99 protein-coding genes, 3 pseudogenes, 2 riboswitches and 2 other annotated features are annotated in these 108,492 nt (G+C 41.0%); of the genes and pseudogenes, 69 read left to right on the top strand and 33 right to left on the bottom strand.

The annotated features are described in order from the left end of the window. The coding region (locus tag ACFW0C_RS08220) for a transposase (protein ID WP_378106770.1) at positions 1–550 on the bottom strand (550 nt) is incomplete at its 3' end. 74 nt (positions 551–624) lie between these two features. On the opposite strand from ACFW0C_RS08220, the gene ACFW0C_RS08215 reads away from it, so the two are divergent. Next, the gene (locus tag ACFW0C_RS08215; RefSeq protein WP_048729520.1) at positions 625–837 is read left to right on the top strand and encodes a hypothetical protein; all 213 of its coding nucleotides are present in this window, start codon (positions 625–627) and stop codon (positions 835–837) included. Positions 838–1,055: 218 nt separating this feature from the next. Here the strand turns inward: ACFW0C_RS08215 and ACFW0C_RS08210 are convergent, their stop codons facing one another. The 5 genes and pseudogenes from ACFW0C_RS08210 to ACFW0C_RS08190 form a co-directional block, all read right to left on the bottom strand. Next, on the bottom strand, positions 1,056–1,952 hold the full coding sequence (locus ACFW0C_RS08210; protein WP_270371669.1) for a macrolide 2'-phosphotransferase: 897 nt from the start codon (positions 1,950–1,952) through the stop codon (positions 1,056–1,058). An 85-nt stretch (positions 1,953–2,037) separates the two neighbouring features. Further along, the gene (gene abc-f / locus ACFW0C_RS08205) at positions 2,038–3,510 is read right to left on the bottom strand and encodes a ribosomal protection-like ABC-F family protein (protein WP_270371668.1); all 1,473 of its coding nucleotides are present in this window, start codon (positions 3,508–3,510) and stop codon (positions 2,038–2,040) included. Positions 3,511–3,904: 394 nt separating this feature from the next. Then, positions 3,905–4,099: a hypothetical protein gene (locus ACFW0C_RS08200; RefSeq protein WP_378106769.1), complete on the bottom strand. Its 195-nt coding sequence runs from the start codon at positions 4,097–4,099 to the stop codon at positions 3,905–3,907. Positions 4,100–4,119: 20 nt separating this feature from the next. Then, complete coding sequence (locus ACFW0C_RS08195; protein WP_149358355.1) at positions 4,120–4,743, bottom strand: HAD family hydrolase; 624 nt, start codon at positions 4,741–4,743, stop codon at positions 4,120–4,122. Positions 4,744–5,056: 313 nt separating this feature from the next. Next, positions 5,057–6,375 (bottom strand): annotated as a pseudogene (locus ACFW0C_RS08190) (IS1380 family transposase). A 252-nt stretch (positions 6,376–6,627) separates the two neighbouring features. Between ACFW0C_RS08190 and ACFW0C_RS08185 the strand changes: the two are divergent. From ACFW0C_RS08185 to ACFW0C_RS08145, 9 genes are all read left to right on the top strand, one after another. Beyond that, a complete protein-coding gene (locus ACFW0C_RS08185; RefSeq protein WP_378106768.1) occupies positions 6,628–7,011 on the top strand; it encodes a tautomerase family protein in 384 nt (127 codons plus the stop codon). A 99-nt stretch (positions 7,012–7,110) separates the two neighbouring features. Then, positions 7,111–7,650, top strand: a complete 540-nt coding sequence (locus tag ACFW0C_RS08180; RefSeq protein WP_378106767.1) for a methylated-DNA--[protein]-cysteine S-methyltransferase — start codon at positions 7,111–7,113, stop codon at positions 7,648–7,650. Positions 7,651–7,721: 71 nt separating this feature from the next. Further along, entirely contained in the window at positions 7,722–8,360 is a 639-nt protein-coding gene (locus ACFW0C_RS08175; RefSeq protein WP_378106766.1) for an endonuclease III domain-containing protein, read from the top strand. A 94-nt stretch (positions 8,361–8,454) separates the two neighbouring features. Next, positions 8,455–8,576: riboswitch (FMN riboswitch) on the top strand. Positions 8,577–8,695: 119 nt separating this feature from the next. After that, complete coding sequence (ribD, locus tag ACFW0C_RS08170; protein WP_378106765.1) at positions 8,696–9,790, top strand: bifunctional diaminohydroxyphosphoribosylaminopyrimidine deaminase/5-amino-6-(5-phosphoribosylamino)uracil reductase RibD; 1,095 nt, start codon at positions 8,696–8,698, stop codon at positions 9,788–9,790. Next, complete coding sequence (locus ACFW0C_RS08165) at positions 9,791–10,393, top strand: riboflavin synthase (protein WP_338192627.1); 603 nt, start codon at positions 9,791–9,793, stop codon at positions 10,391–10,393. Continuing rightward, complete coding sequence (locus ACFW0C_RS08160; RefSeq protein WP_378106764.1) at positions 10,394–11,590, top strand: bifunctional 3,4-dihydroxy-2-butanone-4-phosphate synthase/GTP cyclohydrolase II; 1,197 nt, start codon at positions 10,394–10,396, stop codon at positions 11,588–11,590. It abuts the gene before it with no gap. A gap of 18 nt (positions 11,591–11,608) precedes the next feature. Further along, positions 11,609–12,082, top strand: coding sequence for a 6,7-dimethyl-8-ribityllumazine synthase (gene ribE / locus ACFW0C_RS08155; RefSeq protein ID WP_270371560.1), 474 nt, complete (start codon positions 11,609–11,611; stop codon positions 12,080–12,082). A gap of 145 nt (positions 12,083–12,227) precedes the next feature. Beyond that, positions 12,228–13,607, top strand: a complete 1,380-nt coding sequence (locus ACFW0C_RS08150; protein ID WP_378106763.1) for a M24 family metallopeptidase — start codon at positions 12,228–12,230, stop codon at positions 13,605–13,607. A 138-nt stretch (positions 13,608–13,745) separates the two neighbouring features. Further along, positions 13,746–14,588, top strand: coding sequence for a glycosyltransferase family 8 protein (locus ACFW0C_RS08145; protein WP_378106762.1), 843 nt, complete (start codon positions 13,746–13,748; stop codon positions 14,586–14,588). Between the two features lie 159 nt (positions 14,589–14,747). Here ACFW0C_RS08145 and ACFW0C_RS08140 read toward each other — a convergent pair whose 3' ends face one another. After that, complete coding sequence (locus tag ACFW0C_RS08140; protein ID WP_378106761.1) at positions 14,748–18,701, bottom strand: FtsX-like permease family protein; 3,954 nt, start codon at positions 18,699–18,701, stop codon at positions 14,748–14,750. A 13-nt stretch (positions 18,702–18,714) separates the two neighbouring features. Continuing rightward, a complete protein-coding gene (locus tag ACFW0C_RS08135; RefSeq protein ID WP_059134325.1) occupies positions 18,715–19,416 on the bottom strand; it encodes an ABC transporter ATP-binding protein in 702 nt (233 codons plus the stop codon). A 180-nt stretch (positions 19,417–19,596) separates the two neighbouring features. Here ACFW0C_RS08135 and ACFW0C_RS08130 point away from each other — a divergent pair, with 180 nt between their 5' ends. Then, positions 19,597–20,181, top strand: coding sequence for a TetR/AcrR family transcriptional regulator (locus tag ACFW0C_RS08130; RefSeq protein WP_338192163.1), 585 nt, complete (start codon positions 19,597–19,599; stop codon positions 20,179–20,181). An 83-nt stretch (positions 20,182–20,264) separates the two neighbouring features. Here the strand turns inward: ACFW0C_RS08130 and ACFW0C_RS08125 are convergent, their stop codons facing one another. Then, positions 20,265–21,167, bottom strand: a complete 903-nt coding sequence (locus ACFW0C_RS08125; protein WP_378106760.1) for an ROK family protein — start codon at positions 21,165–21,167, stop codon at positions 20,265–20,267. A 15-nt stretch (positions 21,168–21,182) separates the two neighbouring features. Continuing rightward, positions 21,183–22,055, bottom strand: coding sequence for an alpha/beta hydrolase (locus ACFW0C_RS08120; protein WP_378106759.1), 873 nt, complete (start codon positions 22,053–22,055; stop codon positions 21,183–21,185). A 504-nt stretch (positions 22,056–22,559) separates the two neighbouring features. Between ACFW0C_RS08120 and ACFW0C_RS08115 the strand changes: the two genes are divergently transcribed. Further along, on the top strand, positions 22,560–23,999 hold the full coding sequence (locus ACFW0C_RS08115; protein WP_378106758.1) for a 6-phospho-beta-glucosidase: 1,440 nt from the start codon (positions 22,560–22,562) through the stop codon (positions 23,997–23,999). 85 nt (positions 24,000–24,084) lie between these two features. Here ACFW0C_RS08115 and ACFW0C_RS08110 read toward each other — a convergent pair whose 3' ends face one another. Further along, entirely contained in the window at positions 24,085–25,446 is a 1,362-nt protein-coding gene (locus ACFW0C_RS08110) for a DNA/RNA non-specific endonuclease (protein ID WP_378106757.1), read from the bottom strand. A 228-nt stretch (positions 25,447–25,674) separates the two neighbouring features. Between ACFW0C_RS08110 and ACFW0C_RS08105 the strand changes: the two genes are divergently transcribed. Further along, a complete protein-coding gene (locus ACFW0C_RS08105) occupies positions 25,675–26,028 on the top strand; it encodes a winged helix-turn-helix transcriptional regulator (protein WP_378106756.1) in 354 nt (117 codons plus the stop codon). 156 nt (positions 26,029–26,184) lie between these two features. Then, positions 26,185–26,754: an NADPH-dependent F420 reductase gene (locus ACFW0C_RS08100; RefSeq protein WP_378106755.1), complete on the top strand. Its 570-nt coding sequence runs from the start codon at positions 26,185–26,187 to the stop codon at positions 26,752–26,754. A 175-nt stretch (positions 26,755–26,929) separates the two neighbouring features. On the opposite strand, the gene ACFW0C_RS08095 is transcribed toward ACFW0C_RS08100, so the two are convergent. After that, complete coding sequence (locus ACFW0C_RS08095) at positions 26,930–27,217, bottom strand: YkvA family protein (RefSeq protein ID WP_227869132.1); 288 nt, start codon at positions 27,215–27,217, stop codon at positions 26,930–26,932. Between the two features lie 74 nt (positions 27,218–27,291). Continuing rightward, positions 27,292–27,789 carry a GNAT family N-acetyltransferase gene (locus tag ACFW0C_RS08090; protein WP_378106754.1) on the bottom strand — a complete coding sequence of 166 codons (498 nt, stop codon included), beginning with the start codon at positions 27,787–27,789 and terminating at the stop codon, positions 27,292–27,294. Positions 27,790–27,943: 154 nt separating this feature from the next. Beyond that, a riboswitch (TPP riboswitch) is annotated at positions 27,944–28,034 on the top strand. Between the two features lie 184 nt (positions 28,035–28,218). Between ACFW0C_RS08090 and ACFW0C_RS08085 the strand changes: the two genes are divergently transcribed. Genes ACFW0C_RS08085 through thiD form a run of 3 tightly spaced genes read left to right on the top strand, consistent with a single transcriptional unit; the run spans position 28,219 to position 30,509 of the window. After that, positions 28,219–29,058, top strand: a complete 840-nt coding sequence (locus tag ACFW0C_RS08085; protein WP_378106753.1) for a hydroxyethylthiazole kinase — start codon at positions 28,219–28,221, stop codon at positions 29,056–29,058. Beyond that, the gene (thiE, locus tag ACFW0C_RS08080) at positions 29,058–29,684 is read left to right on the top strand and encodes a thiamine phosphate synthase (protein ID WP_378106752.1); all 627 of its coding nucleotides are present in this window, start codon (positions 29,058–29,060) and stop codon (positions 29,682–29,684) included. Before ACFW0C_RS08085 ends, thiE begins: the two co-directional genes overlap by 1 nt. Further along, entirely contained in the window at positions 29,685–30,509 is an 825-nt protein-coding gene (gene thiD, locus ACFW0C_RS08075; protein ID WP_378106751.1) for a bifunctional hydroxymethylpyrimidine kinase/phosphomethylpyrimidine kinase, read from the top strand. 17 nt (positions 30,510–30,526) lie between these two features. Here the strand turns inward: thiD and ACFW0C_RS08070 are convergent. Further along, a pseudogene (locus ACFW0C_RS08070) lies at positions 30,527–30,688 on the bottom strand (type II toxin-antitoxin system RelE/ParE family toxin); the annotation flags it as partial. 315 nt (positions 30,689–31,003) lie between these two features. Here ACFW0C_RS08070 and ACFW0C_RS08065 point away from each other — a divergent pair. The 13 genes from ACFW0C_RS08065 to ACFW0C_RS08005 all read left to right on the top strand — a co-directional run bounded on the left by ACFW0C_RS08065 (position 31,004) and on the right by ACFW0C_RS08005 (position 47,517). Then, positions 31,004–32,290 carry a GntP family permease gene (locus ACFW0C_RS08065; protein ID WP_378106750.1) on the top strand — a complete coding sequence of 429 codons (1,287 nt, stop codon included), beginning with the start codon at positions 31,004–31,006 and terminating at the stop codon, positions 32,288–32,290. A gap of 23 nt (positions 32,291–32,313) precedes the next feature. After that, a complete protein-coding gene (locus ACFW0C_RS08060) occupies positions 32,314–33,450 on the top strand; it encodes a glycerate kinase (protein WP_378106748.1) in 1,137 nt (378 codons plus the stop codon). A gap of 32 nt (positions 33,451–33,482) precedes the next feature. Continuing rightward, entirely contained in the window at positions 33,483–34,526 is a 1,044-nt protein-coding gene (locus tag ACFW0C_RS08055) for a CdaR family transcriptional regulator (protein WP_378106746.1), read from the top strand. A 135-nt stretch (positions 34,527–34,661) separates the two neighbouring features. Further along, positions 34,662–35,759: an SLC13 family permease gene (locus tag ACFW0C_RS08050; protein WP_378106745.1), complete on the top strand. Its 1,098-nt coding sequence runs from the start codon at positions 34,662–34,664 to the stop codon at positions 35,757–35,759. Positions 35,760–36,097: 338 nt separating this feature from the next. After that, positions 36,098–37,276, top strand: a complete 1,179-nt coding sequence (locus ACFW0C_RS08045) for an ABC transporter substrate-binding protein (RefSeq protein ID WP_378106743.1) — start codon at positions 36,098–36,100, stop codon at positions 37,274–37,276. A gap of 256 nt (positions 37,277–37,532) precedes the next feature. Continuing rightward, entirely contained in the window at positions 37,533–38,690 is a 1,158-nt protein-coding gene (gene nagA, locus ACFW0C_RS08040; RefSeq protein WP_378106741.1) for an N-acetylglucosamine-6-phosphate deacetylase, read from the top strand. Between the two features lie 439 nt (positions 38,691–39,129). Beyond that, entirely contained in the window at positions 39,130–40,356 is a 1,227-nt protein-coding gene (locus ACFW0C_RS08035; RefSeq protein ID WP_378106739.1) for a M20 family metallopeptidase, read from the top strand. After that, a complete protein-coding gene (locus ACFW0C_RS08030; protein ID WP_378106737.1) occupies positions 40,328–41,614 on the top strand; it encodes a M20 family metallopeptidase in 1,287 nt (428 codons plus the stop codon). The genes ACFW0C_RS08035 and ACFW0C_RS08030 overlap by 29 nt, the downstream gene beginning before the upstream one ends. Beyond that, entirely contained in the window at positions 41,607–42,557 is a 951-nt protein-coding gene (locus ACFW0C_RS08025; protein WP_378106736.1) for an ABC transporter permease, read from the top strand. Before ACFW0C_RS08030 ends, ACFW0C_RS08025 begins: the two co-directional genes overlap by 8 nt. Before the next feature lie 201 nt (positions 42,558–42,758). Beyond that, positions 42,759–43,703 carry an ABC transporter permease gene (locus tag ACFW0C_RS08020; protein WP_378106734.1) on the top strand — a complete coding sequence of 315 codons (945 nt, stop codon included), beginning with the start codon at positions 42,759–42,761 and terminating at the stop codon, positions 43,701–43,703. A 21-nt stretch (positions 43,704–43,724) separates the two neighbouring features. After that, positions 43,725–45,353: an ABC transporter substrate-binding protein gene (locus ACFW0C_RS08015; RefSeq protein ID WP_378106732.1), complete on the top strand. Its 1,629-nt coding sequence runs from the start codon at positions 43,725–43,727 to the stop codon at positions 45,351–45,353. Between the two features lie 23 nt (positions 45,354–45,376). Then, positions 45,377–46,558, top strand: coding sequence for an ABC transporter ATP-binding protein (locus tag ACFW0C_RS08010; RefSeq protein ID WP_378106730.1), 1,182 nt, complete (start codon positions 45,377–45,379; stop codon positions 46,556–46,558). A gap of 11 nt (positions 46,559–46,569) precedes the next feature. Beyond that, complete coding sequence (locus ACFW0C_RS08005; RefSeq protein ID WP_378106728.1) at positions 46,570–47,517, top strand: ABC transporter ATP-binding protein; 948 nt, start codon at positions 46,570–46,572, stop codon at positions 47,515–47,517. A 76-nt stretch (positions 47,518–47,593) separates the two neighbouring features. Here the strand turns inward: ACFW0C_RS08005 and ACFW0C_RS08000 are convergent, their stop codons facing one another. Genes ACFW0C_RS08000 through ACFW0C_RS07985 form a run of 4 tightly spaced genes read right to left on the bottom strand, consistent with a single transcriptional unit; the run spans position 47,594 to position 50,675 of the window. Beyond that, entirely contained in the window at positions 47,594–48,787 is a 1,194-nt protein-coding gene (locus ACFW0C_RS08000; protein WP_378106726.1) for a hypothetical protein, read from the bottom strand. 16 nt (positions 48,788–48,803) lie between these two features. Continuing rightward, positions 48,804–49,619, bottom strand: coding sequence for a hypothetical protein (locus ACFW0C_RS07995; RefSeq protein WP_378106724.1), 816 nt, complete (start codon positions 49,617–49,619; stop codon positions 48,804–48,806). After that, a complete protein-coding gene (locus ACFW0C_RS07990; RefSeq protein ID WP_378106723.1) occupies positions 49,619–50,305 on the bottom strand; it encodes an ATP-binding cassette domain-containing protein in 687 nt (228 codons plus the stop codon). Before ACFW0C_RS07990 ends, ACFW0C_RS07995 begins: the two co-directional genes overlap by 1 nt. After that, positions 50,298–50,675 (bottom strand): GntR family transcriptional regulator, encoded by a 378-nt coding sequence (locus ACFW0C_RS07985; RefSeq protein ID WP_378106721.1) that lies wholly within the window; start codon positions 50,673–50,675, stop codon positions 50,298–50,300. The genes ACFW0C_RS07990 and ACFW0C_RS07985 overlap by 8 nt, the downstream gene beginning before the upstream one ends. A gap of 751 nt (positions 50,676–51,426) precedes the next feature. Here ACFW0C_RS07985 and ACFW0C_RS07980 point away from each other — a divergent pair. The 11 genes from ACFW0C_RS07980 to ACFW0C_RS07930 all read left to right on the top strand — a co-directional run bounded on the left by ACFW0C_RS07980 (position 51,427) and on the right by ACFW0C_RS07930 (position 61,372). After that, a complete protein-coding gene (locus tag ACFW0C_RS07980) occupies positions 51,427–52,233 on the top strand; it encodes an ATP phosphoribosyltransferase regulatory subunit (protein ID WP_378106719.1) in 807 nt (268 codons plus the stop codon). Continuing rightward, entirely contained in the window at positions 52,230–52,838 is a 609-nt protein-coding gene (gene hisG, locus ACFW0C_RS07975; protein WP_378106717.1) for an ATP phosphoribosyltransferase, read from the top strand. Before ACFW0C_RS07980 ends, hisG begins: the two co-directional genes overlap by 4 nt. After that, positions 52,839–54,089, top strand: coding sequence for a histidinol dehydrogenase (hisD, locus tag ACFW0C_RS07970; RefSeq protein ID WP_378106716.1), 1,251 nt, complete (start codon positions 52,839–52,841; stop codon positions 54,087–54,089). Positions 54,090–54,092: 3 nt separating this feature from the next. Continuing rightward, positions 54,093–55,133 carry a pyridoxal phosphate-dependent aminotransferase gene (locus ACFW0C_RS07965; RefSeq protein ID WP_378106714.1) on the top strand — a complete coding sequence of 347 codons (1,041 nt, stop codon included), beginning with the start codon at positions 54,093–54,095 and terminating at the stop codon, positions 55,131–55,133. Beyond that, the gene (hisB, locus tag ACFW0C_RS07960; protein ID WP_378106712.1) at positions 55,123–55,707 is read left to right on the top strand and encodes an imidazoleglycerol-phosphate dehydratase HisB; all 585 of its coding nucleotides are present in this window, start codon (positions 55,123–55,125) and stop codon (positions 55,705–55,707) included. The genes ACFW0C_RS07965 and hisB overlap by 11 nt, the downstream gene beginning before the upstream one ends. 99 nt (positions 55,708–55,806) lie before the next feature. Continuing rightward, positions 55,807–56,505 carry a HisA/HisF-related TIM barrel protein gene (locus tag ACFW0C_RS07955; protein WP_378106711.1) on the top strand — a complete coding sequence of 233 codons (699 nt, stop codon included), beginning with the start codon at positions 55,807–55,809 and terminating at the stop codon, positions 56,503–56,505. A gap of 4 nt (positions 56,506–56,509) precedes the next feature. Further along, positions 56,510–57,256, top strand: a complete 747-nt coding sequence (gene hisF / locus ACFW0C_RS07950) for an imidazole glycerol phosphate synthase subunit HisF (RefSeq protein ID WP_378106709.1) — start codon at positions 56,510–56,512, stop codon at positions 57,254–57,256. 3 nt (positions 57,257–57,259) lie between these two features. After that, the gene (hisIE, locus tag ACFW0C_RS07945; protein ID WP_378106707.1) at positions 57,260–57,898 is read left to right on the top strand and encodes a bifunctional phosphoribosyl-AMP cyclohydrolase/phosphoribosyl-ATP diphosphatase HisIE; all 639 of its coding nucleotides are present in this window, start codon (positions 57,260–57,262) and stop codon (positions 57,896–57,898) included. Between the two features lie 489 nt (positions 57,899–58,387). After that, positions 58,388–59,113, top strand: a complete 726-nt coding sequence (locus ACFW0C_RS07940) for an isocitrate lyase/phosphoenolpyruvate mutase family protein (protein ID WP_378106705.1) — start codon at positions 58,388–58,390, stop codon at positions 59,111–59,113. Positions 59,114–59,125: 12 nt separating this feature from the next. Next, positions 59,126–60,028 carry an oxaloacetate decarboxylase gene (locus ACFW0C_RS07935; RefSeq protein WP_378106703.1) on the top strand — a complete coding sequence of 301 codons (903 nt, stop codon included), beginning with the start codon at positions 59,126–59,128 and terminating at the stop codon, positions 60,026–60,028. Between the two features lie 39 nt (positions 60,029–60,067). Then, positions 60,068–61,372, top strand: coding sequence for an SLC13 family permease (locus ACFW0C_RS07930; RefSeq protein WP_378106702.1), 1,305 nt, complete (start codon positions 60,068–60,070; stop codon positions 61,370–61,372). 54 nt (positions 61,373–61,426) lie between these two features. Here the strand turns inward: ACFW0C_RS07930 and ACFW0C_RS07925 are convergent, their stop codons facing one another. Further along, entirely contained in the window at positions 61,427–62,149 is a 723-nt protein-coding gene (locus ACFW0C_RS07925) for a GntR family transcriptional regulator (RefSeq protein WP_378106700.1), read from the bottom strand. A 331-nt stretch (positions 62,150–62,480) separates the two neighbouring features. Here ACFW0C_RS07925 and ACFW0C_RS07920 point away from each other — a divergent pair, with 331 nt between their 5' ends. Beyond that, positions 62,481–62,945: a glutathione peroxidase gene (locus ACFW0C_RS07920; protein ID WP_378106699.1), complete on the top strand. Its 465-nt coding sequence runs from the start codon at positions 62,481–62,483 to the stop codon at positions 62,943–62,945. A 194-nt stretch (positions 62,946–63,139) separates the two neighbouring features. Here the strand turns inward: ACFW0C_RS07920 and ACFW0C_RS07915 are convergent, their stop codons facing one another. Beyond that, positions 63,140–64,675 carry a metal ABC transporter solute-binding protein, Zn/Mn family gene (locus ACFW0C_RS07915; RefSeq protein ID WP_378106697.1) on the bottom strand — a complete coding sequence of 512 codons (1,536 nt, stop codon included), beginning with the start codon at positions 64,673–64,675 and terminating at the stop codon, positions 63,140–63,142. A gap of 284 nt (positions 64,676–64,959) precedes the next feature. Here ACFW0C_RS07915 and ACFW0C_RS07910 point away from each other — a divergent pair, with 284 nt between their 5' ends. From ACFW0C_RS07910 to ACFW0C_RS07880, 7 genes are all read left to right on the top strand, one after another. After that, positions 64,960–65,751, top strand: coding sequence for a carbon-nitrogen family hydrolase (locus ACFW0C_RS07910; protein WP_378106695.1), 792 nt, complete (start codon positions 64,960–64,962; stop codon positions 65,749–65,751). A 107-nt stretch (positions 65,752–65,858) separates the two neighbouring features. Next, a complete protein-coding gene (locus ACFW0C_RS07905; protein WP_378106693.1) occupies positions 65,859–66,308 on the top strand; it encodes a PepSY domain-containing protein in 450 nt (149 codons plus the stop codon). A gap of 220 nt (positions 66,309–66,528) precedes the next feature. Then, complete coding sequence (locus tag ACFW0C_RS07900; RefSeq protein ID WP_378106691.1) at positions 66,529–66,912, top strand: OsmC family protein; 384 nt, start codon at positions 66,529–66,531, stop codon at positions 66,910–66,912. 24 nt (positions 66,913–66,936) lie between these two features. Further along, positions 66,937–67,746 carry an aldo/keto reductase gene (locus ACFW0C_RS07895; RefSeq protein ID WP_290490715.1) on the top strand — a complete coding sequence of 270 codons (810 nt, stop codon included), beginning with the start codon at positions 66,937–66,939 and terminating at the stop codon, positions 67,744–67,746. Positions 67,747–67,881: 135 nt separating this feature from the next. Further along, complete coding sequence (locus tag ACFW0C_RS07890; protein WP_378106689.1) at positions 67,882–68,592, top strand: MBL fold metallo-hydrolase; 711 nt, start codon at positions 67,882–67,884, stop codon at positions 68,590–68,592. A 39-nt stretch (positions 68,593–68,631) separates the two neighbouring features. Further along, complete coding sequence (locus tag ACFW0C_RS07885; protein ID WP_378106688.1) at positions 68,632–69,279, top strand: YitT family protein; 648 nt, start codon at positions 68,632–68,634, stop codon at positions 69,277–69,279. A 58-nt stretch (positions 69,280–69,337) separates the two neighbouring features. Next, positions 69,338–70,045, top strand: coding sequence for a DNA alkylation repair protein (locus ACFW0C_RS07880; RefSeq protein ID WP_378106686.1), 708 nt, complete (start codon positions 69,338–69,340; stop codon positions 70,043–70,045). A 60-nt stretch (positions 70,046–70,105) separates the two neighbouring features. Here ACFW0C_RS07880 and ACFW0C_RS07875 read toward each other — a convergent pair whose 3' ends face one another. Together ACFW0C_RS07875 and ACFW0C_RS07870 are read right to left on the bottom strand one after the other, a co-directional pair. Next, the gene (locus ACFW0C_RS07875) at positions 70,106–70,759 is read right to left on the bottom strand and encodes an SDR family oxidoreductase (protein ID WP_378106684.1); all 654 of its coding nucleotides are present in this window, start codon (positions 70,757–70,759) and stop codon (positions 70,106–70,108) included. Between the two features lie 112 nt (positions 70,760–70,871). After that, positions 70,872–71,078, bottom strand: coding sequence for a hypothetical protein (locus ACFW0C_RS07870; RefSeq protein WP_378106683.1), 207 nt, complete (start codon positions 71,076–71,078; stop codon positions 70,872–70,874). 178 nt (positions 71,079–71,256) lie between these two features. On the opposite strand from ACFW0C_RS07870, the gene ACFW0C_RS07865 reads away from it, so the two are divergent. Continuing rightward, positions 71,257–73,275, top strand: coding sequence for a heavy metal translocating P-type ATPase (locus ACFW0C_RS07865; RefSeq protein WP_378106772.1), 2,019 nt, complete (start codon positions 71,257–71,259; stop codon positions 73,273–73,275). A gap of 159 nt (positions 73,276–73,434) precedes the next feature. Here the strand turns inward: ACFW0C_RS07865 and ACFW0C_RS07860 are convergent, their stop codons facing one another. Further along, positions 73,435–74,478: an ornithine cyclodeaminase family protein gene (locus tag ACFW0C_RS07860; RefSeq protein WP_378106681.1), complete on the bottom strand. Its 1,044-nt coding sequence runs from the start codon at positions 74,476–74,478 to the stop codon at positions 73,435–73,437. A 202-nt stretch (positions 74,479–74,680) separates the two neighbouring features. Here ACFW0C_RS07860 and ACFW0C_RS07855 point away from each other — a divergent pair. Next, positions 74,681–74,881, top strand: a pseudogene (locus ACFW0C_RS07855) (pyridine nucleotide-disulfide oxidoreductase); the annotation flags it as partial. A gap of 87 nt (positions 74,882–74,968) precedes the next feature. Here the strand turns inward: ACFW0C_RS07855 and ACFW0C_RS07850 are convergent. Then, positions 74,969–76,480 (bottom strand): FAD/NAD(P)-binding protein, encoded by a 1,512-nt coding sequence (locus ACFW0C_RS07850; protein WP_378106679.1) that lies wholly within the window; start codon positions 76,478–76,480, stop codon positions 74,969–74,971. Positions 76,481–77,076: 596 nt separating this feature from the next. Further along, positions 77,077–77,308, top strand: a binding site (T-box leader). Positions 77,309–77,397: 89 nt separating this feature from the next. Between ACFW0C_RS07850 and ACFW0C_RS07845 the strand changes: the two genes are divergently transcribed. The 7 genes from ACFW0C_RS07845 to ACFW0C_RS07815 all read left to right on the top strand — a co-directional run bounded on the left by ACFW0C_RS07845 (position 77,398) and on the right by ACFW0C_RS07815 (position 84,371). Further along, positions 77,398–78,390, top strand: coding sequence for an MsnO8 family LLM class oxidoreductase (locus ACFW0C_RS07845; protein WP_378106677.1), 993 nt, complete (start codon positions 77,398–77,400; stop codon positions 78,388–78,390). 2 nt (positions 78,391–78,392) lie between these two features. Then, positions 78,393–78,680, top strand: coding sequence for a glutaredoxin family protein (locus ACFW0C_RS07840; RefSeq protein ID WP_378106675.1), 288 nt, complete (start codon positions 78,393–78,395; stop codon positions 78,678–78,680). Position 78,681: 1 nt separating this feature from the next. Continuing rightward, positions 78,682–79,974 carry an LLM class flavin-dependent oxidoreductase gene (locus tag ACFW0C_RS07835; RefSeq protein ID WP_378106673.1) on the top strand — a complete coding sequence of 431 codons (1,293 nt, stop codon included), beginning with the start codon at positions 78,682–78,684 and terminating at the stop codon, positions 79,972–79,974. Positions 79,975–80,392: 418 nt separating this feature from the next. Beyond that, positions 80,393–80,620, top strand: a binding site (T-box leader). Positions 80,621–80,730: 110 nt separating this feature from the next. Then, complete coding sequence (locus tag ACFW0C_RS07830; protein ID WP_378106672.1) at positions 80,731–81,501, top strand: amino acid ABC transporter ATP-binding protein; 771 nt, start codon at positions 80,731–80,733, stop codon at positions 81,499–81,501. Position 81,502: 1 nt separating this feature from the next. Further along, a complete protein-coding gene (locus tag ACFW0C_RS07825; RefSeq protein ID WP_378106670.1) occupies positions 81,503–82,174 on the top strand; it encodes an amino acid ABC transporter permease in 672 nt (223 codons plus the stop codon). Between the two features lie 14 nt (positions 82,175–82,188). Further along, positions 82,189–82,998, top strand: coding sequence for a transporter substrate-binding domain-containing protein (locus ACFW0C_RS07820; protein ID WP_378106669.1), 810 nt, complete (start codon positions 82,189–82,191; stop codon positions 82,996–82,998). Positions 82,999–83,057: 59 nt separating this feature from the next. Beyond that, on the top strand, positions 83,058–84,371 hold the full coding sequence (locus ACFW0C_RS07815; protein WP_378106667.1) for an LLM class flavin-dependent oxidoreductase: 1,314 nt from the start codon (positions 83,058–83,060) through the stop codon (positions 84,369–84,371). A 243-nt stretch (positions 84,372–84,614) separates the two neighbouring features. Here ACFW0C_RS07815 and ACFW0C_RS07810 read toward each other — a convergent pair whose 3' ends face one another. Both ACFW0C_RS07810 and ACFW0C_RS07805 read right to left on the bottom strand, forming a co-directional pair. Then, a complete protein-coding gene (locus ACFW0C_RS07810) occupies positions 84,615–85,298 on the bottom strand; it encodes a response regulator (protein WP_378106665.1) in 684 nt (227 codons plus the stop codon). Then, positions 85,288–86,796, bottom strand: coding sequence for a Spo0B domain-containing protein (locus ACFW0C_RS07805; RefSeq protein ID WP_378106663.1), 1,509 nt, complete (start codon positions 86,794–86,796; stop codon positions 85,288–85,290). Before ACFW0C_RS07805 ends, ACFW0C_RS07810 begins: the two co-directional genes overlap by 11 nt. 186 nt (positions 86,797–86,982) lie before the next feature. Between ACFW0C_RS07805 and ACFW0C_RS07800 the strand changes: the two genes are divergently transcribed. Both ACFW0C_RS07800 and ACFW0C_RS07795 read left to right on the top strand, forming a co-directional pair. Beyond that, positions 86,983–88,308 carry a 2-hydroxycarboxylate transporter family protein gene (locus tag ACFW0C_RS07800; RefSeq protein ID WP_378106661.1) on the top strand — a complete coding sequence of 442 codons (1,326 nt, stop codon included), beginning with the start codon at positions 86,983–86,985 and terminating at the stop codon, positions 88,306–88,308. Between the two features lie 20 nt (positions 88,309–88,328). Continuing rightward, entirely contained in the window at positions 88,329–89,489 is a 1,161-nt protein-coding gene (locus ACFW0C_RS07795; protein WP_378106771.1) for an NADP-dependent malic enzyme, read from the top strand. A 320-nt stretch (positions 89,490–89,809) separates the two neighbouring features. On the opposite strand, the gene ACFW0C_RS07790 is transcribed toward ACFW0C_RS07795, so the two are convergent. Further along, positions 89,810–91,447, bottom strand: coding sequence for an ABC transporter substrate-binding protein (locus ACFW0C_RS07790; RefSeq protein WP_378106660.1), 1,638 nt, complete (start codon positions 91,445–91,447; stop codon positions 89,810–89,812). Positions 91,448–91,688: 241 nt separating this feature from the next. Further along, positions 91,689–92,555: a prephenate dehydrogenase gene (locus tag ACFW0C_RS07785; protein WP_378106658.1), complete on the bottom strand. Its 867-nt coding sequence runs from the start codon at positions 92,553–92,555 to the stop codon at positions 91,689–91,691. A 490-nt stretch (positions 92,556–93,045) separates the two neighbouring features. Between ACFW0C_RS07785 and galE the strand changes: the two genes are divergently transcribed. The 3 genes from galE (at position 93,046) to ACFW0C_RS07770 (ending at position 95,593) form a co-directional block, all read left to right on the top strand. After that, entirely contained in the window at positions 93,046–94,062 is a 1,017-nt protein-coding gene (gene galE, locus ACFW0C_RS07780) for a UDP-glucose 4-epimerase GalE (RefSeq protein ID WP_083067906.1), read from the top strand. Positions 94,063–94,505: 443 nt separating this feature from the next. Next, positions 94,506–95,156, top strand: a complete 651-nt coding sequence (locus ACFW0C_RS07775) for a LysM peptidoglycan-binding domain-containing protein (protein WP_378106656.1) — start codon at positions 94,506–94,508, stop codon at positions 95,154–95,156. A 182-nt stretch (positions 95,157–95,338) separates the two neighbouring features. After that, positions 95,339–95,593 carry a helix-turn-helix domain-containing protein gene (locus ACFW0C_RS07770; protein WP_003141237.1) on the top strand — a complete coding sequence of 85 codons (255 nt, stop codon included), beginning with the start codon at positions 95,339–95,341 and terminating at the stop codon, positions 95,591–95,593. Between the two features lie 306 nt (positions 95,594–95,899). Here ACFW0C_RS07770 and ACFW0C_RS07765 read toward each other — a convergent pair whose 3' ends face one another. Both ACFW0C_RS07765 and ACFW0C_RS07760 read right to left on the bottom strand, forming a co-directional pair. After that, on the bottom strand, positions 95,900–96,148 hold the full coding sequence (locus tag ACFW0C_RS07765) for a DUF2922 domain-containing protein (protein ID WP_378106654.1): 249 nt from the start codon (positions 96,146–96,148) through the stop codon (positions 95,900–95,902). Positions 96,149–96,197: 49 nt separating this feature from the next. Beyond that, positions 96,198–96,395 (bottom strand): hypothetical protein, encoded by a 198-nt coding sequence (locus ACFW0C_RS07760; RefSeq protein WP_378106652.1) that lies wholly within the window; start codon positions 96,393–96,395, stop codon positions 96,198–96,200. A 165-nt stretch (positions 96,396–96,560) separates the two neighbouring features. On the opposite strand from ACFW0C_RS07760, the gene recX reads away from it, so the two are divergent. Then, positions 96,561–97,718, top strand: coding sequence for a recombination regulator RecX (gene recX / locus ACFW0C_RS07755; RefSeq protein ID WP_378106651.1), 1,158 nt, complete (start codon positions 96,561–96,563; stop codon positions 97,716–97,718). A 60-nt stretch (positions 97,719–97,778) separates the two neighbouring features. Beyond that, entirely contained in the window at positions 97,779–99,017 is a 1,239-nt protein-coding gene (gene mutY, locus ACFW0C_RS07750; protein ID WP_378106650.1) for an A/G-specific adenine glycosylase, read from the top strand. 175 nt (positions 99,018–99,192) lie between these two features. Here mutY and ACFW0C_RS07745 read toward each other — a convergent pair whose 3' ends face one another. Then, on the bottom strand, positions 99,193–99,735 hold the full coding sequence (locus ACFW0C_RS07745) for a DUF402 domain-containing protein (protein ID WP_070466855.1): 543 nt from the start codon (positions 99,733–99,735) through the stop codon (positions 99,193–99,195). A 189-nt stretch (positions 99,736–99,924) separates the two neighbouring features. On the opposite strand from ACFW0C_RS07745, the gene ACFW0C_RS07740 reads away from it, so the two are divergent. Together ACFW0C_RS07740 and pulA are read left to right on the top strand one after the other, a co-directional pair. Then, on the top strand, positions 99,925–101,187 hold the full coding sequence (locus tag ACFW0C_RS07740) for an adhesin (protein ID WP_378106648.1): 1,263 nt from the start codon (positions 99,925–99,927) through the stop codon (positions 101,185–101,187). A 219-nt stretch (positions 101,188–101,406) separates the two neighbouring features. Next, a complete protein-coding gene (gene pulA, locus ACFW0C_RS07735; protein WP_378106646.1) occupies positions 101,407–103,395 on the top strand; it encodes a type I pullulanase in 1,989 nt (662 codons plus the stop codon). Between the two features lie 405 nt (positions 103,396–103,800). Here pulA and ACFW0C_RS07730 read toward each other — a convergent pair whose 3' ends face one another. Further along, positions 103,801–104,892: an aromatic acid exporter family protein gene (locus ACFW0C_RS07730; RefSeq protein WP_378106644.1), complete on the bottom strand. Its 1,092-nt coding sequence runs from the start codon at positions 104,890–104,892 to the stop codon at positions 103,801–103,803. 120 nt (positions 104,893–105,012) lie between these two features. Beyond that, positions 105,013–105,822 carry a pyrroline-5-carboxylate reductase gene (gene proC, locus ACFW0C_RS07725; RefSeq protein WP_378106642.1) on the bottom strand — a complete coding sequence of 270 codons (810 nt, stop codon included), beginning with the start codon at positions 105,820–105,822 and terminating at the stop codon, positions 105,013–105,015. A gap of 169 nt (positions 105,823–105,991) precedes the next feature. Here proC and ACFW0C_RS07720 point away from each other — a divergent pair, with 169 nt between their 5' ends. After that, on the top strand, positions 105,992–106,804 hold the full coding sequence (locus ACFW0C_RS07720) for a DUF1189 family protein (protein ID WP_378106640.1): 813 nt from the start codon (positions 105,992–105,994) through the stop codon (positions 106,802–106,804). 117 nt (positions 106,805–106,921) lie between these two features. Next, a complete protein-coding gene (locus tag ACFW0C_RS07715) occupies positions 106,922–107,866 on the top strand; it encodes an aldo/keto reductase family oxidoreductase (protein ID WP_378106639.1) in 945 nt (314 codons plus the stop codon). Positions 107,867–108,492: the final 626 nt, after the last annotated feature.

The raw sequence follows: 108,492 nt of genomic DNA, 5'->3' as shown, positions 1-108,492 counted from the left end.
CACCGGTCAGCCCATCAAATGCGACTAATGGATGATAGCCATTCGTTCCATAATGAGCGTTGTAAGCTGTTTGTTCTTGGTTACCGAAGGTATCCGAATGCGTAGAATCCAAGTCGATAATCATGTTTGTATCATTACGCACTAGACGGGCTTTGTCGATTAATGTTTGATTGAGCTCCTGAAGTGTGAGGATTGTATCTTGTCCCACTCGATTAAAAAATCGTGAGATAGACGACTGAGAAGCTAATGGCTCGTCACTTGAAAGAGTCTGTAAAACTGGGTCATGTTGCAGAATATTTGTCGCAGAATCTGTATCATAACCTGCTATAATCTGCAGAATTAATTGCTTCAACAGTTTATGATTTGTATGTGTCCAATATTTTCGATCGTCTTGAAAGGTAACTATTTTTTCAGCGAGTTGAGTAAATTGGAAAACATCCATCATTTCATCTATAAGAACTAAGCCAGAATCACTGGATAAACGACCACCTGTATGAGAGACATGTAAATCATTATTGAATTTTGCAGCAGTTTCTTGTAAAGTAACCATTGAGAGAACTCCTTTCTATTGGTTGTTTGTCGTGAATTAACCATATCAGAAAGGGGTTCTTTTTTCATCACCTAATGGGTGATGGACAAGATGGAAGTCAAGCTTACGTAGCAGTGGGCGACGTTGTTTACGATGTTACAGATGCAGAAGGATGGGAAGACGGTGTCCACGAAGGTGGAATCGAAGCTGGAAATGTTTATGCTGAAGAAGACTTCGAAGAATCTCCACATGGTACAGAAGTATTAGATAACGTACCTATTGTAGGTACAGTGGATCGTGGAGAATAACAAATAAAATATTGTTAGAACTGGGACAAAAATTTTCAGTTTCTGAATAAACAAAGAGGCGTTCAAAATCTAAATAATTTTGTGACGCCTCTTTTATTTTATCGATTCATTGGAACCTCGTAAGAACAAACTAAAGTAGCTGTTGTCTCAGCCACTTTTTCAGTTTCTTGTCTAATCGTTATACTCGGTGATTTGTCTACTTTTCTATTTCAAAATCTTTATTGCTCATGACTAAACATTTGTTTAGCTAATTGATCGTACTCTTCTAAACCAGATATCATCGCAAATTCTGCAATTGTAATCCCTTGTGTAGAAAGAAGCTCCATAATATGCTGTTTCATCTTCGGCCATGTATAACCGCCCGCTTTATTATAAGCCTCAATTAACTCTTCCAGTTGATTTTCACCGAATAACATGTAAAATGCTGTGAAATCATTGGATACATCGGCAACTTTTGCTTCAGTCCAGTCAATTATTCCATTAATTTTAAACTGTTCATCAACCAGTGTATGTCCAGGGAACAGGTCCCCATGAATAAAGCCTGTTTCTTTTGGCCACATTTCTTCATCATCAATCCACTTCTGCCATCTTTCCCACAAAGACTTATTCACTTTATATCGATTATTTACTGTATCCATCCGTTCTTTCATGGATGTTTGAAGTTCTGCTGCAGACTGAACAGGAAGTCCTGCTGCTTTGGCTTTTTCTTTAGAAGCGCCATGTAAAGTAGCAAGCGCCTTTCCTAAGCTTTGAATATAATTCTCTGGAACCTTTTTAATATCGAAGACCCAATCCTGTTCTTGTGTTTCTATATCCGTAGTGACTGCTGGTTTTCCCTCTAATTTCTTGTAGGCAATCAATTCTTCTGTAAAAATTTCCCAATTTGGAACTTGAAAATCACTATCCAACTCATTTACAAGATCAAGAATACTTTTTTCAATTTGTACTTTTTCAAATACATCTTTTCTTCTAGGAATACGAAGTACCCATTCTGTACAATTTTCATCTGTTCCAAATACAACTTGGGAGTCTAATCCCATATTAATAAATTCTAGTGACGTTTCATCGATTTCTAAATGATGATGTCTAGCTAATTTCAAAACATTATTTTCCATATCCATTCACTCCTATTCAGATTTTTTCCTTTTAACACCAGACGCTTAAAAATAGCCCCTCATTCAAAATAAGGGCATCATGAGCTTAGTACTCAACCAAGTTTAATCGTTGATCTCTTATCTCCCATATCTGTTCGGCCACTCGTTCCATAAAATATTTATCGTGTGAGGTAAACAGAATCGTACCTTTGTAACTTTTCATCAATAACTCCAAGGCTTCAATTGTTTGTACGTCAATAAAATTCGTCGGTTCATCTAAGATAAGGACATTACTTGGATCTGTAAATAACTTCGCAATGACTAACCGAGTAACTTCTCCACCACTCAAATCGACCACTGATTTCTTTACAACTTCTATTTGATCAAAACCTAAGTTATTTAAAATGCTTCGAATAACCGGTTCCTCCAAATGTGAATCTTGTTTTAAATACTCTATCATTGTTTTGTCTTGTGATAGTTGGTAAGCCTTTTGTTTGTAAACGGAAAAGACGATTTTATTCGATAAGGTAATACCTTCCCCATCATTTACAATATACTCTAACAACGTTGATTTCCCAGACCCATTTGGACCAGTTATACCAATTCGTTTTCCTAATGGCAGTTGAAAACTCGCTTCGTCAAATAATACCTTAGAGCCCCTTTGAATCGTAACTTTGTGTCCCATAATCGGGAAGTCATTATGCATCTCTAAATTTTTAGGTTGTGGAAAGTTGATGACTTTTTCTTCCGCAACATTTTGAACCTCATCCAGTTGTTCTGTTCTTTTTTGTATGGCTTTCGCAGCTTTATGGGCTGCTTTTTGAACCGTATCTTTTTGTTTGGAAGAAGCCAGTCGATCAGGTTTTACAGCTTTGTTTTTCTGTTTAGTACTTACGCTGGCCATTTTTTCAACCTGCGCTTGTTTCTCTTTCGCCGCCTGTTCTAAACGTTGTTTTTCTTTTGTGAATTTTTCAAACGCATTTTGTTGTTCAATTAATTCTTGTTTTTTTAATGCTTGATAAGCAGAATAGTTACCTGGATAAACGGTCACTTTCCCGTTATTTACTTCCCAAATTGTGTCCACGACTTGATCTAAAAAGTAACGATCATGGCTAACTACAATCAGCGTACCATAATAGTATTTTAACTGATCCACTAGAAATTGAATGCCATCGGTATCTAAATGTGTAGTAGGCTCATCCATTAATAAGCCAAATTGGTACGTCGAAAAGTACTCTGCGAGGCGCAGCCGTGTTTGTTGCCCGCCACTGTAATTTTCAACTTCATGTTCTGGGAGATCTAAGCGCGATAAATACTCGGGGTCAATCTTCTCATAATCCGGCTTCATTCCTTCTTGAATTTGTTCATAATATTCAAAATAAATCGTACGATGAACTGTACCAATATCAGGTTTTAACTTTCCAGAAATAAGATTAAGCAAAGTACTCTTACCTTCTCCATTTCCACCAACGATTCCTATTTTTTCATTTTCGTAGACCTTCAATTCATCAATCGCTAAAATATCTCGACTCATAAAACTTTTTTCAACATTCTTTAATTCTAATACTAATTTATTCATGCTTTCTCACTCCTGTATATTTTATACCTGTTATAGCAACTTCATTTAGGCAATAAAAAATACAGGTCAAAGTCTTATCGGCTTTAATCTGCATAAATGATCTTATTATGAGCGTATGAAAAGACAGTTACCCCTCTATGGGTCAAACAACTGTACGTTTAATGAAAAGCCCAATACAGAAAACTTAAGCATGACAAAAAGGCCAATCTAATCGATAAGATTGATCTGCTTCTTATTGCCATCCTTAACGTAATCTCATTGAGTTAATCATTTTTTCAACGCTCCTCTGTTGTAATGTATTCATAATATATCACAACTGTTTTCGTTTCTCAAGAAATTCTTAAGAAAAAGTCTATTTCTACACCATTAAATATTATTCTTCGTCTTTATTTTTTTATTGTTTTTCTTTCTTTTCTACTTCTTTTTTATTGGCCCCTTCAAATGCAGCGCCTAAGGTAATTCCAATCGCCACAAATGCCATATTATCTAATGCAATACCTAGAGCGACGCCCAAGGTTATACCGATTGCCATTCCAGCACCTGTATATTTATAGCCTTTCTTTTTGTCTTTATCTTTTTTTGTCATCATAAAGCTCTTTAGAAAGTCTGTTATGTTTGTATCCAGTCTATAATATCTATTGGTTGTTTGAAAATATAATCTGCTGAGTCAAATTTTTCTGTTGTTTTTGCACCCCATAATGCAAGTCCGAATTTGATTCCTGCTGCTTTCGCACTTTGCATATCGTAGATTGAATCACCTATATATATTGTTTTGCTTGGTGGAGCATTTAGCCGCTCCATGCATGACAGCAACGGTTCAGGGTGTGGTTTGTGTTTCGTTGTATCATCCGCAGTAATCATCTCTTCAAAATACGAACTAAGCCCTAACGGATCAAAGGTATCAACCATTCCCTGTTTAGTTTTAGATGTAACAATGCCTAATTTGATTTTTCTTTTTCCTAAATGGTCAATGACAGTTTCTAAATCTGGAAATAATGTTGCATCTTTTGAATACTCTGTTTCCAATTGAGCCCATTTTGAATGAATGCGATCAACCTCTGGGATATTCAAGCGATTCAAAGTCTCTTTGCCCGGAATACCTAAAGCAAAGCGTAAATTCCCTAGTTTATACTGCCGTCCTTCTTCTTTTAGAGTTTGTTGCAGAGAATTTAAGACTGCTTTTTCCGTGTCTAAAATAGTTCCATCCACATCGAAAATGATATAGTTGTACATCTCAAGCCCCTTGTCTATTCTTTATTTTTAACAGTAAACATCTTTTTGGAGTCGCTGCATCGTATGCCATGTAGACATTTTGTTTATAGTATTTCGGTTAAGTTTAATAGTCCGTCCTGAATAATTCATACCTCTAATTTCAGAGGCCAGTTTATTATGTTTCTGTTATATTTTGCAGTTTTTCTATTATATACATTGAGATATTTCAATTTTTTGATTCTATTCGTTGATTACTCGAGAAATTCCAGGATAACTTGAATTTTGGGCGCACTTCTCCCTGGGCATTGTTCATTTTTTTTAAAATGAATATTTATTAAATATACTGTCGAATCCCTTGGATTCGCCTGAATGTATTATAAAACTCGGCCTGATAAACGTGCGAACTTGAGAGCTTCAAATACATTTGTCTAGCTGTACGGACGATTTTTCCTGCTACTTTGAATAACCGAAGTCGGATGGTATTCACTTGAGCCCTTTCCAATTAGAATCAAAACAGCTTGTACGTAAGAAATTCACCAAATTATAAGCCAGTAGACTAATCATCATACGGGATTCGTTTGCTAGAAATCCTGGACTATCAGTTTTATCGAAAAAGAAACCGTTCTTGGCTTCTTTAATGTAATTTTCCATGGTGCCGCGTTTATTGTAAGTTTCAAACACGCTTTTCGCTAAAATGTTTTCAGAAAGATTAGTCACAATAAAGGCATGGCTAAAAAGTAATTCACCGACTTCTCGTGTCGAACGAATGCAAACACGACGAGGCTTTGTCCATGAAGAAGCTTGATAGGAAACTGAGTGATAGTAAACTTCTTTTTCATCCCAAGGATGATTATTATCATAGAACACAAATTCTTCTGCCAAGCGGTATAAGTTTCGATTGGCTTTGAGTCGAATGACGTAGTAATTGTCATGTATATCGCATAGATTGTAGACAGCCGGCGTTGCAAATCCACTATCTCCACGTACTAGGATATCAGTCGTTGGAACCGTTTGGTTATAGTGTTCTAACAGTGGTTTAAGAAATGCTTTAACCCCATTGGAAGTATATTGATTACCTGAACGGAGTTTAGCTTTTAAGAAGTCACCGGTCAGCCCATCAAATGCGACTAATGGATGATAGCCATTCGTTCCATAATGAGCGTTGTAAGCTGTTTGTTCTTGGTTACCGAAGGTATCCCAATGCGTAGAATCCAAGTCGATAATCATGTTTGTATCATTACGCACTAGACGGGCTTTGTCGATTAATGTTTGATTGAGCTCCTGAAGTGTGAGGATTGTATCTTGTCCCACTCGATTAAAAAATCGTGAGATAGACGACTGAGAAGCTAATGGCTCGTCACTTGAAAGAGTCTGTAAAACTGGGTCATGTTGCAGAATATTTGTCGCAGAATCTGTATCATAACCTGCTATAATCTGCAGAATTAATTGCTTCAACAGTTTATGATTTGTATGTGTCCAATATTTTCGATCGTCTTGAAAGGTAACTATTTTTTCAGCGAGTTGAGTAAATTGGAAAACATCCATCATTTCATCTATAAGAACTAAGCCAAAATCACTGGATAAACGACCACCTGTATGAGAGACATGTAAATCATTATTGAATTTTGCAGCAGTTTCTTGTAAAGTAACCATTGAGAGAACTCCTTTCTATTGGTTGTTTGTCGTGAATTAACCATATCAGAAAGGGGTTCTTTTTTCATCACCTAATGGGTGATGGACAAGACGGAGTTAAAGTTTGTTAAATCAACATTAGTTAGCGTTAAAAGAAAAACTATGAATTATTCAGGTATGACAAACATTCTAAAAATTGATGTAATTTGAAACTAGCATTTTAATTCACTTTATATATAATAAGGATATCAATGATATAAGGAGCGTGTGCATATGCCATTAGTGAGAATCGATCTATTAGAAGGTAAGACTGCAGCATTTAAAACGCAATTAGGTGAGTTAGTTTACGAATCTATGCTTGAAACAATTGGCATCCCAGAAGAAGATAAGTTTGTAGTTGTTAATGATTTAAAAGCTGAAGAACTGATATTTTCTACCAATTACCTACGTATTGACCGTACAGATGGTATCGTAATCATTCAAATCACAATGAATGAAGGGCGTACAACTGAGGTAAAGAAAGCTTTATACAAGACAGTTGCTGATAAATTAAATAGCCAATTAGATATTCGCAAAGAAGATGTCTTTATCAACTTAGTTGAAGTAAATAAAGAGAACTGGTCCTTTGGTAATGGTATTGCACAGTACGCAGAATAAATAGCATTACTATAAGTACATAAAAGCCATACCCTAGCTATCCCCATCTTTTTTTGAGATAGCTAGGGTATCTGTCATCTTAGCCCAGGAGGGATTACCGTGTATTACAAATCATCTTACACCTCACCACTCGGCCAAATTGCTATCGTGAGCGACGATAAAACCATTAAAGGCGTGTGGTTTTCTGATCAAAGATATTTTGGTGGTAAATACGACTTACAGACTATGATGGAAGGAGAAACGCCAGCGACAAAGCAGGTCAAAAATTGGTTAGATGCTTATTTTGCTGGTGAAAACCCAACTCTTGACCCAAACATTCTAGACCCAGAAGTAACGTCTTACCGTAAGCAAATCCTGAACGCACTGATTCATGTCCCTTACGGACAAACGACTAGCTATAAGGAATTAGCGGATCAAGCTGCTTTAAACACTCCTGGCAAAAGGGGCTCAGCTCGTGCAGCTGGCGGGGCTGTTGGCCACAATCCCATCTCGATTCTAATCCCATGTCACCGGGTTGTAGCCACTAACGGTGCATTAACTGGTTATGCAGGTGGTATCGACCGCAAAATTGCTTTGCTGGCTTTGGAAGGGTTTGACCAATCCAAGCTAGCTAACCGCCAAGTGTATGTGTGGCGATAATAGACACCCATTCATTTATACATAAAGATGCAAAGAAAAATATCACATAACGGAAAATTATTTAGGATGAGATGATGGATAAATTAGCTATTAGAAAATTATACGATACCTTATTAAAAGAAATGGGCCCTCAAGGTTGGTGGCCCGCAGATAGTAAAGCAGAAATCATTTTAGGTGCTATTTTAGTACAGAACACTAATTGGCAAAATGTGGATAAATCTTTAACCAATTTAAAATCAGCAACCGCTTTTTTGCCTGAAGAAATTTTAAGATTACCTGTAGCAGAATTGGAAGAATTGATTCGACCTAGTGGCTTTTACCGCAACAAGGCGCGAGCAATTCAAGCCAGTTTCCAATGGTTTGATAACCACAAATGGGATTATCAAGCCATGCAGCATGAATACGGAAAACAGTTACGAAGTGAAATCTTGAAATTACACGGGGTAGGGTTTGAAACAGCTGACGTATTTCGCGTTTTTATATTTGATCAACCGGCATTTATCGCTGATGCCTACGCTAGGCGATTATTTAGTTGGTTGACCGGACATTCATATCCAACCTATCAAAGCCTATACCAAGAGATTAACTTACCGGATGACTTCACTTATGAAGAAGCCCAGGAATTCCATGGCTTAATTGATGAGTTTGGGAAACTATACTTGGGTAAAAATGGCCAAGTAAAGGAAAATTTTTTATCCACTCACCAATAATAAATACCCTATAGTATATATTTTTTACTTAAAAAATACATTTGGGTTTACATTTTCTTTTTAATACCGTATGATATCTCCATAAACATTCAAATAAAATCTTCAGGGCAGGGTGTGATTCCCGACCGGCGGTAAAGTCCGCGACCTCCTTTAATTAGGGGCTGACTCGGTGTAATTCCGAGACCGACAGTAAAGTCTGGATGGAAGAAGAGTAGAATCAAAATAAACGAATACTATAAGTCTATAGTTTATTTGTGTGCCCTAGGAATCTTATTTCTAGGGCTTTTTTTCGTCACTCTGACTGGATTATTTGTTGTTTAGGAAAGGATGAGTGAATGAAAGACTATATGCAAAAAGCGCTAGATCTGGCTAAGCTAGGTCAAGGTTGGACCAAGTCTAACCCCATGGTAGGTGCAGTCATTGTGAAAAATGATCAGATTCTTGGCCAAGGTTACCACAAGCAATACGGCGGTCTCCATGCGGAAAGAGAGGCCTTAAAGGATGCCAGCGAACAAGGGCATGATGTAAAAGGGGCAACTATGTACGTCACGCTGGAACCTTGCTGTCATTTTGGCAAGACACCACCTTGTACCCATGCCCTTATAGAGGCGGGTATTGAAAAAGTGGTGGTTGCTGCAACCGATCCGAATCCACTAGTTGCTGGAAAAGGGATCCAGGAATTAAGAACCCATCAGATTCAAGTGGAAACAGGTCTCCTTGAAAAAGAAAGCCAGAACTTGAACCGTAAATTCAATTATTTTATGACCCATCAACAACCCTACATCACCATGAAGTATGCCATGACATTAGATGGTCGAACAGCCGCTTACACTGGGGATTCCCAGTGGATAACGGACAAAACTGCACGTGACCATGTCCATTACCAACGCCACAGTAACCAAGCCATTATGGTTGGCATAGGGACTGCGCTTGCTGATGATCCAGCCTTAACAGTTCGAATTGACGACTTTGAGGGGCTTAATCCTATCCGTATTGTTTGTGATAGTAGCTTGAAGCTCCCCTTAACCAGCCAATTAGTCAAAACTGCTAAGGAAACACCCACAATTATTGCGACAACTAATCAGAATCCACAAGCTCACCAAGCCTATCAAGCAGCGGGCTGTCAGCTATTGGTTGTGAATGCAAAAAATGGCAAGGTAGATTTAGTAGATTTAATCATACAACTTGGGCAACAAGGTATTCAAAGTATCTATGTTGAAGGCGGATCAAAACTAAATGCTTCGTTACTTGAAGCTGGGTTAATCCAGGAAATCCACACTTATATTGGACCTAGAGTCATTGGCGGTTTTGACCAGTATAGCCCTATCAGTGGTTTCGGTTTTCCGCAGATGGACCAAGCACTTACAAGTACTATTCAGGCAATCACACCATTAGGTAAAGACCTTTTGATAGAAAGTAGGGTAGATTAAATGTTTACAGGAATTATCGAAGATATTGGCCGCATTGAAAGTATCGAGGCCATCAACAATGATGCAGGACTTCTTTTAACCATTGCCTCAAAAAAAATAGTATCCGATGTCAATCTAGGTGACTCTATTAGTGTCAACGGTATTTGTCTTACTGTGACGAATTACTCCGATACCAATTTCCAAATTGAAGTAATGCCAGAAACGATTGCGAAAACGTCTTTAGAAGGAATTACTAATAATAGCCGCGTGAATCTTGAACGGGCGATGAAAGCCAACGCGAGATTTGGTGGTCATATTGTAAGTGGCCATATTGACGGTATTGGTAAAATCACCGCAATTGAAGCGGATGGCATTGCTAATTGGTACACGGTTCAAACAAGTCAACCATTAATGCGCTATATCATCATGAAGGGGTCTATTGCTATTGATGGGACAAGTTTAACGGTTGCTGGCGTTGAAGGAGATACATTTAAAGTATCAATCATTCCTCACACGAGTCAACAAACAATTTTTTCAACCTATCAAGTAGGAACTATTGTAAATTTAGAAAATGATATTGTCGGCAAATATATTGAGCAATTTACAGTGAAGGAGCGGGTATAGATGGATTTTTCAACAATCGAAGACGCATTAGCAGCTTTACAAGCAGGTCAAATCATTATGGTTTTGGATGATGAGAATCGGGAAAATGAAGGAGATTTAATTTGTGCAGCTGAGTTTGCAACAACTGAAAACATCAACTTTATGGCCACTCATGCTAAAGGTTTAATCTGTCAGCCAATGAGTCAAGCAGTAGCTAGTCGGTTGAATTTGTCGCCGATGGTGAATGATAATACAGACCCACATACAACCGCATTTACGGTATCTATTGACCATAAAGAGACAAGCACAGGTGTATCCGCAGTTGAACGCGGGTTAACCATGCGTGAAGCAGCAAATCCGGCTAGTCAACCCAGTGATTTTAACCGTCCGGGACACGTTTTCCCATTGGTAGCGAAAGAAAATGGTGTCTTAGAACGGAACGGTCATACAGAAGCAACGGTTGACTTGATGAAATTAGCTGGACTGAATCCAGTGGGTGTTTGTGTAGAAATTATGCGCGATGACGGTACGATGATGCGCCAAGCCGAACTCCTAGACCGGGCTACTGAGTGGGATATGCCAGTCATCACTATCAAGGCGCTTCAGAACTACCGGATGAAAACTGAGCGTCATACCCACCATGTATCACAAGCTAAGATGCCGACCAAATTTGGCGATTTCACTATCCATACTTTTATCAACGAGGTAGATAATCAAGAACATGTAGCTTTGGTAAAAGGGGATGTTTCAGGTAAAGGACAGATCCTAACGCGCTTGCATTCTGAATGCTTAACGGGAGATGTGTTGGGCTCCAACCGGTGTGACTGCGGAGAACAATTACATGAGGCTCTACGGAAAATCAACGAAGCTGGCCAAGGTGTCCTCTTATATTTAAGACAGGAAGGTCGCGGTATTGGGTTGATCAATAAAATAAAAGCCTACCAATTACAAGAAGAAGGACTGGATACTGTAGAAGCTAACCATGCCCTAGGATTCCCAGATGATTTAAGGGAATACCATACGGCTGCACAAATGTTGGAAGAACTGGGTGTAACATCCATTGACCTTATGACCAACAATCCTGATAAAATCGCACAATTAGAAGCATCTGGTATCCAAGTAGCGAACCGCGTAAGTATTGAAATGGCTGCTAATCCGGATGATGAAAACTACTTAATCACTAAAAAAGTAAAAATGGGTCACTTATTAGACTTATAAAATACGGAGGAAAATAATATGAACATTATTCAAGGAAAATTGTACAACGGAGAAGATATTAGAATTGGGATTGTCATTGCTCGATTCAATGATTTTCTGACTAAAAGCTTACTAAGTGGTTGTGAAGATGGCCTTACGCGTTCAGGTGTTTTGACAGAAAATATCGACGTAGCTTGGGTGCCGGGTGCCTATGAAATCCCGCTTACAGCCGCAACGATGGCTGAAACAGGTAAATATGATGCCATTATTACGCTTGGTGCTGTGATTAGAGGGGCTACAAGTCATTTTGATGTGGTTATTAACCAAGCTTCAAGTGGGGTCACCCAAGTAGGTTTAACCCACAAATTACCGGTCATCTTTGGTGTCTTAACCGTTGAAAACATCGAACAAGCTATTGAACGCTCTGGTACTAAAGCTGGTAACCTTGGGTTTACTTATGCAACGAATGCTATTGAAATGATTAATTTATTCAAAGAAATTAAACAACAATAAGTCATTAATCCATATGAAAATATCTCTAACAGCATAAGGCTAGCTTTAATTTTTAATCATGGTAAGATGGAAGTTGGGAAAATAAAGCGCATTCAATTATCGAACGTTTTTGATGATTTGCGCAAAAAGCTTAAGGAGACTTCATATGACGATTCAATTTAAAGAAACATTAGCGCCAACCAAAGATAATTCTGGAAAACCTATCATTTTAAGTGACGCTACCTTCGCTCAACGCAAGGACAAAGTCCTTCAGTTAATGCGAAAATATGACTTCTCATCATTGATGATTTATGCAGATAAAGAACACGGTAGTAACTTTGAATATTTAACTGGTTTTATTCCACGATTTGAAGAAGCTATCCAAGTAATTAACCAAGACGGAACGTCGACACTGATTTTAGGTAATGAGAACTACAATAAGACCAGTATGGCACGTACACAAAGTGAAGGTATTCTTTGTCCATTCTTCTCTTTACCTAACCAACCTATGGATTTCACGAAAACTTTCGCTGACTATCTTAAAGACGTTAAAGTAGATGATTCCAAACAAATTGGATTAGTAGACTGGAAGCTTTTATCTAATGATATGACTAACTTCCACGACCATCATTCAATACCAGCATTTATTGTAGATGGTATACAAGAAGTTTTCGGTTCTGACAAGGTAGTGAATGCAACCCAGCTATACATGCATCCAAAAGAAGGTGCTCGTGTGACAAACAACGCAGAGGAAATCGCTCGTTATGAATATGGTGCTTCCCTTGCTTCTGATGCAGTCCTTGAAGCAATCAACCAACTAACCATTGGTCAAAGCGAGTTAGAGGCAGGAAATTACTTAAATCGCGATGGTCAATATCCTTCTGTTGTGACTATTGCAGCCTTTGGTGATCGCTTTAAGAGCGCTAACCTTTATCCAACTGATAATACGTTAAATGATGGCGATAAAGTTGCATTAACGGTAGCTTATAAAGGTGGCTTGTCTAGTCGCTCTGGCTATGCAGTAAAAGACGAAAGTCAGCTCGCAGAACGTGATCCAGGGTACTTAGAAGAAGTCGTTTTCCCATATTTCCAAGCTTATAAATGGTGGTTAGATCATTTAACTATCGGGAAAAAGGGTGGGGACTTCTACCAAGCATTTAGTGAGTTCTATCCGCAAGCTACTTATGGCTGGAACTTGTGCCCAGGGCATTTAGTAGCTGACGAAGAATGGCTAAGCTCACCATTTTATCAAGACTCTGATGCAACAATTCAAAGTGGCTACATCTTCCAACTAGACTTTATACCTTCACAAGCAGACCACAACGGTGTTTCAGCTGAATCAACGATTGCGGTTGCGGACGCAGCACTACGCGAAGAGATGAAGATTAAACAACCAGAACTTTGGTCAAGAATCTCTAAGCGGAAGGATTATCTAAAAGACGCATTAGGTTTAACGTTACCGGAACATTTACTTCCATTAGCGAGTACTTTCGCCTACTATAGACCATTCTTATTAGACAAAAAAACTGCTATTTATTTTGGATAAAAAAAATTCCCCTCAAGATTGGTTGCCAAACTTGAGGGGTTTTTATCTATATTTTAAGTGAATAATGACGGACTATCCATACGGTATCGCTATAAAGATGTTAATATATGTATAATATTATAAAGAAATTGGAGGGTTATGCTCTTGGACAAACAGATTGAATTATTATTTACCATAGATGAAGGCTATTTAAATCCCTTAAAAGTGGCTTTAACATCGATTCGCCAGAATAATCCAGGCCAAGCCATCCGTATTTGGTTGATTCACGAGTCCATTGCAATGCAGAATATTCGCGAATTGCAGAGGCTAACGGATTATTTACAGTTTGGTTTTGAAGCGATTAAAATTGATGGTAGTCGATGGAATAGCGCTAAAACTGAAGATAGATACCCAAAAGAGATGTACTTCCGCCTGCTTGCGGGTGAAATATTACCTAAAGAAATGAAACGTGTAATTTATTTAGATCCAGATATTTTAGTGGTTAATCCTTTATTGGACCTGTGGCAAACAGATTTAGAAGGTCATATGCTAGCAGCTGCTACACATGTTGGGTTGACGGACGTTTCTACCCGAGTAAACCAAGTGCGACTTGACGTTGACCATGCTTATTACAATTCTGGTGTGATGGTAATTGATTTAGATAAAGCGAGAGAAATTGTCAAATGGACAGATATTGCGCAAATGATTGAAAAATATAACTTGCTATTAATCTTACCCGACCAGGATATCCTCAACCGATTATATGGTAAATACACTAAGGAAATTCCAGAAGAAATTTGGAATTATGACACGCGTAAGTATATGCGGTATTTCACCAAAAGTCTCGCTCAACATGATATTCACTGGGTGATGGCGAATACTGCTATTCTCCATTTCTGTGGTGGCCCTAAACCATGGGACGATAAACATGACAACCGGTTTACCAGTCTTTATCTTAACTATCAAAACCAATTGAACCGTATTGAAGATTTGATAAAGTAAATTGAAATAATTATTTTTCATTACCCATGGTGGTTAATAGCTTATTTACTGTCGTCAAGTCAGTCATAGACACTTTGGCATCTAATAAAAAATCCCTAGAAGTAAACATATACATGCATACTTCTAGGGATTCTTTTTTTTTATAGAATTATGAGCCAATTAATCGACTGATTTTAATGCTTCTAGCATATCTACGTGTTGTAAACGTTTATAAATAATATAGGCGAGCACGGCTGTAATTGATCCAATAATAACAGCTGGAACAATAAAGCTTGTCGCTGCTAGTCCAGGGTTAAACATTACATCAGCAGGTGGAACGATTCGAATAATATATTGGTGGAGCATTTCACCAATACCGAAGCCTACTAGTATACCTAGTGCAGTTAAAACGATTGTTTCACGGTAAATATATAAGGTAACTTCGTTATCAAAGAAACCAAGTACTTTGATAGTAGATAATTCACGCATCCGTTCAGAAACATTAATATTCGTTAGGTTATATAGGATAACGATACCTAGTAAACCAGCAACAACAATTAGAACAGTCATGATTTTATCCAATGAATGAACAATTGTATCAATTTGATTCATTAGGGTAGTGTTTTGTACTACACCGGCAACACCGTCTAATTCAATGAATTTTGCCGCTTGATTTTCTGTGTTGTTAATTGAATCATCTTTTAAGTTGACTAGATAAGCATTAGATTGGTAATCCTCACCGTAAATTGTTTCATAAACTTGTGGACTAGCGAAGACAAAGTGACCAATATACATTTCTGTAATTCCTGATACTTTCATTTCACGGTCTTTACCGTTCGTATCTTGAAGTGTAATTTTATCACCCACTTCAGCATCTAATAGGCTGGCTAGTCGTTCAGAAATCACTACGCCATCATCTGGTAAGTTTAGCGTTTCATCAGAACCACGTTCAGTTAATTGAATATAGTCTGAAAATTCATCTAAGTTTTCTGGAGAAATTAAAGTGATATCTTGTGTATCATTTTGTTTTCCACCGACAGTTGTTAGCTCTTGATATGCTACTTCACCGAATTGATCAATGTCTTGGGAAGATAAAGTGTCCTTAATCTCATCATTTTGTTGATCAGAGACATAGTCATTTTCCGCTACAATCATATCGTAATGGATTAATTCACCAAATTGACGTTGGTTAATTTCGCCAATAGATGTTTGTACGCTAAGCCCTGAGAATAATAAGGCAGTAGCACCGGCAACACCAAAGATTGTCATTAGCATCCGTTGTTTATAACGGAAGATATTTCTTGCTGTTACTTTGTGGGTGAAGGACATCCGGTTCCAAATTGGTGTAATCCGTTCTAATAAAATCTTAGATCCAGCGCTAGGTGCTTTTGGTAAAAGCAGTTGCGCAGGTTGTTCTTGTAATTCTCTCTTCGCTACTAAGTAGGCTGGTAAAACAGCTGCTAATAAGGCTAAAAGAATGGCAACCAAGGAAATAGCCCAGTGGAAGTGTAATTCAATGGCTGGCAAGGTATAGCTTGCACTATAAGCATTGTAAACAATATAAGGGAGTAGGGTGTGTCCTAAGATAATCCCTAAAATAGTACCAGATAAGCTGGCGGTTAAACCGTAGAAAGTAAATTTCTTAATAACGTCTTGGTCATCATAACCTAGGGCTTTCAAGGTACCTGATTTAGTCCGTTCTTCATCTACAAAGCGTGTCATGGTAGTAAAGGTAACGAGTGCTGCAACAAAGTATAAGAAGATTGGGAAAATATTTGCTAGGGAATCTACAATATTTGAAATGGTACTGTAGATTTTATATCCATCGCTTCCTGGAATCTCCCGACGACTATTTACGGAATAAGTTGGTAAGGATAAATTATCCACCATATCTTGTGCTTCGGCTAGTTCATCTTCTTTGTCTGCGATCTCATCTTCAGCATCCGCTTTAGTTTTAGCGAATTCAGCGGCTTTATCTTCGTATTCTGCCTGACCCTCCGCAAGACTTTCTTTGGCGTCTGCAATTTGGGCTTCAGCATCCGCAGATTCAGTTGCTAATTGGTCTTCTGCTTGGGCTAATTCCGCTTCTTTGTCTGCTAATTCCGCTTTTGCTTGGGCTAACTTATCTACATTCGCTTGGTATTCCGCTGATTTTTCATCTAATGTCTCAACACCAGCAGTCCATTGTGCTAGTCCTTCATAGTAAGTATTTAAACCGTCATTGTAAGATTGGATACCAGCATTGTATTTGGCTAAACCATCTTGGTATGCCGCTTCTTTTTCTTGTAACAGGGCTTCATTCTCACTTAAGCTAGCAGTTGCTGCTTCAATTTGGGCTTTACCCTCATCAATTTTGGCTTGATTGCTAGATAATGCTGCGTTACCATCACTTAATTGTTTATTAGCAGTATCTAGTTGTGCTTTGGCACTGTTTAATTGTTCTTGACCAGCATCTATCTGACTTTTAGCACTTTCTAATGCTGACTTTTGTTGGTCTAGCTCAGTTTGACTAGCCTCAATTTTGGCCATTCCAGGAGTGTATGTTGAATTCATGAAAGATTCATACTCACTTTGGCTAGCATCTAATTTTTTTTGTAGGTCAGCAATTTGTTCTTGAAGATCAGCAGTATCAGCTTCATTTAAATCGCCTGCATCTAATTTATTTTGTAGGCTAGTGATTTGTTCGGTTAAAGCTTGAATACCTTTTTCATAACTTGCTTTTCCATCCGTCAATTCTTGCTTGTTTTGATCAAGTTGATTTTGTGCGTTAGCTACTTGACTGGCTTTTGCTTCATAGTCAGCTTGTTTTTCCTCAAAAGCATTTAAGTTTTCCGTGTATTCACTGTATTTGTTATCGTACTGAGCTTGTTTGCTATCAAGTGTCGCTTTTGCTTGGGCGATTTCTGCCTCGGCGCTATTTATTTGAGCTTTCTTCTCAGTTAATTGGCTATAGCCGTTAGCAATCGCTGTTTGACCTTGATCTAATTGGCTTCTTGCTGTAGTTAACTGACTTTGGCTATCATTTAACTGTTTCTTTACTTGGCTTAATTTAGCTTTACCATCTTGTAGTTGGTTCCACTTTTCGTCCAATGTAGCTTGCCCATTAGCTAATTGCGCTTTAGCAGCATCTAATTGTGCTTGACTATCATCAATTGTCGTTTGGGCATTCGCAATTTGACTGGCACCATCATTAATTTGTGCAGTGGCGTCAGCTACTTTAGTGTCTAATTGATTTTGTGCATCTTCAATCTCAGCTTGCCCATCAATTAATTGTTGTTTGGCATCATCTAGTTGAGCTTGTCCATCTGCCAATTTCTTCTTGGCATCATCAATTTGTTTTTGGCCATCATCAATTTCCGATTGATAATCATTTTTAATTGTTTCAAGACGATTTTCTGGTTGGTTTGCTAAGGCAGTATCTAAATCATCTTTGTGGACTTGAAGTCTTTCAGTGTAAGTGTCTGAGTAAGGATCGACATCAATTAAATCATCGAATCGTAGTCGAGCTAGCATGTAGACATCTGAATCAAACGCAGATTCAGGTACAATCGCGTAACCTTTTAAGGCACCAGTTCCGGCTGTAGAAGCACCTTGGTTTAAATTGGATAAAATTTCACCAGAATAAACAAAACCGACAATTTCATAGGTGTCTTCCTTTAGTACGGTATCACCAGAGGCATCTGCCTGTTCTGATAGGTCAATTTTATCGCCTACTTGATATTGATCATCAAAGCTTGCATCTATCGCTATTTCATTATTTGCTTTTGGTAATTTACCTTCCACTAATTCATAATCTGAGATATCTTCTCCCATTGAGAATACGCGAATAGCTGTATGGCTATCATCAATAGTGACATCCTTTAAATAGCCATATTCAATATCTGCCAAGCCCGAGGTTCTATCCAAGATGTCAACATCATCATCATCAATCCCCATAGAACCAATTACAGTAATATCCGAAACGTTTAACTCGTCAAAATAATGTTCACCAGTTGTTCGCATATCTGGTCCAGTCACTTTTAAACCAATTAAGGCAAAAGAACCTATCAACATTAACCCCATGATAGAGAAAAATCTACCTTTAGATTTAGTGATTGATTTTCGAATATCCTTCCATAACATTTTCTTTTTCATATTTATTTGTCACCTACCATTCGATATCTGAGATATTTTCAGGTGCATCATTTACTTCAATGGATTCCACTGTAGCGTTACGCATGTGAATCACTCTATCTGCAATAGGTGCAATGGCTGCATTATGTGTCACGATAACTACAGTGGCACCATTCTTGCGACTCATATCTTGTAGGATTTGTAAGACTTGTTTACCTGTCTCGAAGTCTAAAGCACCTGTTGGTTCATCACATAATAAGATTTTTGGTTTTTTAGCAACCGCTCTAGCGATAGAAACGCGTTGTTGTTCACCACCGGATAATTGTGCAGGGAAGTTATTGATTCGCTCACCTAAACCTACACCCTCTAATACTTCGATAGGATCACTCGCATCTTTAACAATTTCAGAAGCCAACTCTACATTCTCCTTAGAAGTCAGGTTAGGCACTAAATTATAAAATTGAAATACGAAGCCGACATCCTCTCGGCGGTATTTGGTTAATTGTTTTTTGTTGTAAGTAGAAATGTCATTGCTATCAATGATGACTTGTCCTTCATCATTCGTATCCATGCCACCCAAAATATTTAGCATGGTAGATTTTCCGGCACCGGATGACCCTAAAATAATGGCTAATTCACCTTTTTCAATTGAAAAATTTACATCATTATTCGCAGTGATGACATTCTCACCCATTTTATAATGTTTAGAACTATTAATAACCTCTATGTAACTCATTTTCATTTCCTTCCTTCATAAATATAAAATGGTCGCTCAAGTAAATGAACAACGTGTTGATTTATTTACTTGAAGAGTATATAATGACTGTGCAAGAGATTCAATAAACAAAATACAAAAAAGTGTTCATTTTATAAAAAAATTTGTCAATTAATCTATTCAAAGAAAGTAGGGTAATCAATGAGCCGGAAGATAGAAACAAAAGAAAAAATTAAGGCAGCCTTTATTGATTTAGTACACGAAAAGGGATTTGAAGCGATGACTGTGAGTGATATCGCCAGAAAATGTGATATCAATCGTGGCACCTTTTATCTGCATTATGTAGATAAGTATGACTTAATGAACAAGCTGGAAGAAGAAGTGATGTTTGATTTAGAGGCGATTATTTTAAAGAATTCGGGTCAAAAAGAAGCCGAGGAATCTTTAGAATTGATTCCTTATGATGAAATTTTAGAAGCCTTAGTCTATGTTAAAGGTGAATTTGACTTTGTGAAAGCGATTGCCAGCCCAGGTGGGGATCCCAATTTCATGCAAACCTTAAAGTCTATTATTGGACAACTGATTGATATAAAGGTGAAACAGTCTAATCGAGTTAAGTTTGAGAAACTCGACCTGCCTGAAGACTATGCGATTGAAATCCTACTATCATCAATTGTAGGGATTATGACCTTGTGGATCAAAAAAGATGGAAAAGAGTCACCGGAAGAAATTGCGCACATGATTACCAAAGCGAAACTATTATCGCCATATGAATTGCTACTTTAAAAATTTTATCTATCAATGATACTGAAAAAGGACGCACATTTTTGGGCGTCCTTTTTCAATAGAGGGTGTATATTTAATTTGGGCTAAACCTCATTTTCTAGGTTTAAAAATAGTTGATACAGAGCGCCGAGTAAATTGGCGGAATTTCGGTAGGCGCAAGCTAAAATCTCAATTGGGGCAAAGGTTTCAGCTAGCCATGGAATCTTGCTCCGTAGGTCATGGTAGTGGGCGATAATCCCTTGAATCAAGATATCTTGTTCACTAATCCCGCCACCGATGACAACTTTCTCAAGGTCCAAAGTAGACTGCAAATTGATGATTAGGCGGGCAATGTCTTGGCAATACCGGTAAAAATGGCTAGTCAATTCTTCATCACGACCTCGGATAATCTCTTCAAAAACGCCTTCGAAGTCATTGTCTTCCAGTTGAAGAATTTGCGCTGCTGTATGGATGAAATGGACGGCAGATCCTCTCATACCATAGGATTCTGCTTGATTATTTTCATCAATAGAATGAATCAAGAAACTCAATTCACCAGCTTGAAAATGAGGGCCTTGGTAGAGTTGGTTGTCTAGGATAAACCCGCCACCAACACCAGTGCCAAGGACGATGGCAGCGGCATTTTCTATGCCTTTCAATTCACCAATCCACCATTCAGCAAGGGCTGCTGCCTTCCTGTCGTTAATAATGGCAAAGGGTAAATCGGTAAAAGTCTGGATCCAAGGTCTGATATTGAAGCCGGCAAGATAGGTGAGGGCACCACCTGTTTCAATCATCCCTTGCACTGAATTGATTTTCCCTGGGCATGAGATAGCAAGGCCTTTGATTTGGGATTCATAGGCTTGAATTTGCGCTTTGATTTGGATTTTAAAGTCGTCTAGGTTTTTGGTTGAAGGTAACTGCCAGCGGTCCACAAAATTTCCAGAGTGGTCAATGAGACCATATTTGGTGAAGGTTCCACCCACATCGATACTTAAATAATTCATAGGCACAACCTTCTTTTAACTCAGGTGTTTTCTAAAGAAACCCAGTTGGTCAAGGTTGCATTCTTTAGCGATAGCTGATTTTTGGTCAATATGGAAGACGTGATTTAATTCTGAACCGTCCGCATTGGCATAGATTTTAAAGTAGGTTTCATTGCCTAATGCGATTAAATCCTGACCTAATTGTTGCCCGGTTTCCTTTAGAATGTCATGGCTGGCTGTCATGACGTAGGCTGGCGGAAAATTAGTCGTCATGTATTGTTCTACCGGTAACTGAGCTTTGGTTGCTTTAGCCATTTTGCTATCAAGATAGTAAGGGAAGTCGTCGGCTGTCCCAATATTATTGCCGATATAGTAGACCCCGCAGTTCAGACCAACCGCCTTGAAGTCAATATCAGGCACTTTGAAATCAAAGAGCTTTTGGTAATCTGGATTAGACACGATGGTCGCATACTGCTGGGTTAATTGACCACCTGCAGAGTCACCGACTAAAAACAGATTATCCAAGTCGATAAAGTAATCTTTGTGGTTTTCAGTCGCCCATTGCAGGACTTGGTTGATGTCTTCAAGTGGAGCTGGGTAGGCGTGATCAGGAGCTAGACGGTAATTGAAATTAATGACCGTAAACCCTTGAGTGGCAAGGAACATGGTATAGAACCGGTACAATTCCTTGTCCCCATAAAAGAATCCACCACCGTGAATATGGATTAAAGTTGGTAATTTATGGTCGGTTTCTTTTGGATAATAGACGTCTAAAGTATTGTCAATACCATGTGGACCGTAGGAAATATCACGAAACTTTTCAATAGTCGTTGACCCTACTAAACCAGCATCTCTTTTAGCATCATTTTTTCTCATTTCTATGCGCATTTTTTCGATATCAAATTTCATGACAATAACTCCTTTGGCTTTTATGTTTTTTAGTGTTAAAAAGTTTAAATCTAGGGCATAGTAGGTCGCATGCTGTAGAGATTATTCGTATACCAATACACCTAACATGGATATGTAAAAAAAGTTATTGGTTAAATATTGTTGTTATCAACGATTGTACAATCTTCTAATCAAAGAAGGAAACATTATCTTTCTTTGGCAAGTGTATAAATTATAGTCATATAACAAAATTCCTTTATTATGTTGTAGGGTTATAAACACTTTTCGCATTACTTGACATATTATATGGGTACAATGTATGATTAATCTAAAGTATGAAAGGGCTATCATTTACCGTGATACTAAATACTCGGCGAATTGGTGTTTGTCTACAAAGACAACGATAACACCTTTCATTGTCGAAAATGTTGAAGACTATACTGAAATAAATGTGCACAACGATGCTAAAGATGGTCAAACGTTGACTTAATTAACCAAATAAATTTATAAAGGAGTTTTATCATTATGGCGAAATTACCAAAAGATTTCTTATGGGGTGGCGCGATTGCTGCTCATCAAGCTGAAGGTGGATGGGATGCTGGTGGAAAAGGGCCAAGTGTTGCTGACGTAATGACTGCCGGTGGGGCTAATCAACCGCGTGAAATTACTGATACAGTTGAAGAAGGTCGCTACTATCCAAACCATGTGGCCGTTGACTTATACGGTCACTACAAAGAAGACGTGGCTTTATTTGCAGACATGGGCTTAAAAGCTTTCCGTACGTCAATCAACTGGACACGTATTTTTCCGAATGGGGACGATGCTGAACCAAATGAAGAAGGCTTACAATTCTACGATGACTTCTTTGATGAATTATTGAAATACAACATCCAACCAGTCATTACCCTTTCACATTTTGAAGTGCCTTTAAACTTGGCAAAAAACTATGGTGGTTTCAAAAACCGTCAAGTAGTGGACTTCTTTGTGAAATTTGCGGAAACAGTTTTTGAACGCTACAAAAACAAAGTCAAATACTGGATGACCTTCAACGAAATCAACAATATGATGGACTATTCAAATCCTATCTTCTTGTGGACTAACGCAGGTGTAACGGTTGAAGAGGGCGAAGATGCCAAACAAGTGATGTACCAAGCAGGTCACCATACTTTAATTGCCTCAGCCTTAGCGGTTGCAGCTGGTAAGAAAATTAACCCAGACTTTGAAATTGGTGCCATGGTATCTCACGTGCCAGTTTATCCAAAAACAGGTGAGCCAGCCAACGTATTCTTAGCTGAAGAAACGATGCGTATGCGCTACTTCTTCCCGGACGTACAAGTCCGTGGTTACTATCCAAACTACGCCTTGAAAGAATTTGCCCGCGACGGCATTGAAATTCCTTTCCTAGATGGCGATGAAGAAATCCTTCAAAACGGGAAGGTTGACTACTTAGGTTTCTCTTACTACATGTCGACAATGGTGGATAAAGATGCCCCATTAACGCCAACAAACAAGGTTCACGGTGGCGTACCGCATGAAGTGGATAATCCCTATATTGAACGGTCAGACTGGGGTTGGGCAATCGACCCAATTGGTTTACGTTATACCCTAAACCGCTTCTACGACCGTTACCAAGTGCCATTGTTTATCGTGGAAAATGGCTTGGGACTTGTAGATGAGTTTGACGCTGACGGCCAGATCCATGACCAGGCACGGATTGCTTACTTACGCGACCATATTGAACAAATCAAATTAGCTGTTAACGAAGACGGGGTTGATTTAATGGGTTACACACCGTGGGGCGTGATTGACATCGTATCCTTTACTACAGGGGAAATGAAAAAACGCTACGGTATGATTTATGTTGACCGTGACAATGAAGGAAACGGCACCTTAGCTCGTTCTAAGAAAGAATCATTTACATGGTACCGTAAAGTCATTGATTCAAACGGCGAAGACTTAGCTTAAACTTAACGAAAATTAAAAAGGCGAAATGCACTCTTTTGGAAGCGCATTTCGCCTTTTTTCGCGTATATATAAATTGTAGGGCGGATTACTCACCAACCATACCATCGCCGTCACGGTCATCCATATATGGATACAACCAATGGTCAGCATAAATAGGCATTGAAAAGCCTGCCGCTTTGGCTTCTTTAATGGTTACCTGTCCGTTGCCATTTGCATCAACCGAACTGACATCACCACCAGACGCTGGTGCGGTAGTAGCTGGTGCACTTTCAGCTGCAGGGGCAGTTTCAGAAACGGTCGAAGATTGGTTTAAGTTTGATAGTGATTCATCTTGTGACGGGCCTTCAGGACCTACAGATGAACCGTCTGCGTAGTTAATTTCAACATCTGGTTGAATGTTTGGTACATAGATATTGAATTGAATAGTGGCGCCATTATCTTCAATAGAGAAGCCTTCCATGTAAACACCGGATGCCAGTAGGTTTTCCCCTTCAAATGCTGGTGTAACGCGGTAGCGCACATGGTTTTCTGTTTCTTCAATATAGTTAGCCACAAAGTTTTCAAAGGGCAACATTCCTTCCGTATTAAACCATCTAGTCCCAGTCATCAAGTTGCGGGCATTGGCATCTTCACCAGTTAATTGGTGGCCAATCAAATGAGACCGGTTATATAACCAACCACCAGAAACATTGGCATATTTGGCTTGTTGCCAGCCAGTTGGCTTGATATCTGAAATATCGCCACGTTCTGTAGTAGGCATGAGCTCGACGCCGAGGACAGCGTTTGCGGCGGTTACTCGACCTAAACTATCTAGTTCACCGTATGATTCGTAGGCTTCAGTCGATGTAATATCTGCATCTGTAAAGTAAGGGGTGTTATTGTTAATTTCTATATACGTTTGCCCAGTTGGTACTGTCCGTACTTTTGTCAATTCAGCGCTTGCTTGGCTGGCAATTTCACTTTCAGCTTTAGCTTTAGATTCAGCTGCTGCTTTTTCTTTAGACTCTGCTTCAGCACGTTTCTTAGAAGAAGCTTGGCGTGCACTTGATTCAGCAGCTAATTTTTTGTCATAAGATTCCTTGGAGGATTTGCGTGACGCATCTTCAGCAGACTTAGCTGCCGCGTCTTCGGTCGCTGATTCAGAATCATTAGCGGAATGCTCATCAACATCTTGATCTGAGGATATGACTTGTGCTTGTGATTGTAGAGCGGTTTGATTGGCCTCGGTTTCACGAGTGTCTATTGAAAAGATGACAATCGTACCGATTAATGCAGCTGCAAAGGCAATCAAGCTATTTCTGAACCATCGATTATTTGGTTTAATCTTGTAGAAAAACAAGGCCAGAATAGGCGCAACAAGTAAAATGAATGGTGATAGCATGATAAAGACTATCAATAGAGCAAAGTAAGCCAACAAACGTAACCAGTTAATATTCTTTTTCTTCATTATTTATAATTCTCCCAAAATATCTGTTCTCTCCCATATTGCCTAACATTATATCGGCCGTCATCAGAAACTGCAATGACTATCGTGCTTTTATTTATAAAATATAAAATAGACAAAGTTATTTCTCGGCAAGGGATCACTAAATCGATGTCTGTAGTCTTTTTACAATAATTATCAGGCGAATTTCTGGTATGATACTTGTAATAGAAAGCCGATTGAGGTGAAATTATGTTAGCGAAAGAAGAATTACCGATTTGCCCAGTGGCGACAACGGTCGATCTAATAGGGAATAAATGGAAAGTTTTGATTATTCGAGAATTATTGAAGGGGACTTACCGTTTCAATGAATTGCACCGGTCTATTGAAGGGATTAGTCAGAAAGTCTTGACGGAAAACCTCCGTAAGTTGGAGTCAGACGGGATTATCCAGCGGACTGTTTATGCAGAAGTACCACCAAGAGTGGAGTATTCCTTGAGTGAATTGGGTGATACCTTGAGGCCTATTATTGAAGTGATGCGGGCCTGGGGGAACGATTATTTGAACGGCAACCTACCGGGAATTAAAAATTCAGAAAAAAATTAAATTTTTTTTGCTGGCAAAGCCTTGGTATCTGTCATTACTTACCAATAAGTAAGTAGCTAAGGAAAAAGTGCCTACTTTTAGTAAGTGGATTTTCGTGGTTAAATATACCTATAAACAAGTAACCAAGAAACTTACAAATGAAAGAGGTATATAAACATGGCAAATATTACAGTATTCGGTAAAGGTAACATGGGTTCAGCAATCGGTGGCTTATTCCAAGAAGCAGGAAACGACGTCGCTTACATCGGTTCACAAGACGGTAAACAAGCATTAGGCGATATTGTTGTATTGGCAGTGCCTTACGCAGCAGTAGATGGCATCATCTCTAACTACGCTGACGAATTAGCAGGCAAAATCATTGTTGATATCACAAACCCAGTAAACTTCGACACTTTCGATGGTTTAGTTGTGCCAGCTGACTCATCAGCAGCCCAAGAAATCCAAGCAAAAGTAAGTGGTGCGAAAGTTATCAAAGCCTTCAACACAAACTTTGGCACTACATTAGCTTCTAAACAAGTTGGCGATAACACAACAACAGTTTTAGCAGCTGGTGAAGCAGAAGCTAAAGCAGCCTTCAAAGATGCTTTAGAAGGTAGCGGCTTGAACTTTGTAGACGCAGGTGAATTATCACGTGCTCGTGAATTAGAAGCAATCGGCTTCCTACAAATCACATTAGCAGCCCGCGAAGAAATCGCTTGGACAGCAGGATTTGCACTAGTTAAATAAAGCCCGATATTGAGACTAGAATTAGTTATAAAAATGTAATAGATTTAACACAACCACCAACGACTTAGTGCATACTAGCTTGTTGGTGGTTTTTATTTTGTTCTATCTACAATAAAAATAAGCCGCGATTCCCGGGGTAGTGGGTTTCACGGCTTTTAGGGGTAGGTATTTTAATCTAGTTGATCACTTTATTTGGATCAAAGTCGGTGTGTGTATTGGCTGTTTGCGTAGCTTGTTTTTCGTTGTAATTATCTAATAAGGACATAGCAATCGTCGTCAAGACACCAATTACGGCTGCGTCATCCACAAATCCCAAGGGACCGAAGATATCCGGCAACACATCAGCTGGGAAGACGGTATAAGCGAGTGCTAATCCAGTAATCGCCTTGATATAGGTAGGTGTTTCCTTATTAAATAAGGCTTTGGCGAACTTGCCCAAGGTCATTTTTGATGTTTGTTTCATTGCGTACATCATCCTTTCTCATGTCTATATATTAATGGGAAAAAAGGGTAGATGTATCCGTCCTAAGACCTAATTTAGGCACTTGTCTTCGTTAAATCTAGATACATGATATGCATATCCACATAACGACCGTCTTTCACTTGGAAACCGCCTGGAATTGTCCCCACAATTTCAAAGCCAAATTTCTCGTAAGTATGGATAGCAGCCTTGTTTTCAGCTACAACCGCGTTAAACTGAATCCCTCTAAAACCGCATGTTTTAGCTGTTTCAATGGATTTTGCTACCAAGTCATTGATCAAACCTTGACTCCGGAAGGCTTTATTCACTGCGTAAGTCCCGTTAGCTACGTGACTTGCCCGACCTTCGTTATTTGCTTTAATCAGGTAGTAGCCAGCAATCTGATCATCCACCAATAAGACGTCAACTTGGTCATAAGCATCCAGTTTCTTCTCAAAGGCGGCCCTTGAATAAAGGTCTAAACCAGGGAAGGCGACACCATCCACCAAAATATCGTTCCATATTTCTCTAAGGACTTCCGTGTCGACTTTGCTGTAATGTTTAAAATTTTTCATTCTGTTAGACCTCCTATAAATTTGTATCGAATTTTCCCTTATTATACCCATACCAGCTACACCAGTCCAATAATCATCTGATGGATTTCATGGTTTTACTCATATTGAAAGGGTTGACATTCTTTTAAAAGATTGTTTGAATAGAGTTAATTCATAGAGACATTTGGGGTGCTGTGACAGCTGAGATTATACCCATGGAACCTGATACAGTTAATACTGGCGAAGGAAAATGTAGTAAATATTGTCAAAAATATGATTCGTTTGGCTTTTTTCCTTGCTATCATTCATTTGGACGACTATTTCCCCCTTTTGTCGAATACTGACAGGAAAGGGGGCTTTTTTGTTTGCCAAAAGGTGTCTAGATAATTGAACACCAATAATACTTCATCATAATGATTTAAAAGATGCGATATTGAAAGGATTTAAAAGATGACAATCGATTTATATACATTAAAAGCTTTACCAACTTACGACAACCCCTTCCCATTAGCTAAAAGTCCGCTAATCCAGTGCTTAACCAATACTGTAACGGTGGAATCAGTGGCCAACGCCTTGTTATATGTGGGGGCGGCACCAGTCATGGCAGACCAGGCAGCTGAGATGGAAGATTTCTTCAATCAAAATGACGGGGCCTTGATCAATATTGGGAGTTTATCGCCTGAGAAAATCCGCAACATTTTATTGGCTGCTAGAACAGCTGAAGAAACAGATACGCCTTTCGTTCTGGATTTAGTAGGTGTTTCAGCCAGTCCCTTGCGTAACGACTTAGCCCAAGAAATCAGTGCATCCACACCAGATGTCATCAAGGGAAACTTGTCTGAAATGCGGACCTTCTGTGGTTTAGGATCAACAGGAAGAGGTGTTGACGCAGGGGCCGATGACCAAAGCAAGGCGGCCTTAGTGGAACTGGGTCAAGCCATGCAAGAATGGGTGTCAGACCATGCCGGCACAACGCTATTAGCCACTGGACCAGTAGACATAGTCGCTGACGCATCAGGCATTTACTATTTGAAAAATGGGGTAGACAATCTGGGGCGCTTTACTGGGACAGGAGACATTGTCGGCGCCTTGGTAACAGCCTTATTAGGTGCTGGCCAACCCGTCCTAGATGCTGTGATTTTAGCGGTATCTTACTTTAATTTATGTGGTGAAAAAGCGGATGCCACAACAAGAGGACTAGCCGATTTTAGACAAGCAACATTGAATAACCTGTCCCTATTGTTAGAAGACGATGATTGGTTAACAGGTATTAAGGGAGGTCAGCTATAATGGATTACAGTTTATACCTAGTCACAGCGGGTTTTGATTACCAAGAAGACGCCTTTTTACAAGTGGTTGAAGACGCGGTCAAGGCGGGGGTTACTTTGGTTCAATACCGGGACAAGACAGCAACCAGCCGCGATGCTTACGCCTTAGCCCAAAAATTGAAAGCCATCACCGACCGATATGATGTGCCTTTGATCATCAACGACCGGGTGGACTTAGCGTTAGCGGTGGATGCAGTGGGCGTCCACATTGGTGACGACGAATTGCCAGTTGACGTGGTCAGAAAACTCATCGGACCAGATAAAATTTTAGGGGTTTCAGCCAAAACCCTAGCGCGAGCTGAAGAGGCCTACCAACAAGGGGCGGATTATTTAGGCGTGGGAGCCATCTTCCCAACAACCACCAAGGATTCCAGCCTAGTGACGGTGGATACATTACAGACAATTACCAATCAAGTAGCTATCCCAGTTGTCGCAATTGGCGGCATTCAGCTAGGAAATGTCAAAACATTAGCCGGAAGTGGGATTGCAGGGATTTCAGTTGTTTCTGAAATCATGCTGGCAGATTCAGTGACACAACGCGTAAGGGATTTAAAGGCTGAAGTAGCAGATATGTTGGAGGTGGACTAAATGGTAAATTCAACACCACAAGTAGTGACAATCGCTGGGTCTGACTCAGGTGGGGGTGCAGGAATTCAAGCCGACTTGAAAACTTTCCAAGCCCGAAAAGCCTTTGGTATGTCGATTGTGGTCGCCTTGACTGCCCAAAACACCCTAGGCGTCCAATCGGCCTTACCGGTACCCTTGGACTTTATCGATGCGCAATTTGCCTCTTTGAAAGCGGACTTCAAAATAGGCGCTGTCAAAACAGGCATGTTATTTAACGGAGCATATGTAGAGAATGTGGTTAAAAATCTGAAAGAGGTAGACTTTGGACCTTTAATCGTTGACCCAGTCATGGTGGCTAAGGGTGGTCACCAACTGTTGGATCAAGACGCCATCGACGCCATTCAAAATAAATTACTCCCTCTTGCGACCATAGTCACACCAAATATCCCAGAAGCAGAAATCATCGCTGACATGACTATTGAATCAGAAGCAGATATGTTGGCGGCAGGATTGAAGTTACAAGGATACGGGGCCAAAAATGTGATTGTCAAAGGGGGCCATTCAAAAGCAGAACGGGCCAGAGACCTAGTCCTCTTTGAAAACGGGGAACAATTATGGCTGTCTAGTCCACGGGTCAATACAGAAAACACTCACGGGACAGGGGATACCTTGTCAGCCGCAATCGCAGCCGAATTGGCTAAAGGAACTGACTTGAAGGACGCCATCATTATCGGTAAGCAGTTTATCCAGGGTGCGATCGCAGACGGAATCGATGTCGGCCATGGTCATGGACCAACCAACCACTGGGCAGACTTGTCAGATGATATCGTCGTTGAAAGTGAATAAAAAATAAGAAAAAGGACCTAGACTAGGGGAAAAGTGCAAGCGCACCGCCCCAGAACTAGGTCCTTATTTATTTCTCTGCGGTGACCAATCTCCAGTAATAAAATAGTGATTGATTCGTCATTGATATCAGCGATTAATCGATAATCGCCTACCTTATAGCGCCATTGACCACGTTTATTTCAAATAGCAAAATGATAGTTAAAAGCACTCTTAGAATCAGATTTCATTTAGGTTTACCAAACAAGTTACACCTCCCTTTCTATATTTATAAGAACCAAGTGTTGCTATGTCCTTAACCTACTACACCGAAAAATTACTTTAAAGTTAATGGCTGGTGTTAAAAATTACTATATTACTGTTAACGTGACAGATTAATTGGTCAAATGCACAAAAATATCTGTCACTAGTAATATAGTAAAACGCTTACTTCTCCTCTAATATATCAATGTAAGCGCAATCAAAAAATGCGAAATTATATGAAGAGGAGTGACATAATGGAAATGGTAATTCCATGGTATTCAGCGATAATTGGTTTGGCTTTAGCTATTGTACTAATTTTAATGAAATTAAATCCAACCTATGCCTTAATTTTTGGGGCAGTTGTAGGTTGCTTGGTTGGAGGGGCTGACTTAGTTCTAACCTTAGATGTTCTCATTTCAGGAACCCAAAGTGTTATGGGGACGGTCATTAGAATCTTGTCAGCAGGTGTATTTGCGGGTGTAATGATGGAGTCTGGAGCAGCAGAAACGATTGCAAACTTTATCGTACGGAAGATGCCAGGGACTTTTTCGCTATTTGCTTTGGCCTTAGCAACGATGGTTATCACTGGTGTTGGTGTCTTTATCCCAGTTGCTGTTTTAATTGTTGCACCGATTGCTTTATCAGTCGCAGCAGAAAATGGATATTCTAAAATTGCTATCTTAATTGCACTTTCCGGTGGAGGGAAGGCGGGAAATATTATTTCTCCTAATCCAAATACGATTGCAGCGGCTGAGGGATTCGGTATTTCGACTATTCAAGCTATGGTAGGAGGGGTGATTCCTGCCTTAGCTGGATTATTGGTAACTGTATTAGTTGCTAATGCGATTAAATCGAAATATTCGATAGTTACTACAAGTGAAAAAGAAACTAAAGTAGATGAAAGTAACCAAGCAAATTTACCAAGCGTTGGTAAAGCATTTATAGCACCGATTCTGGCAGTAGTACTACTATTGTTAGGTCCTATTGGACAAGCTTTCGGCGTATCTGGCCTAGACTTTGATTCTTTTTATGTACTACCGATTGCCGGGTTAATTGGCTTATTGATAATGGGTAAAACTGGCAAAATTCTTGAATTTACCAAGTGTGGTTTGGACAGAATGACACCAACGATTTTGATCATCGTCGGGGCAGGTGCTATTGGTGGTTTAATTACGGCATCTGATTTATCCACACAAATTGTGACTATCATGGATAGTTTAAATGTGCCAAGTGTCTTATTGGCACCGATTTCTGGAATTTTGATGGCGGGAGCAACAGCTTCAACCTCAACAGGTGTAATTTTAGCTACAGGTTCCTTTGGTCCAGCTATTTTGCAAACAGGTATTGCGCCCTTTAACGCGGCTATCATGGTCCATACCGGGGCTGTGGTAATTGATCATTTACCACATGGAACTTATTTCCATGTATCTGCAGATGCAGTCGATATGTCATTTGCGGATAGAATGAAATGTATCGGGTATGAATCCATCATAGGGCTATCAATCGCCACAGTTGCCACAATTATTTACGGCATTTTATAATCAAGATAAGAGGAGACAATTCAATGAAAAAGAAAATACTAGTAGCACCAGATTCATATAAAGGGAGCCTAACGGCGCTAGAAGCCTGTGAAGCAATCAGCACGGGAATTAAGCGGGCTCTACCGGATGCAGAAATTGTATCATTACCTATGGCAGATGGTGGAGAAGGGACAGTTCAATCCTTAGTTGACGCAACAGAAGGTAACCTTCATCAATTAGAAGTTGTTGGACCTTTAGGAACACCGGTTACTGCAACCTATGGTATTTTAGGTGATGGCAAAACGGCTGTCATTGAAATGGCTGAAGCGTCTGGTATTGGGTACGTGAATGACCAAACGAAGGATCCTTTAATCACAACAACTTATGGGACGGGACAATTGATTTTAGCTTGTATCGATCAAGGGATTGAAGAAATAATCCTGGGTATTGGCGGGTCAGCTACTAATGATGGTGGTGCAGGTATGGCTCAAGCCCTGGGCTATCAACTATTGGATACTGAAGGTGCAGAAATTCCGTACGGTGGTGGCAGCTTAGATCAATTGGCCAGTATTCAAACAGATCAAGCTAATCCAGCTTTGAAGAAAGTAAAACTAGTGGTTGCCTCTGATGTTAATAATCCACTCTGTGGGCCAGACGGTGCGTCAAATGTTTTCGGTCCTCAAAAGGGGGCAACGGCAGAAATGATTCAAACTTTGGATAAAAATCTTGCTCACTATGCTGAAATCTTGAAGAAAGATCTCGGTATTGATGTGATTAATACTCCTGGTGCAGGAGCTGCAGGTGGTTTAGGTGCTGGACTATTGGCCTTTACTCAGTCAGAAATGCATACGGGAATTGAAATTGTCCTTCAATATGCTAAGTTTAAGGAGTTTGCAATTGGTTGTGACCTTTGCTTTACTGGTGAGGGTGGAATTGACTTCCAAACTAAGTTTGGAAAGACACCTTATGGCGTGGCTCAAGCATTTAAGTCTGTTAACCCTGATAAAAAGGTGATTGCCATTGCTGGTACAGTTGGAGAAGATATCGATGAGTTATATGAAGTAGGTATTGATGCGGTGTTTTCTTCTGCGCCAGGTGCAGCTAAATTAGAAGAATTAATTGAAAATGCAACATTTAATTTAGCCCAAACTGCAGAAAATATCGTAAGAGTGTTAGTATAGACCTAAAGACATCTGTGTAAAGGGGCATTCAAATGCGAGAAGATCAATATATTTTGACTAGAGAACGAGCGCAAAAATATGTGAATCAATTAATGGAAGATGTCCCCTATAACATAAATATTATTGATAAAGATGGTACGATAATTGCTAGTGGTGACCCAGATAGGGTAGGTGATTTCCATTTTTCTGGTAAAAAGGCCTTCGACCGAAAAGCGAAAGTTTTAGTATACACAGATCGTAATGGAGAACGACAAGGTGCTAATGAGCCAGTAACTATTCGGGGCGAAATGATTTGTGTAGTTGGTATTTCGGGTAAACCGGAAGAGGTACAGAACTATACGAAGCTATTATCATCGATGATTAAATTACTGATTGAACAAGAAATAGACGCCTTGTTATCTATGCAGAAGAAGCAAGATGATGAAAAGTTCATGAATGATTTGATTCAAAATACTCAAGGCATATACGGGGAAGATATTAGGGAACTAGCAAGTGATAAATATCATATCGATTTAACAAAAACACTGACGGTTATTTTATCAAGAGAAGCTGAACATTTGATGCGTCTTGCTAAACTCTTAAACGTAACCACATTTAATTACCAAAATTATACATTAGTTCTACTCAACACTCATGCCGTTAGTCGCAAACAAATTGAGGAGCAATTACACGGTTCCGTTTGGGTTGAAAGCGGGCAAAATATTGCTGAAATTCTAACGAATATCCAGCAAACGCTGACCTATTTCTCTTTGCTTCAGCTTGAGAATAACCAACCTATTTTTGTAAAGGATTATCCATTTTATTTATTCAATCCAGAAATATTCAAAAAAGATGAGGTATTGTTTGAACGGGTAGACCAATTAGATGATGAACTAGTTGCAACTTTGGCTATTTTCATCAAACATAACTTAGATACAAGGGCAACTAGTGAAGAATTATTCATTCACCGAAATACCGTAAATTATCGTCTAGAAAAAATTCATCGACATACTCAATTGAACCCTAGAAATATTATTGATTTATTCGTTTTGTTGGTTTATCTAGGATACAAAATTAAACCAAATACCCCTCACTAAATCCCAAAAAAATCCTATTTATTCGTAGGTCCTAATCATTTCTTCTGGTAAAATAATGTAGCAATTAATGGAGTCACCGCTGGTTTCTTGGCTGGTGGCTTTTTTATGGAAATACAAATTTGAGGGGATTTACTTATGCATAAAATGAACATTTGGGTACGGCAGAATATGCTCTTTGTGATTGCCGCAAGCTTGGCCACAATCGCTGTGATTTTCGGCCAATTTGACCCGACCTATATTAAATACGACGTCTTAGTCAGTTTATTTGGCTTGATGATTGTCCTAGCCTTTTTCCAGACGTCAGGCTTATTACGGTGGGCATCGATAAAACTGATTGACTGGTCTGGAAATAGCCGCGTCATCGTCCAATCCATGGTTCTGACCTCATTCTTTGGGTCTTTCCTGTTGTCCAACGACATCGCCGTCCTAACCCTACTGCCGATTTACTTGAATATCCTGCGTCACCTAAAAGCCTTCAAAGGGCGGGTGCTCGGTGCAGCCCTGATCGTCGTGGCCGCAAATCTAGGAGGTGTCTTCTTCCCCTTCTCCAACCCACAAAACCTTATCATCTATTCTACCTATCCAGTCGATTTCGTCCACTTCATGTGGTGGACTCTACCCCTGATGGTAGCTGGGTTTGTTCTAGTGATGGCCGCTACTTTCTTCGTGGAAAAAAGGGCAGCACACACCCAAGTTGAGGACGAGTTGGTGAACCGGTCGATCGTTATCCAAGCAAGTATTGGCATGGTGCTTATGGTCACTGCCATCTTTGGCTTATTCAATGTTTTTTGGACCGTGGCCTTCATTGTGACCTATGTCCTCCTGACTAACTGGCGGTATTTACTGCAAGTGGATTATTTATTGCTACTGACTTTTGCGTCATTTTTTATATTAGTCGGAAATATTACTGAGTTAACAGTGGTCCAGTCTTGGTTGTCAGCCAACATTTCAAGCAAGGCCACGGCTTACCTAACAGGACTCTTGGCTTCGCAAGTCTTTTCAAATGTCCCAACCACTATTCTGGTGTCGCCCTTTACAGACCAGGCTTATAGCTTATTAATGGGGGTTAACATTGGGGGCTTAGGGACCATGGTCGCTTCATTAGCCAATTTAATCGGTTTTACCATTATTCGAAACGCTATGTCTGTGGATTCTAGGGCTTATTTCAAGATTTTCACCATCATAAATGTGGTTTTTGTCCTGATTTTAGGTCTCCTTTTCTTCCCATGGTAGCTTTTTCTCACTTTTTTATCATAATACTTTAATTAAACCTTGCATTCTCGACCCTTTTAGTATAAATTAAAATTATATTAGAAAACGAAAGAGGCATCTCATTATGTTAGGCATAACACAAAATAATAAGCATATTGTCATTATTATTATTGATTCTAGGACTTAGGGAATTTGGCAGCAGCCAATTTCATATGTCCTATTTGTGTTGAAACACTAGATGGGACCTAAGCTTCCCATTTAGGGAGGCTTTTTTTATTGCTATAAGCAAATTTTTAGTCTACTTGATAAAGGTTTGTATTGTTGGTATTTATTGGTTGGGTTTGTTTTAGGAGGAAAATATGAATTTGAAAAAATTTGGTTTAACATTATTATCTGCAGCTACTTTAGCTGCTTGTGGTTCAGTTACACAAACAGCTAACAGCTCTTCTTCTGCGGGATCAGAAGATGCTGATACGATTAACATCGGTGGGGACTTTGGTTTAACTGGGTCAGCATCTGCTTACGGTTCTTATATCAACGATGGTGCAACACTTGCTTTTAAGGAAATTAATGAAGCCGGTGGTATTGACGGTAAAGAAATCAATTATGTAGTGACGGATAATAAGTCAAATGTTCAAGAGTCTGCCAATGAAGCTACTCGTCTGTTAGCAGAAGAAAACTTGTCCGTATTATTAGCGTCAGATATCGCAGCGTCAACAGAAGCAGCGATTCAACCAACTGAAAACGCACAAGTTCCAATGATTATCCCTTCAGCAACCGTTGATGATTTAACATTGGATTCACAAGGAAATGTATTTGACTATGTCTTCCAAATTGCCTTCCAAATCTCTAACCAAACAGAGGCACTTGGTCGTTTTGCGGACGAGAAGGGTTGGAGCACGGCTGCCGTTTTACAAGATAACTCATCTGATTATGGTCAAAACTTGGCCTCTCAATTTGAAGAAGACTACTCAGGTGACGTTGTCATTAAAGAGTCGTTCTTATCAGGAGACACAGACTTCAGCTCAATCTTGAACAACGTAAAAGCCCAAGATCCAGACGTATTATTCATCGCTGGTTACTATCCTGAAGGTGGGGCTATCGTGAAACAAGCCCGTGAAATGGGCATCGACGCTGCAATCTTAGGGCCAAACGGATTAGGTAACGACGAATTCATCAACTTAGCTGGCGCAGAAAACGTTACTGACTTCTACTATGCAACCATCTTTGTAACAGGAGAATACGGTTCAGACGCAGCCAACGAGTTCGCAGAGAGATACCGTGCAGAATTTGACACAGAGCCAGACTTGTTCTCAGCAGGTGGTTATGACGCAGCCCGCTTAGCAGCTGACGCCATTGACCGTGCCGGTTCAACAGACCCACAAGCCATCCGCGATGCTCTAGAAGAGACCCAAGACTTTGAAGGGGTAACAGGAAACATCTCATTCGACGAAGATCACAACCCAGTAATGGATTCATTCGTAGTAGGCTATACAGAAGGTGAAATCTCATCAGTAGAAGCCGTAACAGCTGAATAAGCCCTACTTTTTTGACAAAGGCTAACAAGACCAAGTTGGGTCAATCAATATTAGTAGATGAGTCGCGACTTTCATATCGTGGCTCTTTTTGTCGAATACAGATAATAGTGTAAGCTATTCTACACATAGCAGCTGTTTAAGATATGCTAAAAACGATTGTTTCTCATAGGATGATAGGATCAAGTAGCGTATAATATATAATGGATTAATAAATCAAATTGAAAATGTATATTATAGAAAGAAAGTGTAGAACATCTTGATAGAAGAAAATAAATATTATATCTATGCAGATCGGATTATCTTAGCGGATGAAGTAGTAGAAAAAGCTTATTTAGAGGTTCATGACGGTAAGTTTGGCTATGCAACTTTAGAGAAACCCTTAAAAGGTGAGATTAAAGATTATACGGGCTATACGGTGGCTGCTGGTTTAGTGGATACCCATATTCATGGTTTTCACGGGGCAGATGTCATGGATGATGATTTTGAAGCGGTACAAACGATGTCTAAAGGTCTGCCATCAACAGGTGTGACTGCCTTTTTGCCAACGACCTTAACGTCTTCTGCTGACTTATTGACTTCAGTGGCTGAAAAAATCGGTGACCACTACGAGGAAGCTGAGGGGGCGAAAATCTTAGGCATCTTCTTTGAAGGACCATGGTTCACGGAAGAACATAAAGGCGCGCAAAATCCAGCCTATATGGGCGATCCTGACTTGGGTCAATTTGAGATCTGGCAGTCAGCGGCTAAAGGGTTGATCAATAAAATTGCTATAGCGCCAGAACGGCAAACAGCTCAAGCTTTCACAGAAACCGTCACTAAAGAGGGGGTACGAGTAGCCCTAGCACACTCTTCTGCTACATATGAAGAAGCGACTGCAGTGGTCGATGTGGGTGCCAACATTTTCATCCATACATATAACGGGATGTCTGGTTTACACCACCGCAATCCTGGAATGGTTGGGGCGGCGATGGCAACGGATGATACTTATGCGGAAGTAATTTGTGATGGTAAACATGTCCATCCCGGAGCAACCAGGGCCTTGGTGAAAGCCAAAGGCTGGGATAAAACGGTCTTGATTACAGATGCTATGTCAGCGGCGGGCATGCCGGATGGCCACTACCAATTGGGTGAATTCCCGGTTATTGTCAGAGATGGTGAAGCGCGACTGGAGTCAGGTAATTTAGCCGGGTCAGTTTTGACCTTGATTCAAGCGGTTAAGAATGTGGTTGATTGGGGTGTTGTTGACAGCGAACATGCCCTGCGGATGGCGTCACAAGTGCCAGCAGCCTCTGTTGGTTTAGAAGACCAAGTGGGTGTAATTGCACCAGACCGTGTGGCAGACTTTATCGTCGTTGATCCAGATATGAACCTAAAAGAAACTTACCTAAACGGTGTTTCTGTATTTCAAGCCTAAAAAATAGATTTAAAAATGAGTTTGTGCAGTGGAACGATTTTCTGTGCATCTCTAATTTTAGCACCAAGCTAGTTGACATGAATCAGCTAATTTGGTGCTTTTTTGTTTCCCAAAAAGCAAGATCCTTACAAAATTGTCTTATCTACACCATTGTAATGTTACATTATATAACAATACCTGTCACAATTATGCGCAAATCAAGCGTTTGCCTACATCAATTAGTAAAATATTTTAAGGTGCCAAAAGCTTGAAATGACCATGAAAATGAATGAAAATTAAAATTCAATGATAAAAATGTGCTTGCACATAAATTTTTTTCAATCTATAATCTAGTCATTAGTTAAGAAATCTTACATTTATGACACTAAATGTTAAGTAACGTAACATATAACGTCATAACAGTATAGATAATCAGACAAGAAAATTAGGGGTGGAGAAGATGAACCAAGAATCCAATCATCATACTTTGAATTATCAAGCGTATGCCAGTGAAACATTCGAACATTTACACCGTCATCCAGAAATATCTTTTCATGAATACCAGACCAGAAAGTTTATTCACCAGGAGTTAGAAAATTTTGGCTACACTGACATTGAAACGGATGTTGGTGGAGGTGGGGTGATCGCCAGACTTAAAGGTGACAAGCCAGGTCCGACTATTGCCTTTCGGGCCGACATGGACGCGCTACAAATTCAGGAAGAGACAGACTTAGCTTATAAGTCGGCAGTTGACGGGGTGATGCATGCCTGTGGTCACGATGCGCATACGACGATCTTGCTGACGGCTGCCCAGTACTTGATTCAATTAAAAGAAGAAATCGCTGGGACATTGGTATTCCTTTTCCAACATGCGGAAGAAGTGAAACCAGGTGGTGCCAAGTCCATTATGGCATCCGGCGCCCTAGACGATGTGGATAAAATCTTTGGCCTTCATGTGTCAGGTGAAAAAGCCTTTGACGGCACCATCTCTTACCACGAAGGGTTTGCGACCGCCAATTCAGACACCTTCGCCATCGAAATTCATGGTAAAGGCGGTCACGCAGCCAGTCCCCACCACAATGTAGACGCGACTTTAACAGCTGCGTACTTAATCCAGCAATTACAGTCCATTGTCTCACGCCATAAAGACCCTATGGATCCTGGTGTTGTTACGATTGGAAACTTCCATGCAGGTAACGGGGCAGCTAATGTCATGGCCGACGTTGCTAGCTTAAATGGGACGATTCGGACTTATAATCCTGACTTACGTGCCCTTGCAAAAAAAGATTTATTCTCCCTATCTGAGGATATTGCGGCAGCCCACGGGGCTTCAGTCAAGATAGATTTCATCGATGGCTATCCAGCCCTCTACAACCATCCAACGGAAACGCAAACAGTAGTAGAAATCTTTAAAGACCGGTTTGGCGCGGAAATGGTCAATGAAAAGCCAGCCAGTATGGGTGGGGAAGATTTCGCCTACTACGTCCAAAAAATCCCTGGACTTTTCTATTTTATACCAGCGGGTGCCCATCCCAATGGCGAGAATTACCCCCATCATCATCCCAAATTTGAAATTGACCAAAGATGTCTCATGTTGGGATTAGAAACCATCTTAACCATCGTCAATCATTATGTCATCGAAAGTGAGGTTGAAGCCTATGTTGAAAGCAGATATAGCGAGTACTAGTCGAATCGAAAGTAAAGTCAGCCAAGCCACGGCAGCCCTTTTGGCCAAATGGTTAAAACATGCAGCGTCTATTGAATCAGATGTTGTCCAAGTCCGGCGCGACCTACACAAAAATCCTGAATTGTCTTTTGAAGAGGTGGAAACAGCCAATTTCGTTTATATGGAATTGCTGTCGGCCAAAATCTTTGATATCGACCGGAATGTGGGTGACGGCTACGGAATTGTCGCACGGGTTCATGGGGCTAAACCGGGACCGACTATTGCCTTAAGAGCAGACATGGACGCCTTACCAATCACTGAAGAAACAGATTTATCTTTTAAATCGGACAATCCTGGTGTCATGCATGCTTGCGGGCATGATATCCATACCGCAACACTTTTAGGAGTGGCTCAAGTCATTCAAGCCCACCGCGATGAATTTGCGGGTACGGTTGTTTTCATCTTCCAACACGCTGAAGAGAAGAAACCAGGCGGCGCTAAAGCCATTGTAGACGCTGGTTACTTGGCGGAGGTGGACGCGGTATTTGGCCTGCATGTTGATCCTTCAAAAGAGGCTGGCACTGTCGGCTATTCACTGGGTTATGGGTCAGCTGCTTCAGATGCCTTTGAAATTAAGATTCAAGGTCGGGGCGGTCATGCATCATCTCCTCACACAGCTATCGATTCTGTGGTTATTGCCGCTGAAACGATCGCCAACCTACAAACTTTAGTATCTCGGGTATCCAACCCCATTGAACCCTTGGTCGTGACTGTTGCAGGGGTGGACGCTGGTATGGGTGCGCCAAATATTATTGCCGATACAGCGACTCTTGTCGGCACAGTTCGGTCCTCTTCGCCAGAAGGTCGGGCCACAATCAAGGACCAATTCATTCAAATCGCTGAGATGACAGCAGCCATGCATGGTGGATCAGCCAGTGTGGATTACGACGAGGGTTATCCAGCCATTCAAAACACCGCAAGCATCGTGACTGACTTAGTGGCCGCCATCGACTACTCAGCCGTTTTCACAGAGGTTATCGAAAATACGGCCGCAACAGGCGCTATGATGAACGGTGAAGACTTTGCTTACTACCTTGAAGATACACCAGGCGCCTTCTTCACTGTCGGTTGTGACTTCTTGGAAAAGGACAAGCAAGGTCAAGCTAGCTATCCTTTACATAACAGTAAATTCGTCGCCAACGAAGCTTGTATCCTAAACGCTATGTCGCTATTTCTGGTTACTTTAAGTCAATATTTAAAGGTGGTGCCAAATGATTAAATACTTACGCAAACGACTATTGCTGATTATTCCAGTCTTATTAATTATTTCTATCCTGGCCTTCGCTATGATTCAAATGGCGCCAGGGGACATTGCAGACTTATACCAATCACCCGATGCCACTCCTGAACAAATTGAAATGATTCGGGAAAACTTAGGGTTAAACGATTCAATTGTGGTCCAATATTGGCGGTGGTTAAGTAACCTATTTACAGGCGACTTAGGTTTCTCATTTAGAACGAGAACAGCCGTTACAGGTTTAATCGGCGAAGCGCTCTTACCAACTTTACAGTTGATGTTTGGGACCTTGATTGTTGCCTATATTGTGGCTATTCCACTAGGGATTTATGCAGCTAACCATAAAAATACCTGGATTGATCACTTGCTGACGACTTTTTCTTTTGCCGGTGTGTCTATGCCCAACTTCTTCTTAGGGATGCTTTTGATTTATTTCTTCTCAGTTGAATTGGGCTGGTTACCAATTGGGGGTCGGGAAAACTTGTCGGGCGATATGACTTTCTGGCAGGGCCTTTCTTACTATGTCTTACCAACAATCGTATTAGGGGCGTCGTACTGTGCCAACATGACCCGGTATGTCCGGTCAACTGTTATTGGGATTAACGAACAAAACTATATGCGGACAGCAGTTGCTAAAGGATTAAAAGAAGAGGAAATGATCAAGCGTCATACCTTGCCAAATGCCCTAGTGCCTATTTTAACCGTTATTGGGTCTGATATTCCCCGTTTAATCGGTGGAGCAGTCGTAACGGAACAAGTATTCCGCTGGCCAGGGATTGGGTCATTGATGATGGCGTCTATTAATGCACGGGACTATCCAGTCATTATGACCATCACCTTGATATCAGCCTTTGCCGTATTAGCATGTAACTTATTAGTAGATGTATCCTACGCTTACGTCGATCCACGTATTCGTTACGAATAAAAGTAATTGTGCGAAAAGGTGCCTTTCATGGCATCGGCTGTGTACATTGAAAAAGGGATTAAAATCGGGTTCGAGCCTCCAAAGAGGACTGCGTTTCAGATTAGGTTGTTGCTGACTTTGTCAGCCACTGCCCCAATCTTCCAACGTTCCTCTCTTAGCGTCGGCTCTTACACCTTAACAGGAATTTAGGAGGGGAAAGAGATGGCTGAAGACCACTTATTTAAAGCGACTTATGCGAGTCCAAAAGATTTTATGGATCAACATATGCTTGCTCATGAGACACAAAAAACAGATACAAGCATCAAGCAAACTGGCTACTGGACTATTATTTGGCAACGGTTTGCCCGCAACAAGGCGGCTGTATTTGGCCTAATTTGTTTTACCATTTTATTAGGCGCAACAGTATTTGCAGGGGTAATCGCCCCCTTTAATCCAGATGAAATTGTAGGTGGGTTTCTACAAGCCCCTACAGCGACCCACTGGCTAGGAACAGATGAAATTGGCCGGGATGTATTTTCTCGTTTACTTTATGGTGGCCAAGTCTCTATGTTTGTTGGGATTGTGTCGGTGCTGATTTATGCAGCTATTGGGACTAGCTTAGGTTTATTAGCTGGATTTCTAGGCGGTGTTTGGGACTTTTTAATTATGCGTTTAACTGAAGTGATTATGTCCTTCCCTTATTTCTTAGTAGTCCTAGTTGCAGTTGGAATCCTTGGACCATCTATTTGGAACGTGACGATCGTGATTGGTTTATTTGGTTGGGCACCGCTTTGCCGGCTAGTCCGGGCAGAAGTGATGAAACTAAAAGAGGCTGATTATATTCAAGCAGCCGTTGCTTCTGGTTATTCAACAAGCAATATTGTCTTTAAGCAAATCGTTCCAAATATTTTGTCACCAATTTTAGTCAATATGACTTTTGGGATTTCAACTTCTATTATCACCGAAGCTTCGCTTTCCTTCCTAGGTGTAGGGGTTGTACCACCTACTGCCTCATGGGGGAATTTGTTGACTGCAGCTCAGTCCCTATCGGTATTAACCATGCAATCTTGGCGGTGGATACCAGTTGGATTGGCCGTATTCTTAGCCGTTTTATCCATCAACTTTATTGGTGAAGGCTTACGTAGCGCAGTTGAAGGTGAGATATAAGACTGGGAGGAGGGAAAAACCATGAAAACAAAACGATTATCGCTAGTTATCGCAACAGTGGCCGCCTTTGTACTTGCGGCCTGCGGTACAGCCAATGATAGTTCAGTGGGTCTAACGACTGAAGTCCAAGCCCAAGAAACAAGCACTACTGACAATACCCTTGATATTGGGACAACTAATACCATTTCCGGCTTTAATGTCTTTAACACCACAGACGTTGCTGGACAATGGATTCAACGGTTCATGTACCCATCATTACTAGACCAACCTGAAGCAGGCGTGTTTGAACCCAATGTCGCTTCAATGACAACAGAAGACAACTTAGTTTATACCATCACCATAAAAGATGACGTTGTTTGGTCAGACGGGACACCTTTTACAGCGGATGATGTGGCTTATAATTTCAATGTCATCGCCAATCCAAATGTTGAAACTTCTAACTCAGCCAATCTGAAGGCTATCGAAGGGTTGGATGATGCTGGTAAATTAGCGGAAGGGACTGAAACCATTTCCGGTGTTCAAGTAATTGATGACAAGACTTTAACCATTACCTTGAAAACACCCACTGACCCAGCTTACGTTTATGAAAACATTGGCTTTAAGATTATGATTGCCCCTAAGCATGTTGTAGAAAAAGAAGATATCTATAACCTGGGTTCTTCTGAATTTGCCACAAATCCGACTGTTTTTGCTGGTCCTTATAAATTCGTGAAATATGAATCAGGGTCTTACGTCAAGATGGTTGCCAATGAAAGCTACCATAAAGGCAAGCCAGCGATTGAAAATGCCATCGTTCATATTATGGATTCAACTGGTATGGTGATTGCCCTTCAAGCAGGTGAATTAGACATGACTGCTGGTGGTGGGATTGCTTTGATTCCAATTTCAGACATCAAATTCCTTGAACAAAATGAGGACATCTATGTCGAATCTAGCTACGGAACCTCAGTCCAGTTTATGTATATCAACAATGAAAAATTCGATAATGCCACTTTTAGACAGGCCCTTTTAGCGGCTATTGACCGCGACCGGATGTCAGACGGCTTATTGCAAGGGGAAGGGGAAGTTATTCCAACTACCTATACCTCAATTTCAGCCTATAAAGACCCGGACTTAGACCCAGTGGCCTATGACCCAGATCGTGCCAAAGAATTGCTAGCAGAATCAGGATTCGATACCAGTCAGACCATTAAATTGGCTGTCCCAACCGGAAATATTACCCGGATGAATGCCGCCAACTTGATTGAACAAGACTTAGAAGCCATTGGACTAGATGTTGTCCAAACATCAGCCGACTTTACCACCCACGCGGCCAATGTGACAGCAGGCGACTACGACCTAGCTATGATGGGGTTAGCCTTAAACGTTGACCCAGACCAAGCCTCTTACTGGTCATCATCAGGGTCAAACCAAGTCAACATCAACGACCCAGAGCTTGATCAATTAATCAGCCAAGGTGCATCACAAACCAACTTTGAAGACCGTTACGAAACCTACAAGGCCATCCAAGCCCGTTTCCAAGAACAAGCTTACCTAGTGCCACTGTATTCTGATTACCAATTCACCATTCAAACCACCGACCTGAATGGTGGTATCCAGCCATTCTGGTTTGGATCCCTAACAGATATTCAAGAATGGACCTTCAACTAGGCCACAGAAAGGATTTGATCGACATGTACAAGGACAAGATACTCGAAGTTAAAAACCTCAAAATTTCCTTTAAAACTCTAAACGGCGTCCTACCAGCTATTCGCGACGTATCCTTCTCCTTGAAAAAAGGGGAGACACTGGCGATTGTTGGCGAATCTGGATCAGGGAAGTCTGTATCCACCAAAGCCATTACCGGTTTATTGGCTAAGAACGTGACCAATATTGAAGGTGGCGAAATCCTTTTTAAAGGACAAGACCTTTTAAAAGCCAGTAAGTCCGACTTAACCAAGATTAGAGGGTCTGAAATTGCCATGATTTTCCAAGACCCAATGACCTCACTGAACCCAGTAATGACAGTTGGCATGCAAATCGCTGAAGCTGTGATGGCCCATACTAAAGTCAATAAGGCAACGGCCATGCGCCGAGCCATCGACCTCATGGACAAGGTAGAAATTAAAGACCCAGAAACAAAGGCCTACCATTATCCCCACCAATTTTCGGGCGGGATGCGCCAACGGATCATGATTGCCATGGCCCTTGCTTGTAAACCAAAAATCTTAATCGCGGATGAACCAACGACAGCACTAGATGTGTCTGTTCAAGCCCGCATTATTGAATTGATCAACCAATTAAAAGATGAATTCGACACCTCAGTTATCTTTATTACCCATGATTTGGGCGTCGTGGCCAATGTGGCCGACCGAGTAGCTGTCATGTATGCCGGCCGAGTTGTTGAAACAGGGACTACTAATGAAATCTTCTACCACCCGCAACATCCTTATACCTGGGGCTTACTAGAAGCAACCCCAACCTTGTCGACAGAAGACGACAATTTGTATACCATTCCAGGTAACCCACCCAATATGGCCAAGTTGGCGGCGGGTGACCCTTTTGCCCCACGGAACCCGTACGCACTGGATATAGATTTTGTAAAAGATCCACCCATGTTCAAGGTCTCAGAAACGCATCAGGCTGCAACATGGTTGCTAGATGAGCGGGCGCCTAAAGTGACGCTACCAGTAGATATTCAAGCACGTTATGTGGTCTACCAAAGTATTTTAGACTGGTCTGCTGAAAAAACACAAGCGGACCAAGTGGCTACTAGTTCAGCTTACGGACTTGCAGCCTTTGAAAGTGCCGACCCAACTTACGGGCCATATTTATATGAAGAATTAGCCGAAACTGTACCGGTTTATGAAAGTTAGGAGGGGATTTGATGACAGATATTGTGTCAGTTAACCATGTGAAAAAGGTCTATGCTGAAGGGCGCGCGGAAGAAGTAATCGCCGTAAATGATGTGACCTTTACCATTAAGGCAGGGGAAACCTTTGGATTGGTAGGAGAATCAGGGTCCGGTAAGTCAACAACAGGGAAACTCTTGATGAAATTAGAAGACCTGAGTGATGGTGGAATCAGTTTTTTAGGTCAAGATATTGCCCATATTAAAGGACGCCGTGACCTATTGGCCTTTAGAAAAGACATCCAAATGATCTTCCAAGATCCCTTTGCTTCTTTAAATCCTCGGATGACAGTGGGAGAAATTATTGGGGGGCCGATGCGGGTCCATGGTTTGGTTAAAACAAAACAAGAACAAGAAGCTGCTGTGGCCGAATTAATGGCTCAAGTTGGCTTAGACCCACTTTATGCTAATCGGTACCCACGGGAGTTTTCAGGGGGTCAATGCCAGCGGGTTGGAATTGCTAGAGCGCTTGCCCTAAGACCAAAGTTAATCATTGCGGATGAAGCTATTTCAGCCCTTGATGTGTCCATTCAAGCCCAAATCGTTAACTTGTTGAAAGACTTGAAAATCGCCAATGATTTAACCTATTTATTCATTACACATGATTTGTCTATGGTCAAATATATTTCTGACCGGATTGGTGTCATGTGCCAAGGGCGGCTGGTTGAAATCGGTACAGCTGATGAAATCTACAACAACCCTTTGCATGACTATACCAAGTCCTTGTTATCGGCGATTCCAACAGCTGACCCAGAGTCAGAAAAAGTTCGTCAACGACTTCACTTTGACGGCTTAGCTTATAGTGAGGATCAATGGGCGGACTGTAGCTTAGTTGAAGTGGCTCCTGACCACTTTGTCTATTGTCACCCAAGCGAAGTAGCTGGATACAAAGACCAGGTGAAACCGGCTTTGGCATTGGTATAAATATAGGTACACATGAAAAAGGTGGTCTGGAATTTTTTCCAGGCCACCTTTTAAGATTTTTTACTACATTATTTTCTTATTGGAGGAATTGTTGTTCTTCGACACTTGTGATTTTAGCGAAAGAATAAGGGCTATCTTTTTCTATACTATATTTTTCTACAGTGATTGTTTCCCCAGTGGCAATATCAACTCGTTGTAATTCACCTGTTTTGTCATCTGCAAGGGTTTGGAAGATATAGCCATTGTCAATGTAGTAGTCAGGGTTCTGTTCAAGGTCTGACTGCCATACTTGGTCAAAGTTTTGACTATCCATGTCGTAAGCGTAAATACTTAATTGACTTGGATAGCTACCGTAGTCATTCTCCACATAATTATTGGTTAAGACAAAGATTTTATCTTCAATAATCACCGGCATAATGTCGGTTTCACCAGATAGTTCTTCTAAAGCACTTACTAGTGATGACGTGTCCATGGTTTGTTTGTCTCCATTTGTTGGATTGATAATCTCATAAGTAGTTGGAGAGATATAGTCTTCACTGTCTTCATTATTTATTGCTGCTATTGGCAATAAGTGGTACTTAGGGTTACGGTTTAGCCCGTCAACACTGCCTGAGTACAATTCATAACCTGCACTGTCCATGGTTGCAACTTCCGTGATTTCGCCATTTTCCTTGTTTAATTCAAAGTTTTTTAAATAATCGGCTTGGTCGTAGTCTTTTAGGAAGGCATATACCAGGTAAATGGTCGTGTCATCTTCAGCGATTGACATCAAGGCGTTACCAGTCCGGTCTGCTTGGTCTAACTGGTAAGACGGTGTGGTATAGGTCCAGTTGCCGTCATCATTTTTTTGAATTAAGGTCAAGTCTAATTGGGCTTTGTTATCACCTAAGAGGGTATCTGCCTGCCATAATTGTAGGTCGTCATTTTCCAAAATCAATCGGGCATTGGACAAGTTCGGGCGGTCGAACAAGGAGAAGTTTTTGTAGACAGCGTCTTGGACTTGGCTATTAAACATACCGTAACTAGCGGTGGTCGTTGGAATTAGTGTGTCACCGCGTCTTGATAGGGGGATCCAGTTAATTGAATTCTGATCGGCTTCGGTTGATAGATAAAGGCTCGATGCCGGGATTTCTTGCCTGCTAGCTTCAGGGTTTACACTGGTTACCTTTACAGGTTTAAAGGTGCCAAACCCAAGCCAGACGAATAAGGACACACCAGCAATTACCACAAGGAAAATAAGGGTCAGCCAGTTTTGTTTACGTATTTTCATTATGCTATCTCCTTTCTTAAACACTGACATAATGGTTCATCAACCATGACATCATGTAACCATTAATCATATTTGCGGTATAAATGAATACTAAGACGATAATAGTTCCTTCTGTTGCAGTAAGTGGCATAGTGAATGTTGAAAAGCCCATCAAGTAGACAAGGGCAATGGATACCAACCAGTAAATGACGATGTTTATAATCGTCCGAGCCCATGTATAGCCTTTCGCACTAAGTAAAATGATCGTGCTATTCATTAAGGTGAATAAGAACCATAAACCACCACCATAGGTCAGAAAAGTTTGTCCTGGATAGGGCGGGAACAAGACTAAACTCGTTTGCATCTTAGTCGCAATTTGAATCAAAACTGGTGTCGTCGTATAGTTATCAGCAAACATGATAGAAAAAGCAGTGTTTGCGACATAGAATACAGCCAATTGTAAAATCAAAATCCCAGCCATCATGATTAAGATAGAGATTAGCTTGGCGTAAGCAATCGGTGCCCGGTTTCCTGGTAAACTTAACAATCGGTAAATAAAGTTTCCTTGAAAGTGCCAATCGCGGATCCATGAAAAGACAGCGTAAGCGAGTAAAGCAAAACTTGTGGCCCCAATAATCATGGTAAAGGCCATGCTATCGTCAAAAGCTGACGCTAAGTTGGTAATAGGGAAGCGGTAATCTGTGGTATTTCCGGATGCAATCGCCTGATAGCTTGCCCTGACGTTTCCAAATATCATGATTCCTTCAGTCACTAAGACAAAAGCAATCAGCAGGAAATAAAACCCTTTTGCTCGTTTTAATTCATCCGTGATTAAATTCAGTAATTTCATCATTAGCGATACACCTCCCACATCTTATCGGTAATAGACTTGCCTTCTTCTAAACGTAAATCTTCCGTATAGAAATCTTGAATAATTCGGCAATCTTTTAGCATGACCACCCGGTCCACCAAAGTTTCAATCTCATTAATTTCATGGGTTGAAATTAAAACGCCACGCCCAGCCATCAACTTACTGGTGAAGACATTGGCAATTTCTTCTCTAGTAAAGATATCAATCCCAGAAAAAGGTTCATCCATAATGAGGTAATCCGAGTTTAAAGTTAGACCTAGCAGTAAATTCACCTTAGCCGTATTCCCCTTAGATAAGTGTGAAATCTTTTCATCAAGATTTAAATTGAAGAAAGTTACCAAGTCTTTAGCTAAAACTGAATCATAAGTACTATAGTATGTGTCCATATAATCCAAAGCTTCTTGAATAGTCATCTCTTTCACCACGATGATGGTGTCAGGAATGTAAGAAATCCGGTTAAAATCATTAAAATCGATTAGTTTACCATCAATTAAAAACTGACCAGAAGCGACAGGGGTTAACTTCATCAAACCATTCATCAAACTCGTTTTCCCAGACCCATTCTCCCCTATTAAAGCTGTAATTTCTCCTGGTTTAATAGAGAAAGACACATCTTCGAGAATTTTCTTCGCCCCATAAAATTTATTCACCTTTTCAATCTCAATCATCTTGTTCACCTCGTTTTTGGAAATATTCTGTCATGTAAGTGGCAATCTCATGCGGGTCCATATTCAAGACCTGAGTGGTATCATAGAAGACCGCCATGGCCTGCTCCAAAGCATCACGCTTTAGTTGTTGAATAATCATTTTGTTTTCCGTCACTCGACTTGGCACATTGGCTTCTGACACAATTATCCCTTCTTCCTCTAATGACTTAAATGCCCGCTGAACTGTATTAGGGTTGATCTTGAACGTTTTGGCGATATCACGACGAGAGGGTAACTTATCCCCAGCCATCAAGCGGCTGGCAACAATCTCCCTCTTATAATGGTCGGCTAATTGTATATATATCGGCGCCTGCTTATCAAACACAACCATGAAGACCCTCCTTTCAAAAATACTTTATCAAAAGTGTGTTATCCAATTAATACACTTTTTCTATCTGTATTATATGGTTAATACACTTAAAGTGTCAATAGCAGGATGCTATAAAGATCATTTAATCATTTTTATTGGTAAAAAGGATAGGTTGACAAGCATATGAGTATTGAAGGGGCTATACAAATCAATTCGCTACTTAAGAGCGCAATTGTGTATAAAAACGCAACTAAGGCAGATAGGTCTCGTAGGTTCTATTGCAGTACTTTTTTGATAAAGCATTGACGACGTTTGTCCACGGGTAAAAGCAAACAGACTGAAGGAAATAGGTGAAAAGCATAGTTAATGTTTACTAGCATGATGCTTACGCTTAACCAAAATCAGTAAATTAAAAAGCATGATTTACACAAAAATTAGAATACTATTAAAAATCACTTGACTTTTTAATTTGAAAATTTTATTATGAGTGTAATCAAGTGAGAGACAGTAAAGATTAAGAGATAGGATTAACATTACCAGAAAGTCTGTGGTTGCTGTGAACAGATAATGTCCCCTATGAAGACACGCCTTTGCTTAAATGACACTTAGTCCGGTGGCACCGTTATAGCCAGACTAGCGGATAAAGACTAGTCAATGAGGTTATAAGTGTGAACTTATGACGAATTAAGGTGGGAACACGTTTCGGCGTCCTTGATCCAGTAATGGATTGAGGGCGTTTTTTTATTATTTTACATTTTGAAGGAGGGGCAACATGGCAACATCTTACGTATTACAACGAATTTCATTAGCGAGAGATTATCTTGAAACAGTATCGAATGCGGGTTTCCAATTAATTGATTTGAATATGGTGGAACCATTCGATGGGGACGGCAAAGCCGAATACCCAAGCAACATTGTATTTGAAAAGGAAGGGCAACTATATGCCATTCGTAGTGATTGGACTCGGTCCATTTTAAATTACATGAAGACTTACGATCTTAAACAAGATAACTTCGCTTACTATGGTCCAATGGTGAGAGACCACCAATCAACTTACCAAGCAGGGGTTGAATTAGTGGAACCAAGTGCTAGTCAAATGGCTAATACCATTGAATTACATTTAGATTTCGTTGAACAGATGAGCCAAGTATCTTTCAATATGATTGTTGTAAACAATGAAGAAATTTTAGACAAATACATTGAAAAATTTGCATTTGGCCCTGAAATCAAGGGCTATGTAATTGAGAAGAATCTATCGGCTATAGGCAACACTATTGGTAAAGACCATTATTTCTACCAATTAATGGCTAAACCAGTTTCAGAGCAGTTTGACCTAGTGAAGAAGGACTTCGGTGATAAAGAGGAGATGGCTGTGATTCACTTGTTGAAAGAAACGCTTGAAAAACGCAATACCAAAATGGTGCTTGATTTATCATTCCGGTCGCCGCAAAAATACTACAACGGCTTTTATTTCCAAGCCTTTCTACAAGGGAATTCCAAACCTATCTTCTCAGGTGGACAGTACGCTAACGGCTGGTTTGGTATTGGATTGAATTTATCTAAAGGAGGATTTCTATGATTACTGTGGCTTTAGCTAAGGGACGTGTTTACAAGGCCTTCAATAAATTTTTAGCAGATAAGGATTTAAACGACTACGCAGAGGCCTTAACAGATGGTGGTCGTGATCTCTTCCGTGAAGTTGGTGGGGTTAAATTCATTTTCGCAAAAGGGAAAGATGTCCCTACTTATGTGGAGCAGGGGGTTGCAGACCTGGGTGTTGTAGGGTCTGACACGATTGCTGAAAAGTCATTTAATGTCTTGAATGTGTCTGAATTGCCATTTGGTCAATGTCGACTGGCGATTGCCGGGCCTACCAACTTGGATGAATCAGATATCAAAGTGGTGGCAACGTCATTTCCAAATATTACCCGCAAGTACTTTAACCAACAAAAGCAAGATGTATCCTTAATTTTCTTAAATGGTTCGGTTGAATTGGCACCGATTCTAGGCTTAGCTGATGCGATAGTGGATATTGTCCAAACAGGGACAACGTTAAAAGAAAATGACCTTAAGGAGTATAAAACCATTTTGCCGGTACAAGCACGACTGATTGCCAACAAGCAGTCATTCTATACGAAAGAAAAGGAAATCTATAAGTTTATGCAAGAAATTGAGGTGGTATAAGTGGATGTAGCAGCATTTCAAGCGGCATTTAGCGCGAAAAATCAAGATAAAGTGGACCTAAACCGGTTGGTAGCCGTTCAGGAAATGATTCAAGCGGTTCGGGCAAATGGGGACCAGGCAGTCATTGACTATACCAATCAATTTGATGGGCAGGCTTACGCGGAGGCGGCAGATTTCAAAGTATCAGCTGAACGGTTGAAGGCCTCATGGGACAACTTAGACCCAACCTTACAAACAGCGCTAAGAACGGCTAAAGGCCGTATTGAGACTTACGAACGAGCGGGCTTATATGCAAACCGGCCGGGCGAAGAAATTTCCTATGTTTACAACGCTTTAAATAGTGCGGGATTTTATATTCCTGGTGGGAAGGCCTTGTACCCGTCTACGGTTTTAATGACTGTGGTGCCAGCCCTAGTTGCAGGGGTTGAAAACTTGGTAGTGACAACGCCCGTTTTTACGGAAGAATCAGTGACTTTCGCAGCCTTATACTTGTGCGGCATTCGAGACAATGTGTATGCGATTGGCGGGGCGCAAGCCGTTGCTGCTATGGCTTACGGGACTGAAACCATTCCGCAAGTGGATAAGATTTGTGGTCCGGGGAATGCCTATGTGGCAACTGCCAAACGGTTGGTTAACGGGGATGTATCGATTGATGCCATTGCTGGGCCGAGTGAAATCCTCTTATATGTGGATGAAACGATTCCGGTTGATGCCATCGTTTACGATATTTTTGCCCAGGCGGAACATGACCAAGATGCACGAACTTTTCTCTTATGTGAGTCAGAAGATTTTCTTGGCAAAATTGCCAACCGCATGCAAGCTTTGTTACCTAGCCAAAAACGAGCGGATATTATTGAAGCTTCAGTTAAAAACAACCACTATGCAATCTGTGATACGAGACAACAATTGATCGACATCTTGAATGACATTGCACCAGAGCACGTGTCCATTCAACATGCAGCTCAAGATGAGATTGTTGATCAAATCAAGTATGCGGGTGCTGTTTTCAAAGGTTACTACGCTATGGAAGCCATTGGTGACTATGTGGCAGGGCCATCGCATGTCTTACCAACTGGTCGGACTGCCCGGTTCTCGCACGGTTTAACCGCTAACGACTTCCGGACGTCACACGCTATTATCCATACATCAAAAGCGACTTATCAAGCTATTGGGCCAGCTGGTCAAGCGATTGCTGAGGCTGAAGGACTGGATGGTCACGCTCAGTCAATTGCCATTCGAAAGGAAGGTTAAGCTATGAAAACCGAAGATTATTTAAAAACGGTTGAAGTGAATCAAGACGGGGACACGGTCATCATGAACCGCAACACCTCTCCCATTCGTCCCTTGTCAGATCAAGACATTGTGGACGCAGTCTTGGCAACACCTTTTAACCAGTATCCTGAAGACGAAGAAGCCGATTTTATTGCGGCGTATGCAAATTACGCCGGTCTTGACCCAAAGAATGTGGCTGTTGCTAACGGGTCAGATGAGTGGATTCAAAAATTGATTATCCAGTTTGGCCGTGGAGGTGTCTTGGCGGTTGATCCTGATTTCTTTATGTACCAGGATTATACCAACCAGTTGGGCTTCCCCTTTTTCCAGGTGGAGAGCGAAAAGGACTTTACTTTTGATTTAGACTCAATTATCAGCGCTTTAGATGAATTTAAGCCGTCCTTATTCTTCTTGTCTAATCCGCAAAATCCTACGGCCCAGCAGTTTTCTGAAGAATTTTTACAGAGATTGGCGGATGAAACGGCAGATCGAGATATCACTTTTGTCATCGATGAAGCTTATATTGAATTCGGTCAGGACTATCAGCGACCAAATAATGACAACGTCCTATTTATCCGGACCCTATCTAAGATATATGGGGTAGCGGGTTTACGGGTCGGGATTGCTTTTGGGCAGGGGCCGCGTTTCGACAAGTTGAAGGAGATTAACCACCCTTATCCTATGAATAGTGTGTCGCTAAACCTTGCCAGCAAGCTGTTTGAGGACACCAATCGACTGGATGAGTGGGTGGATTACCAACGCGATATTAAGCAGGAATTGCAGGAAGCTTTCGATCAAGTTGCTGATCTAGTCACCGTGATTCCGTCCGCAACGAATTTTGTGTTTATCTTTGGCGATTTGGTGCCAGATTTAGACCAGTATTTAGCAGACAATGGTTTCGTTGGCCGTAAGTATGCAGATGGGAAAATGGCAAATGCGGCGCGATATTCGGTGATCGATTCAGCTGATTATCCGAAATTAAAGGCGACGATCAAAGCATGGAGGAAACAAATTGAAGATTAAAGAACGTAATACCTTAGAAACGCAAATCAAGCTGGGTCTACCTAAGGCGGATGGGTCAGGACAGACACAAACGTCTATTAATACTGGCGTGGGCTTCCTTGACCACATGTTAACCCTATTTACCTTTCATTCGGGCCTTGATTTATACGTTGAAGCCGAGGGGGACACTTGGGTTGATGACCACCATGTCACTGAAGATATTGGGATTTTACTGGGTGAAGCTATTCGTGACCTATATCAAGCCCAACCTTCATACGAACGGTACGGATCATATTTCTTGCCCATGGACGAAACTTTAGCCCGTGTAGTACTGGACTTATCAGGCCGACCAGTTTTAGTTTATGACGCCAACTTTTCAGCTGAAAAAGTAGGGACCTTTGACACCGAACTTGTCAAAGAATTCTTCTACGCCGTAGCCATGAACGCTCGTATGACCCTACATATTGACCTATTGAAAAATGGCAATACCCACCATGAAATCGAAGGCATTTTTAAAGCATTCGCCCGCGCCCTAAAAATTGCTTTAAAAGAAACAGACGGTGGCGTCCCATCTTCAAAAGGATTGATTCAATAAGTCAGGGGCGTTATGGTCACGAATAAGGGACATATTGTTGGTGACAAGCGCAAGTATCGAAATAAAGTTAAATACCAATGTAAAAGGAGGCAATTATCCATGGAAATTATCCCCGCAATTGACCTGATTGATGGCAAGAGCGTTCGCTTACAACAAGGTGACTATGATAAACAAGTCGTTATGCCAATGTCAGCAGCCGAAGCGGTGACCTACTACAGTCAATTCCCACAGGTGACGAGAATTCACGTGGTGGATTTAATTGGTGCGACAAAACAAGCTGCTGTTGAAGGGGACACTGTTGAAGTTTTAAAATCCTTAACCGATATTCCTTTAGAAATCGGGGGCGGTATCCGCGACTTAGAAACCATCGATTTGTACGATAAATTAGGTATCGACTACTTCATTCTAGGTACAAGGGCCATCATGGATGTGCCTTGGCTAAAAGAAGCTGTCGCTAAATATCCTGGCCGTATCTATGTTGGTCTAGATTGTAAAGATGAAATGATTTATATCAACGGTTGGAAAGAGGCTTCTGGCCGCTACATCAAAGAATACCTTGATGAAATTGCCGACTTAGATATTGCCGGTATTATCTATACTGATATTTATAAAGATGGCATGGAAGCCGGGCCTAATGTAGAGAAGACGGGTCAAATCCAACGTATCACCAAACATCAGGTTGTTGCTTCTGGCGGTGTGAGGAGCCGACATGATTTAGATGCCCTCCAAGCACAAGGCGTAAGCCAAGCAATTGTCGGAAAAGCTGCACAGAATCCAAATTTCTGGGAAGGACTGTAAAAAAATGAAAAAAATTATTCCATGTTTAGATACGCGCGACGGTAAATTGGTCAAAGGTGTTCACTTTGTAGATGTAAAAGAGTTAGGGGACCCCGTTGATTTTGCCAAAAAATATTCAGACGCAGGTGCTGATGAATTAGTCATCCTAGATATTACAAAAACAACTAACGGTCACCAATTACGTACGCAAATGATTGCGGATGTTGCGAATGCTATTGATATTCCATTGACTGTTGGTGGGGGAATTGCCTCTGTTCAAGATATCCAAGATGCGCTTGATGCAGGTGCCAGCAAAGTCGGTATCAACTCAGCAGCTGTCAAAAATCCTGACTTCATTAATGAAGCAGTAGCCAAATTCGGTTCTGATGCGGTAACGATTGCAGTAGATATGGCTTATGATGAAGCGAAGGGTGACTACTTTGTATACACTAACGCTGGTCAAACGCAAATCGACATTAACGCCCTTGAATGGTGTAAAGAGTGTGAAGAACGTGGTGCTGGTGCCTTATTGATCACTTCAATTGATACAGATGGTGCCTACACAGGCTTTGATATTCCATTCTTGAAATTGGCTTCTGAGGCCGTTTCGATTCCAATTATCGCTTCAGGTGGTGCGAGTGGTATTCAAGATTTCATTGACCTGTTCCAACAAACAAACCTAGAGGCAGGACTTGCGGCATCTATTTTCCACAAGGGAGAAGTAGCGATCGAAGATTTAAAAGCAGCACTTATCGCAGAAGGGATTGACTAGTAAATGACAGCAATTGATTTTGGCAAAAACGACGGGCTTGTACCAGCTATCTTACAAGATTACCGGACAAATCAAGTCCTAATGTTGGGTTATATGAACCAAGAAGCTTACGAATTAACGGTAAGTGAAGGCGTAGCTTGGTTTTATTCACGGTCTAAAGGTCGTCTTTGGAAGAAGGGCGAAACTTCTGGCAACGTGCAAGAAGTGGTAAACATTGAATTGGACTGTGACCAAGATACCCTTTTGGTACAAGTGAGTCCAACTGGCCCAACTTGCCATACCGGTAGCCAGTCATGTTTTGGGGATGATTTCTTTAACTTGAATATCCTTGAAAAAACAGTGGCCGACAAAGTGGATAATCCTAAAGAAGGGTCATATACGACATACTTGACGGATCAAGGTTTAGATAAGATTCTTAAAAAATGCGGTGAAGAAATGACTGAAGTTGTGATTGCTGCAAAAAATGCCCAAGCCGGTCAAGGAAATGATGAGTTGGTATCTGAAACTAGTGACCTACTCTACCACTTGTTGGTTTTATTAGCTGAAAGAGGCCTGTCATTAACAGATATAGAGGCGGCCTTAAAAGTCCGTCACGGCCAAGATCATACCTATTCTGTCCGTAAAGAAATCGATAATTATTAGGATACAATGAATTAAATTAGAATTTTATTAAAAATATTGTTGACACTTATCATAAAAATTTATATACTGATGTCAGTAAATAAAACAAGTTGATGCGTTGAGAAGTAGAAGTAAGTTAGACGCTTGTGCACAGAAAGTACCGATTGCTGAGAAGGTATGACAATCCCTAATTGAAAAGTAGACTTTGAGCTGTAGATGCGATTCACCTAAAGGGTGGTTGAGTGTTTACCGGGTGCTGCCGTTAAAATGCCAGTTGATCGGATGTGTGTCCCGTCAACGTGAGTCTAGTAGTCTAACCAATTATTAGAAAAATTAAAGGTGGTACCGTGCAGAAAGCGCCCTTTGACTTAACCAGTCAAAGGGCGCTTTTTTTATTTACTAAAAACTTAAAAATATATGTAAAAACTAGGTGCAATAAAGATAAGACGAATCAAATTGTCACTAGTAAGCCATATAGCAGACTTGTAGTAGTGATTAGGAGGATTTTCAATGACATTATTAGCAGATTTAAAACAAGGCCCCACAGCGATTATTCCCGCTTGTGGCGACGGCCATACTTTTCAAATGTTAGCCAACAGCGAGGCACCAGCCATTTTCCTGTCTGGTCAATTAACCACTGACCATTTAATTGCGGAGGGTGACCAAGGCTTGTTGTCAATCACTGAATATAAAAATTATGCATTCAGTTTGGGATTGAAGAAGGCGCAACCCTTGTTGTTAGATCTACAATCGGGATTTGGGAATCCGCTAAACACCTACTATGCAGCCAAGGAATTAGAACGTTCGGGTGCTGACATCATGATTTTATCTGATCAAAAATACCCGGCGCATAATACTGATCAACCAGCCACAACAACTGCAGAAGACTTTATTGGGAAAATTCGCGCAGGACTTGATGGCATTGAAAACCCAGCCGTTGAAATTTGGGTGCGACTAGAAGGTTTACATGAATACGGGCTAGAAGGCTTTAAAGACCGTGCACGATACGCCTATAACGCGGGTGCCAAAGCCATTATCTTAGACCACTATACAGACGCTGATTTAGAAACCCTAGCCAAGGCGGATTTACCATTGCCATTGTTAGCTACATTAAAAGTAGGGCAAACAGCTAAAGCAATTGACGCCGATAACTTTTACGGCTATCTAGATTTAGGACATTTAGATTTCGCCGCTCACCAAGCAATTGAAACCGCCATTGCAGACTTATTGAAGTAAAGGAAGGTAGCTATGTTAAAAAATGAAAGAATGCGTAAGCAATTTAAAGACCATATTTATTCAGGTAAGGCCATTCAATTACCCGTAGCTCCCGATGCTTTAGCCGCAAAAATTGCCGAAAAATTAGGATTTGACGCTGTTTTCTCAGCCGGTTATGCAACCTCTGCTTCAGCCTTCGCCATGCCAGACCGCGGGGTGACAGATTTTGGTAAGTCCCTAGAACGCACTCGGGATATCATCAATGCCGTTGATATTCCGGTATTCGCCGATTCTGACACTGGCTACGGTGACTTGGAAAACGTACGCCGAACGGTTGAAAACTACGAAGCTATCGGTGCAGCGGGGATCTTCATTGAAGACCAGGTTTGGCCCAAACGTTGCGGTCACATGTCCGGGAAGATGGTTGAACCAACTGAAACCCTAGAAGAAAAAATCAAGGTGGCAGTAGCGGCTCGTAAAAACGATGATTTCTTAATCATGTCAAGAACAGACGCAAGAACCGTTTATGATCTAGAAGAGGCTATTGAACGTAGTCGCCGCTATAAGGCTGCTGGAGCTGATTTAATCTTTATCGAATCACCACGCAGCTTTGAAGAGTTTGAAGAAATTCACGAAGCCTTCCCAGACACCTTTATGATGGCCAACATGATTGAAGGTGGGTTAACACCATTAACCAAGACCGCTGAACTAGAAAAATTAGGTTTCAATATTATCGTATACCCAACGGCTCTAACTTATGCCCAAGCTTATACAGAAAAGGAACTACTACAAACCTTGTTAGATGAAGGCACAACCGAAAATTACCAAGACAAAATGATCACATTTGACGAATTCAACGACTTTATTGGTTTAGATGAAGTTAACCAAAGAGATAGTACATATGCACCAGAAAAGATGTTGAAATTCATGAATTAATTTAGGAATTAAAAAGACAAAACGAAATGAGGGAATCGAATGACTTATATGTTGTTAATCATAGGCGCAATTATACTAGCTATCTTCTTAGGGGAAAAATTTGATGTCAATGCAGGGATAGTTGGGGTCGTCTTTGCTTACATACTAGGTTCTTTCATGATTGGACTGAGCACTGATGAAATTTTTGCTTTGTGGCCAGTTGAATTATTTATGATGATTTTCGGGGTTTCCTTCTTCTTCAACTTTGCCAATGAGAATGGGACTTTGGAAATTATCGGCCACCACTTAATCTATGCCTTTAGAAACCACCTATTTTGGTTACCTTTTGGCTTCTTTTTCGCCGCAGCCCTAATTTCAGGATTGGGTGGGTCCATTTGGGGCTCAGTGCCTATCGTTGGGTTCTTAGCCTTGAACATCGCTAAGGAAAACAATTTAGACACCCGAATCATCGCCATTGCCGTAATCGAAGGGGCACTTGCAGGGGGCGTGTTCCCGTTCGGCCCCCTTGGCGCTATCGTTCAAGGGTTGATAGCTTCCACAGGCTTTGCCGAGATGGCTCAAGAAATCTCATGGCAACTATTTATTGTATCCACCATTTATCCGATTTTATTGCTATTATTCTTAATGTTTAAAGACCGGAAAAATGACGCCTACAAGCAAGTTGAGTTGAAAGCACCAGAAGCCTTCAAACCCAAACAAAAGCAGACTTTAACACTAATGACCATTTTCATTGGAATTATGCTAATCTTCCCTATCATCGACAACTTTACTGGTGGTTCAATCCCATTTATCGCCTCTATTAGTGATTCACTAAACCTAGGTTTGATGGGGATTGTATTCGGGGTAATTGCCTACATGTTTGAATTAGCAGACGGGCAAAAAGTACTCAACCGGACACCTTGGTCAGTAATCTGGATGACTTGTGGGATTTCATTACTAATTGGGGTAGGGGTTCAAGTAGGCATTACGGAATCATTAGCAGCCTTAATTTCTTATGTACCTTGGCCGATCATTCCAGTAACCATCGCCTTACTATGTGGTTGTATGTCAATCTTCTCTTCAACTATCGGGGTCATTGCACCACTATTCTTTACAACATTGCCTGCCTTATACGCAACAACAGGTTGGAGCCCATCCATCATGGCCGTTTGTATTATTATCGGTGGATTTGCAGCAACCGTTACACCATTCTCGGATGGCGGCAGTTTACTACTCGCTTCATCAGGTTATTTAGGAAAAGACCAAAAAGACTTATATAACACTTTATTGTTTAGGGTAACACCGTTCACAGTTGGGTCAGCAGCCATTACGGCCTTAACCCTATCAATCATCCATAGCATTTAAGCGCGAATAAAAGGACACGAGCGAATCGCGTCCTTTTTATTTAGACAAATTTAATTAATAACGGTATTGGGTGCTGGCGCCTTGAATAAAGAATTGTGTTTCTTCAAAGTGGTAAGTGATTTTTGAATAGTCGAACGGTTTCCCGTTATTTAAATGGAAGATCGACTCTGTTTTTAAACAAGGATCGCCTTCACTTAAGTTTAAATGAGCAGCCTGTTCAGCTTTCAATTTCCCAACACGCAAGAAGTGGTCACCATAGCCAATTGGTATTTCCAGATCTTCTGTAATATAGTCGAAGATGGAATTCGATGCAATTTCTTCGCTTAAGTAAGGGATAATATCCTTGTCAAAATAAGACTCTTCCACACAGAAGGGGCGACCTTCGATATAGCGTATGCGCGTAACATGGTAGACCTTTGTTTTTGCTGGGTCGTCAATTTTTAAATTTTCTACCGCTTCATCAGTTGGGGCAATTAACTCAAGGGATAAAACTTTAGAATCGATTTTAAATTGGCTTAAGGTAGAATTAAACCCACCCAGGTTTAATAGGTTGATATAACCCTTACGTTGATTACCACGGACATAAACGCCAGAACCACGCACTTGGTAGATTAACCCTTGTTTCTCTAAGTCATTTAAGGCAGATAATACTGTGTTTTTACTCACTTGGTAATAGTCCACCATCTCTTGGATACTCGGTAACTTATCATCTGCATTTAATTCATTTTCATTAATGTAGCGGACCAACGCGCCAGCCACCTCTTCGTATTTAGCCATATATAAAGAACCTCTCTCTTAGGTATTTGGAACATTATATCATGAAAGCTCTTACATTATCAAATGGTTAGGGTATAAAAATGTATACCACCATATAATCTAAGTTTCTCAATTTCACTTTACCATATAGGTAACAAAAAGATATTAGTAAGGTGGTTATTAGTACAACCAAATATTATTGATGCAAGACTCAAGAACTAGCGAAAGTATATTGATGATAAATAGTCAATCTATGAACGTGATTATTCGCTTTCACAGGTAAAAAGGCGTATCATTTAGCCTAAGATACAGAAGATTTTTGAAGAGTTTCTACTATTATAAAAGGAGGAATATGATGACTATCTATGATTACACGGTTAAAGATGCTAACGGTCAAGATAAAAAACTAGCGGATTATGAAGGAGACTTGTTGTTGATTGTAAATACAGCGACCAAGTGTGGACTAGCGCCTCAATTAGAAGGTCTTGAAGACTTACACCAAAAATATCAACGTGAGGGCTTTAAGGTACTTGGATTCCCTTCAAATTCATTCATGCAAGAACCTAAGGATGGTAAAGGGGCCGCAGAAGCATGCGCACTAAACTTTGGCACCTCATTTCCTATGTTCGATAAGGTATCCGTAAACGGCCCTAAAACAGCACCATTATTTTCCTATCTGAAAAAAGCATCTGGTAATGGTCTAGTAAAATGGAACTACACTAAATTTTTAGTAGACCGCCAAGGCAACTTTATTAAACGGTATGCTCCAACAACAGAACCCGCAGATATTGAAGCGGATATTCAAGACAATCTATAGAGCATAAGCGTCTACAAAATAAAAAGGAAGACCTGTCAAAAGCAGATCTTCCTTTTTATGTATGGGTAAAACAAGTCAATATAATTTAGGAACCACCTCCAATAAAATCAGCTCTAGTTGTGTAAGGTAGAGAATGTCTAGAAAAAACTGATATCGAGTCTATAAGGGCAAAATGTGAATCATTATATTCTAGGTTAGTGAGTCATCATTTCTTGTGCGATTTCTAAGCCTGACATATCAGTTGGGTAGTATGTTGGCCAGTGATCCACTTCTTCAAGAAGGGCTTCTTGTGATTCGCCACCCCAGTAAATATGGTAGTGTCCTGTTTCAACTGGTGCTATGTTGTGGTCTGAGAATTGCACGTATTTGAAGTCGCCGGCTTCTGGGTCGTCTGTTTCAAATAAGAAACGAACACCACGATTTCCTTTTTCATAGGTTAAGATCTCGTAGCCAACATAGTTATACTCGAGTGTCCTGCTTTCTCCATCGACAATATATTCAATGGTGTTGTCAGTGATGTTGATATTGTCGACGTCAGTTTGGTAACCACTTGTGTAGTATTCTTTATACGCTTCAGCGGTCATGCCGTCATTTAATTTAGACTTGTAGTCAAAGACTTGATCTAAAGTACCGTCTTCTAAGAATGGGTAAACAGATTGCCATTCGCCTGCATAGTCAGATAGGGTGCGGTCTAAAACGTCACCATCTTCGAAGTAGCCATTGTAGACGGTTTGTTGAGTTTCTTCTTCAGTAGTTTCTGAGTTTGCGGCTGGCAGTTCTGTTGTTTTTTGTAATGACGTTAAGTTTTCTTTCATAACAGAAATATAGTCAGCACCATCATCCATAGCTTCTTGAGTAAGACTTTCTAGTGGATTTAGGATGGCCATTTCAACGCCTGCTTCATCAGCCAGGGTTTTGGCCATGCTGTCTGAACCGGCTTCTTCGTAGTAGATATATTGAATGTCATTTTCTTTTACGTAGTCAGCTAATTCGGCTAGACGGGCTGCTGATGGTTCTTCTTCAGGTGTTAAACCAGCGATACCAATCTGGTTTAAACCGTAATCAACGGCTAGGTAAGTGAAGGCTGTATGAGCAGTAACGAAGTCTTGGCGACTAGCGTTCTCAAAGGTTTCTGTATATAAGGCGTCTAATTCGTTTAATTCCTCAATATAAGCATCCGAATTGGCTTGGAATTCCTCGGCCATATCTGGATATAATTCGCTTAATTGGGCTGTAATAGATGCCACTTCCATGATGGCACGATATGGTGATACCCAAGTGTGTGGGTCGTAGGCGTGTGAGTGCCCTTCGTGTCCTTCTTCATCAGAGTGCTCGTGGTCATGGTCGTCTTCAGATCCTGGAAGTAGGACCATGTTTTCCGTTCCTTTAATGACGTTTACATCTTCCTTGATGCTGGATTCTGCAGATGGCACCCAGGTTTCCATATTTTCATTGTGGTAAATTAGGGCATCTGACTCATTTAGGGCAGCAATTTGTTTCGCAGAAGGTTCATAGTCATGGGCTTCTGTCCCCGCTGGTACCATTAAACTCACGTCAGCTTTGTCGCCAACGATTTCTTTGGTAAATGCATAAACAGGGTAGATGGTTGTCGCAATTTCTAGTTTATCCCCATCATTTCCTGCATCTGCCTCAATATTTGCTTGTTTACATGCCGCCAAAAGGGCAGCACCCGTTAAGCTCAGTAAAGCTAATTTCAAACTTTTATTCATCAATATATCCTCTCTTCCAAAACAATATTCAATCACATGTATTTGGGTACCCAATGTTTTTTTTCCTTAGCTAGGGGCAAAATTTTTAAATCGTAACCATTACGATTTATTATCGGCTAATTTATCACAGGGTGAATCAATTCGTCAACAAAAATTTACATGAAATATCCTTCATATAGACAGCGATGGTCCTTTTTCCAAGGGAATAAGCCCTTTAAATTACTTTTGGAAGGGACTCGTATATAATAGGGAAAATGAGGAAAAAGGTTATTAGGAGGAATATGATGAAAATTGCGATTGTACAAGCAGCCTTACAACAAAGCCAGGTGGCAGAGAATTTTCAAACGATTCAGGCGTTGATGAAAGAAGCGGCGACTAATCATCCGGATGTGATTGTGCTGCCAGAATTATGGAATACTTCTTTCTTGCCGGAAGACGTGAAAGAGCGAGCGGATGAGGATGGCAAGGTGAGCCGGCAATTTTTAGGTCAGTTTGCTAAAAACTACCAAGTGAATGTGGTTGGGGGGTCGGTAGCCAATAGACGTGGTGACAAGCTATATAATACGGCCTATGTGTATGACAGACAAGGTCAAGAGATTGCAGCTTACGATAAGGCCCATTTATTCTCACCGGCCAAGGAAAATGGTTATTTTGAAGCGGGTGAAGCGAGTGTGACCTTTGAATTGGACGGGGTCAAATGCGGGATTGTTACTTGTTATGACTTGCGTTTCCCTGAGTGGGTGCGGGCCTTAGCCCTGGCAGATGCGCAGATTGTATTTGCACCGGCTGCTTGGCCTGAAGTTCGGAATTTACATTGGGATACTTTGGGACAGGCACGGGCAATCGAAAACCAGTTGTTTGTCGTATCGGCTAATTCAAGAGGACCGGTTAATGGGGACGAAGAGGCTTTATATGGCGGTCATTCAGCTATCATTGATCCTTGGGGCGAGTATGTTGTTTCTCCTGATTTACAAGTAGGCGTAAAATACGGTGAGATAGACCTTTCTGTTATTGAAGGCATTCGTTCATCGATTAACGTCTTTAATGACCGAAGACCTGATATCTATAATATATAAGTAATAGAGTCTTTTAAAGCTGTTTTTCTATATGTTATAATGTATAAAAGGTTAGTGATCACGCTAACTATAGTAGTCGACACTATGCTTAACGAAAGGGAGATTCCATGAAATTAAAAACAGGTGCGCTAACATTATTCGCTTCAGTATTCTTACTTGCGGCATGCGGTAACAGTGGTCAAGAAGATACGACTACAAGCGAAACAGCTGAAACAAGTTCAGAAACGGTACCAAGTTCAGAAGATACGTCAGGTGACGACGCGGATGACAATACCAATGATAGCAAGGAGAGCTCAAGTGAAGCCAACCAAGCGGCTTCAGGAGAATTCATTTCTGAAGATGAGGCATGGCAAATTGCTTTAAACGACGCTGGTCTAACTGAAGATGCCTTAACAGAACGTGAAATTGAATTAGATGATGTGGATGACGATGATGATGATGATTACGATGACGTAGCCCATTATGAAATTGAATTTACTGTAGATGGGGACCGTGAGTTTGCGTATGATATCGACGCAACAACAGGTAATATCTTAAATGCTGAAAAAGATAACTAATTAGCATACAACATTTAGAGAAGGTGGTACGTGAATTGGCCACCTTTTTAGTTTGGGAAAGTTTATGTTGGCTAAAGATAATAGAAGCTTAAATGCTTGATTTCTTTCGGTCAGACCGAGTCCTGTTTGCTAGTATTTTTCGGATTTCTTTTCTATAATAAAAGTATCAAGCAGTTAGTGGACTGGTAATGCAGGGCCTAGCTGGGTGAGGAGTGAATAGATGACCTTACATTTAAATATGGCTGATTTGGGTCCTGAGGCGGTCAACGACAATGGAGACAACTGGCCTTTGAATAAGGAAACTGGTTTTTCGCCTTTGAATACATTTGTCTTGGCGGTTGCGGCCTGTTCAGCGGGTGTATATCGGAATATTTTGAATAATTCAAAAATCGAACATACTTTCTATGACATTGCCATTGATTTTGACCGTTCTGAGGAAAGTGCCAAACCTGTTACTGCAATCACGATTACGATGTATGTGCGTGTGGCTGAAGAAAATCAAGGACGTGCTGAGCGGGCAACGAAGATGATACACAAGTATTGTCCGGTGGTCCAAAGTATTGACCCAAATATTCAAGTGAATGAGATAGTGGTTTTTCAATAAAGAGATTATAAGGAGCGTGTAATGATGGAATTTGTAACATTAAACAATGGGGTAGAAATGCCGATTTTAGGTACTGGTACCAATACTTTCGGTAAGGTTGACGGTGACTACTTGGGTGAAGTGACTGATGATACAACGGAATTAAAATCAGCGATTGCGGCAGGTTACCGTGCCATTGATACGGCGGTTGCATACCGTAATGAGTCGACTGTTGGTAAAGCAATCAAGGAATCTGGTTTACCGCGTGAGGACTTCTTTATCACCTCTAAGATCCCTGGTGATTTAGACCATGCGGGTTCAGCTGAAAAAGTGGAAGCGACTTTAAATGCATCACTTGAAGCATTACAAACAGACTACATTGACTTATACTTGATCCACCATCCTTGGGACAATGAAAATGAAATGTTACAAACTTGGTATGCTTTAGAAAATGCCTATAATGAAGGCAAAATCAGAGCTATCGGTGTATCTAACTTCGACCAAGACCAATTAGATATCATCATCGATAACGCACGTATTCAACCAATGGTCAACCAAATTAAATCAAATGTTGAAGTCTGGAACGATGACATTATTGAATATTCTGCTGAAAACGATGTGGTTGTCACAGCTTGGGCGCCAATGAAGGGAACTGACGAAAGTTCTCGTGCTATCTTAGATGAGATTGGTGCTCAATACGGCAAAACTTGGGGCCAAGTTTTACTTCGCTACCAAATTGAACGTGGTGTGGTCGTGATTCCTAAGTCACATAACGCAGACCACCAAGCAGACAACTTGAATGTATTCGACTTTAACTTGAGCGACGCTGACAAAGAGAAAATCGCTAACTTATAATATGACGATATTTTCTGGCAAAAGGTTATGACGGGAATGTTGTAGCCTTTTTTATATGGGAAAAATTTCTAAGGGGGTATGGGATAATTGTCAATTTTGTTATAATGAATTGATTGAAAAGGAGACACTGAAACGATGAGACAATTAAAGCAATTAACAGAACGTGTATATTATATGCCGGCGGATGGGGATTTGGACCGCCCGGTTTTAGGTTATATTAGAGGAGACAAGTTTTCCTTGCGGATCGATGCGGGGAATTCTGCTAGTCATGTAGCAAATTTTGATCAGGAAGTTGAACGTTTAGGATTGCCTAAAGAAGCTATGACTTTAATTACCCATTGGCATTGGGACCATACTTATGGCATTCATGCGGTGGATACGCCGGTCCTTGCTAATAAGAAAACTAATACCCAATTAGGCGTGATGGCTGAGTGGAAGTGGACTGAGGAAGCGATGCAAGAACGCCTTGAAACAGGCGAAGAGTGTGCTTTTTGTGACCAATATCTACGTGTTGAGTATGAAAATCCAGTAAGCCAAATTAAAGTGAATCAGGCTGATTTAGAATTTGAGGGTGAGCTGAATATTGATTTAGGCAACCTTGAAGTGAAAGTTTTCCCAGTGGTGAATCCGCACTCTGAAGATGGGATGGTTATCTATATTCCGTCTGAAAAAGTTGCTTTTATTGGTGATACCATTACGGAAGACTTCTACAACAATTCTTATTTGGATCCTGAGAAAATGGCTGTTTTACGTCAAACGTTGAGCGAATTGGACGCTGATTTCTACTTGCATGGCCACATTGACCCAATTTCGTTTGACGAATTAGACGCGTTTATGCAAGTTTAGTAGCGTTAAAAAGGATATTATGATAAAGGAGATTATTATATGAAAAATTATTTGAATAAAGATTTACTGATCCGAGCCATTGTGGCCTTTATTGGCTGTGTGGCGATTGCTTTTGGTATCTCATTGTCTGGGACTATCGATATGGGGATGGATCCGTATAGTGCCATGAATATGGGGATTTCTGCCCTAACTGGCATTCGCTTTGGTACGGTAGTTGTTATTTTTAATGTATTTATATTTTTAGCCGTAGTCTTCGTTGACCGTAGTCAATTTGGCCTGGGGACGATTATTAACTGGTTGTTTGTCGGTTATATCGTGGAATTTTTTGATTTCTTTTTTAATCAGGCAGGTTTAGGTGACGGTGATATGAATTTATTGATCCGTGTTATATTGACCGTTATTGCAGGTACGGTATTCTTATTCGGTGCATCTTTATACATTTCAGCCGGAATTGGTACGGCACCCCTTGATGCTATTGCACCAACTGTTGAGGAGAAAAGTAAATTTTCTTATGCGCAAGTCCGTTTTGCCCATGAAATTTTATCTTTACTGATGGCCTTATTATTAGGTGGTCCAGTTGGCTTAATGACTGTTTATTTAGGTTTCTTCGCGGGACCGATGATTTCAACCTTTAGAGCTAAATTGGCTGAACCTATTGTCAATAAATTAACTGGCAGTAAAATCTAGACGGCTAGAAAAGGCGAATACTGAATGATGCTAGCGACTTGAAGGGAAGGGTGAGGGCATGGAATACGCTGAAGTGATGACTGAATTGGAAGCTTTGGGGAAAGACCGGACCAAGAAAATATACCTGTCAAATGGGGCAGTTGAGCCATTATTTGGTGTAACAACGGGGTCAATGAAACCCATGCGGAAAGCTATTAAGATTGACCAAGACCTTGCTGAAGAATTGTATGCATCCGGAAACTATGACGCTATGTACTTTGCGGGTGTGATTGCGGACGCCAACGCCATGACAGTGGCGGATTATGACCGGTGGATCGACCAAGCTTACTGCTTTATGTTGGCTGACTGGGTGGTTGCTGTGACCTTATCTGAAGCGGATATCGCCCAAGAAGTGGCGGACAAGTGGATTGCCTCTGGCGAAGAGTTGAGGATGTCAGCTGGCTGGTCGACTTATTGTTGGTTGTTAGGTCGGTTGAAAGACGACCATTTTGATGTGGATAAATTGTCAGCTATGTTGGATCAAGTTAAAGAAACGATTCATGACCAACCTGAACGGACCAAGCATGCTATGAACAACTTTGTTTATACGGTTGGCTTATCCTATATTCCTTTATCTGAAAAAGCCTTAGCGGTGGCTGAAGAAATTGGTGAATTGGTGATTGAACGTGAGCATAAGAAACCACAAACGTTGAATGCTTATGCGTCGATTCAAAAGGAAGTTGAAAGAGGCCGGATAGGTTTTAAACGTAAATACGTCAGATGTTAATTTAGATAATAAAAGGTGCCTGCGACTTTGTTCGCGGGCACCTTTTTACTTTATACAAGCTTATAGATTTTGAATGGCTGTTGTGACATCTGTGTCGCCGTCTACCACTTCAAATTCTTTACCAATGGTATTATCGTTTTCTAGAACTGCTAGTAAGGTTTGGGCTACGTTTTGACGGGCAACGTCAATAATTTCAGTTTGGGGTTCAGTAGTGATTTTCCCAGAACCTGGTTGATCACGTAGGACACCTGGGTGAACGATAGTCCAATCTAGGTTGGTACGTGATTTCAACCATTCATCTGCGTAAGTTTTCGCTGTGGTATAAACGCGTAAGACACCTTTCTCGATTTGCTCGCGACCGGTTCTAAAGGTAGATACGATCACGAAACGCTTGATACCAACTGCCTCAGCTGCCTGCATAGATTTAATAGCGCCATCAAGGTCAACCATCATAACAATGTCGTCACCTGAACCGCCAGCACCGGCAGAGAAAATCACTGAATCAATATTATTGTCGGTCAGAATTTTTTCAATGTCTGCTTGTGTGTGTTTGGTTAAGTCTAAGTAAACTGATTCAATCCCGCGTTCTTCAAAGAAGGGGGCTTGGTCTAAGTTACGAATGGCTGCAACTTCTTCTACTGTTTCTGAATCTTTTACAAAATCTGCGAAGTGACGGGATACGCCACCATGGGCACCAATAACAAGTACTCTCATGTTTAAAAAGCTCCTTTCAAATGACTCTTTCATTTCTCTATCAAGTTTCTATATTTATTTGTCTACTAGATAGTATAAAGGTCAAAAAAGGGCAATTCAAAGAATCCGCTTATTAGTGGTCGAAATCAATCCGCTTGCTTAATGGATACATGATGAACATACCAAGGGTCATGGCCGCAAATTCAGATAGGGCAAGTGATAAGTAAATTGGTAAGAAGGCAGCGTCTGCACCGACTAATACGATTGTTGTAGTGGTTGTGAACATGGATAGGGCGAAAACAACTGTCAAAGTGATATAGCGAATCCATTGGTCAGACAATAATTCAAAATTTCGTCAACAATTATTATTGCAAATTTTATTTCTCTTATAGTATATATTTTTTATGGAATATGATTGATTTTTCATATTAGTGCGGTATAATAAAGGTAAGGAATATGAATGAATGTTCATATACACTTATATATTGTAAGTAAGCTATTAAAAAGGAGTGGACATGATGACTGAAAAAGAGACCCATCACCATAAAGATACAAGACATCATTCTAATCAACATACACATGAACACGCAGACACTAACGACCATAATCATAAACACGACCACGGCAACGGTCATGACCACTGTGGCCACAACCATAGTGAACATGACACCAAGCTGGCTACCCGCCTTTATATCCTTGGTTTCATTGCCTTCATTTTAGGTCTTATCATTGGTAATTGGCTACCATTTGTAGGGAATACCTTAATGGTAGTGTCAGTGATCTTATCCGGCTACCACGTGTTAGGTGAAGGCTTTGGTGATACTATTCGAGACACCATGTCCGCTGGTAAATTCAAACCCAATATCCACTTATTGATGGGGCTGGCGGCAGTTGGCGCTCTATTAATTGGCTCTTTCTATGAAGCAGCCCTATTAATTTTAATTTTCGCAGGTGCCCATTTCCTAGAAGATTATGCGGAAGGGCGGTCGCGACGAGAAATTACCAACCTGATGAATTTGAACCCAACTGAAGCCTTACTATTACAGGCTGATGGTTCAACCCAAAACGTAGCAGTTGACCAACTGCAAATCGGTGACCAAGTCCAAGTCTTAAATGGGGGTCAAATCCCTACTGATGGCCGGATTGTCAAAGGGGCGACTGTCATCAACGAAGCCTCTATCAACGGTGAATCTATGCCTAAAGAAAAAACAGTAGGTGACGAGGTATTTGGGGCGACCATTAACGGGGACCACGCTATTGTGGTTGAAGTCACGAAGAATCCGGATGAAACCGTCTTTGCGAAAATCCTGCAAATGGTGGAAGCGTCCCAAGCTAATTTGACACCAGCTGCCACTAAAATCAAGAAAATTGAGCCAATCTATGTCACATCCGTCCTGGCCATTTTCCCATTTATAGTCCTTCTAGGCCCTTGGATCTTCGGCTGGGAATGGGCAGAGGCTTGGTACCGTGGACTAATATTCTTAATTTCCGCCTCACCATGTGCCTTGGCCGCTTCAGCTGTACCCGCAACCCTATCAGCCATTTCAAACTTGGCCCGCCACGGTGTTCTATTCAAAGGTGGCGCTTACCTCTCTAATCTGATTGATCTAAAAGCCATTGCCTTCGATAAAACCGGGACCTTGACCAAGGGTGAACCCGAAGTCACCGACTACTATTTCGTTGACGGAATCCAAGACGAAGCAATCTTGCCAGTAGTTGTCGCGATGGAAAGTCAATCCAACCATCCCTTGGCCCGTGCCATTTTACAAGAATTTAAGGCTCACACAAAATCCTTAACCGACCCGATTGAAGTGACGAATGACCTTGGAAAAGGGCTGAGCGGGACCCATGCTGGCCATACTTACCAAATTAGTAAGCCGTCAATATTTGAGGTCGTTCCTGACAAAATCAAGGGGGACACAGACGAATTGTCGGCGGACGGGAAAACGGTGGTTTATATCGCAAAAGATGATGCAGTCATTGGCTACATAGCTATGATGGATACGCCAAATCATGCGGCTAAAGCAGCCATCGACTACTTCCACCAAGCAGATGTCCATACCGTCATGATCACTGGAGACAACCAAATAACGGGGCAGGCAGTCGCTAATCAAGTGGGGATTGACCAAGTTGTGGCCAATGTTTTACCTGAAGAGAAGGCCCAAATTGTTAAAGACTTACAAGCTGAATACGGACAAGTTGGGATGACAGGGGACGGGGTCAATGATGCGCCAGCTCTAGTGCAAGCGGATATTGGTTTCGCTATGGGGGACGGAACGGATGTGGCAATTGACGTTGCCGACGTTGTTGTGATGGCTAATGACCTGGACAAATTGACTTATGCCCACCAAGTATCCAAAGATTTAAACCGAATTACTTGGCAGAATATGGCCTTTTCAATGTTTGTTGTGCTCGTTTTAGTCATCTTGAATTTCATGGGCATTTCAGATATCGCTCTTGGCGTCCTTTTCCATGAAGGCTCAACAATTTTAGTTATCTTGAATGGCTTACGCTTGTTGCGTGGGAAAAAGGAGTAACATTTAAAGCTATGCCAGAAAAAAGTTTTAAATTGCAATACAAGATACATGAACAAGGGCGAGTATTCAACGTTAGGTGTGAATTTGAATAAATATGATACACAAAAAGGGGTGTGATGATTAGTCACGCCCCTTTTGACTTGCTAGCCTAGCTAGTGGTTATTCTTTTTCCAAGTCTGGTTCCATGTAATTGATGGTATTGTCTCCGCCTAGGAGGTCGAAGTCGAATTGTTGGCCGAGACCTTGGACCTTGGCTCTGTGGTAGACGTAGCCTGCGACTGCGACGTCGAGTGCGCCAATACCGATTGGAATAACGATGGTAGTCGTGTTTTCATTATGCTTCGGTGCCACTTGGCCTGTAGCTAACTGACCGAAATCTGCGGTAATATCTTTTTCGGATAGGCGACCTTCGTCTGTTAGGTGCTTCAAAGCGCCACGGTGAAGGGCTTGGGCACGGTGGTCAACGTAGATATTATCAGCGGTTAGGATGATATCGTCTGTGATTTCACCTCTAGAACCCATTGGCATAATGATGGTACCCGGTTTGATCATGTCGCCTGTGATAAAGGGTGCGGTAGCTCCTGTGACCGTAATCAGCACGTCATTATCTGTGGCGTCTTCAGGTTTATCCGCAATGATAACTTCACCATCTATAAGGTGGGCGATGTCCTCCTTAAAGGCTTCTGCTGTTGAACGGCGGTGGTTCCATACGACTAGACGGTTGATTTTGTACCGTTTAGTGATAGCAATCACCTGGGTTCTGGCCTGCGTACCAGCCCCAAACATACCCAGGGAGATGGATTCGCCTAGGTTAAAGTAAGATAGGGCGACAGCGGTTTGCGCACCTGTTCTAAGGTTTGTAATATAAGCCCCGTCCATAGCGGATAAGAACCGACCCACATGTGGATCTAACAAGAGGATCATCCCAGTCATGTAGGGGAATCCGGCTGCTCGACGACCACCATAAAAGCCGCCAATCCACTTCATTCCAGCCAAGTTTAACCAGTCGATATAGGCTGGCATGGCATTCATAAATCCGTCGTAGAAGGGGTAATTACCCGTTTCACCTAGGTCTAAATTCACCTTGCTTGGGTTGATAACCTTGCCTTGACCCATTTCATGATAGGTTCTTTCGACAATGTTGACGGTCTCTGCCATATCGACCAACCCTCGGATGTCTTTAACATTCAGTAATAATGTCATCTAATCACTCCCTTATGCTATTATTTAAGCCCATTATAAGTACACCGGGCGTTTTTTGTATACAGATAAGACAATGATAGCGATTTATTTGCAAAAAGTAAAATTTAATTTCCAGTGATCGGTTTAACCTAGTGCATATCCTTTTAGAGAAACTGTCAAGAAACATATACTAAAATTTATAAAAGTAATCAGCCGAACTACTGGCGTATTTAAGGTGGTAATCGATGCGAAGACCAATGAAATTCTAGGGGTTCGTTTATTTGGTGAAGCTGCCCATGAAATCATCAATATCATCACAGTAGCCATGAATGTCCACTTACCATACACAGCTTTGCGTGACCAAATCTATACCCATCCTACTTTAGCTGAAGGATTGAATGACTTATTCGCTATGGTTGACTGATCAGCATAAAAACAATGAACATTAAAAGGGCTTGCGCCACTCATTTAACTTGAGGGTGTAAGTCCTTTTTGCATGGGAAAATGTGATTTACTTGGTTTTGCTAACTTGTTGGTAGAAGTCAGTGACGGCGATTTGGGTTTGTTTCTTGGCCAAGGCAACGGATGTATTAGGTCCCTGGGTTGAAGCAATCCAGCTACCTAGGAAGTAGACATTGTCTAGGATTTGGTAGTTAGTGTTTAATGGCTTCGCGCTTGGGTAAGCCGCTAAAATATTGTCCCGATTGTCAGGCAATATCAAATTACGGCGGATCAAATTACCCAGCAACGGGTCTGTGTCTTTTGCCTGGCTTAAACGACTATTGAAGCCAGTGGCATTGATTAAGATATCTGCCTTGTGGCGAATCCCGCTAGCGTATAGGTGGAACTGGCCATTTTCCAAGGGTTGGATATCAGACAAGCCAGAAACCAATTTCAGTTTGCCTTGGTTGACTAAGTCTAAGATCATGCTAATGGAAGCGGCAGGGGCTTGTGAATAGAGCATGCGGAAGAAGGGACCTAGGTCCTTGTAGAAATAGTCCTGTCCGTCTGCGTCTAGGGCACCCATCATCTGGTGTAGGACTGGGTAGAAGGATCGGAAAAACCCTTGGAAACGGCGGTAGTCAGGGTCATCTTGGCGGATGGCCTTTGTGACAGTAGCGACTGAACCGGTATTGAAGTTGGCCCAAACCCGGCTGTAGTCAATATTGTTGGCTTTTAGGTCGTCCTTGACTTGGTTGATGACGACTTGAATCGGGATAGCCCCCTTGTTGGCTGTTCTTTGTGTCTCAATCCATTCATCGTCGATAGACTGGATATAATCTTCGTTAGCGTCAGGTTGGATCACTGACCGAAAGGGTTCGTGGCGGAAGTAGACCGTCACTTCATGGTCGGCAAATAAATCGTACTTGTTGCAGTAATTGATCAAGTCGATAGTCGTTAAACCAGAGCCCACAATACCAATTCTGCGCTTGCCTTTAGTCGCCTGCAATTTTTCCCGCAATGGGTAAGGGTCTTGAATATAGTTGGCTTGGCCATCTAATTGGTATGGGTCTTGATAGGGCGGGTGGCCAATGGCAAAAAAGACCGCGTCGTAAACTTGAGACCAGCCATTTTCCGAGCTAAAGACTTGATAAGCTAAGCCGTCTTCAAGCGGTCGCTGGTAGAAGGGTGTCCCGTCTGCATCTACGACTTGAAAGTCGGTGACGCTAGCTTGGATATGGCGGACGTAATCTTTGGCTAAATAGGGTTTTAGATATGCTTCCACATATTCACCGTAAATGGTGCGTGGCGCAAAGACATTGTCGATATCAATTACCGGATAGTTGGCTTTGGTCCAATTGATAAAGTCCTCGTTGTTGTCGTCATCAAGGGATAATGACCGCGGGAAGGAGTTGATGACTGTGGCATCGTCATCCTCTGCATATGGGGCACCTGCACCTAAGCGTGGGCGTGTTTCATAGACGTCCACTTGATCGGTCGCGGCATTTAAATCAAATTGTTTACTTAACTGGATTAGGGTGCTGGCACCCGCAATCCCAAAACCTACTATGGCAATTCGCATCTGACATCCTCATTTCTAGAAATTGGTTGATTTGTTTATGTATCTATTTAAAAAATTCCATAATCATTCAAAGAGAATTGTAACTGAGTAGACGGTTCTAGTGGGAGAATTTGCTCAAGTATTTTTCAATCACTCGTTATCGATAAAAGTGATAACAGCGGAAGGCAATATTTGTATGCAGAACATCAAAATCGGTCAAATGATATTTGTAGGGTAAGGGTCATGTTTAAACTGATTTGATTAGAAAGGCTGATTTAATCACATTGTTAGGATTTTCGATTTGATGATAAGGGGCGTTTTGTACAATGATTGTATTTAAAATTATTATTTTTTGTCAGTGCTTGTCCTACTTCTATATCAATGATGATAGCGGTTAACGATTATGGAAAAATTAAATAACCGTGAAAAGGTTGATTATCAAAGGCTTTCCCTAGATTTTTTGATGTGTCGCCATTTTGCCTAAAAAGAGATCTGGAAATTTTAGAGCTAGGCGGTAAGGTTGATGCTAGCAAGTGGAATTTGTTAGATTGAGTGCAAGCAAATTTATTGCAAGTCCAGATAGCAATAAAAGCAAGTATAAGCAAATATTCAAATAAACCAGTGCGTGGATGAGTAGAGTAATTATGTGGGTAAGGCACAGAAAGTCTGTAGTTGATGAGAGCAGATGCTTACCAGTAATGAAAATGACCTTTGAGCATCTAGCCAGTGAAAGCTGGTTAGACGGGTGGAACCGTTAAATTTTCAGTATAGATTTACTGGATGAGAAATTGCTCGCGAGGGCAGTTTGAACAAGGGTGGCACCGCGAACGTTGACTCTTCGCCCCTTCTTAATAGACAAGACTGTTTATTAAGGAGGGTTTTTTTATTTTTCAATAAAAGCACACACGGTGGTACTTGGAAAGAATTGGAGGTAAGTGATGGCTCTAAGTTTAAGTTTATTAGATCAAAATATTATTTACGAAGGTGAAACCGCTCAGTCGACGCTGAAGCAGACGGTTGCGTTTGCTCAGAAGGCAGAAGCGTTGGGCTATGACAGCTTTTTAGTAGCGGAACACCATTTTACAAAAGAGATTGCTAGTGTAGCACCTGAAATTTTGGTGGGTTACATCTTAGCCAAGACGGACAAGATTCGCGTAGGATCTGGTGGGGTCATGCTGCAACATTATGTCCCTTATAAAGTGGCGGAGTCATTCAGTGTTCTCCACCAACTAGCGCCAGGACGGGTGATTCTGGGATTAGGAAAAGCCCAGGGTGGTAAGGATGAGGCGGTTGAGGTCCTACAACGAGACTTTATCAAACCGGTCCAGTCTTTCGATGACAAATTTATCGAGGTGACTCGTTTTATCCGTAATAATTTCCCGGCCGATCATCCCTATGCGGCTGAAAACTATGACTTGCAACCAGCGATTGATTCGGACTTTACCATCGAGTTGCTTGGGGGTAGTCAAGAAAGTGCCAACTTGGCGACCACTCAAGATACCGGTCTAGTCTATCCCTACTTTGCCAATGCGGACCTTGAAGCGCTTGACAAAACGAGAGCCGCTTATCAAGGATCAGGGGACTTTAAAATTGCCGTCATCGTTTATATCACAGACGATCCGGACGAAGGTAAAGCCTATCTTGCTGAACAAGCTGCCTATACAGTGGTTTTAAATTCTGGCAAAAGGGTCAACTTCAACAAACAAGCGGCCGCTGAAGCATATGCTGACCTGCACCAAGCTGAAGACGCCAAAATCCTTGAAAAACAAGTAGGCGCCTTTGTCGGCACAGCCAGTCAGGTGAAAGTGCAACTAGACGATTTTTCAAAGAGATTTAATACCGACCACTTTGTGATTCACACAATTGGCATTCCTTACGCTAAGAAATTCGAGATTATTGAAGCTTTAGCAGAGGAAATTAAAGGAGGATAAGAATGTCAGACAAACAACAAGCAACAAATATCGTTTTATGGGCCAAGCAAGGCTGTCATTATTGCCAGGAAATCAAAGATTACTTACAAGAAGAAAACCTTTCATATGCATTGATTGATGTGACAGAAAACGATCAATTTAGAGACATTTTGAATGCCAAATACGGAGTATCTTATGTGCCAGTTGTTGAAATTGGCCAAAAGGACAGCAAGCAATACCAAGGCATTATTGATTTAGGTTTGGAACATGTGGTGAGTGGGCTAAAAGCAGCCGGAATAGGAGTGAAGTAATATGACTAAACAAGTACACTTTGGGGCAATTTTACATGGTATCGGTGGCACAACAGATGGTTGGCGCCATCCGCAAGTAGACGAAACAGCCAGCACCAACTTTAAATTTTATAAGAAGCGGGCGCAATTAGCGGAGAAAGGCCTATTTGATTTCGTCTTTATCGCAGATGGCTTATATATTTCTGAGAAGTCAATTCCTCATTTCTTAAATCGTTTTGAACCGATTACCTTATTGTCTAGCTTAGCGGCTGTGACTGAAAATATTGGTTTAGTGGGGACATTCTCAACAACTTATACAGATCCTTTTACTATTTCACGTCAATTGTTATCGCTAGACCACTTGTCTGATGGTCGTGCTGGGTGGAACTTGGTGACGACTCCACAAGCAGGGGTGGCTGAAAACTTCAACAACCGGACGCTTCCGCCTCACGGTGAACGCTATAAAATCGCCCAAGAACATTTAGATGTTGTGCGTAGTTTATGGCGGTCTTGGGAACCGGATGCCTTCCCTAGAAACAAGGAAACAGGCCAATACTTTGATCCTGAGAAACTGCACCGTTTAAACTATGAAGGCGAGTATTTCCAAGTGGCAGGTCCTCTAAACATTGGTCGTTCACCTCAAGGGGAACCACTCGTTTTCCAAGCAGGATCATCAGATTCTGGACGGGCCTTTGCGGCAGGGAACGCGGAAGCTATTTTCACCCATGCCAATTCTTTAGAAGAAGTGAAAGCTTTCTACGATGACATTAAAGCGCGGGCTAAAGCAGCTGGCCGTAACCCTGAAGAGGTCAAAGTTTACCCTGGTATCAACCCACTTGTAGGGGATACTTTAGAAGATGCTGAGGCGGCTTATACTGAATTTGCCAGCTTGATTCCAATTGAAAATGCTGTCAAATACCTAGCTCGCTACTTCGATGACTACGACTTCTCAGGTTATGACCTAGATGCACCGTTCCCAGATTTAGGGGATATTGGGAAAGATGCCTTCCGTTCGACAACAGACTACATCAAGAAACGTGCTAAGGAAGAAAACCAGACCTTACGTCAAGTAGCCTTGGAACAAGCGGTGACTCGTCCAAACTTTATTGGGACAGCTGAAGACATCGCTGACGAAATCCAACGTTGGGTTGAAGCGTATGCCGTTGATGGCTTTATCATTGCTGGTGACATTCCGGGTGCCTTTGAACGGTTCGTCAATGAAGTCGTGCCGATTCTTCAAGATCGTGGGATTTATCGGACAGAGTACCCAGGTACGACCCTACGTGAACAAATTGGGGTGCCTATTGTCCCTTAATGGCAAAAGACGATGATTCTACAGACTGTAAGGATTTGAAAAAATTGCATAATCAAACAGGCGAAACCATGGCTAGCTGATACAGGGCCACGTTTCGTTTTTTTTTTTGCTTCAAGAATAGGGTTTATTCGTCTTTTAAGGGGTTACATGTTAGGGTCTAATACAAACATTGTATTAAAATGCAATTAAATCCCTAGTCATTTGTCTAGTTTTTTTATCATTTATGATAGTTATTTACGAATGTCAGTCTATGTGTAATTGGTTAGAAATCGCCAAATATCAACTTTTAATATGTGCTTTTTTCTAAGGGTAAAAACAAAAAAGGCAAAACGAGGCGTGTTTTCCCTAGGCAGTAATCTTGTCTAAAGGTGTTCGGGTTTGTTAAATTGACTTCAAGCAAAAGACATTTATTTAATCATAAAATGCGATGAAGAGAAGAGTAATTACTCATGTATTGGACAGAAAGTCTGCGTTGATGAGAGCAGATGGATACAGGTAATGAAAGTGCGCTTGGAGCATCCTGCTAGTGAAAGCTGGTTGGACGGGTGGGGCCGTTAAGCCTGTCAGTATTTACTGACTGAGATATTGTCTGCGAGGACAATATGAAAAAGGGTGGAACCATGATTGTTGACCAGTCATCCCTTCTTGATAGGACGAGTGCCTATTGGGAGGGGTTTTTATTTTACCTAAAACAGGATTTTAAACAGTCAATACAAGCAAAGATAATATGCATACAATAAAGAGGACGAGTGACAAATGACGAACAACAATAAAACCATGATTGAAATTGAACACTTACAAAAGAACTTCTCTGGGACCCAGGTCTTAAAAGATATTTCCTTTGAAGTTGCTGCCGGCGAAGTGGTGGCCATTATCGGACCATCAGGGTCAGGGAAATCAACCTTGCTTAGATGCTTAAACTACCTAGAAGAACCGAATGGTGGGGTTATTCGCATTGGGGATGTGGCCGTGGATACTAAGCAGGCAACGAAAAAATCTGTGGCTGAATTGAGAAAGCAAACTTCGATGGTCTTCCAGCACTACAACTTATTTAAAAATAAAACTGTGCTTGAAAACATCACTTATGCACTTGAAGTGGCGCAAGGATTTTCAAAAGCTGACGCTAAGGAAAAAGGAATGGCTTTACTTGAAAAAGTAGGTTTAGCAGACAAGGCAGACAAATATCCAGTCACTTTATCTGGAGGACAGCAACAACGTGTGGGTATTGCCCGAGCGGTTGTGGTCAATCCAAAAGTTATTTTATTCGACGAACCAACTTCATCGCTTGATCCAGAGTGGGTAGCTGAAGTACTACAGGTTATTTCTGACATTGCCAGAGACGAGCAAGCAACGATGATTATCGTGACGCATGAAATGCATTTCGCTAAAGAAGTGGCGGATAAAGTTGTCTTCATGTCAGACGGTTATATCGTTGAATCAGGCGAACCTGAAGCCGTCTTAGAAAATCCGCAACATGAACGGACTGTTCAATTTTTACAACGTAACGCTGTTCGGATAGGAGGCTAATATGACCTTTGATTTTGCTTATATGGTTGAAATACTGCCACAACTACTTGGCTATTTGCCCATTACCTTGTATCTGACCTTGGCTTCTATGGCGATTGCCGTTGTCATTGGGGGACTATTTGCGGTGGTTTTAGTCAATAAAGTGCCCGTACTGACCCAGATTATCCAAGTGATCTTGTCCTTTTTCCGAGGGACGCCACCCATTGTTCAGTTATTATTGATTTACTTTGGGTTACCACAGATTCTACCAATTGCAACCGGGATGTCGGCTGAAGTAGCGTCAATTCTGACTTTCTCCTTGAATACAGCAGCCTACTTAGCTGAAGTATTTCGGGCAGCCTTGGTTTCTGTAGACGAGGGTCAGGTGGAAGCGGCGATGACGGTGGGCTTGACTTACGGGCAAACATTGCGAGGGATTGTCTTACCACAAGCCATTCGTAACGCCATCCCGGGAACGGGGAATACCTTCGTTGGCTTACTGAAAAACTCGTCACTAGCCTTCACCATTGGGGGCGTCGAGTTGCTTGCCCAAGGGAAATTATTCGCTTCGAACTCATTGAAGTTCTTTGAAGCCTATTTCGCAGTGGCCTTGATTTACTGGGCCCTCACCATTCTATATTCACTATTACAAAACTGGTATGAGAAACGCCTAGCCGTACCATACACCAGATAAGAGGAGGAAAAACGATGAAAAATTTTAAGTTATTGGGTATTGGATTAGCTTCTGCCTTGGTCTTAGCGGCATGCGGGGCATCTGCAGGGGAAGAAGTGACGAGTTCAGAAAGTGGGTTTGCAGATAAAACAGTGACAATTGCTGCGTCTCCAGATGGGTATCCACAACACTATCAAGAAGGGGATGAACTGAAAGGTTTCTCTGTGGAGGTTGCTGAAGCAGTCGCAGAGGAAGCGGGCTACGAGATTGAATGGGCCTTGTCTGACTGGTCTGGTGTTGTTGCAGCACTACAAGCTGGAAAGGCAGATACCGCTGTTAACTTCGCCAATACGCCGGAACGTCGGGAGTCCTATGTGTATACAGATAACTACTTCTATGCGTCTACCGGGATTGCAGTAGCTTCTGATAATACGGAAACCAATACCCTTGAAGACTTATACGGAGAAACGGTCAACGGTGTAGTCGGGTCTAACTATGCGGAAGTATTGAAAGAATACGATACTGAAGATCAAATCGGACTTGAATTCGTGGAAAGTATGGCAGTTGCGGTTGCCAATATTCAATCTGGCAAGGTAAAAGGTTATGTCAATGGCTACGAAGAATTGACTGCGCAAATTAAAAACCGCGATCTTGATTTACGTATGATTGATGAAACCTTCGGCGAAAAACCAGTCGGCTTCCCATTCAAAGATACGGAAGAAAACCAACAAATTATTGCGGACTTTAATGTAGCCCTTCAAACTTTAAGTGAAGACGGGACTTTGGCAGAGATTTCAAACGAATACTTCGGGGTAGACATTACCCAATCTAGAGAAGCAGAATAGCATTTCTGATTAATTACGCTACTTTATAAGATATTTAATAGAAAGAAAGGAAGATTTTCATGACTAAAAAACAATTAAAACTAGGTGTATTATTATTCGGTGCTGGTGCTCACATGAACTCTTGGAAAGCTGAAGATGTTGCACCTGATGCATCAATCGACTTCGACCACTATGTCAACTTAACGAAAAAGGCTGAGAAAAACGGGGCGGATTTCGTCTTCATCGCAGATGGTTTATACATCGATGAAAAATCAATTCCCCACTTTGTAAACCGTTTTGAACCAATCGCTTTATTATCAGCTCTAGCGCCAATCACTTCGAAAATTGGTTTAGTTGGAACTTTATCAACCACTTATTCTGAGCCTTATAACGTAGCTCGTCAATTTGCGTCATTAGATATTATTTCTAAGGGTCGTGCTGGTTGGAATGTGGTAACCTCACCTTTACAAGGGTCTGCAGGTAACTATAATAAGGGGAACCACCCAGAGCATGACTTACGTTATGACATGGCCAACGAATACTTAGAAGTCACTAAAGGCTTATGGGATTCATTTGATGATGACGCCTTTGTTCGTGACCGTGAAACAGGTGTCTTCTATGATAAAGACAAAGTCCATGTGTTGAATCATAAAGGCGAATTCTTCAATTCAAAAGGACCTTTAAACATCCAACGTACGCCGCAAGGTCAGCCGGTTATTTTCCAGGCGGGTGCAAGTCCTAAAGGGATCGAGTTTGCGGCTAAGCATGGTGAAGTAATCTTTAATGCAGCTGGCATCTTGGAAAAAGCACAAGAGTACTACAAAGCTGTTAAAGACGCTGTAAAAGCCAACGGCCGTGACCCAGAAAAAGTGGTTATATTGCCATCATTGTCGCCAATCACTGGTGCGACTGAGGAAGAAGTTGCTGCTAACTATGAGAAATTACAACAATTAATCAGCTTGGATGAAGCGCTAGATTACTTAGCACGCTTCTTCGACCACCACGACTTCAAACAATACGATCCGGATGCACCATTCCCAGACTTAGGAGAAGTGGGATCTGACGGATTCCGGTCAACAAGTGACGCAATCAAAGCGCAAGCCAAGGAAGAGAACTTAACTTTACGTGAAGTAGCCCTACAAACGGCTACACCAAAAGGAAACTTCTACGGTACATATGATGAATTAGCGGACAAATTAATCTACTGGTTGGAAAATGACGCAGCTGATGGATTCATGTTAAATGAGCAAGTATTTGGGGATGCTTACGACGAATTCTTCGACAATGTATTATCTAAGATTGCAGAACGTGGCTACTACTCATACGAATATGAAGGGGACACATTACGTGACCACTTGGGCTTAGACTTCAAAGTAAGTCGCTATGCTAAATAGAAAGTAATTAATAAAGGAAGTGAATGTGGTGATTGACCGCAAACGCTTCCTTTTTTGTTTAACAGTTGGAGGGCTGAAAAACCATGTGAAAGATTGTTATATCAGTGATGTTCATTTTTGGGGAGACTGGTATATTTTGCGTACAATATTTTGCTTTTAAAAAATAGAGATCAGAATTATCCATCAAGGATGCTGACCTCTATTTTTGAGTAAGTTATGAATAGTTTGTGTCGTACCTTCTTCTTATACCTCTAGCCAATATACCGTGGTTGGTCGCCCGATTGACCCGTATTTTGTTTCTTCTTTTAATACTTTGTGGTCGACCAAGAATTGGATGTATTTTCTTATGGTGACATGAGAAAGGGTGGTTTTACTGACCAATTCCTCAATGTCAAAGGGCTCATCTGCTGCTCTAATAACAGTCATCAAATGCTGCAAGGTTTTTCTAGATATACCTTTTTGCAGGGGTTCGTTGTCTAGGTCTAGTCCTTGAACGCCTTGACCGTATAATGAGTCTAGGCTGGCTTGGTCTAGATGGTCTTGATCATGCAGGACTTGGTGCTTTTGCTTAAAGTGGTGCAGGCTTTGGTGCAACCGCTCAGCATTAAATGGTTTGAGTAGATAGTCAACCGCCCCGTAAGCGGAGGCAGTTTCGACTGTAGACGATTGGTTGGCTGCCGAAATAATAATGAATTCGACGGGAATTGACTGGTCCCGAATCCATTTAACTAGGTCGAGACCTGACTCATTTTTCAAATTAATGTCTATGAGGACTAAGTCAAAGGGCTGGGTGATCAATAGTTCTTTGGCCTGGTCCAAGCTTTGTGCTGTGGCGGTGACTTTGAAGTCGTCAAGGGATTCAACGAAACGCTGATTGATCATGACAACCATTGGATCGTCTTCGACAAGTAGTGTCTTATAGTTCATGGGCATCTCCTTGTGGGTAATCAATGCGGAATGAAAAGCTTAGTTGCTGGTCGTGCATGGATAATTCGGTCGTGACATGTTCAGTCCGCCATGAATAGTTAGACAGCCATTGGTATAAGTGGTCGATGTCTCCCTGAAGGCGGTAATTGGTGATGAGTTGGCAACGTTCGGTATCGAAATCAAGTGATAGCCATAAGCGTGAATTCTGACCTAATTGACGTAATTCCTTATCAATGACGGCAACTGTTTCCATCCATAATTGGTTGGTAGCCGCTTCATAAGTGTTTGGAATTTCATGGTGTATTTCAAGGCGTAAGTCCTTCAAACTTTGATTTAGAATCCGGTGTTCTCCAATTAAATGCCCAGCAATGGTTGGGTTTTTTACCAACATGGACAGACGAATCGTCAAATCTTCCTCGTCCTTAATCAGTGAAGCTAAGTATTGGTCTAGTGCATCGTATTCTTCTAAATCCGTTAAACCGTAAATGACATGCAGGCGGTTCAAGAATTCATGCGCTTGAACTTGTAGCAATTGGGCATATTCAGCGGTCGAATGCAGTTGGTCGAGTAGGGCATAAATTTCGCTGGTGTCCCTAATGATATAAATTTGGCCCGCCAATTTTTCTTGTACCAGAATGTCCGCTTGTGAAATCAGGTACTCCTTATCTTGATAGTGGAAGACCGCATTGTGGTCACCGTTCATTTCAGGTAGACTGATGACACTTTCTAATAGCGGCTTGCTTTCTCTTTCCGGAATTGGAAAATGGCGTAGCGCTTCTTTGTTGGCTAGGGTAATTTCACCGTATTGATTGGTGACAATAATGGCGTCATGGCTGTAGGCAATCATAGCGGACCTTTCCTCAAAGGCTTTAGCGATTTCTTTTGGTTCCATATTAAAGAGCTCTTTTTTAATGGTATAAGAAACGAAAATCGCGACCGTTACACCGATAGCTATACTCACAATGAGGGCGCGAGTTGTTTGCTGATCATATTTTTCAGAGAAGACATCAATAGCATGGTTGGTTTTACCAACGACAACGGCTCCAATGACTTGGCCGTCTTGGATAACTGGCGCAAAAGACCGCAGTGAATTGCCAAGGGTACCAATCCCTGTTGAGACATAAGATTGACCGGTAAAGACTTTTTCCTCGTCGCCACCCGCAAATGGTTGGTTAATCAGGTCCGGGTCAGGGTGGCTCAAGCGAATAGAATCAGTATTAATGATTACCACGTAGTCTAGGTGATATTGGTCTTCATAGGCATGGGTAAAATCAGCGAGTGTTTGTGATGATTGGTTATTTTCTAGGGCAGTGATGATTTCTTCTTCATCTGCTAGGTCTTCACTCATGTTTAATAGGTAGCTGGATTCCGTTTCAATGATGGCATCTTTATTTAAGTGACGTGTCATTAAATAAAGGCAACCTACTGTAATCGCTACCGTTGAAACAATCATTAACATGAGTTTGGTGAGGAGTCGTAAATTATGCCATTTAATCAACTTGGCTGACCTCCCTTATTTTTTCTCGTATTTTGATGTATATTTTTAGCGCGTTTCCTATCAAATTTCAGTATAGCCCTTTAATTTATAAAGTTCAAATAAGACTTTAAAAACTTAAATAAAAGCAAAAAGTTGAAGATCAGGCATATACTGTAGTCGATCAGAAATATATGAGGAGGAAATACAATGTCAGATCTTGCACGGGATGAAAGATCAACAGTGTCAGCGTGGCAGGGCGTCAAAGTCGGCCCCATGCCATTGCCTTGGTTTCTCTTATTCGCAGCAATTATTTTAATGGCTGCAGTAACTGAAAGCCTACCTGTTGATATGTTAGGAGGGTTTGGTGTAATCCTAACGCTTGGATGGGCCCTTGGAAAAATTGGGGACACCATTCCTGTCTTAAATAAATTTGGGGGTTCAACCATTCTTTCTATGTTGGTACCCGCCATTTTGGTTTTTTACGGATTGTTACCAGATAACGCCATTGAATCAGTGACTATGCTGATGAGTGATGCCAACTTCTTAGACTTATACGTCTTTGCCTTGGTAACTGGCTCTATTCTTGGGATGAACCGCCAGGTACTAGTACAAGGATTCGCACGCATGGTGATCCCAATGTCAGTTGGTTTGGTTTTAGCGATGTTGGTTCCAGCAGCAATTGGCCAACTTGTGGGTATTGGCTTCCAAGAAACCCTATTTAATATCGTAACACCGGCTATGGCTGGTGGTATTGGAGGCGGGGTTTTACCGCTAGCTCAAGGTTATAGTGAAGTTCAAAATATTGATTACGGTGCAATGGTGGCTATTTTGGCACCTGCTTCAATCCTTTCCAACTTCTTCTCGATTGGTGTAGCAGCCATTGTGGGACGGTTTGGGGAAAAACATCCAGAACTTTCAGGGAACGGTACCTTGGTTCGCCAAACACCTTCAAAAGCTGATAAATCACAGAATATAGCGGTCAAAAAAGAAGAAAAGACACCAATCAATTTCCAGAGTATCGGTATCGGTTTATTCTTATTAGTCGCTGTTTATATCTTCGGTAACTTAATGCAAGGTATTATCGGTTTACCAGCAGCGGTCATCGTAATCTTTGCCTCTACTTTAATGAAATACTTCCAAGTATTGCCAGCCAGCATCGAAGAGGGTGCTAAGCAATTAAACGGTTTTATTTCAAGTAACTTTACTGCGCCACTAATGGTTGGTCTAGGAATTATTTATTTAGACTTAAAAGCAGTTTTAGATGTTTTAACTTGGCAATATGTAGTGGTGGTACTTTCAGTAGTAATTGTTCTAGGTTTAACCGGGTTTATCCTAGGTAAATTCTTGAATATGTATCAAATTGAATCAGCTATTTTATCCCTAAACCAATCCGCAATGGGTGGTACCGGGAACGTAGCGATTCTAGCGACTACTGACCGTAATAGTTTGATGCCATTTGCTCAAGTAGCAACTCGTATTGGTGGGGCAATTACCATTTCCATCATGATTACTTTATTAAACTTATTCGCATAAACAGTTTTTAGAAAGGACGTATAAATATGACAGACGTAAAACAAGCAGCATTACAATTAAGTGAAGAAAAAGGCGGAAAAATTGAGGTTATCTCGAAAGTACCAATCACAAACATGGACGAATTAGCTGTTGCTTACACACCGGGTGTAGCAGCTGTAAGTTCAGCAATCGCTGAAAATAAAGAGGATGTTTACCGTTACACTAGTAAACGGAATCTAGTAGCTGTTGTGACAGATGGTTCTGCCGTTTTAGGATTAGGAAACATCGGACCAGAAGCAGCAATTCCAGTTATGGAAGGTAAATCTGCTTTATTCAAAGCTTTCGCAGATGTTGACGCTGTGCCAATTTCATTAGACACACAAGACGTTGAAGAAATTATTTCGCATGTTAAAGCTATCGCACCATCATTTGGTGGGATCAACTTAGAAGATATTGCGGCACCACGTTGTTTCGAAATTGAACGTCGTCTAAAAGAAGAATTGGATATTCCAGTTTTCCATGATGACCAACACGGTACTGCAATCGTTGTTTTAGCAGGTTTAATCAATGCCTTAAAAGTAGCTGAAAAAACCATTGAAGATGTGAAAATTGTGATCAACGGTGGTGGTTCAGCAGGTACTGCTATTGCTAAAAAAATGATCCACGCAGGTGCAACAAATGTAGTTGTATGTGATATTGATGGGGCAATTTCTGAAGATGATCCTGAATTACAAGATCGCCATAAAGCGTTAGCTGCTATTTCTAACCCTGACCACTTGAAAGGTTCACTAGAAGAAGTTGTGAAAGATGCGGATGTATTTATCGGTGTTTCTGCGCCTAACGTCTTCAAAAAAGAATGGATCAAAACAATGAACGAAAAAGCGATTATCTTCGCCATGGCTAACCCAACACCAGAAATTATGCCGGATGAAGCTAAAGAAGGTGGCGCATTTATCGTTGCAACTGGACGTAGTGACTTCCCTAACCAAATCAATAATGTTTTAGCATTCCCTGGTATCTTCCGTGGTGCTTTGGATGCACGGGCAAGTGATATTACTGAAGAAATGCAAATTGCAGCAGCACAAGGTATTGCCAGCATCATCCCAGATGATGAGTTGACAGTTGAAAATATTATTCCAAATGCCTTCAACCCTAACGTATCTAAAATTGTTGCCAAGTCTGTAAATAATGCAGCAGAGTAAATATAAAAAATAGAAGCCTTCGGCTTCTATTTTTTTATATTATTGCCTTAAATCGAGGATGCCAGGCAGGGTGTTCAGACAGGAGACGATGGAAAAATAGTGACGTATCACACCAAGTGAGGTGCTAACTATTTTGAAGGGTTTGTATGCCAACCTGGACTATGATACCAAATAATTTTATTCAATCGATTTACTCAATAATTCACTACCCATTATTCAATTGGGTTACCTCGATTAAATAGACAAATTTAAAAATCCCTAGATCTAATCTTACATAGATCTAGGGATTTTTATGTGTTGTTATGGGGTATTTAAATAGGTTATTCAGTGACGTTGTAAGTAGCTGTGCGGTAGTATTGCGCAACCCCATTTGGTTGGTTGATGACGTTTTCCAAGGCTGGGTCAATTAGGTTTGCGTAGGCTCCTTGGTAGATTGGGCTGACTGCTGCAGCATCTTCTACTAGATATTTTTCAGCGGCTAGGAAGTTGTCCCAACGCGCTGCTGGGTCAAGGGCGTTAGTCGTTTTGGCTTCAGTCATTAATTCATCGTAAGTGGCGTCTGAGAAATCACCTGATGATAATGATGATCCAGTCACGAAGTAGTCAAGGAAGGCAGTTGGATCGGCATAAGACGGGTTATAGGTACCGTATACGATGTCAAATTCGCCTGTTCCTGTGATTGCTTGACGGGATTTTAATGGTACGTTACGTACGGTTACTGTTAAACCTGGTAGGTTGGTTTGAAGTTGGGCTTGTAGGTATTCTGATGTGGCTTTTGATGTATCTGTATCAGAAGTTAACAATTCAATTTCAACTGTATCTGTTCCTAAGTCTTCTAAGGCTAAGGTCCATTCTTCTTGGGCAGCTTCTAGGTCAAATGGCATTAGGTCACCATTCTCTTCACGGAAGTCGATGCCTGATTCTGGGTCAGAACCGAATTCTGATGGAATCCAACCACCTGCTGCCTGTGAACCGTCGTCAAGGATGGCGTCAACAAACGCTTCTTTGTCATAAGCTTGGCTGATGGCGCGACGGAAGTGGACGTTATTTGTTGGACTTGATTGGGAGTTGAATTCCATGTAACCAATCATCCCTTTAGGTTCGATGTGTAAGACTTCAGAGTCTTGGTATTCTTGAACGTAAGGGGTAGTGATTTCAGTGTATTGGAGTTCGCCACCTTCAAATAAGTTCACGTTTGTTGAGTTTTCTTTAGACATTACCCAGTCGATTTGATCTAAATCAACATTTTCAGCGTCCCAGTACTCGTCATTTTTCGTTAATGTCCATTCAATTTCAGTTGAATTCCAGTCGCTCACTTCAAACGGTCCGTTATATACTGCGTTTTCTGCAGAAGTTCCGTAGTCAGAACCCAGTTCAGTGGCCACATTATGGTTGACTGGTAAGTAGTAAGGTGTAGCTAATAAGTCAGTGAAGTAAGTTGTTGGAGAGGCAAGGGTAATCTCCAATGTTTTATCATCGATAGCTTTAACACCCAGCGTATCCGGTTCAGCTTCACCGTTTGCGATAGCTTCCGCATTTTCAATGACATAGAATTTATTGGCGTTTCCACCAATAGTTTCAGGCGTAACTGTTTTTTGGTAGGTATAAACGAAGTCTTGGGCAGTTACCGGGTCACCATTTGACCAGTCTGCATCGTCACGGATGGTGAAGGTATAAGTTAAACCGTCTTCTGAAACGGTTGGTTCCTCAGCCGCAACCCCTAATTCGTTACTGCCGTTATCAGCAGGCCGGTATAAACCTTCCATTACGTTGGCAATGGTATTTTGACTTGGTGAATCTGTCGAAGAGATACTATCAAGCGACGCCAGTTCGCCGTTCACCGTCACTTTGATGTTTTTAGCCGCTTCTTCATTATCCGCCGTTGTGCCACCATTGCCACAAGCCGCAAGCACCAATGACAATGCCGTTAATGAAAGAACACCCAATTTCTTCTTCATAAATCTCAACCTCTTTTCAATTTAATATAATTATCCCAATCATTATAACTTACCTTTTGTGAAAAAAGGAATATAATGCCTACTATCTGACTTAGCAAAAGACGGTCATGGTTGATAAGAAAAATCAAGGTGCGAGAGCCGACGTATTTCCTATCTGTTTTAGATAGAAAAAGAGACGCGAACACATCACGTCTCTAGATAATAAATAATCATTTTAAAAGAGGAAAAGTCGCCTTCGCTCTCAACCTCGTCTTTTCCTTTCATCCATTTCGGATTCTAGTTTTAAGCGATTCGCTGTTGAATGTCTAAACAATTCTTTTAGTTGCTCGCGGTCGTCGGTTCGAATAGCGTCTTTGATCAGGTTTAACTGTGCTTCAAAGTCTTGAATCGATTGTAAGAGGTAATGCTTATTATCGATAAAGAGTTCGCTCCAAAGGTCCTCGTTGATTTTAGCAATACGGGTTAATTCTGGGTATGAGTCACCTGTGAATTTACCGGTTTCGCGTTTTTCGTGGTCTGAATTCATCAACGAAATCGCAATGGCATGTGGCAGTTGCGAGGTGAAGGATATCATTTGGTCATGGAAGCTAGCAGAAACGCGATTGATTTTACCGAAACCAATCTCAGTGGCTAGGGCTTCTATTTTGCCCAAAGTTTCTTCATTATTGGCTTCAGTTGGCGTGATCAAGAAGTTGGCGCCTTGAAATACCGACCCTTGTGCGTAGGCAATCCCTCGGTTTTCCCGACCTGCCATAGGGTGGGTGTAAACAACCTCAATATTGTCCGGTAATACGGTCTCCAACTCAGCCATAAAGTTTTCTTTCGTCCCCGTTGTATCCATTAAGACACTACCATCTTTAAAGAAGTCGCGGTTAGCTGCAATAAATTTCACAGCTGTTTTCGGGTATAAGGCCATAATGGTTAGATCCACTTGGCCTAAGATGTTTTCACCAGTTAAAAAACCTTCCTTAATCATGCCCATCTCAACTGCGGTATCAAGCGTTTCTTGGTTACTATCAATCCCGTAGATGTCATGATAACCTGCAGTTTGTAACGCCTCCGCAAACGAACCACCAATTACACCTAATCCTACTATCCCGATTTTCATCTCGATACTCCTAACTGTTCTCTCATATTTTATTAGTCCATGATAACATGTAGCCCCCTAAAAATGTTAGGTTTTCTCTGAAATTTTCGGGCATACTATTGCATTATTTGAGAATATTTATTGATTTGGCATAATGGGTAACCGCTTTTTAAGTGGGAGTATATCGGATTTTTGATAAAAAAAGCCAATGCAGTTGGATGCATTGGCAGTCGTAAATTAATTGAGATGACTATGTGCGTTATATATCTACTCAGTGTGTATTGTTGCATTTTTTGTTACTATAAGTCAAACTTTTTTGTTATCTTTGAAAATATTTTCCGCTAGGAGATAATCGCCATCCACAATAAGAAGAGCAATAAAGAAAATCTATTTTTTAAAATTTATCAGATTGTTAATATTTTTCTTTTTTCACGCTATGATACAATAGACTTAAATATATAAATGACAAAAGCAATCTGCTGAAAAATTGCATGATCAAAGGAGAATGAAGATGGCTATTCTAGTTACAGGTGGTACTGGTTATATCGGTTCCCACACAACAATTGAATTAATCCAAGCTGGTTATGATGTCGTGATCGTGGATGATTACTCAAATAGTAAACCAGTTGTTTTAGAACGAATTGAAGAAATTTCTGGTGTCCGCCCACGCTTCTATGAAGCAAACGTATTAGACAAAGAAGCGTTAACCCATATTTTTGAAGTAGAAAATATTGAAGCGGTTATTCACTTCGCTGCCTTCAAAGCAGTTGGTGAATCAGTTGCCAAACCAATTAAATACTACGACAACAACTTAGGTGGTTTAGTGTCAGTCCTTGAGGTAATGCAAGAATTTAACGTCAACAAAATTGTCTTCTCTTCATCTGCCACTGTATACGGTATGGACAACGAGTCACCATTAACAGAAGACCTACCAACAAGCGCAACCAATCCATACGGTTATACCAAAGTCATGAACGAACAAATCCTTCGTGACCTAGCAGTAGCTGACGACACATGGTCAGTGATGATCTTACGTTACTTCAACCCAATCGGTGCCCACGAATCAGGCCTAATCGGTGAAGACCCAACAGATATTCCAAACAACCTAATGCCTTACATCACTCAAGTGGCTATCGGTAAACGCGACCACTTATCTGTATTTGGTAGCGACTATCCAACTCACGATGGTACAGGTGTCCGCGACTACATCCACGTTGTTGACCTAGCCAAAGGACACGTAGCCGCAATCAAACACGCACTTGACCACCAAGGTGTTGAAACAGTTAACCTAGGAACAGGAATTGGTTACTCAGTCTTAGACTTGGTCAACACATTTGTGGCGCAAAATGGCGTTGAAGTCCCATACGAGCTAGTAGACCGTCGTCCTGGTGACGTCGCTGCTAACTACGCGGATGCTTCATATGCCAAAACATTATTATCTTGGACAGCAGAGCATGATTTAGCTGACATGTGCCGTGACTCATGGAAATGGCAATCAAACAATCCAAACGGTTACGACCAAGACTAAAAAAATTGAAATATAACGAGGCCCGCAGTGAAAATTGTGGGTCTTTTAAATTGGCCAGGAGGAGTGACCCGCCGCCTTGTAGTCGAGTCAGTGCTTCAGCACCAACTCAGTTAAATGCGGTAGAACTAGTTTGCACCATACTTCATTTGCTACGGCACTAGTCTTCCACTGTTGGTGAGCTGTCCGATCTCGCGTGCACCCTGTTTTTTGTAACATAACTGCAATCTAGGGGTAATCTATAAGTTAAATTATTTTTGTTTTTTATGCTATAATATGAAGTAAATGCCTTAGGATTATGGCGTTTATATTTTGAATAGGATACGCATTATAGTTGGGATAAACTTGTTTTTAAGCGTATACGATATGTGGTAAAAGGTATGTAGAATGTTTAAGTCTTGTACATTTGGCCACATAATTTCTTTTTATAAGGTGGGGGAAATACTATGCCAGCATGGCTAGGTGAATTTATTGAAAAATGGCAGGCACAATCTCGAACGACGCAATTTACGGTTGTAGGTATTGTGATAGCTGCTATCGTGTTGATGATTATTCCGTGGAGAGCGTCCGCTGAAGAGGGTAATCCTTTAGGTGTACAAGTAGATTCACAGCCATTAAGCGGTTTGGACTATTATTCAGCTGAACCATTAACGACTAGTGGAAACGGATCGGGTGTATCTTTAGGTGATTCAAGTGTCGAATCTAGTGAATCGTCACCGGTTGCATCATCTGTGGAATTAACCAAAGATACAGATTACAGTACAGATTTAGCAAGCTTAACAGCAGAATATGAGGCAAACTCAGCATCATTAGCACAGTCAAGATCGAATAATCCATCTTATACAGCGCCAAATGTTTCATCTAGTTCATCGTCAGCGACTTCTTCAAGTGCTAGCTCATCATCATCTTCTTCAACAGCAGATGCTAGCTCGAGTTCAAGTAGTCAAACGTCTTCAGCTGGAACATATACAGTTCAATCAGGTGACAATGCTTATCGAATTGCAACTAACAATGGTTTAACGTTGGATGAGTTCTTAACAATGAACGGTAAAACTGAGGCTTCTGTAACCCCTGGTGAAGTAGTTCGTATACAATAAGTAAATTCTATGTAAATTTGTTTGTTAAAAAACTTAACAATTGAGCGGATTCACTAGCAATTATAGTGAAAAAGTTGTATTCTTATATGGGTAATTTTTTCAAATAATTCAGATTTATAAGCAAGTTATAACTAATATCGAATAATTTGTAGTATAATATATATAAGTAAGGAGGGCTGAACATGGAAGAATTAAAAATTGCGAATGCACAGCCACGCGAAGCGGCTCGACAAAAAGCAACACAAAATGCAGCAGAGATTCTTTTAGAAATTCGTAGCAAACGCGGTATTTCTCAAGCACGTCTAGCTGAAATCTCTGGACGTAAACAAAGTTATATCTCACGTGTAGAATCAAGACAACAAAACATTTCATTAGCAACGTTACAAGAAATCGTTGACGCTGTTGGCGGAAACCTAGTTGTTAAAGTTGAATTATAATCCTGATCGATTAGTAGAATAACATAGAAAAGTCGTATTCGTTTGTGGCCCTGAAGTTCCACGAACGTATGCGACTGTTTTTATATCAAAAAGGGTGGGGCATAAAACGTCTCACCCTTTAAAATACTCAAAATTCATTTGAATGTCACTAGATAGTCTTCAGCTCATGTCTTTAAGATTTAGACCATATAGAATTAAGTCCACGGCTTATGAATAAATAGCATATCAAGGAAAAGGTCCAACAAAAATGGCGTATAAAAAAGAGACTTGGACAAATTGCCCAAGCCTTGTGTTATTGCGGCGTGATTATGCGTCTACTGATTCGGTTGTATAAATATCTTGAACTTGACGGTTAACATAGCGACCTGAAACAGCAGTGTGGAAGATCTTGTGTCCTTCTTCATTCACAAACGCGTCTGAAGCGATAAAAGCATTGAAGGCTGCTTCGACAGTTGCTGCATCTAAGTTTGCTTTAGGGTTTTTAATAGTAACAGTACGTGTTTTGTTGTCAGCAGTTTTAAATTTTAATTCGAATACATTTGTTTCTTCAATCATAAAAATCCTCCTCTAGGACAATAGGGACATGTAAATGGCTTGTTAGTAATTAGGCAACAGTGTAGCGTTCAACTGCTTCGGCACCTGTAAAGGCGTCCTCGATTAAGTTAGAAAGTGCAAGTGCTAAAGCATTCACATTATCTGTATCTGGATTTTCGATTAAACCGTTTAAAGTAATGCGTGTTTCTTTATCCGTTTCCACGTTCAAGTAAGTTAATTCTAATTTGGCAGATTCAAAATTTTTCATAGGTATTCCCTCCAAGTTTTGTTTTGTAAGACCTCCGGATGACTTACATCAATAAGAACGACCTCAGGGAGAAAAGTGACAAGGGAATAGCAGAAATTGTTGCCAAAACTTTTCCTGTGCTAAAATATATAGCGTATACAAGGATTTTTGAGGAGGGAAGCGTGCATGACTGGGAAAAAACGAGGCCCCATGAAGCTGTCTGACATTGGTGATACAAAGCAATCGTCAAAAGTAGCAGTCGACAAAAAAAGTAAGCAAGATTCTTATACAAGAAAAAAACATTCATATAATGACCCTAGTGAAGGGGGACAATCCCCCCGCTACCAGAAAAAAGCAAGGGTTAAACAAGCGCCCCGTCATCAAACATCAGCGAATGTTGAAAATTCTGCTTTAAGTGCCGATAACTTAGCCTCTGATTTACTAGCCAAAGCTAAGGGGTTGCGAGCTCAGAAAGCGGATGCCCTTTTTCAGGAGGCGGAATTACCGGCTGAATCTTCGGAAGCTGAGGTGGTTGCTGGGGAAATTACTTTGATTGAAGTTCAGAAAAAGAATAAGAAGCGGTTCAATGTGTATATCAAGGGCCAATTCGCTTTTGGGATCAGTGAGAATACTTTGGTCAAATTTGCTTTGCATAAGGGGCAGGTGTTGGATAAGGATTTTATTGCGGATATCCAACAAATTGATAAGGAAGATTATGCCTACCAGCTTGCGGTTCGGTTTTTGAGCCACCAGTTGCGGTCTGAAAAGGAAGTTCGGGCTAAGTTAACTGAGGAAGAAATTGAGCCTGAGGTGATGGAGAAGGCGGTTGCTAAGTTGAAAGAGGTCAAGCTGATCGATGACACCATGTTCGGTCAGGCCTATACGCGAACGGCTATGAATATCAATAAAAAAGGACCGAATGTGATTGCTCGGGAGTTGAAAAATAAGGGGCTTGGGGAAGATGAAATTGACCAGTCCTTGAATGAATATGATCGGGATACTGAGGTTGAAAATGCTTATGCGATTGCGGAAAAACATTTCCAAAAGCAGTTGCGAAAAGCGTCACACCGGAATGCTAGCCAAAAGACCAAACAATACTTGGTGCAAAAGGGATTTGACAGTGATTTGATTCAAGAGTTGATGCAGCAACTGGCTGACCATTACCAGGATGAGGACCAGGAATTGGCAGTCTTACAGAAAGACTTGGAAAAATATATGCGCCGGTACAAGAAACTTTCGGGCCGAGAATTGACCTTTAAAGTGAAGGGGATGCTCTACAATAAGGGGTATCCGTCAGAATTAATTAACCAGGCGCTTGAGATTTTCGAGGAAGAAAATGGATAAATGTTAATATAGGTAAATATGAGAAAAATATATAGCAGAGTTAGAGGAGAAAGCAAAGTAGTGACTGAAGTAAATCAAGATATCGACCTGTCTTTATATGTGAATGCGTCGGCTATCCAAGACTTGGGGCCAGTAATTGAAGGTGTCCAAGTTTGGGGGCCAGCTACCAACCAGGACTTTAGAAAGACTTTTCTAGACTGGTATGACAAGGAAAGCCGCCGTCTACCTTGGCGGGAGTCTAAGGACCCATACCGGATTTGGGTGTCAGAAATTATGTTACAGCAAACTCGGGTAGATACCGTGATTGGCTATTATGCCCGCTTTCTGGCTGCTTTTCCGACCATCAAAGATTTAGCGGAAGCAGAAGAGGACCAATTGTTGAAAGTTTGGGAAGGCTTGGGTTACTATTCAAGAGTCCGCAATATGCAGGCAGCGGCCAAACAAATCATGATGGACCACGACGGGATTTTTCCAGATAATTTAGCCGACATCAAAAAGTTGAAGGGCATTGGTCCTTATACAGCAGGTGCCATTGGGTCTATCGCCTTTGGTATCCCCGTGCCAGCCATCGACGGCAACGCCATGCGGGTCATTTCTCGCTTGTTTATGATTAATGCAGACATTCAAAAGCCAGCTAACCGGAAGATTTTTGAAGCGGTAGGTCAATATCTAGTGGATCCCGACCGTCCAGGAGACTTCAACCAGGCCATCATGGATCTCGGTTCATCATTTGAAACGCCGAAGAAAGCCATGCCCGAATTGTCGCCCTTGCGCGATTTTACAATGGCAACCCTGACTGGTACTACCTACAACTACCCGATTAAAAGTAAGAAAGCCAAGGCCAAACCCGTATATTACCAGGCCCTGATCTTACAAAATGCTAAAGGACAAGTATTGATTGAGAAAAGGACGCAACACAAATTGCTGAATAACATGTGGACAGTGCCTTTAATCGATTTGGAAACAAGTGTCAACCAAGACCTACCAACCGAAGAGAAAGCGGCCTTTTTACTAGCTGAAAGTCAGGAAGCTTACGGGATTTCGCCAATATTCATGCGTAAGGAAGTCGGTCAGGTCAAACATGTCTTCACCCATTTGATTTGGCATATCCAATTAATTTACGGGCACTTAAAGCCTACGGACGAAAAGAAAATCAATGATATGATTGCCTCTGGGGAGGCGGATTATGCCTGGGTAGCGCCCCATCAATTTGAAGACTATGCATTTCCAACAGTGCAAATGAAAGTTTGGCAAGCTTATGAAGATTATCAAATAGACAATCACCGCAATATTAAATAATCAAAAAACAAATGGCTACGACTTTGCTGTCGTAGCCATTTGTTTAAATTGTCGTGAATATTCAGGATGGATGAAGTCTTATAGGATGTTGGTCCATGGCCCACACCGCTTGCTTAAAATCACATCTCTTTTATTTCACCACAGTCTTTATCTACATATTGACTATTACTATGATTTATTTTTTGCGTTTGTGACTTAACTGACAATAGCGTTCGTACCAAATATCTACATACTCTTTAGAAAAAGGCCCTTTTTCCTCATTAATCCAGCGTACAAGTTCCTGAACGTTATCTTTTAAAATAGCATCGATATCAGACGAGTACCCCATCAATTGACGGTGGTCTTTATATTCATCTACGTCTAACAACTTCCGCTTACCATCAGGAAAAATCTTGATATCTAAATCATAATCGATATATTTCAAGGCTTCGTCATCCAATACGTAAGGGGATGCTAAATTACAATAATAAGATACGCCGTTCGGACGAATCATTGTAATAATATTGAACCAATAGTGTTTATGGAAATATAGTAGGGCGGGTTCTCTAGTCACCCATCGTCTACCGTCAAAATCAACAACCAAGGTATGATCATTGCAAGCAATGATACTTTGGTCACTTGTTTTTAAAACCATAGAATCTCGCCAAGTGCGATGTAAGGATCCATCGTGCTTGTAGCTTTTGACTGTGATGAATTCACCTTCCTTAGGGTTTCTCATCACCAAACCTACTTTCTACACCTAGCTAGGTTGTAACATAAAATATTATATCATAATGAAAAATGAAAGAGTAGGCTAATTGCCTACTCTCATATTCTTAAAAAACCTAAAAGATTTAATTCAGTTTGGCTTCATTTTGTTATATGATAGAATAAACAATGGGAAAAGTTTGTATAAAGGAGTTCAAGCATGAATAGAAAATCAAGTAGAAACCAAATGATTTTGACAGCAGTCTTTATCGTCATTTCATTGGTATTAGTGGGAGGCAGCTATTTTGTTTATCGCTCACGCCAACAAAATATGTTAGCAGACCAAGCCAGCACATTTTCTTCAATGTCAGTAGATATGAACCAAACAGCACCATCAACGCCAGAAGAATATAATGCAGAAGAAATGGTTCAAGCATTTACAGACAATCGCGGGGAAACTACAGCACTTCATTATTTATACTACCTACAAAGTGTAGAGCAAGTGCCAACCATTTCAATCGCCCGTACCCAAGCAGACCAAGAGGCTTGGACAACAACTATCACTGACCGTTTAAATGAAATCGGCTTTGACGAAGCAAGTGTTCACTCAGTAGACTGGGCAGAAATGACCTCTGCCGATGCAGTTGAACAATACTCTGGCAACTTAACTGAAGCCAACCCGCAGTTAGTGATTATCCCAACTTTCATAGAAGAAGATTATGAAGCTGAAATTTCTGAAGAAGACCATTTAGCGAATATTGAAGAATTGTTCAATACCATTCGTATGGACCTACCTTCAGCCTTAATCGTCTTTGCACAATACCCAGCTTCAAGTCAAGAAATGGCTGAAGATGAGGACTATGTAACCTATAACGACAATGCTTTATCTGCTATGCAAGAAGCAGGCTATAATGTTTATGATGTGAATACTGCTTACAGTGAGGCGCGTGATAACTCAGAAAGCTTAAATCTTGAAAATAGCTTTACAGATGAAGGCTTCTCTCAAGAAGCGAGTCAATTAATGGCTGACACGCTGATGGCGCAAATTGAAGATACGCAAATCAATGCCACTAATGGTTATGACGGCGCAAATGAAGATGTTGCTGAAATGCAAGCGGCATTAGATGCACAAGCAGAATCAGAATCAATCGCAGCGGAAGAGCAAGCATCATTAGATGCAGAAGCTGAATCAATTGCAGCAGAAGAACAAGCATCAATCGACGCTGAAAATGCATCTATTGCCGAATCTGAATCAATCGCAGCGGAAGAATCGGCCGCTGCTGAAGCAGCATACATTTCAGAATCAATTGCAGCGGAAGAAGCGGCGGCTGAAGTAGAGTACTACTCCTCTGAACCAGAACCTGATTACAGTTGGTCTGAGTCGAGTGAAACATCAAATGCATCAAGTGAATCAACTGATACATCTCAAGAGAGCGTTATTGAAGAAGAGTCTACTCCAGATGATACATCTGTTTCTGAATAATCAATTCAGCTTGATTTAAAGTAATAAGACAAGTTAAAACACCTTAAAAGGACACCCATATTCACTGATATAACCAAAACATGGTGATATTGTACAGAATGGATGGGAATTCACCTTTTAGGGTGTTTTTTGTAGTCTTTTAGGGGAAAAGTCGATAAAATAAAGATGATAAACTTAATGTAAATCAGTCATTTTTCGAGCTGAAGAAAAGAGGCATTTATGGCAAATGATATTGCAACTATCCAAGAGATTTTTGATTTAATTGAAACGGCAGATCCTGAATTAATTAGTCTGCGCATGCGCGAAACCATGGAGTCGGATGCTTTTGATAAGGCTTATTATTATGACGGATTTCTCGGCTACTCTTACTCAAAAAAAAGTACGCTCTTACGTATTTGGACCCCAACAGCGATTGATGTTGAATTACTCTTATACAAATCTGACACGTCTGACGAATATGAAGCTATCCAGATGGACGAAGAAGTAGAAACTGGTTGCTACGCCGTTCGTTTAGAAGGTGATTACAAAAATGTTCCTTACATGTACCGGATTTTCTTTCCCAATTCCACCGTTGAAATCACCCAAGATCCATACTCACAAGCCGTTACCGTTAATGGCGCTCGGTCTGTCATTGTCGATTTAGATGAAGGTTACCCGGATGACTGGGAAAATGATAAACGACCACCGTTTGCTAACGCCCGCGATGCCATTATCTATGAAGCTAGTGTCCGTGATTTAACGTCCAATATCAATTCCGGTGTGCCCAAGGAAAAACGCGGTAAATTTGCTGGCCTTGCGCTAAGTGGGACTAAAACAGCCAACGAATTTGCTACCGGCTTAGATTATATTGCCGACTTAGGCATTACCCACCTACAGTTAATGCCAATGGCTGATTTTGTAACGGTCGATGAATTGTCTGATCGACCGGATAATTATAACTGGGGCTATGATCCCATGCATTACAATGTGCCAGAAGGTTCCTACTCAATGTCGCCAAGAGACCCAATAGCCCGATTGAAAGAAATGCGGGAAATGGTCCAGGCCTTGCATGCCAAAGGTCTGCGCGTCGTGATGGATGTTGTCTATAACCACGTTTATGAACACGAACGCCACCCGCTTGGTTTAACTGTTCCTTATTACTTTTTCCGCTACAACAAAAATGGAGACTTATCAAACGGGTCAGGTGTAGGGAATGAGACGGACTCAACTCGTTTGATGTTCCGCCGTTACATGATCGAATCCATTACCTACTGGGCAGAAGAATTCCACATCGATGGGTTCCGCTTTGATTTAATGGGCCTTCATGATATCGAAACTCTGAATTTGATCCGCGAAGCCTTGGATAAGATAGATCCATCTATTTTAATGTACGGTGAAGGTTGGGACTTAGAAACCCTTTTATCTTCTGATAAAAAGGCTATTCTACGTAATGCTTATAAAACCCCTCGCATTTCTTACTTTAATGACCAACTCCGCGACCAAGTTCGTGGATCGGACTACGGCGACGCAACGGATCCGGGTTTTATCACGGGGAAATTTATGACAGAGCAAGCCGTCCTTGCATCCTACTTAGGTGGGGGGAACTTGTCAAAACGTGACGCTAACGTAACCCAAGCCCAACAATTAATCCAATATATTGAAGTGCATGATAACTATACTTTACGGGATAAAATTGCCTTATCACATGGAGAAGAGCCAGTCAGACTGCGTAAAAGACGGCAATTATTAGGGAATTCGATTATTGCCTTGTCAGCTGGTATTCCATTCTTCCATTCTGGCCAAGAATTCTTCCGAACCAAGCATGGGGTAAGGGATTCTTATAACGCAGGAGATGAAATCAACTGTATAGACTGGGACTTAATGGCTTCAAACTATGATGCGGTCACTTATTTTAAGGGGTTATTGGCATTAAGGAAGAAATACCCATTCTTTACAGAGAAAAACCAACAAACATTTTTTGAAAATGTGACTGTGATTAAGTCAGACTACCAAATCATTGGTGTGCATTACCATGGCCCAGGACATGAATTAGTAGTGATTTTTAATGGCCAATTGAATGATGTAAAAGTATGGATACCAGAAGGTGGTTGGCGACCAATTGCCCGCGATAATAAAATGGTTGGCGATGACTTTGCGGATTTAATCAAAGGTAACGGGGATGTTAATGTACCCATTCTTTCTACATTGATTTTAGAAAGAGTGGAATAATAGCTAATTTTAAAAAAAGACTTCGGCTTCCGTGTTTTCTTATCATTGTCTTAAAATGAGGATGTGGTCCAGGGTGTTGAGGTAGGAGACACTGGAATAATAATGCCGTGGCATACAAAGTGTGTCGCAAGTTATTTTGAAATGGACACCTTTCTGCCCTTGGAAACTCGACTAGCAGTGGGGACTAAATCAGCCAGAGTCTAATTTCTAGTCTAAAGATTCAGTCTGAGGGAGTATGTTCCCACTGACTGCTATACTTCAGCGCATCCTTAGTTGGGTTCTTATTGCTCAAAAGGATATTGTGACCACGAAATTAACTGCATATTCAAAAAAAGGAGGGGTTGAGACTGTTGTCTGGACCCCTCCTTTTGAAATGGCGTATATTTTGTTTTGGTGACATGTGATTTATTCGATGCCTTCTAGTGAGTCTGCTTGGTATTCGTCTTCGTCATGGTGGATTCTATATGAACGAATCAGGGTGTTTAGTTTGATTAGTGATTCTTCGTAAGATACCAATTGACCGGTGATTAACATTAAAGCGTTTGAACGCTCGAATTCTTCTTGGGTAGCGGTTTGTTTAATGGCAGCGTATTCGAAGATAGAGTCCATTAAGTCTTGTCGGTACCCTTGGGTTGGTTGGAAGAAATTCACTTCTAATGGTGAGATTCGACCGTCAAATTTCAAGAAGATTTGTTCATGTGCTGAACAGAGGGTTTCGATCCGTTCGCGGATTTGGATCCGTAGTTCTTCTGGTAATTGGAACATGACATTGGTATGGGTATGTAAGACGGATAATAAGGCCAGTGCCTGTTCTAGTGACACGATTAAAGCCCGGAAAACAACGAGTTTTCGTTTTAACATGGGTAGTTTTTGTTTAGACCATACATTCTCATCTTTTAAGAGTGCGTATAGGCTATGACTTTGTGCGATACGGTTTTCTGCCCAGGCGATATCAGAGGTTAAGGTAGAATATTCGCCGTTTTTGCGAAGAATGGCTCTTAAGCGCACTAAGATTTCACTAGAGGTTTTATTGACTTCTTCGTAAAGAATGGCGTCGTATTTAGGTGGTAAAACAAAGACGTTCACTAATAGGGAAACGGTCACTCCAAGTAATGATTCAACCACCCGCGCAATGGCTGAGGTGATAATCATATCTTGGTCGCGCAACATGATTATCACAAGGGTAATGGTCGCTAATGTGATAACGTTGGCCATATTTAAAGCCCTCAAAATCCCAATAAAAATCGTCACGGTCACCCCAATAATAATAGGGGAATTACCGAAAAAGTGTACCATGACTACAGCAACGATTCCCCCAAGTATTGCCGCCATCACACGGTTGAAGAAGGTATCTATCGACCCTCTAACAGTTTGTTGTAAACCGATGATGGCAGTAAAGGCAGGGATGACAGGCTCAACAAAGGGTAACCAGTCAGCAATTAAAATACTGAGCATTACCCCAAGACCTGTCTTAAACATCCTGGCACCAAGTTTCATTTTTATTCAATCCTTTATAATGTTTTTCATCATTTTGTAGTATCTCTTCAACTATTCATATTACTAGGCAATGGTCGTGAAATCTAGCAATAACAGTAAGTTTTCAGCAATTTACACAAATTATAAACTTTCCGACTTTTCAATACCCGCAATCACCGTTTCAATAATCGTGCCACGCAGGTTCATTGACTCAGCTGTGCGGACCTCTTCAATGGTTGTGCCACCCGGTGTACAAACCGCGTCCTTCAAAGCCCCAGGGTGCAATTCCGATTCAATCGCCAATTGTGCTGCCCCCTTAACCGCTTGTTTTGCAAAGGCTAGCGCTTGTGGTCGAGTAAGTCCTTTTGCCACACCAGCATCCGCCATCGCTTCAATAATCATGAAGATAATCGCTGGACTCGAACCCGCAATCCCTGTGAAGGCGTCCAACTGTTTCTCAGTCAACTGTTCTGCTGACCCGAAAGTATGAAGGATTTGCATAATTAATTCCTTATCCGCTGCCGATAAGTTTTCATTATAGACAACACCAGAAATCCCTTCCCCAACTTGCGCTGGAATATTAGGCATCACCCGAGCGAATTTGGCAGAATCCCCTAACTGTCCAGCCGCATCCGTCAAACTGTAGCCCGTCGCAACCGAAATAACAATCGTCTCTGCAGTAAGTGTTGGTTTGATTTCATCCACCACATCCTTGATTAAATAAGGTTTTACCGCAAGGATAACCACGTCCGCTCCCTTAGCCGTCTCCTTATTATCTGTCAAAATGGCGAAACCATACTTAGCTGAGTCCGCTTCAGCTTTTTCAGGGTTAGCGCGTGAACCAGTAATCAGTTGGTTATCAATCTCATCCGATTTTACCAAGCCATTTAAAATTGCTGTTCCCATATTGCCTAAGCCGATGATAGCAATTTTTTTATCGATTTCTTTCATATACTGTGCCTTCCTTCTTTTAATGAATTCCTGAAATGAAATTCCTGTACATTAGAATACTTTCATTTTAGCACAAAACCTGCCACTACACGACAAAGTAAAAGCTTGCCTGATTCAAGCCAAATTCAGTTATAATGGAGTCACCACTAAAAAGGAGCGATTCATTTAAATGTTTCCAGTACACTATGTGAAAGACATGTTCAGCCCAGCTAATATCTTCTACCACCGTCACCTGATGACCTGGTGGAAGTCAATTCTCGTCATGGTTGTCTGGTCGGTTATCATGACCTGGCCCTTTGCCAGCAGTTTTCAACCCGTTGAAGACGGGACAGTTAATAAAGCCTTTGAACAACTACAGACCATCATCCCAGAAGAAACAGTCAGCCAATTATCGAATTTTACCTATGATAACGGGTCTTTTCAGTCAGACCAGTCAGATATCGTTATTAACGGTGACCAATTACAAGTGGTTATTTTCCCTAGTGCCGACAATCTTGACGGCTACTTAAAGGGGACTGACAAGTTACTTCTGATCCTGCCAGACCAATTCGTGTATCAAACAGACCAAGATACACGGTATACTGCTAACCTACCATTAGACTTGAAAGACGATATGACTGATAATGGGACTTTTATCGAAAGTTTACGAGTGAGTTATCAAACGGAAGTGAATACCCAAAGTAAGCAGATCCTCGTCATGACCCGTCAGTTGACCATCTTTATTCTTGGTTTAGGGGGCTTAATGATTATTGTTTCACGGTTAAATATTTTACAAAAACACAAATTCCATGACCTATTCTCCTTCCAATACTGTTTAGGTATGGTCGCAACCGCCATGGGAATACCTGCCATTATCGCCATTATTGTCGGCTTTTATATCACAAGTGTCAGTGTGATGATCCCCATCTTATGGATTGGAACGATTATCATGCTCTACCTTTCTTACCGACAAACAAAATTCATTCGAACCGACACCATTTAAGTCTTTGACCAGATATTTCAATGGACTAGGCGCTTTTGTTTCTATTTGACCAGAAAACAAGTATAATTTTATCAGTAACAAGAAAACGTTTTCTTGAATTGAAACGGAGGCATATACATGAAACATATTTCATTAGGGCAAAACGGTTTAACAGCACCCAATTTAGCAGTAGGTTGTATGCGGATTGAAGGTAAATCAGTAGAAGAAGTCCAAGACTTAATCCAACAATCCTATGGCGCAGGATTAACGTTCTTTGACCATGCAGACATATACGCAAGAGAAAGAGGTGGGGCGGAAAAATTATTCGGCCAAGCCTTTGCTGGCTTAAACATCTCAAGAGAAAATATCATTCTGCAATCTAAAGTAGGGATTTACTTACCAGGCACCTATAATAACAACAAACAAAACTTCTTCGACCTATCAAAAGAACATATCTTACAATCAGTAGATGAATCTTTAGAGAGGCTACAAACAGATTATCTAGATATTCTACTATTACATCGTAACGACGCCTTGTGGGAACCAGAAGAAATCGCAGAAGCCTTCGATATATTAGAAATGAGCGGTAAAGTTCGACACTTCGGTGTAAGTAATCACACGCCAATTCAAGTTGATCTATTGAAGAAATATGTCAGACAAGATTTAGTCGCTAACCAAATTCAATTATCACCGGCGCATACTCTAGCTTTGGATTATGGATTTAGCGTGAATACCAAAGCCGGTGAAGGCGTAAACCGTGGTGGTGAATTAATTGATTATGCACGACTGCATGATATGGCTATCCAAGCGTGGTCACCAATTCAAGGAGAAAACGGGGTACTATTCAGCGATCCTTCTTATAAAGACTTGAATGACAAGTTAAGCGAAATCGGCGGTCGTTATGGTCTAGACAAAGAAGCTGCAGCTATCGCTTGGTTGCTGCGCATTCCAGGAAACACCCAAGTTGTCTTAGGAACTACCAATATCGACCGGATTTTAAATTATGCCAAGGCGAGCGAAATTCAATTTACCCGTCAAGAATGGTATGAAATCTATCAGAGTGCAGGCAATAGCCTGCCGTAAATAGCATAGTGGTTTTGAAGGAACGCAAATATATCAAGGGTTTGCGTTCTTTTATTATTTGAATAAACAATTTTTTGGAATTTTATTTAATTTGCGCTTGTATAGAAATGGAATACTTGCTATAATTCTTGTTACGGAAATAGTTCTTACCGGAACATTTTCAGGAAAATATTTTTGAAAAAAACATGTTGACATCGTGATTTGTATCATGGTATTGTTAAGTAGTTGTCGAGAGCGCTATTTTAGTTCTCAAAACAAGCAAAAATATTTCTTAAATTACTTGTTGACAAGATGTCAACTTGTAAGGTAAGATATTCAAGTCGCTTCATTAAGAAAACAAGTGTTCAACAAAATGTTGAAAAACTTTTTAAAAGTTTTGCTTGACAACTCTTGAATGAAGATGGTATGATATACGAGTTGCTGAAAGGCGACGAGATAGACCTTTGAAAACTGAACAAAGAAGACAAACCAAAAATTGTGTATGGAATCATTTGATTCCAACAATCAAAAGTAGTGAGAACTACTATAAACAAGTCAGCAAACTTTAATGAGCAATCAAGCTCATGAAAATCTTTCATGAGAGTTTGATCCTGGCTCAGGACGAACGCTGGCGGCATGCCTAATAC

Origin of the sequence: Aerococcus sp. NPDC058936 (assembly GCF_042741995.1) — a bacterium.
Taxonomy (GTDB): Bacteria; Bacillota; Bacilli; order Lactobacillales; family Aerococcaceae; genus Aerococcus.
This window is presented reverse-complemented; position numbering and strand designations above follow the sequence as displayed.

Bases quoted from the DNA above. Each gene is read 5' to 3' on its own strand.
- ACFW0C_RS08195 (WP_149358355.1), bottom strand. From the start codon at position 4,743: ATGTACAACTATATCATTTTCGATGTGGATGGAACTATTTTAGACACG.
- ACFW0C_RS08000 (WP_378106726.1), bottom strand. From the start codon at position 48,787: ATGAAAATACGTAAACAAAACTGGCTGACCCTTATTTTCCTTGTGGTA.
- ACFW0C_RS08015 (WP_378106732.1), top strand. From the start codon at position 43,725: ATGAAAACAAAACGATTATCGCTAGTTATCGCAACAGTGGCCGCCTTT.
- ACFW0C_RS08010 (WP_378106730.1), top strand. From the start codon at position 45,377: ATGTACAAGGACAAGATACTCGAAGTTAAAAACCTCAAAATTTCCTTT.
- ACFW0C_RS08130 (WP_338192163.1), top strand. From the start codon at position 19,597: ATGAGCCGGAAGATAGAAACAAAAGAAAAAATTAAGGCAGCCTTTATT.
- ACFW0C_RS07990 (WP_378106723.1), bottom strand. From the start codon at position 50,305: ATGATTGAGATTGAAAAGGTGAATAAATTTTATGGGGCGAAGAAAATT.
- ACFW0C_RS08055 (WP_378106746.1), top strand. From the start codon at position 33,483: ATGCGAGAAGATCAATATATTTTGACTAGAGAACGAGCGCAAAAATAT.
- ACFW0C_RS08035 (WP_378106739.1), top strand. From the start codon at position 39,130: ATGAACCAAGAATCCAATCATCATACTTTGAATTATCAAGCGTATGCC.
- hisG (WP_378106717.1), top strand. From the start codon at position 52,230: ATGATTACTGTGGCTTTAGCTAAGGGACGTGTTTACAAGGCCTTCAAT.
- ACFW0C_RS07910 (WP_378106695.1), top strand. From the start codon at position 64,960: ATGAAAATTGCGATTGTACAAGCAGCCTTACAACAAAGCCAGGTGGCA.
- ACFW0C_RS07815 (WP_378106667.1), top strand. From the start codon at position 83,058: ATGACTAAAAAACAATTAAAACTAGGTGTATTATTATTCGGTGCTGGT.
- ACFW0C_RS07890 (WP_378106689.1), top strand. From the start codon at position 67,882: ATGAGACAATTAAAGCAATTAACAGAACGTGTATATTATATGCCGGCG.
- galE (WP_083067906.1), top strand. From the start codon at position 93,046: ATGGCTATTCTAGTTACAGGTGGTACTGGTTATATCGGTTCCCACACA.
- ACFW0C_RS08020 (WP_378106734.1), top strand. From the start codon at position 42,759: ATGGCTGAAGACCACTTATTTAAAGCGACTTATGCGAGTCCAAAAGAT.
- ACFW0C_RS08095 (WP_227869132.1), bottom strand. From the start codon at position 27,217: ATGAAACAAACATCAAAAATGACCTTGGGCAAGTTCGCCAAAGCCTTA.
- ribD (WP_378106765.1), top strand. From the start codon at position 8,696: ATGAAAGACTATATGCAAAAAGCGCTAGATCTGGCTAAGCTAGGTCAA.
- ACFW0C_RS08135 (WP_059134325.1), bottom strand. From the start codon at position 19,416: ATGAGTTACATAGAGGTTATTAATAGTTCTAAACATTATAAAATGGGT.
- ACFW0C_RS08185 (WP_378106768.1), top strand. From the start codon at position 6,628: ATGCCATTAGTGAGAATCGATCTATTAGAAGGTAAGACTGCAGCATTT.
- ACFW0C_RS07775 (WP_378106656.1), top strand. From the start codon at position 94,506: ATGCCAGCATGGCTAGGTGAATTTATTGAAAAATGGCAGGCACAATCT.
- ACFW0C_RS07965 (WP_378106714.1), top strand. From the start codon at position 54,093: ATGAAAACCGAAGATTATTTAAAAACGGTTGAAGTGAATCAAGACGGG.
- ACFW0C_RS07865 (WP_378106772.1), top strand. From the start codon at position 71,257: ATGACTGAAAAAGAGACCCATCACCATAAAGATACAAGACATCATTCT.
- ACFW0C_RS08140 (WP_378106761.1), bottom strand. From the start codon at position 18,701: ATGAAAAAGAAAATGTTATGGAAGGATATTCGAAAATCAATCACTAAA.
- ACFW0C_RS07995 (WP_378106724.1), bottom strand. From the start codon at position 49,619: ATGATGAAATTACTGAATTTAATCACGGATGAATTAAAACGAGCAAAA.
- ACFW0C_RS08215 (WP_048729520.1), top strand. From the start codon at position 625: ATGGGTGATGGACAAGATGGAAGTCAAGCTTACGTAGCAGTGGGCGAC.
- ACFW0C_RS08060 (WP_378106748.1), top strand. From the start codon at position 32,314: ATGAAAAAGAAAATACTAGTAGCACCAGATTCATATAAAGGGAGCCTA.
- ACFW0C_RS07845 (WP_378106677.1), top strand. From the start codon at position 77,398: ATGGCTCTAAGTTTAAGTTTATTAGATCAAAATATTATTTACGAAGGT.
- ACFW0C_RS07955 (WP_378106711.1), top strand. From the start codon at position 55,807: ATGGAAATTATCCCCGCAATTGACCTGATTGATGGCAAGAGCGTTCGC.
- ACFW0C_RS07920 (WP_378106699.1), top strand. From the start codon at position 62,481: ATGATGACTATCTATGATTACACGGTTAAAGATGCTAACGGTCAAGAT.
- ACFW0C_RS08150 (WP_378106763.1), top strand. From the start codon at position 12,228: ATGACGATTCAATTTAAAGAAACATTAGCGCCAACCAAAGATAATTCT.
- hisIE (WP_378106707.1), top strand. From the start codon at position 57,260: ATGACAGCAATTGATTTTGGCAAAAACGACGGGCTTGTACCAGCTATC.
- hisF (WP_378106709.1), top strand. From the start codon at position 56,510: ATGAAAAAAATTATTCCATGTTTAGATACGCGCGACGGTAAATTGGTC.
- ACFW0C_RS08115 (WP_378106758.1), top strand. From the start codon at position 22,560: ATGGCGAAATTACCAAAAGATTTCTTATGGGGTGGCGCGATTGCTGCT.
- ACFW0C_RS08165 (WP_338192627.1), top strand. From the start codon at position 9,791: ATGTTTACAGGAATTATCGAAGATATTGGCCGCATTGAAAGTATCGAG.
- ACFW0C_RS07740 (WP_378106648.1), top strand. From the start codon at position 99,925: ATGAATAGAAAATCAAGTAGAAACCAAATGATTTTGACAGCAGTCTTT.
- ACFW0C_RS07850 (WP_378106679.1), bottom strand. From the start codon at position 76,480: ATGCGAATTGCCATAGTAGGTTTTGGGATTGCGGGTGCCAGCACCCTA.
- ACFW0C_RS07770 (WP_003141237.1), top strand. From the start codon at position 95,339: ATGGAAGAATTAAAAATTGCGAATGCACAGCCACGCGAAGCGGCTCGA.
- ACFW0C_RS07880 (WP_378106686.1), top strand. From the start codon at position 69,338: ATGGAATACGCTGAAGTGATGACTGAATTGGAAGCTTTGGGGAAAGAC.
- ACFW0C_RS07940 (WP_378106705.1), top strand. From the start codon at position 58,388: ATGACATTATTAGCAGATTTAAAACAAGGCCCCACAGCGATTATTCCC.
- ACFW0C_RS07715 (WP_378106639.1), top strand. From the start codon at position 106,922: ATGAAACATATTTCATTAGGGCAAAACGGTTTAACAGCACCCAATTTA.
- ACFW0C_RS08160 (WP_378106764.1), top strand. From the start codon at position 10,394: ATGGATTTTTCAACAATCGAAGACGCATTAGCAGCTTTACAAGCAGGT.
- ACFW0C_RS08210 (WP_270371669.1), bottom strand. From the start codon at position 1,952: ATGGAAAATAATGTTTTGAAATTAGCTAGACATCATCATTTAGAAATC.
- ACFW0C_RS07790 (WP_378106660.1), bottom strand. From the start codon at position 91,447: ATGAAGAAGAAATTGGGTGTTCTTTCATTAACGGCATTGTCATTGGTG.
- ACFW0C_RS07830 (WP_378106672.1), top strand. From the start codon at position 80,731: ATGACGAACAACAATAAAACCATGATTGAAATTGAACACTTACAAAAG.
- ACFW0C_RS07915 (WP_378106697.1), bottom strand. From the start codon at position 64,675: ATGAATAAAAGTTTGAAATTAGCTTTACTGAGCTTAACGGGTGCTGCC.
- thiD (WP_378106751.1), top strand. From the start codon at position 29,685: ATGGTAAATTCAACACCACAAGTAGTGACAATCGCTGGGTCTGACTCA.
- ACFW0C_RS08085 (WP_378106753.1), top strand. From the start codon at position 28,219: ATGACAATCGATTTATATACATTAAAAGCTTTACCAACTTACGACAAC.
- ACFW0C_RS07800 (WP_378106661.1), top strand. From the start codon at position 86,983: ATGTCAGATCTTGCACGGGATGAAAGATCAACAGTGTCAGCGTGGCAG.
- ACFW0C_RS08125 (WP_378106760.1), bottom strand. From the start codon at position 21,167: ATGAATTATTTAAGTATCGATGTGGGTGGAACCTTCACCAAATATGGT.
- ACFW0C_RS07720 (WP_378106640.1), top strand. From the start codon at position 105,992: ATGTTTCCAGTACACTATGTGAAAGACATGTTCAGCCCAGCTAATATC.
- ACFW0C_RS07875 (WP_378106684.1), bottom strand. From the start codon at position 70,759: ATGAGAGTACTTGTTATTGGTGCCCATGGTGGCGTATCCCGTCACTTC.
- ACFW0C_RS08005 (WP_378106728.1), top strand. From the start codon at position 46,570: ATGACAGATATTGTGTCAGTTAACCATGTGAAAAAGGTCTATGCTGAA.
- ribE (WP_270371560.1), top strand. From the start codon at position 11,609: ATGAACATTATTCAAGGAAAATTGTACAACGGAGAAGATATTAGAATT.
- ACFW0C_RS08105 (WP_378106756.1), top strand. From the start codon at position 25,675: ATGTTAGCGAAAGAAGAATTACCGATTTGCCCAGTGGCGACAACGGTC.
- ACFW0C_RS07840 (WP_378106675.1), top strand. From the start codon at position 78,393: ATGTCAGACAAACAACAAGCAACAAATATCGTTTTATGGGCCAAGCAA.
- ACFW0C_RS07860 (WP_378106681.1), bottom strand. From the start codon at position 74,478: ATGACATTATTACTGAATGTTAAAGACATCCGAGGGTTGGTCGATATG.
- ACFW0C_RS07835 (WP_378106673.1), top strand. From the start codon at position 78,682: ATGACTAAACAAGTACACTTTGGGGCAATTTTACATGGTATCGGTGGC.
- ACFW0C_RS07765 (WP_378106654.1), bottom strand. From the start codon at position 96,148: ATGATTGAAGAAACAAATGTATTCGAATTAAAATTTAAAACTGCTGAC.
- ACFW0C_RS07985 (WP_378106721.1), bottom strand. From the start codon at position 50,675: ATGGTTGTGTTTGATAAGCAGGCGCCGATATATATACAATTAGCCGAC.
- ACFW0C_RS08025 (WP_378106736.1), top strand. From the start codon at position 41,607: ATGATTAAATACTTACGCAAACGACTATTGCTGATTATTCCAGTCTTA.
- ACFW0C_RS07785 (WP_378106658.1), bottom strand. From the start codon at position 92,555: ATGAAAATCGGGATAGTAGGATTAGGTGTAATTGGTGGTTCGTTTGCG.
- ACFW0C_RS08045 (WP_378106743.1), top strand. From the start codon at position 36,098: ATGAATTTGAAAAAATTTGGTTTAACATTATTATCTGCAGCTACTTTA.
- ACFW0C_RS07820 (WP_378106669.1), top strand. From the start codon at position 82,189: ATGAAAAATTTTAAGTTATTGGGTATTGGATTAGCTTCTGCCTTGGTC.
- ACFW0C_RS07885 (WP_378106688.1), top strand. From the start codon at position 68,632: ATGAAAAATTATTTGAATAAAGATTTACTGATCCGAGCCATTGTGGCC.
- ACFW0C_RS07760 (WP_378106652.1), bottom strand. From the start codon at position 96,395: ATGAAAAATTTTGAATCTGCCAAATTAGAATTAACTTACTTGAACGTG.
- proC (WP_378106642.1), bottom strand. From the start codon at position 105,822: ATGAAAGAAATCGATAAAAAAATTGCTATCATCGGCTTAGGCAATATG.
- ACFW0C_RS08030 (WP_378106737.1), top strand. From the start codon at position 40,328: ATGTTGAAAGCAGATATAGCGAGTACTAGTCGAATCGAAAGTAAAGTC.
- ACFW0C_RS08120 (WP_378106759.1), bottom strand. From the start codon at position 22,055: ATGAAATTTGATATCGAAAAAATGCGCATAGAAATGAGAAAAAATGAT.
- thiE (WP_378106752.1), top strand. From the start codon at position 29,058: ATGGATTACAGTTTATACCTAGTCACAGCGGGTTTTGATTACCAAGAA.
- ACFW0C_RS07980 (WP_378106719.1), top strand. From the start codon at position 51,427: ATGGCAACATCTTACGTATTACAACGAATTTCATTAGCGAGAGATTAT.
- ACFW0C_RS07905 (WP_378106693.1), top strand. From the start codon at position 65,859: ATGAAATTAAAAACAGGTGCGCTAACATTATTCGCTTCAGTATTCTTA.
- ACFW0C_RS07730 (WP_378106644.1), bottom strand. From the start codon at position 104,892: ATGAAACTTGGTGCCAGGATGTTTAAGACAGGTCTTGGGGTAATGCTC.
- ACFW0C_RS08145 (WP_378106762.1), top strand. From the start codon at position 13,746: ATGCTCTTGGACAAACAGATTGAATTATTATTTACCATAGATGAAGGC.
- pulA (WP_378106646.1), top strand. From the start codon at position 101,407: ATGGCAAATGATATTGCAACTATCCAAGAGATTTTTGATTTAATTGAA.
- ACFW0C_RS07925 (WP_378106700.1), bottom strand. From the start codon at position 62,149: ATGGCTAAATACGAAGAGGTGGCTGGCGCGTTGGTCCGCTACATTAAT.
- abc-f (WP_270371668.1), bottom strand. From the start codon at position 3,510: ATGAATAAATTAGTATTAGAATTAAAGAATGTTGAAAAAAGTTTTATG.
- ACFW0C_RS07810 (WP_378106665.1), bottom strand. From the start codon at position 85,298: ATGAACTATAAGACACTACTTGTCGAAGACGATCCAATGGTTGTCATG.
- ACFW0C_RS08175 (WP_378106766.1), top strand. From the start codon at position 7,722: ATGATGGATAAATTAGCTATTAGAAAATTATACGATACCTTATTAAAA.
- ACFW0C_RS07895 (WP_290490715.1), top strand. From the start codon at position 66,937: ATGGAATTTGTAACATTAAACAATGGGGTAGAAATGCCGATTTTAGGT.
- ACFW0C_RS08100 (WP_378106755.1), top strand. From the start codon at position 26,185: ATGGCAAATATTACAGTATTCGGTAAAGGTAACATGGGTTCAGCAATC.
- ACFW0C_RS08200 (WP_378106769.1), bottom strand. From the start codon at position 4,099: ATGATGACAAAAAAAGATAAAGACAAAAAGAAAGGCTATAAATATACA.
- ACFW0C_RS07900 (WP_378106691.1), top strand. From the start codon at position 66,529: ATGACCTTACATTTAAATATGGCTGATTTGGGTCCTGAGGCGGTCAAC.
- ACFW0C_RS07745 (WP_070466855.1), bottom strand. From the start codon at position 99,735: ATGAGAAACCCTAAGGAAGGTGAATTCATCACAGTCAAAAGCTACAAG.
- ACFW0C_RS08050 (WP_378106745.1), top strand. From the start codon at position 34,662: ATGCATAAAATGAACATTTGGGTACGGCAGAATATGCTCTTTGTGATT.
- ACFW0C_RS07930 (WP_378106702.1), top strand. From the start codon at position 60,068: ATGACTTATATGTTGTTAATCATAGGCGCAATTATACTAGCTATCTTC.
- recX (WP_378106651.1), top strand. From the start codon at position 96,561: ATGACTGGGAAAAAACGAGGCCCCATGAAGCTGTCTGACATTGGTGAT.
- ACFW0C_RS08110 (WP_378106757.1), bottom strand. From the start codon at position 25,446: ATGAAGAAAAAGAATATTAACTGGTTACGTTTGTTGGCTTACTTTGCT.
- ACFW0C_RS07935 (WP_378106703.1), top strand. From the start codon at position 59,126: ATGTTAAAAAATGAAAGAATGCGTAAGCAATTTAAAGACCATATTTAT.
- ACFW0C_RS07825 (WP_378106670.1), top strand. From the start codon at position 81,503: ATGACCTTTGATTTTGCTTATATGGTTGAAATACTGCCACAACTACTT.
- ACFW0C_RS08065 (WP_378106750.1), top strand. From the start codon at position 31,004: ATGGAAATGGTAATTCCATGGTATTCAGCGATAATTGGTTTGGCTTTA.
- ACFW0C_RS08090 (WP_378106754.1), bottom strand. From the start codon at position 27,789: ATGAAAAATTTTAAACATTACAGCAAAGTCGACACGGAAGTCCTTAGA.